This window comes from Psychrobacter sp. GTC18467, assembly GCF_055397455.1.
Genome location: NZ_AP038920.1, coordinates 2,236,493 through 2,351,835 on the forward strand (window position 1 = coordinate 2,236,493; position 115,343 = coordinate 2,351,835).

The 115,343-nt window shown below is 46.3% G+C and carries 96 protein-coding genes and 2 tRNA genes (2 of these 98 running past the window's edge); 48 read left to right on the forward strand and 50 right to left on the reverse strand.

All coding sequences use genetic code 11. The annotated features are described in order from the left end of the window. On the reverse strand, window positions 1–732 hold the 5' portion of the coding sequence (locus ACZ5XY_RS09985; protein ID WP_464741268.1) for a phosphodiester glycosidase family protein. 45 nt of this gene lie to the left of the window's left edge; the window shows 732 of its 777 coding nt (coding positions 1–732); it begins with the start codon at window positions 730–732; its stop codon lies beyond the left edge, outside the window. Between the two features lie 172 nt (window positions 733–904). Continuing rightward, on the reverse strand, window positions 905–2,665 hold the full coding sequence (locus ACZ5XY_RS09990) for an FMN-binding glutamate synthase family protein (RefSeq protein ID WP_464741270.1): 1,761 nt from the start codon (window positions 2,663–2,665) through the stop codon (window positions 905–907). A gap of 327 nt (window positions 2,666–2,992) precedes the next feature. On the opposite strand from ACZ5XY_RS09990, the gene ACZ5XY_RS09995 reads away from it, so the two are divergent. Then, a complete protein-coding gene (locus ACZ5XY_RS09995; protein WP_464741272.1) occupies window positions 2,993–4,477 on the forward strand; it encodes an NAD-dependent succinate-semialdehyde dehydrogenase in 1,485 nt (494 codons plus the stop codon). An 81-nt stretch (window positions 4,478–4,558) separates the two neighbouring features. Here the strand turns inward: ACZ5XY_RS09995 and ACZ5XY_RS10000 are convergent, their stop codons facing one another. From ACZ5XY_RS10000 to ACZ5XY_RS10025, 6 genes are all read right to left on the reverse strand, one after another. Beyond that, entirely contained in the window at window positions 4,559–5,749 is a 1,191-nt protein-coding gene (locus ACZ5XY_RS10000) for a glycosyltransferase (RefSeq protein ID WP_464741274.1), read from the reverse strand. A 63-nt stretch (window positions 5,750–5,812) separates the two neighbouring features. Next, window positions 5,813–6,610 carry a hypothetical protein gene (locus ACZ5XY_RS10005; protein ID WP_464741276.1) on the reverse strand — a complete coding sequence of 266 codons (798 nt, stop codon included), beginning with the start codon at window positions 6,608–6,610 and terminating at the stop codon, window positions 5,813–5,815. A gap of 195 nt (window positions 6,611–6,805) precedes the next feature. After that, window positions 6,806–7,282, reverse strand: coding sequence for a transcription elongation factor GreA (greA, locus tag ACZ5XY_RS10010; protein ID WP_464741278.1), 477 nt, complete (start codon window positions 7,280–7,282; stop codon window positions 6,806–6,808). 288 nt (window positions 7,283–7,570) lie between these two features. Next, window positions 7,571–10,822: a carbamoyl-phosphate synthase large subunit gene (gene carB / locus ACZ5XY_RS10015; RefSeq protein WP_464741280.1), complete on the reverse strand. Its 3,252-nt coding sequence runs from the start codon at window positions 10,820–10,822 to the stop codon at window positions 7,571–7,573. Between the two features lie 222 nt (window positions 10,823–11,044). Then, a complete protein-coding gene (gene carA, locus ACZ5XY_RS10020; protein ID WP_464741282.1) occupies window positions 11,045–12,286 on the reverse strand; it encodes a glutamine-hydrolyzing carbamoyl-phosphate synthase small subunit in 1,242 nt (413 codons plus the stop codon). A gap of 394 nt (window positions 12,287–12,680) precedes the next feature. Beyond that, window positions 12,681–13,232: a phosphatase PAP2 family protein gene (locus tag ACZ5XY_RS10025; RefSeq protein ID WP_464741284.1), complete on the reverse strand. Its 552-nt coding sequence runs from the start codon at window positions 13,230–13,232 to the stop codon at window positions 12,681–12,683. 240 nt (window positions 13,233–13,472) lie between these two features. Between ACZ5XY_RS10025 and ACZ5XY_RS10030 the strand changes: the two genes are divergently transcribed. From ACZ5XY_RS10030 to ppnP, 4 genes are all read left to right on the forward strand, one after another. After that, entirely contained in the window at window positions 13,473–14,012 is a 540-nt protein-coding gene (locus tag ACZ5XY_RS10030; protein ID WP_464741286.1) for a gamma carbonic anhydrase family protein, read from the forward strand. Window positions 14,013–14,060: 48 nt separating this feature from the next. Next, window positions 14,061–14,783 (forward strand): HAD family hydrolase, encoded by a 723-nt coding sequence (locus tag ACZ5XY_RS10035; protein WP_464741288.1) that lies wholly within the window; start codon window positions 14,061–14,063, stop codon window positions 14,781–14,783. A gap of 76 nt (window positions 14,784–14,859) precedes the next feature. Then, window positions 14,860–15,955 (forward strand): peptide chain release factor 2 gene (prfB, locus tag ACZ5XY_RS10040; protein ID WP_464741290.1). Its coding sequence is split into 2 segments (ribosomal slippage): window positions 14,860–14,931 and window positions 14,933–15,955, totalling 1,095 coding nucleotides; the frame shifts between segments, so codons are not numbered across the junction. 64 nt (window positions 15,956–16,019) lie between these two features. Beyond that, complete coding sequence (ppnP, locus tag ACZ5XY_RS10045; protein WP_464741292.1) at window positions 16,020–16,307, forward strand: pyrimidine/purine nucleoside phosphorylase; 288 nt, start codon at window positions 16,020–16,022, stop codon at window positions 16,305–16,307. An 80-nt stretch (window positions 16,308–16,387) separates the two neighbouring features. Here ppnP and ACZ5XY_RS10050 read toward each other — a convergent pair whose 3' ends face one another. Beyond that, window positions 16,388–16,876 (reverse strand): GNAT family N-acetyltransferase, encoded by a 489-nt coding sequence (locus ACZ5XY_RS10050; RefSeq protein ID WP_464741294.1) that lies wholly within the window; start codon window positions 16,874–16,876, stop codon window positions 16,388–16,390. Between the two features lie 213 nt (window positions 16,877–17,089). Between ACZ5XY_RS10050 and ACZ5XY_RS10055 the strand changes: the two genes are divergently transcribed. Both ACZ5XY_RS10055 and clpB read left to right on the forward strand, forming a co-directional pair. Continuing rightward, entirely contained in the window at window positions 17,090–18,178 is a 1,089-nt protein-coding gene (locus ACZ5XY_RS10055) for a DNA topoisomerase IB (RefSeq protein ID WP_464741296.1), read from the forward strand. Between the two features lie 223 nt (window positions 18,179–18,401). Further along, the gene (gene clpB / locus ACZ5XY_RS10060) at window positions 18,402–20,996 is read left to right on the forward strand and encodes an ATP-dependent chaperone ClpB (protein ID WP_464741298.1); all 2,595 of its coding nucleotides are present in this window, start codon (window positions 18,402–18,404) and stop codon (window positions 20,994–20,996) included. A 124-nt stretch (window positions 20,997–21,120) separates the two neighbouring features. On the opposite strand, the gene ACZ5XY_RS10065 is transcribed toward clpB, so the two are convergent. The 8 genes from ACZ5XY_RS10065 to dnaQ all read right to left on the reverse strand — a co-directional run bounded on the left by ACZ5XY_RS10065 (window position 21,121) and on the right by dnaQ (window position 29,378). Next, window positions 21,121–21,465 (reverse strand): hypothetical protein, encoded by a 345-nt coding sequence (locus ACZ5XY_RS10065; RefSeq protein ID WP_464741300.1) that lies wholly within the window; start codon window positions 21,463–21,465, stop codon window positions 21,121–21,123. 149 nt (window positions 21,466–21,614) lie between these two features. Next, window positions 21,615–21,908, reverse strand: coding sequence for a DUF3144 domain-containing protein (locus ACZ5XY_RS10070; protein WP_464743861.1), 294 nt, complete (start codon window positions 21,906–21,908; stop codon window positions 21,615–21,617). A 136-nt stretch (window positions 21,909–22,044) separates the two neighbouring features. Further along, window positions 22,045–23,211, reverse strand: coding sequence for a methionine adenosyltransferase (metK, locus tag ACZ5XY_RS10075; RefSeq protein ID WP_464741302.1), 1,167 nt, complete (start codon window positions 23,209–23,211; stop codon window positions 22,045–22,047). A gap of 303 nt (window positions 23,212–23,514) precedes the next feature. Then, window positions 23,515–24,159, reverse strand: a complete 645-nt coding sequence (gene nth / locus ACZ5XY_RS10080; protein WP_464743863.1) for an endonuclease III — start codon at window positions 24,157–24,159, stop codon at window positions 23,515–23,517. Between the two features lie 124 nt (window positions 24,160–24,283). Then, window positions 24,284–25,120, reverse strand: coding sequence for an RnfABCDGE type electron transport complex subunit B (locus ACZ5XY_RS10085; RefSeq protein ID WP_464741304.1), 837 nt, complete (start codon window positions 25,118–25,120; stop codon window positions 24,284–24,286). Between the two features lie 98 nt (window positions 25,121–25,218). Further along, window positions 25,219–26,094, reverse strand: a complete 876-nt coding sequence (gene nudC, locus ACZ5XY_RS10090) for an NAD(+) diphosphatase (protein WP_464741306.1) — start codon at window positions 26,092–26,094, stop codon at window positions 25,219–25,221. Continuing rightward, on the reverse strand, window positions 26,095–27,777 hold the full coding sequence (locus ACZ5XY_RS10095) for a hypothetical protein (protein ID WP_464741307.1): 1,683 nt from the start codon (window positions 27,775–27,777) through the stop codon (window positions 26,095–26,097). A gap of 185 nt (window positions 27,778–27,962) precedes the next feature. Next, window positions 27,963–29,378 carry a DNA polymerase III subunit epsilon gene (gene dnaQ / locus ACZ5XY_RS10100; protein ID WP_464743865.1) on the reverse strand — a complete coding sequence of 472 codons (1,416 nt, stop codon included), beginning with the start codon at window positions 29,376–29,378 and terminating at the stop codon, window positions 27,963–27,965. 168 nt (window positions 29,379–29,546) lie between these two features. On the opposite strand from dnaQ, the gene ACZ5XY_RS10105 reads away from it, so the two are divergent. Together ACZ5XY_RS10105 and ACZ5XY_RS10110 are read left to right on the forward strand one after the other, a co-directional pair. After that, a complete protein-coding gene (locus ACZ5XY_RS10105; RefSeq protein ID WP_464741309.1) occupies window positions 29,547–30,146 on the forward strand; it encodes a hypothetical protein in 600 nt (199 codons plus the stop codon). Window positions 30,147–30,165: 19 nt separating this feature from the next. Next, a complete protein-coding gene (locus ACZ5XY_RS10110) occupies window positions 30,166–30,471 on the forward strand; it encodes a hypothetical protein (protein WP_464741311.1) in 306 nt (101 codons plus the stop codon). Window positions 30,472–30,536: 65 nt separating this feature from the next. Here ACZ5XY_RS10110 and ACZ5XY_RS10115 read toward each other — a convergent pair whose 3' ends face one another. Further along, complete coding sequence (locus ACZ5XY_RS10115) at window positions 30,537–31,319, reverse strand: YkvA family protein (protein WP_464741313.1); 783 nt, start codon at window positions 31,317–31,319, stop codon at window positions 30,537–30,539. A 267-nt stretch (window positions 31,320–31,586) separates the two neighbouring features. On the opposite strand from ACZ5XY_RS10115, the gene ACZ5XY_RS10120 reads away from it, so the two are divergent. Then, entirely contained in the window at window positions 31,587–32,843 is a 1,257-nt protein-coding gene (locus tag ACZ5XY_RS10120; RefSeq protein ID WP_464741315.1) for an LD-carboxypeptidase, read from the forward strand. 123 nt (window positions 32,844–32,966) lie between these two features. Then, the gene (locus tag ACZ5XY_RS10125; RefSeq protein WP_464741317.1) at window positions 32,967–35,285 is read left to right on the forward strand and encodes a TonB-dependent siderophore receptor; all 2,319 of its coding nucleotides are present in this window, start codon (window positions 32,967–32,969) and stop codon (window positions 35,283–35,285) included. Window positions 35,286–35,515: 230 nt separating this feature from the next. Here ACZ5XY_RS10125 and ACZ5XY_RS10130 read toward each other — a convergent pair. Both ACZ5XY_RS10130 and ACZ5XY_RS10135 read right to left on the reverse strand, forming a co-directional pair. Beyond that, window positions 35,516–35,602: transfer RNA gene (locus ACZ5XY_RS10130), tRNA-Leu, on the reverse strand. Between the two features lie 104 nt (window positions 35,603–35,706). Then, window positions 35,707–35,780, reverse strand: a tRNA-Cys gene (locus ACZ5XY_RS10135). Window positions 35,781–36,051: 271 nt separating this feature from the next. Here ACZ5XY_RS10135 and folD point away from each other — a divergent pair. Together folD and ACZ5XY_RS10145 are read left to right on the forward strand one after the other, a co-directional pair. Beyond that, entirely contained in the window at window positions 36,052–36,960 is a 909-nt protein-coding gene (gene folD, locus ACZ5XY_RS10140) for a bifunctional methylenetetrahydrofolate dehydrogenase/methenyltetrahydrofolate cyclohydrolase FolD (RefSeq protein WP_464741319.1), read from the forward strand. Window position 36,961: 1 nt separating this feature from the next. Then, entirely contained in the window at window positions 36,962–37,435 is a 474-nt protein-coding gene (locus tag ACZ5XY_RS10145; RefSeq protein ID WP_464741321.1) for a phosphate-starvation-inducible protein PsiE, read from the forward strand. Between the two features lie 92 nt (window positions 37,436–37,527). On the opposite strand, the gene ACZ5XY_RS10150 is transcribed toward ACZ5XY_RS10145, so the two are convergent. From ACZ5XY_RS10150 to ACZ5XY_RS10170, 5 genes are all read right to left on the reverse strand, one after another. Next, window positions 37,528–38,958, reverse strand: a complete 1,431-nt coding sequence (locus ACZ5XY_RS10150) for a di-heme oxidoredictase family protein (RefSeq protein ID WP_464741323.1) — start codon at window positions 38,956–38,958, stop codon at window positions 37,528–37,530. An 89-nt stretch (window positions 38,959–39,047) separates the two neighbouring features. Then, a complete protein-coding gene (locus tag ACZ5XY_RS10155; RefSeq protein ID WP_464741325.1) occupies window positions 39,048–39,599 on the reverse strand; it encodes an RCC1 domain-containing protein in 552 nt (183 codons plus the stop codon). Continuing rightward, window positions 39,548–40,639 (reverse strand): RCC1 domain-containing protein, encoded by a 1,092-nt coding sequence (locus ACZ5XY_RS10160; protein ID WP_464741327.1) that lies wholly within the window; start codon window positions 40,637–40,639, stop codon window positions 39,548–39,550. The genes ACZ5XY_RS10155 and ACZ5XY_RS10160 overlap by 52 nt, the downstream gene beginning before the upstream one ends. Window positions 40,640–40,823: 184 nt before the next feature. After that, complete coding sequence (gene corA / locus ACZ5XY_RS10165; RefSeq protein ID WP_464741329.1) at window positions 40,824–42,038, reverse strand: magnesium/cobalt transporter CorA; 1,215 nt, start codon at window positions 42,036–42,038, stop codon at window positions 40,824–40,826. A 99-nt stretch (window positions 42,039–42,137) separates the two neighbouring features. Continuing rightward, window positions 42,138–42,527 (reverse strand): DUF2237 family protein, encoded by a 390-nt coding sequence (locus ACZ5XY_RS10170; protein WP_464741331.1) that lies wholly within the window; start codon window positions 42,525–42,527, stop codon window positions 42,138–42,140. A 363-nt stretch (window positions 42,528–42,890) separates the two neighbouring features. Between ACZ5XY_RS10170 and ACZ5XY_RS10175 the strand changes: the two genes are divergently transcribed. The 11 genes from ACZ5XY_RS10175 to ACZ5XY_RS10225 all read left to right on the forward strand — a co-directional run bounded on the left by ACZ5XY_RS10175 (window position 42,891) and on the right by ACZ5XY_RS10225 (window position 56,819). Next, window positions 42,891–44,150 (forward strand): ATP phosphoribosyltransferase regulatory subunit, encoded by a 1,260-nt coding sequence (locus tag ACZ5XY_RS10175; RefSeq protein ID WP_464741333.1) that lies wholly within the window; start codon window positions 42,891–42,893, stop codon window positions 44,148–44,150. A 108-nt stretch (window positions 44,151–44,258) separates the two neighbouring features. Continuing rightward, window positions 44,259–45,548 (forward strand): adenylosuccinate synthase, encoded by a 1,290-nt coding sequence (locus tag ACZ5XY_RS10180; protein ID WP_464741335.1) that lies wholly within the window; start codon window positions 44,259–44,261, stop codon window positions 45,546–45,548. 140 nt (window positions 45,549–45,688) lie between these two features. Next, window positions 45,689–46,120: a nucleoside-diphosphate kinase gene (gene ndk / locus ACZ5XY_RS10185; protein WP_464741337.1), complete on the forward strand. Its 432-nt coding sequence runs from the start codon at window positions 45,689–45,691 to the stop codon at window positions 46,118–46,120. Between the two features lie 230 nt (window positions 46,121–46,350). Next, a complete protein-coding gene (rlmN, locus tag ACZ5XY_RS10190) occupies window positions 46,351–47,583 on the forward strand; it encodes a dual-specificity RNA methyltransferase RlmN (RefSeq protein ID WP_464741339.1) in 1,233 nt (410 codons plus the stop codon). Window positions 47,584–47,704: 121 nt separating this feature from the next. Continuing rightward, on the forward strand, window positions 47,705–48,589 hold the full coding sequence (gene pilW / locus ACZ5XY_RS10195; protein ID WP_464741341.1) for a type IV pilus biogenesis/stability protein PilW: 885 nt from the start codon (window positions 47,705–47,707) through the stop codon (window positions 48,587–48,589). A 77-nt stretch (window positions 48,590–48,666) separates the two neighbouring features. After that, window positions 48,667–49,782 (forward strand): flavodoxin-dependent (E)-4-hydroxy-3-methylbut-2-enyl-diphosphate synthase, encoded by a 1,116-nt coding sequence (gene ispG / locus ACZ5XY_RS10200; RefSeq protein ID WP_464741343.1) that lies wholly within the window; start codon window positions 48,667–48,669, stop codon window positions 49,780–49,782. 81 nt (window positions 49,783–49,863) lie between these two features. Continuing rightward, entirely contained in the window at window positions 49,864–51,144 is a 1,281-nt protein-coding gene (gene hisS / locus ACZ5XY_RS10205; RefSeq protein ID WP_464741345.1) for a histidine--tRNA ligase, read from the forward strand. 68 nt (window positions 51,145–51,212) lie between these two features. Further along, the gene (locus ACZ5XY_RS10210) at window positions 51,213–51,992 is read left to right on the forward strand and encodes a YfgM family protein (RefSeq protein WP_464741347.1); all 780 of its coding nucleotides are present in this window, start codon (window positions 51,213–51,215) and stop codon (window positions 51,990–51,992) included. Window positions 51,993–52,106: 114 nt separating this feature from the next. After that, a complete protein-coding gene (gene bamB / locus ACZ5XY_RS10215; protein ID WP_464741349.1) occupies window positions 52,107–53,300 on the forward strand; it encodes an outer membrane protein assembly factor BamB in 1,194 nt (397 codons plus the stop codon). Between the two features lie 160 nt (window positions 53,301–53,460). Beyond that, window positions 53,461–54,900, forward strand: coding sequence for a ribosome biogenesis GTPase Der (der, locus tag ACZ5XY_RS10220; protein ID WP_464741351.1), 1,440 nt, complete (start codon window positions 53,461–53,463; stop codon window positions 54,898–54,900). 35 nt (window positions 54,901–54,935) lie between these two features. Next, complete coding sequence (locus tag ACZ5XY_RS10225; protein WP_464741353.1) at window positions 54,936–56,819, forward strand: hybrid sensor histidine kinase/response regulator; 1,884 nt, start codon at window positions 54,936–54,938, stop codon at window positions 56,817–56,819. A 184-nt stretch (window positions 56,820–57,003) separates the two neighbouring features. Here the strand turns inward: ACZ5XY_RS10225 and ACZ5XY_RS10230 are convergent, their stop codons facing one another. After that, window positions 57,004–57,468 carry an MCR_0457 family protein gene (locus tag ACZ5XY_RS10230; RefSeq protein ID WP_464741355.1) on the reverse strand — a complete coding sequence of 155 codons (465 nt, stop codon included), beginning with the start codon at window positions 57,466–57,468 and terminating at the stop codon, window positions 57,004–57,006. A gap of 314 nt (window positions 57,469–57,782) precedes the next feature. Here ACZ5XY_RS10230 and surE point away from each other — a divergent pair, with 314 nt between their 5' ends. Continuing rightward, window positions 57,783–58,616, forward strand: coding sequence for a 5'/3'-nucleotidase SurE (gene surE, locus ACZ5XY_RS10235; protein ID WP_464741357.1), 834 nt, complete (start codon window positions 57,783–57,785; stop codon window positions 58,614–58,616). A gap of 74 nt (window positions 58,617–58,690) precedes the next feature. Next, window positions 58,691–59,452, forward strand: coding sequence for a LysM peptidoglycan-binding domain-containing M23 family metallopeptidase (locus tag ACZ5XY_RS10240; RefSeq protein WP_464741359.1), 762 nt, complete (start codon window positions 58,691–58,693; stop codon window positions 59,450–59,452). 30 nt (window positions 59,453–59,482) lie between these two features. Here ACZ5XY_RS10240 and ACZ5XY_RS10245 read toward each other — a convergent pair whose 3' ends face one another. From ACZ5XY_RS10245 to ACZ5XY_RS10255, 3 genes are all read right to left on the reverse strand, one after another. After that, on the reverse strand, window positions 59,483–60,736 hold the full coding sequence (locus tag ACZ5XY_RS10245; protein ID WP_464741361.1) for a cation:proton antiporter: 1,254 nt from the start codon (window positions 60,734–60,736) through the stop codon (window positions 59,483–59,485). 172 nt (window positions 60,737–60,908) lie between these two features. After that, a complete protein-coding gene (gene ilvD, locus ACZ5XY_RS10250) occupies window positions 60,909–62,819 on the reverse strand; it encodes a dihydroxy-acid dehydratase (protein ID WP_464741363.1) in 1,911 nt (636 codons plus the stop codon). Window positions 62,820–62,985: 166 nt separating this feature from the next. Further along, window positions 62,986–63,672, reverse strand: coding sequence for a hypothetical protein (locus ACZ5XY_RS10255; RefSeq protein WP_464741365.1), 687 nt, complete (start codon window positions 63,670–63,672; stop codon window positions 62,986–62,988). Window positions 63,673–63,844: 172 nt separating this feature from the next. On the opposite strand from ACZ5XY_RS10255, the gene ACZ5XY_RS10260 reads away from it, so the two are divergent. The 3 genes from ACZ5XY_RS10260 (at window position 63,845) to dusB (ending at window position 67,651) form a co-directional block, all read left to right on the forward strand. Further along, window positions 63,845–64,315, forward strand: a complete 471-nt coding sequence (locus ACZ5XY_RS10260) for an HIT family protein (protein ID WP_464741367.1) — start codon at window positions 63,845–63,847, stop codon at window positions 64,313–64,315. A gap of 188 nt (window positions 64,316–64,503) precedes the next feature. Further along, a complete protein-coding gene (locus ACZ5XY_RS10265) occupies window positions 64,504–66,549 on the forward strand; it encodes a BCCT family transporter (RefSeq protein ID WP_464743867.1) in 2,046 nt (681 codons plus the stop codon). Window positions 66,550–66,628: 79 nt separating this feature from the next. Next, window positions 66,629–67,651 carry a tRNA dihydrouridine synthase DusB gene (gene dusB / locus ACZ5XY_RS10270; RefSeq protein ID WP_464741369.1) on the forward strand — a complete coding sequence of 341 codons (1,023 nt, stop codon included), beginning with the start codon at window positions 66,629–66,631 and terminating at the stop codon, window positions 67,649–67,651. Window positions 67,652–67,671: 20 nt separating this feature from the next. Here dusB and ACZ5XY_RS10275 read toward each other — a convergent pair whose 3' ends face one another. The 3 genes from ACZ5XY_RS10275 to lipB all read right to left on the reverse strand — a co-directional run bounded on the left by ACZ5XY_RS10275 (window position 67,672) and on the right by lipB (window position 69,768). Next, complete coding sequence (locus ACZ5XY_RS10275; protein ID WP_464741371.1) at window positions 67,672–68,142, reverse strand: hypothetical protein; 471 nt, start codon at window positions 68,140–68,142, stop codon at window positions 67,672–67,674. 135 nt (window positions 68,143–68,277) lie between these two features. Continuing rightward, window positions 68,278–68,808 carry an inorganic diphosphatase gene (locus ACZ5XY_RS10280; RefSeq protein WP_464741373.1) on the reverse strand — a complete coding sequence of 177 codons (531 nt, stop codon included), beginning with the start codon at window positions 68,806–68,808 and terminating at the stop codon, window positions 68,278–68,280. A 174-nt stretch (window positions 68,809–68,982) separates the two neighbouring features. Beyond that, window positions 68,983–69,768, reverse strand: coding sequence for a lipoyl(octanoyl) transferase LipB (gene lipB / locus ACZ5XY_RS10285; protein ID WP_464741375.1), 786 nt, complete (start codon window positions 69,766–69,768; stop codon window positions 68,983–68,985). 233 nt (window positions 69,769–70,001) lie between these two features. Between lipB and ACZ5XY_RS10290 the strand changes: the two genes are divergently transcribed. From ACZ5XY_RS10290 to pncB, 3 genes are all read left to right on the forward strand, one after another. Further along, window positions 70,002–71,483: a coniferyl aldehyde dehydrogenase gene (locus ACZ5XY_RS10290; protein WP_464741377.1), complete on the forward strand. Its 1,482-nt coding sequence runs from the start codon at window positions 70,002–70,004 to the stop codon at window positions 71,481–71,483. Between the two features lie 337 nt (window positions 71,484–71,820). Then, complete coding sequence (msrAB, locus tag ACZ5XY_RS10295) at window positions 71,821–73,611, forward strand: bifunctional peptide-methionine (S)-S-oxide reductase MsrA/peptide-methionine (R)-S-oxide reductase MsrB (RefSeq protein WP_464741379.1); 1,791 nt, start codon at window positions 71,821–71,823, stop codon at window positions 73,609–73,611. Window positions 73,612–73,787: 176 nt separating this feature from the next. Further along, a complete protein-coding gene (gene pncB / locus ACZ5XY_RS10300; RefSeq protein ID WP_464741381.1) occupies window positions 73,788–75,080 on the forward strand; it encodes a nicotinate phosphoribosyltransferase in 1,293 nt (430 codons plus the stop codon). Between the two features lie 10 nt (window positions 75,081–75,090). Here pncB and xseB read toward each other — a convergent pair whose 3' ends face one another. The 3 genes from xseB to ACZ5XY_RS10315 form a co-directional block, all read right to left on the reverse strand. Further along, window positions 75,091–75,327: an exodeoxyribonuclease VII small subunit gene (xseB, locus tag ACZ5XY_RS10305; RefSeq protein ID WP_464741383.1), complete on the reverse strand. Its 237-nt coding sequence runs from the start codon at window positions 75,325–75,327 to the stop codon at window positions 75,091–75,093. A gap of 14 nt (window positions 75,328–75,341) precedes the next feature. Next, window positions 75,342–76,817, reverse strand: coding sequence for an exodeoxyribonuclease VII large subunit (gene xseA / locus ACZ5XY_RS10310; protein WP_464741385.1), 1,476 nt, complete (start codon window positions 76,815–76,817; stop codon window positions 75,342–75,344). A 159-nt stretch (window positions 76,818–76,976) separates the two neighbouring features. After that, window positions 76,977–77,336, reverse strand: coding sequence for an adenovirus L4-33K/L4-22K family protein (locus ACZ5XY_RS10315; RefSeq protein WP_464741387.1), 360 nt, complete (start codon window positions 77,334–77,336; stop codon window positions 76,977–76,979). Window positions 77,337–77,714: 378 nt separating this feature from the next. On the opposite strand from ACZ5XY_RS10315, the gene ACZ5XY_RS10320 reads away from it, so the two are divergent. The 11 genes from ACZ5XY_RS10320 to purF all read left to right on the forward strand — a co-directional run bounded on the left by ACZ5XY_RS10320 (window position 77,715) and on the right by purF (window position 88,533). Beyond that, window positions 77,715–78,368, forward strand: coding sequence for an alpha/beta hydrolase (locus tag ACZ5XY_RS10320; RefSeq protein ID WP_464743869.1), 654 nt, complete (start codon window positions 77,715–77,717; stop codon window positions 78,366–78,368). A gap of 276 nt (window positions 78,369–78,644) precedes the next feature. Then, window positions 78,645–79,745, forward strand: coding sequence for a cell division protein ZapE (gene zapE / locus ACZ5XY_RS10325; protein ID WP_464741389.1), 1,101 nt, complete (start codon window positions 78,645–78,647; stop codon window positions 79,743–79,745). A 98-nt stretch (window positions 79,746–79,843) separates the two neighbouring features. Next, entirely contained in the window at window positions 79,844–80,467 is a 624-nt protein-coding gene (locus tag ACZ5XY_RS10330) for a nitroreductase family protein (protein WP_464741391.1), read from the forward strand. 91 nt (window positions 80,468–80,558) lie between these two features. Then, window positions 80,559–81,986: an NAD(P)H-dependent glycerol-3-phosphate dehydrogenase gene (locus ACZ5XY_RS10335; RefSeq protein WP_464741393.1), complete on the forward strand. Its 1,428-nt coding sequence runs from the start codon at window positions 80,559–80,561 to the stop codon at window positions 81,984–81,986. Between the two features lie 50 nt (window positions 81,987–82,036). Further along, window positions 82,037–82,492: a phosphohistidine phosphatase SixA gene (gene sixA, locus ACZ5XY_RS10340; protein WP_464741394.1), complete on the forward strand. Its 456-nt coding sequence runs from the start codon at window positions 82,037–82,039 to the stop codon at window positions 82,490–82,492. Between the two features lie 79 nt (window positions 82,493–82,571). Next, window positions 82,572–83,825, forward strand: a complete 1,254-nt coding sequence (gene gspL / locus ACZ5XY_RS10345; RefSeq protein ID WP_464741396.1) for a type II secretion system protein GspL — start codon at window positions 82,572–82,574, stop codon at window positions 83,823–83,825. Window positions 83,826–83,843: 18 nt separating this feature from the next. Continuing rightward, window positions 83,844–84,431 (forward strand): type II secretion system protein GspM, encoded by a 588-nt coding sequence (gspM, locus tag ACZ5XY_RS10350; protein WP_464741398.1) that lies wholly within the window; start codon window positions 83,844–83,846, stop codon window positions 84,429–84,431. 214 nt (window positions 84,432–84,645) lie between these two features. After that, window positions 84,646–85,047 carry a DUF4870 family protein gene (locus tag ACZ5XY_RS10355; protein WP_464741400.1) on the forward strand — a complete coding sequence of 134 codons (402 nt, stop codon included), beginning with the start codon at window positions 84,646–84,648 and terminating at the stop codon, window positions 85,045–85,047. A 147-nt stretch (window positions 85,048–85,194) separates the two neighbouring features. Continuing rightward, window positions 85,195–86,250 (forward strand): quinone-dependent dihydroorotate dehydrogenase, encoded by a 1,056-nt coding sequence (locus ACZ5XY_RS10360; RefSeq protein ID WP_464741402.1) that lies wholly within the window; start codon window positions 85,195–85,197, stop codon window positions 86,248–86,250. 27 nt (window positions 86,251–86,277) lie between these two features. Next, entirely contained in the window at window positions 86,278–86,775 is a 498-nt protein-coding gene (locus ACZ5XY_RS10365) for a CvpA family protein (RefSeq protein WP_464741404.1), read from the forward strand. Window positions 86,776–86,994: 219 nt separating this feature from the next. Next, the gene (purF, locus tag ACZ5XY_RS10370) at window positions 86,995–88,533 is read left to right on the forward strand and encodes an amidophosphoribosyltransferase (protein ID WP_464741406.1); all 1,539 of its coding nucleotides are present in this window, start codon (window positions 86,995–86,997) and stop codon (window positions 88,531–88,533) included. Window positions 88,534–88,600: 67 nt separating this feature from the next. Here purF and ACZ5XY_RS10375 read toward each other — a convergent pair whose 3' ends face one another. The 6 genes from ACZ5XY_RS10375 to yajC all read right to left on the reverse strand — a co-directional run bounded on the left by ACZ5XY_RS10375 (window position 88,601) and on the right by yajC (window position 94,699). After that, window positions 88,601–88,951: an AzlD domain-containing protein gene (locus ACZ5XY_RS10375; protein ID WP_464741408.1), complete on the reverse strand. Its 351-nt coding sequence runs from the start codon at window positions 88,949–88,951 to the stop codon at window positions 88,601–88,603. After that, on the reverse strand, window positions 88,941–89,576 hold the full coding sequence (locus ACZ5XY_RS10380; RefSeq protein ID WP_464743871.1) for an AzlC family ABC transporter permease: 636 nt from the start codon (window positions 89,574–89,576) through the stop codon (window positions 88,941–88,943). Before ACZ5XY_RS10380 ends, ACZ5XY_RS10375 begins: the two co-directional genes overlap by 11 nt. A 122-nt stretch (window positions 89,577–89,698) precedes the next feature. Further along, window positions 89,699–91,084, reverse strand: a complete 1,386-nt coding sequence (locus ACZ5XY_RS10385; protein WP_464741410.1) for an MATE family efflux transporter — start codon at window positions 91,082–91,084, stop codon at window positions 89,699–89,701. 74 nt (window positions 91,085–91,158) lie between these two features. Next, window positions 91,159–92,349, reverse strand: a complete 1,191-nt coding sequence (gene secF / locus ACZ5XY_RS10390) for a protein translocase subunit SecF (RefSeq protein ID WP_464741412.1) — start codon at window positions 92,347–92,349, stop codon at window positions 91,159–91,161. Window positions 92,350–92,358: 9 nt separating this feature from the next. After that, window positions 92,359–94,236, reverse strand: coding sequence for a protein translocase subunit SecD (gene secD, locus ACZ5XY_RS10395; RefSeq protein ID WP_464741414.1), 1,878 nt, complete (start codon window positions 94,234–94,236; stop codon window positions 92,359–92,361). 133 nt (window positions 94,237–94,369) lie between these two features. Next, on the reverse strand, window positions 94,370–94,699 hold the full coding sequence (yajC, locus tag ACZ5XY_RS10400) for a preprotein translocase subunit YajC (protein WP_464741416.1): 330 nt from the start codon (window positions 94,697–94,699) through the stop codon (window positions 94,370–94,372). 489 nt (window positions 94,700–95,188) lie between these two features. Here yajC and ACZ5XY_RS10405 point away from each other — a divergent pair, with 489 nt between their 5' ends. The 3 genes from ACZ5XY_RS10405 (at window position 95,189) to ACZ5XY_RS10415 (ending at window position 100,225) form a co-directional block, all read left to right on the forward strand. Beyond that, complete coding sequence (locus tag ACZ5XY_RS10405; RefSeq protein WP_464743873.1) at window positions 95,189–96,370, forward strand: CNNM domain-containing protein; 1,182 nt, start codon at window positions 95,189–95,191, stop codon at window positions 96,368–96,370. A 101-nt stretch (window positions 96,371–96,471) separates the two neighbouring features. Then, entirely contained in the window at window positions 96,472–96,966 is a 495-nt protein-coding gene (locus ACZ5XY_RS10410) for a hypothetical protein (protein WP_464741418.1), read from the forward strand. Between the two features lie 226 nt (window positions 96,967–97,192). Further along, on the forward strand, window positions 97,193–100,225 hold the full coding sequence (locus tag ACZ5XY_RS10415) for a LysM peptidoglycan-binding domain-containing protein (RefSeq protein WP_464741420.1): 3,033 nt from the start codon (window positions 97,193–97,195) through the stop codon (window positions 100,223–100,225). A 73-nt stretch (window positions 100,226–100,298) separates the two neighbouring features. On the opposite strand, the gene ACZ5XY_RS10420 is transcribed toward ACZ5XY_RS10415, so the two are convergent. Beyond that, window positions 100,299–101,072, reverse strand: a complete 774-nt coding sequence (locus ACZ5XY_RS10420; protein ID WP_464741422.1) for a Nif3-like dinuclear metal center hexameric protein — start codon at window positions 101,070–101,072, stop codon at window positions 100,299–100,301. Window positions 101,073–101,325: 253 nt separating this feature from the next. Between ACZ5XY_RS10420 and ACZ5XY_RS10425 the strand changes: the two genes are divergently transcribed. Then, window positions 101,326–102,657: a S1C family serine protease gene (locus tag ACZ5XY_RS10425; protein WP_464741424.1), complete on the forward strand. Its 1,332-nt coding sequence runs from the start codon at window positions 101,326–101,328 to the stop codon at window positions 102,655–102,657. Between the two features lie 76 nt (window positions 102,658–102,733). Here ACZ5XY_RS10425 and ACZ5XY_RS10430 read toward each other — a convergent pair whose 3' ends face one another. From ACZ5XY_RS10430 to ACZ5XY_RS10465, 8 genes are all read right to left on the reverse strand, one after another. Next, entirely contained in the window at window positions 102,734–103,000 is a 267-nt protein-coding gene (locus ACZ5XY_RS10430) for a 2Fe-2S iron-sulfur cluster-binding protein (RefSeq protein WP_464741426.1), read from the reverse strand. 134 nt (window positions 103,001–103,134) lie between these two features. Beyond that, on the reverse strand, window positions 103,135–104,268 hold the full coding sequence (gene nrdB / locus ACZ5XY_RS10435) for a class Ia ribonucleoside-diphosphate reductase subunit beta (RefSeq protein WP_464741428.1): 1,134 nt from the start codon (window positions 104,266–104,268) through the stop codon (window positions 103,135–103,137). Between the two features lie 52 nt (window positions 104,269–104,320). Then, complete coding sequence (locus ACZ5XY_RS10440) at window positions 104,321–105,385, reverse strand: bacteriophage abortive infection AbiH family protein (RefSeq protein WP_464741430.1); 1,065 nt, start codon at window positions 105,383–105,385, stop codon at window positions 104,321–104,323. Between the two features lie 100 nt (window positions 105,386–105,485). Then, window positions 105,486–107,762: a class 1a ribonucleoside-diphosphate reductase subunit alpha gene (nrdA, locus tag ACZ5XY_RS10445; protein ID WP_464741432.1), complete on the reverse strand. Its 2,277-nt coding sequence runs from the start codon at window positions 107,760–107,762 to the stop codon at window positions 105,486–105,488. 532 nt (window positions 107,763–108,294) lie between these two features. After that, on the reverse strand, window positions 108,295–108,660 hold the full coding sequence (locus ACZ5XY_RS10450; protein WP_464741434.1) for a YbeD family protein: 366 nt from the start codon (window positions 108,658–108,660) through the stop codon (window positions 108,295–108,297). Window positions 108,661–108,798: 138 nt separating this feature from the next. Beyond that, the gene (gene rpoD, locus ACZ5XY_RS10455) at window positions 108,799–110,685 is read right to left on the reverse strand and encodes an RNA polymerase sigma factor RpoD (RefSeq protein ID WP_464741436.1); all 1,887 of its coding nucleotides are present in this window, start codon (window positions 110,683–110,685) and stop codon (window positions 108,799–108,801) included. A 256-nt stretch (window positions 110,686–110,941) separates the two neighbouring features. After that, window positions 110,942–113,119, reverse strand: coding sequence for a DNA primase (locus ACZ5XY_RS10460; protein WP_464741438.1), 2,178 nt, complete (start codon window positions 113,117–113,119; stop codon window positions 110,942–110,944). 253 nt (window positions 113,120–113,372) lie between these two features. Beyond that, window positions 113,373–114,572, reverse strand: coding sequence for an outer membrane protein assembly factor BamD (locus tag ACZ5XY_RS10465; protein ID WP_464741440.1), 1,200 nt, complete (start codon window positions 114,570–114,572; stop codon window positions 113,373–113,375). A gap of 372 nt (window positions 114,573–114,944) precedes the next feature. Here ACZ5XY_RS10465 and ACZ5XY_RS10470 point away from each other — a divergent pair, with 372 nt between their 5' ends. Further along, window positions 114,945–115,343 carry the 5' portion of an RluA family pseudouridine synthase gene (locus tag ACZ5XY_RS10470; protein ID WP_464741442.1) on the forward strand. The gene runs 768 nt beyond the window's last position, so the window shows 399 of its 1,167 coding nt (coding positions 1–399); it begins with the start codon at window positions 114,945–114,947; its stop codon lies off the right edge, out of view.

Sequence of the window (115,343 nt, forward strand, 5' to 3'; positions counted from 1 at the left end):
GTGGCGCTCAAGCTCTGGCGAATACAGCGCGGACGCCACCCCACCATCCAAAAATAGCGCATTTGGGCAACCAAGATTGTCCTTAAATAAGCTTGCAAAGTCATAAAAGGTCACCGGCTCATCGCTAATCACCAGTTTTACCGTGCCATCACTGCAAACGCCGGCGCCATTTCGCGGTTTTTTTGAGGTGCTGTCTGGGTTAAATTTGGGATGAATTTCATTGTTAATAACCAGCATGGGTCCTGATTGGGTCGCAAACCACGGCTTGATTTGCTGAGTTTTTAATTTGTTATCAAGCGCTCGGCTTTCCTCAACAGCAATGTGACCCGATTTATCCCACCAAAGCACCCCATTGGGCAACAAATGAAAATTGCCGCCGCCATCTTTGGTATTTAAGCTATGAATCTCGCGACCTTGAATGACGGTATAGCCAATCGGCGCAAATTTTTCATCGTACATTCCGGCGTTCATCGCAAAATCAAGCTTGGCAGTTTTTAAATGATTGATGACGTTATCAAAGGTCAGTAGCGGTTTGTCTTGCTCATTTTGCCAAAACAGCTGCAATTTATCGCTGGTGGTGGTGCAAATACTATAGGCAAATGGCTCATTTTGCTGGCTACAAGTGGTGGGGTCGTCATCAAAATCAACAATTTGGCTCAGATCCTGTTTGCAGCCACCAAGTAGGGCGGCAGTGGTGATCGCAACAATCGGGAAAAAAGAAGCTCGCGGCATAAAATATCAATCTATAACTGGCAATCAATGGGGAAATAAATAATAAATTTTTAATGGCGGATAATCAAATGGCGATTGAAAACAAATTTTGAAATAGGGGAATAAACCGTTTTTTAAATCCCCTATTTCAAACTGAATGGTAAATTAAGTGACAAGCTGCTTAGTCTTAAAGTTAAGACTGAGCGCTAAGTTGCCGCGGTTTTGATAGCGGCGCATTTACCGTTTTCATGGATTGAGCTTTGGTATTTTTGCCCTTGTCGCGCGAGTCTTTATTATACGCAATGAGCGCGTCGTGGTCGGGTAAAAAGCTGCTTGGATCGGCCATCACCCACATTTGGTTAAACACATCAGAGCGGGCGCTGTGGTCAAGAAGTGCGCCTTCATCGGTAAAATAATAGTACTTTGATAACAGCTTAATTTGACCGTCCTCAAGCCGCCTTGCAATATGGTACGGCTGCAATTGGCTTGGGTGGCTAAGTCCCACTGCGCCAACAATGCTGGCAAGTGACTTTAAGGTATTTTTATGAAAGCTTGCTACGCGCTCCGCTTTACTTGGAACATCAAGCGCCCTTTGGCGAAATGGGTCTTGGGTGGCAACGCCGGTCGGGCAGGTGTTGGTATGACACGAGCGCGATTGAATACAACCAACGGCAAACATAAAGCCGCGAGCGGAGTTGCACCAGTCCGCGCCAAGTGCCAGCATCCTTGCAATATCAAATCCAGACACGATTTTGCCACTCACGCCAAGCTTGATTTTATCGCGGATTCCGGCGCCAACAAGGGTATTATGAACCAGTAAAAAGCCATCAATAAGCGGCATGCCAACGCTGTCCATAAATTCAACCGGAGCGGCGCCCGTACCGCCTTCAGCGCCATCAACCACGATAAAATCAGGATAATTGTCCATTTCAATCATCGCTTTAACAATCGCCATAAATTGCCACGGCTGACCGATACAAAGCTTAAAGCCCACCGGTTTTCCACCGGACAATTCGCGAAGCTGCTGCCAAAATTCGACCATCTCATAAGGGTTGCTAAACGCTGAATGCGAGGAGGGCGAAATACAATCTTGACCCATCGGCACGTGACGCGTGGCGGCGATCTCTTCGGTAATTTTTTCGCTTGGCAGCACGCCGCCTTTACCGGGTTTGGCACCTTGCGACAGCTTAATTTCAATCATTTTTACTTGCGGGTCAACGGCTTGTTTGGCAAAAGTTTCCGGATTAAAATGACCGTTGTCATCGCGGCAGCCAAAGTAGCCGGTGCCAAGCTCCCAAATCAAATCACCGCCAAATTTGCGATGATAAGGACTAATAGCGCCCTCGCCAGTATCATGGGTAAAATTGCCCATTTTTGCGCCTTGGTTGAGCGCCATAATGGCGTTTGCTGATAGGCTACCAAAGCTCATTGCCGAGATGTTAAATACCGACATGTCATAAGGCTGAGCGCAGTCCTCACCGCCAACGGTAATTCGAAAATCAGTATCTTTAATCGGCTGATTGATGGCTGATTGCAAAAACCACTCTTTGCCGTGCTCATATAAATCATCAAGGGTGCCAAAGGCGTTGGTGTCGCTGACGTTTTTGGCGCGCTGATAGACAAGGGCGCGCTGCTGGCGTGAAAATGGCACTTGCTCTTTGTCATTTTCAAGCAAATATTGGCGAATTTCGGGACGAAAATCCTCCAAAATATAGCGAATGTGACCTGCCACCGGATAGTTGTATAAAATGGCGTGTTTGCGCTGAATTAAATCGTAAATCCCAAGCCCTACGCCAATGCCGCCGATGACAAACAGCCACCAATTGACCAAGATGACGCCCAACAAAAACAGCACAATGGCGGCGGCAAACACGCCGTAGCGCAAAAGCAGCCCAATAACGTAAGGGAAGTTTTGTTTGGGTTTGGGGTTTAAATTGGTTCTGGATTGGGGCATGGCACTCTCAAGTTTTTAAACTTAAATAAACGAGTAAATAATATTTACAACGCTAAATAAAAAAGCGACTAAAAAGCCGCGGAGTGCTCGCAATTATAGCACAGCTAAGCCATATATTTGGTAACGGCTTGCAAGCGCGGTTAACAATCGCGTAAGACTTTTTTTAAACAAAACTTTTCCAGTTAAAATAACAAGGAAAATAAACGGCAAAATTAACAAAATACGTAAAGATAAGCGGCAAACAAGGCGGTAGGGTAGCTTAAGATAGAAAGGTAATTTTTTAACCCTCATAAAATTTATAACGATATTTTAAATAAGGACACTCTTGTGACTCAAAATAATGACTCCTCAATCAACAACTTATCTCTAAGCAATCCTGAACTGTTTCAGCAGCACTGCTATTTTAAAGATGGCTGGCATGACGCGAGCAGCGGCGAGACCATTGAGGTGACCAATCCATTTAATGGTCAAGTTATTGGTCAAATCCCAAGCTTAACCGAAAACGATATTAAAGATGCCGTTGCCGCCTCGCAAAGCGCGCAAGTGGCTTGGGCACAAAAAACGGCAAAAGAGCGCAGTTTGTTGCTAAAAAAATGGTCAGCGTTGATTGAGGCTAATAAAGAAGACTTGGCCATTATCATGACCGCTGAGCAAGGCAAACCGCTTACTGAGTCACGCGGCGAGATGACTTATGCCAACAGCTTTATTGAGTGGTTTAGCGAGGAGGGCAAGCGCGTTTATGGCGACACCATTCCGGCGGAAAACAGCGACTTGCGCTACGTGATTTTAAAGCAGCCGGTGGGCGTTTGCGCGGCGATTACCCCTTGGAATTTTCCGGCGGCGATGATTACCCGAAAAGCGGCGCCCGCGCTTGCTTCTGGCTGCACGATGATTGTTAAGCCTGCCACCGAAACGCCATTTTCAGCTTTAGCGCTTGCGGTATTGGCAGAAAAAGCAGGGATTCCGGCAGGCGTTTTTCAAGTGGTGACCGGAAAAGCGTCGGTCATCGGCGGGGTATTGACCAGTGATTCGCGGGTGAAAAAATTGTCCTTTACCGGTTCCACGGAAATCGGTCGCAAACTGATGGCAGAATGTGCGCCAACGGTTAAAAAGCTGTCGCTTGAGCTTGGTGGTAACGCGCCATTTATCGTTTTTGAAAGCGCCGATTTAGAAGCAGCAGCGGAGGGCTTGATAGCCTCAAAATTCCGAAACGCCGGTCAAACCTGCGTTTGCGCCAACCGCGTTTTTGTTCAAAGCAGCATTAAAGAGGAATTTTTAGCCATTTTTAGCAAAAAAGTTCAAGCGCTGACCGTTGGTAATGGCATGGATAAAGGCGTGGACATTGGTCCTTTAATCAATCACGATGCCTTTGAAAAGGTGGAAAGCTTACTTAAAGATGCTGTCGATAAAGGCGCCAAAATCCTCACCGGTGGCGATAAAAATAACGCGTCCGAATTAAGCTTTAACCCAACGGTGATTAGCAATGTCACCGAAGACATGCAGCTTGCCCATGAAGAAATCTTTGGTCCTGTGGCGCCGATTTTTGAATTTAGCACGGAAGAGGAAGCGCTTAAAGAGGCAAATAATACTATTTTTGGCTTGGCGGCTTATTTTTACAGCCGTGATTTTGCGCAAGCTTGGCGGGTGACGGAGGCGCTAGAATATGGCATGGTCGGTCACAATACTGGCATGATTTCAACGGCGGTTGCGCCCTTTGGCGGCATCAAGCAGTCCGGATTTGGTCGTGAAGGCTCAAAATACGGCATTGACGAGTACGTGGTCACCAAATATTGGTGCGCCAATATTCAATAGGTTGTTGATAAGGTTAAAAGCTATCAGTATTTTGGTAAAATTTTTAGAAAAAAGTGCTGATAGCGCTGTCAGTTGCTAAGGCTATTTTAACGGATATTTTAAGCGTTTTGTTTTGCGCTTGAGGCTTTGTTTTTCTCGCTCTTCTTCAAGACTTTGCAAATATAGCGATTGATAAAGGGCAAGGGTTTCATTAATCATTTCACGCATGGTAAATTTGTTGGTCATGTCCGGTCGGGTCACGCTTTCAAGCTGATTTCTAACCGTTTTACAAAGGGCTTTGGCGTTATGCTTTTTGACCAGTCCTTCAGGAAATAGCGGTTTTAAAATTTCGCTATAAGCCGCTTGGTCCCAACCGATGACCGGTGTTCCTAGATGAATGGCTTGCAAGGCATTCATGCCGATAGATTCAGGCTGGTTGGCAAGGGCAAGGACAATATTTGCCGCTGACAGCCACTCGCGCATGTCATCGCGGCGGCTGCCAACGTAGGTAATTCTTGGCGCCAGTCCAAGCGCTGTGCTGCGTTGCCGAAAGTCCTCGTGCGGCACATCGCCTGCTCTGTGGTCTTCATCCATAATAATGACGTGAATGGCGGGAAACTGCTCCTGCAAATTACCTAAAATATCAATCAGCCATTCTTGACCGTATTCACTGCCAATAACGGTGGGAAACACCAGCCATTTTTTGTGCTCAAGTTCAGGGTATTCAGCAAAAGTATGCTTGAGCCAATACACGGATGGGTTGTGGCGATAAGGGTAAATTCGGGTGTCCACACCGCGATAAATGCGCTTAATCACTCGCGGCGCAAGATGCTCGCGGCGCAAGCGTTTTTTTAAATAGCGGGTCACACTGTTTGATACGGTGATGATGGTATCGACATCAAGAAGCGCTTGCGAGTATTTATTAATCGGATAAAAACCGTACATGGTGGACACCAATTTTGGTTTTTTGGCGACCCTTGCATGCCGCAGCGCCAAATGCAGCACCCAAGCCGGCGTTCTTGAATGAACGTGAATGATGTCCGGTTGGTAGCGCTCAATAAGCCTGCGCAGCGGCAGCACCCGCAGCAGCGAGCGCCACGACTTTTTGTTCATAAACAACTGATGATAAAGGCTGCCTTCACGCTCCAAACGTTTGACCAAATCATCTTCATAATCGGCGCTTGAGACGATAATGGACGTGTGACCATTTTTAACCAGTGCACGCCCCAAATGAAAAATCCCGCGCTCAGATTCATTGTGTTTTAGCGAGGACAACAAGCGCATGACAATCATAAAAAAGCGACCTACCTAAAGCCAGCTTAATATTGTCAATTAAAAACTGGCAAAGCGCAACCCTTATTGAACTTGAGCGCGAATGACTACGGTTTGCGGAGCATTGGCAGCCAAATCGACCAAATCCCATTTTAGCCCTGAGTAGCTTTGGCTGACGACGGCATTTTGGTCAATCACCTGATAAGAATCGCCGGTTAGCGCATACGTTGGCAAGCTGCTTTGCAAAGAAATCAGCTTAACGTTTGACGGCAGTACCAGTTTGGCATTTAAGTCCGTTACCGGCTGCGCCGTGGTAGTCACATAATTGGTATGATATTCAATCACATCACCTGCACTGATTTTATTGGCAGGAACGGCAAACTCGCGACCGCTGCTGTCTTTGAGCACCTTCATGATTTTGGTGTTGGCAGTGACCATACCTTGAGTGCTAAAGGTTGGGGTGATTTCAAGCGTGTTTAGGGCAACGCTGGTGACAGCAGTGGCTGGTTGAGCGACGCTTATGACTGTATTATCTGCCGTGGTGGCAACTGGGGTAATGACCGTATTGGTGGGGGCAGTGACAACGGTTGTGGTCGTAGCCGGAACAACGGGCGTGACTGCCACCCCGACAGTTTGCGTTTTGGTGACATATCGCGGGGTGGTGCTGACTTGGGTTGCATAATAAGGCGCGCCGTTTTGCATGGTGATTCCGGTTGGCGTTGCGGTAATGGTTGCCACTTTACCATCGCTTGATTGCTCAATAATGGTGGCGCTACTTGCTACGGGTGCAACCGTGACTTTAGTTGCCGCATGAGCAGTCAAGGGCAACATTGCCGAAATTACAAAAACAGCGCCCAATTTTTTAGTTGTAAAATAATTCATATCCGCCAGCCTTAACCATAAAAAGTCATGAAAAAGTAAAACCCTTACCACGGCAATTGCGCAATGATAAGGGTCAAATCAGCATAAAAATTGCTTAGATTTCAAAATAACTCAGATTATGCGCCAAAATAATGCCAAACTTACAGCACAATTGTGTAACTAAATAGCGCCATCATCATTGTTTAAGAAAGCATTTTACTCGTAAATCACTTCCATCACTTCGTATTCAACCACGCCACTTGGGGTTTGGATTCGCGCTTCATCGCCTTCTGATTTGCCAATAAGACCGCGAGCAATGGGCGAGTTGACCGAGATTTTACCGGCTTTAAAATCCGCCTCATCATCGCCGACGATTTTGTAGCGCTTTTCTTCTTCGGTGTCCATATTTTCAATCACCACGGTGACGCCAAACACCACGCGACCTTCTTTGGGCAGAGTTGAGGGGTCAATCACTTGAGCGCCGCCAAGCTTGGCTTCAATATCACGGATTCGCGCTTCACAAAAGCCTTGCTGCTCACGAGCGGCATGATATTCGGCGTTTTCTTTTAAATCGCCGTGTTCGCGAGCTTCGGCAATGGCGGCGGTGATTCTTGGGCGGTCAATGTTTTTAAGTTGCTTTAATTCAGCTTCAAGCGTGGCATGACCTTGCGGTGTCATTGGATAGCGTTGCATAGTTTTTCCTTAAGCCAATACCATCACACCACCTCAAGCGAGATGGTGCGGTATAAGCATATTAATTTGGGTGATAAAATACTATTAATTAATAATAAGTGAGGATAACGCAGCACGTTTTGCAATATCCACCTTTAAAATTCAATCATAATAAAAAGCATAGTCGCAGCTCGGCGGCTATGCTTTCATCATTTTTTAATAAGATTTTGAGCGCTTGGCAGTTTACCTTAATAAACTACCAAGCCTTCTGATGCTTAATTTACTCAAATTAATGAGCGGCGTCAACTCTTAGGCGCTCAATGTCTCTTTATTTAGGTCTTGCAATTTGTAAACGTCAAACGGCAAATCAATGGCGTAAGACTTACAAACCGCATCGGCAGCGCCCAACGTGGTCACGTAAAACACCTTACCTTGAAGGGCGCTTCGGCGAATTGAGAACGAATCTTCCTGAGCTTGTTTGCCTTCGGTCGTATTGATAATTAAATCAATTTTACCGTTTTTCAGAGCATCAACAATGTGCGGTCGACCTTCGGTAACTTTGTTGATTTGGGTGCAATCAATGCCGTTGTCGCTCAATACTTTTTGCGTTCCGGTGGTGGCAACGATGTTAAAACCAAAGTCAGATAAGGTTTTGGCAATCGGAACGATTTGCTCTTTGTCGCTGTCACGAACTGAGATAAAGACCGTTTTGGTTTCGCCTTCAGTTGGTAAGCCCGGCAGGCGCTCATTACTACCGATAATGGCTTTATAAAACGCTTCGCCAAAGGTTTTACCAACGCCCATGACTTCCCCTGTTGATTTCATCTCAGGGCTTAAAATCGGGTCAACACCAGGGAACTTGGCAAAGGGGAATACCGCTTCTTTAACGGCGTAAAAATCAGGGGTAATCTCTTTGGTAAAGCCTTGGTCTTTAAGACTGGTTCCTGCCATGCAGCGCGCGGCAACTTGGGCTAAAGACGTTCCGATGCATTTTGAGACAAACGGAACAGTTCGCGCGGCTCGTGGGTTAACTTCCAAAATGTAAACCGTATCACCTTTTACCGCAAATTGAACGTTCATCAAACCTACAACGCCAAGCTCTTTTGCCATCGCCACCGTTTGCGCGCGCATCACATCGCAAAGCTCGTCCGATAAAGAGTACGGCGGCAATGAACATGCTGAGTCGCCTGAGTGAACGCCGGCTTGTTCGATATGCTGCATGATGCCGCCGATAACCACATCGGTGCCATCGCAAACGCAGTCAACGTCTACTTCAATCGCGTCATCCAAAAAGCGGTCAAGTAAAACCGGTGCTTCGTTTGACGCTTGAACGGCAGTTTTAAGGTAATGTTTCAACTCATTTTCGTTATAAACGATTTCCATCGCGCGGCCGCCCAAAACGTAAGACGGGCGAACAACGAGCGGATAACCCACTTCTTTAGCTTTCACCAAACCATCTTCTAAACTGGTGGCTAACGCGTTTGAGGGCTGAGTCAAATTCAACTGGTGAATCATGTGCTGAAAACGCTCACGGTCTTCGGCGCGGTCGATAGCATCAGGGCTTGTGCCAATGATTTTAACCCCAGCAGATTCTAACGCGCGGGCAAGTTTAAGCGGTGTTTGACCACCAAACTGAACGATAACCCCGTCTGGGTTTTCGATGCGAACGATTTCAAGAACGTCTTCCAAGGTGATTGGCTCAAAATATAAGCGGTCTGAGGTGTCATAATCGGTCGAAACAGTTTCAGGGTTACAGTTGACCATGATGGTCTCATAGCCGTCATCGCGCATGGCAAGCGCCGCGTGAACGCAGCAGTAATCAAACTCGATACCTTGACCAATTCGGTTTGGACCGCCGCCGATGACCATGATTTTTTTCTTGTCCGTTGGGTTGGCTTCGCACTCTTCATCGTAGGTGGAGTACATATAAGCGGTGCTGGTTTCAAATTCAGCGGCGCAAGTGTCAACACGCTTGTAAACTGGATTGACGCCCAAATCCCAACGCTTTTTACGAAGCTGTTTTTGCGATACGCCCAGCAATTTAGCCAAGCGCAAATCGGACAAGCCTTTACGTTTAAAGCGGCGTAAGTTATCGGCAGTTAAACCACCAAAGCCAAGCGCTTTGACCTCACCTTCGGTGTTGACGATGTCTTCAATTTGCACCAAAAACCACGGGTCAATTTTGGTAAAGTTAAAGACTTCCTCAACGCTCATGCCAGCGCGGAAGGCATCGGCAACATAATAAATGCGCTCAGGGGTCGGAACGGTCAAGCGATTGATGATTTCTTTTCGCGCTTTATCAGGGGCAATTTGGGTTAAATCGATTTGCTCATCAAAGCCGTCCGCGCCGGTTTCCATACCACGAAGGGCTTTTTGCATGGACTCTTGGAAGTTACGACCAATGGCCATCACTTCACCCACCGATTTCATTTGGGTGGATAAAATGCTGTCGGCTTGTGGGAATTTTTCAAAGTTAAAGCGCGGGATTTTGGTGACAACATAATCAAGCGTGGGCTCAAAGCTTGCCGGCGTTTTGCCGCCGGTGATGTCGTTTTGAAGTTCGTCTAAGGTGTAGCCAACTGCAAGTTTCGCAGCGATTTTGGCAATCGGGAAGCCGGTGGCTTTTGATGCCAAGGCTGACGAGCGCGATACGCGTGGGTTCATTTCAATGACGACCATGCGACCGGTTTCAGGGTTTAAGCCAAACTGAACGTTTGAGCCGCCCGTTTCTACGCCGATTTCACGAAGTACCGCTAATGACGCGTTGCGCATGATTTGGTATTCTTTATCGGTCAGCGTTTGCGCAGGGGCAACGGTGATTGAGTCGCCGGTGTGAACGCCCATCGGGTCAAAGTTCTCAATGGCGCAAATGATGATACAGTTGTCGTTTTTATCGCGAACGACTTCCATTTCGTACTCTTTCCAACCGATTAACGATTCGTCAATCAAAAGCTGATGGGTTGGCGATAAATCAAAGCCGCGCTCGCAAATTTCGATAAATTCATCACGGTTATAAGCAATGCCGCCGCCGGAACCGCCCATGGTGAATGACGGGCGAATGATACACGGAAAGCCTAATTTTTCTTGGGTGGCAAAGGCTTCTTCCATAGTTTCGGCGATTTCTGCGCGCGGGCACTCAAGACCGATGCGCTTCATGGCTTTGTCAAATAAATCGCGGTCTTCTGCCATTTCGATGGCTTCTTTGGTCGCGCCAATCAGCTCGCAATTGTATTTGGTCAAAATGCCGTGCTTATCCAAATCAAGGGCACAGTTAAGCGCCGTTTGACCGCCCATCGTTGGCAAAATGGCATCGGGGCGTTCTTTGGCGATGATTTGCTCAACCGTTTGCCACGTAATCGGCTCAATATAAGTGGCGTCTGCCATGGCAGGGTCGGTCATGATGGTGGCGGGGTTTGAGTTCACCAAAATGACGCGGTAACCTTCTTCGCGAAGCGCTTTACAGGCTTGAGCGCCTGAATAGTCAAACTCGCACGCCTGACCGATGACGATAGGGCCTGCGCCAATGATTAAAATGCTTTTGATGTCCGTACGTTTTGGCATAAAGGGCTACCTTCGTTTTGATGTTAAATGATTTTGATACTAAGTTTTTTGATACTAAGTTTCTTGATATTAAGCTGTTGTTAAACTTTCTTTTTTGCAGTCGTGAGGATAAGCGCTTAGGACAAACCAAGCGCTGATAAGGCTATTTTTAGTTAAGGTTAACGCACTTTTTTAAATTAGCAAGCCGTCAAATTTATAAAAAGCGCGTTATCAATTATTTTGTTAAGCGTTTGCTGACTTAGCCGCTTCCATCATGGTGATAAACTTATCAAACAATGGCGCGCAGTCGTGAGGACCGGGGCTGGCTTCTGGGTGACCTTGAAAGCTAAAGACCGGTTTATTAGTCAATTCAATCCCTTGGTTGGTGCCATCAAACAGCGAGCGGTGCGTGGGTTTGACGTTGTCCGGCAAGGTGGCTTCATCGACGGCAAAGCCATGGTTTTGACTGGTAATCATCACCACGCCTGATTCCAAATCTTGAACCGGATGGTTGGCGCCGTGGTGACCGGTTTTCATTTTGACCGTTTGCGCGCCGCTGGCAAGACCGATGAGCTGATGACCTAAGCAAATGCCGAAAGTTGGTACGTCCGTTTCTTCGATGATATGACGAACGGCATCAATCGCGTAATCGCAAGCGGCAGGGTCGCCAGGACCATTGGATAAGAAAATGCCATCAGGATTCATCGCCAGCACGTCTTTAATTGGCGTTTGCGCAGGAACGACGGTCACGTGACAACCACGGTCAACGAGCATTCTTAAAATGTTGGTTTTGCTGCCAAAATCGTAAGCCACGACGTTAAATTTGCTGTCGATATGGGTATCAAGCGCTTTAAAAAAGCCGCCGGTTTTGCTGTCTTTACTGCCTTCCATGTCGCGGTTTAACGGTGAGTCGGACAGCTCCCAAGTGCCTTTGGTCCACTCAAAACCTTCAGGGTGGCAGCACTCTTTTGCCAAATCCATCCCTTCAAGACCTTCAAAGTCTTTGGCAAGGGCGATGGCTTTTTCTTCGTCCTCTTTTGTGATGGTGTTACCGTTTGCCGCGGTCAAAATGCAGCCGTGCTGAGCGCCTTTATCACGAAGAATTCGGGTCAGTTTTCGCGTGTCGATATCGGCAATTGCCACCGTATCATGATGCTTTAAATAGTCGCTTAACGATTCAGAATGGCGAAAGCTTGAGGTTGCCATCGTCGCATCACGGATGATTAAGCCTTCCGCCCAAACTTTGTGGTCACAGCCGGATTCGCTGTCCTCAGAGTTGGTTCCGGTATTGCCGATGTGCGGGTAGGTGAGGGTGACGATTTGACGGGCGTAGCTTGGGTCGGTCAGGATTTCTTGGTATCCGGTCATCGCGGTATTAAACACCACTTCACCGACGCGGTGACCTTCGCTGCCAATACTGACCCCGCGAAAAATCGTACCGTCTGCTAATGCTAAAATGGCTTGGGTTGTCGTCGATGAATTCAAAGGTTGCCTCCGCTATGATTGGTGAGCGCCCAATTGGGTAAAAGTGATAAAAATATTGTTAATAAAATCAATATCGTATCAAAATTTGACCACAAAAAAGCGAGAAGACATTATTGATAACAACCACAAAAATCACTCAAAAGTGAAGACGTCAGTCGCATCATGTCCGCTCGCTTAGGCACAGATTTTGCGCATTATACTGGATTTTTTGGCTAAATACTACCCTTTAAGTTACGCTGAAAATCTAAAAATCAAGCTTGGGTTGCAAGAAAATGGTGAAGTGTTTTAAAGGCTTTTATTTTGAGATAAATAGTCTTGAAATAAGAGGTGTCTAAAAATTAACGGTAAAACAGTTAAGCCATTAAAACGGACAGCTTTTTAAAACGGATAGCTTTTAAAACGGATAGTATAGCGTCACCCCATAATAATCGGGCGCAAGATTGGCGCTGAGCATTGCCCCATCCTCATAACGCTTGGTCAAAAGGGTGCTGCTTGCTACCCCAAGCGCCGCGCCTGCAAGCACATCGACCGTGTCATGCTCATCGGCAGCCACGCGGCTATAGGCGACAAATCCTGCGCCAAGATATGCCGGAATGCTGTATTCAAAGCCATAGCGCTTGTGAATGAAGCTTGCCCCTTGAAAGGCAAACGACGCATGCCGTGATGGAAATGAGCGGTCATCTTCACCATTTGGTCGCTCTTTGTCGACCGCCATTTTTAGCGCTTGCGTTGCCGCTGCATTTGCTGCAAACGCATAATAAAATTGCTGACGACCTTCCTTATCATCCATATAATAGGTGCTGCCAAACGCTGCCGCCGGAATGGTCACCGCAAGCGCCGAGCCAATTTTTTCAACCGTATCGCTTGCGTTCGCGCTTTGCATGGAACATATAGCGCTTGAGGATAAAATTATGCTCGACGATAAAATGACAGCAGGGTAGCGCATGAGGTAAAAATCCTTTAGGTAAATTAATAAAGTAAAACCAAGCAGCAAAACCAAACTTGAGGAAAGGTTTTAAATTGCAAGCGCTTTAATGCTAAACTGACGCTTATTTTTATAAAAAGTTTTCAAGTAAAATCTTGGCTATTGTAGCGGTATTGCAGATAAAAGAAACGCGATTTGTCGAGATTTAACCATTTATTTGGCTGCTAAAAATTTAAGCGTTGATTAACGCTGAGGATAATCATGCTTTATCAATATTTAGAAAAATCACCACAATTTGCGACGCCGTTTCAAGGCTTCGTAGCCGAGTCTGCGCAGGTGATTGGTGACGTTTATTTGGGGCATAAAGTCAGTATTTGGTTTGGCGCGGTCATTCGCGGTGACAACGACCACATTTATATCGGTGATTTTAGCAACGTTCAAGAAAACAGCGTCATTCATACCGACCCAAACATTCAAGTGAGTATTGGCAGCCACGTCACCATTGGGCATTTAGCCATGCTTCACGGCTGCACCATTGGCGATAACAGCTTAATCGGCATTGGCGCGGTGGTGCTTAATCACGCCAACATCGGTAAAAATTGCATCATTGGCGCAAAGGCGTTGGTGACTGAAGGCAAAGTGATTCCGGACAATTCACTGGTGATGGGAGCTCCTGCTAAAGTCGTCAAAACCTTAACCGATGAGCAAGTAGCGATGCTTAAAGACTCCGCAATGGGGTATGCAAACCTTTGTCAAAACTATCGCAACGGACTTAAAACCGTTGATTTACCAAACGATTAATTTTTAACTTTTTCATCATACTTTTATAATTTGATAACGAGAACAACAATGACAAATTTAACAGAAAATATGGCAAGTAATAATAGCGGCAATCAAGGCAACGTCTTAGCACTGTTTGACCTTGACCATACCTTGCTTGACGTTGATAGCGACTATCTTTGGGGCGAATATGTCGTTACTCATAAATTGGTCGATGAGGACGAATACCGCCGATTAAATCAGCTGTTTTATGACCAATATATTGCAGGGACGCTTGACGCCACCGAATATAATGAGTTTGTTGCCAAGTTTTTGACCACCTTACCGCTTGAGCGCTTGCATGAATTGCGCGAAGATTACATTCGCTACGAAATTGAGCCGCACATCCGCCCAAAAGCGCTGACGGTGTTAAAAGAGCATTTGGCGCTGGGTCACACCGTGGTGATTATTTCGGCGACCAATGATTTTGTGGTGTCCGCCATTGCCGAGCGCTTTGATGTGCCGCCTGAAAACGTGCTTGCCACACCGCTTGAAATCGTTGATGAGCGCTACACCGGTCGCTTAACCGACAAGCCTAATTTTCAAGCAGGAAAATTGTATCATTTGGAAAAATGGCTCAATAAAAAAGGTGCTGATGGTATAAAATTTGACACTACTTATGCCTATTCTGATTCCAAAAACGACATTCCGCTGCTTGATTGGGCAGATATTGCCGTTTGCGTCAGTCCCGACGACGCGCTTCATGCTCATGCGCTTGCGCACCGCTGGGCGGTGGAAGATTGGGCGATTTAGCCGCCAAATTTTCGCTTATTTATTGTAATTTATCAAAATCAACATCAACGTTGTAACCCAATAGGAATTATCCACAATGGAAATCAGCCCTTACCAAGACCAAATCAAAGACTTAAGCGCTCGCGGTCAAGACCTTCGGAGGTATCTTTGACTTTGATGGCAAACAAGAGCGCTTAGAAGAAGTCAATTTAGAGCTTGAAAACCCTGAGCTTTGGAACGACCCCGACCGCGCCACCCAAATCAGCAAAGAAAAAAGTCAGCTGGATAACATTTTGGGCGTGATGATAACGCTTGATTCGCGCCTTGATGACGCGGCTGCCATGCTTGACTTGGCAGTAGAAATGGAAGACGAGGCGCTTCTCGAAGACGTTCAAAGCGAGCTTGATGCCGCGGAAACTCAGGTTGCCGAGCTTGAATTTCGCCGGATGTTTAGCGGTGAAATGGACGCCAACAACTGCTATTTAGACATTCAATCTGGCAGCGGCGGCACAGAAGCTCAGGACTGGGCAGAGATGCTGCTGCGGATGTACACGCGCTGGGCAGAGTCGCACGGCTTTAAAGTTGAAGTGATTGAAGTTTCCGCAGGCGGCGTGGCAGGAATTAAATCGGCAACGCTTGCCATTAAAGGCGACTATGCGTTTGGTTGGCTTAGAACCGAAATTGGCGTTCACCGCTTAGTTCGCAAATCGCCATTTGACAGCAATAACGGTCGTCATACCTCGTTTTCAGCCGTTTTTGTGTCGCCTGAAATCGATGATAACGTCGAGATTGACATCAATCCCGCGGATTTGCGAATCGATACCTACCGCTCCTCGGGCGCAGGTGGTCAGCACGTGAACACCACCGATTCTGCCGTTCGAATCACTCACGAACCCACCGGAACGGTCGTTGCTTGCCAAAATGAGCGCAGCCAACACGCTAATAAAGACACGGCAATGAAAATGCTTCGCGCCAAGCTTTATGAGCTTGAAATGCAAAAGCGCATGGAAAAACAGCAAGCCGTTGAAGACAACAAATCAGACATCGGTTGGGGCAGCCAAATCCGCTCTTATGTCCTTGATGACTCGCGGATTAAGGACTTGCGAACTGGCGTTGAAACGTTTAATACAAGCGCTGTGCTCGATGGCGACCTTGACCCATTTATCAAAGCCAGTTTAAAAGCAGGATTATGATAAGTGTTTTTTAAACGAAAAATGCAATTTTAAAATGACTATTATTAAGGACATAAGGACAATTATGCCAAGCGTAAATCAATATTTTGACAATAAAGTGACCTCAATTGCCTTTCAAACCAAAACCCTTCCGGCAACTGTTGGGGTGATGGAAGTTGGCGATTATGAGTTTGGCACGAGCGAATTTGAAACCATGACCGTGGTTAGCGGCGCGCTGACGGTGAAATTGCCAAACAGCAATGACTGGCAAACGTTCGAGGCAGGTCAAACGTTTACCGTTGATGCCAACCAAAAATTTGGCGTTAAAGTTGACGTTGAAACGGCATATTTATGCACCTATGGTAAAGATTAAACTTTTTGCAAAATTAAAAAACGCTAAGCGCAATCTTAGCGTTTTTTTTGTTTTGAAAAATGTTTTATAAAACGGATAGTTCATAAATCTTTACGGTATTGAATCATGTCCGTTTGTGTGGCAAGCGTGTCATAAAGCCGCCGCGCCGTTTGGTTATTGTCTTGCGTTACCCAATAAATGCGATTGCAGTTTTTCTCGCTTGCAAATTGATAAATATGCTCGATAAGGGCGCGACCTATGCCTTGACCGCGAACCGACTCACTGACAAATAAGTCCTCAAGGTAGCAGCAATCAGTCGCATTCCAAGTGTTTGGGTGGATAACCGTGTGAACGATGCCGACCAGTTTGTTTTTTTCTAAGCTATCCTCTTGAAATGCACCAAAACCAAAAACGGGCGTATTACTATCCATCAGCTTTTGCCAAGTTGAGTTGGTGATTTGCAAAGGCAGGCTCGTTTCATAAAACGTCAAATAGCCTTGCCATAGGTCAAGCCAAGCCTCAAAGTCTTGCTCGGTAAGGGCAGCAATGCGAATAGGACTAGTTTGCAAGTTAGAATTTAATTCAGTCATGAGTTGTCTTTCTATAAAAATTTAATATTCAATTATGCCCGAAAACTCAACATTTAATAGCCTTTTTTAAGCTTTAAAGCGCTCTAATTTACACAGCCTTACACATTATCTTGCCAATGTTCACAGTAAAAAACTGCCGTCTTGATTATCCTAAAGTTATTCTTTTTGAACTTATCTTTGTTAACTGCCTTTAGCTATGAGACACGCCAACTTATGACCGAAGCCGCTGCCCATATTTCCGAGCGCCACGATTATGAGCGCTTAGCCCGCCGCGCTAAACTGCGCTATGTCAGCGATGTTGAGGCAGGATTTACCCGAAAGCGTCGCGGTCGCGGCTTCACTTATCAAGACAGCGCAGGCAAAACGGTCACCTGCAAAAAACTTCGCGCCCGCTTTGAGGCGCTGGTTATCCCGCCGATGTGGTCGGAGGTTTGGATTTGCGGCGATGATAAGGGGCATTTGCAAGCGACCGGTCGCGATGATAAAGGTCGCAAGCAGTATTTGTACCACTCAAAATGGGACAACGTCCGCGACCATGCCAAATTTAGCGCCATGATTGACTTTGCCAATGCGCTACCAAAGCTCCGTTCTCAAGTTGAAAAAGACTTGGCTGCCCCTGAATTGTCCCGCGAAAACGTATTGGCGGCGGTGATTAAATTACTTGAAACGACGCTTATTCGCGTTGGCAATAGCCGCTATGCCAAACTCAACAAAAGCTTTGGCTTAACAACCTTGCGAAGTCGTCATGTCAGCGAAACCGAGGAGGGCCTCGCCTTTGATTTTGTTGGCAAAAGTGCCAAATCGCACCATATTGAGCTGTCTGATGAGCGCTTAATTGCCATTATCCAAGCGTGCTCGGAATTGTCAGGCTATCAAATTTTTAAATACCTTGATGAAAATGGCAACAAACAAGTCGTCGATAGCGGCGCGATTAACGCTTATTTACGCAAGCATTGCGGCGACTGCGATGACTTTAGCGCCAAAGACTTTCGAACGTGGATGGCAAGCGTTTTGGCAGCAAGCTACCTTTATGATGAATTATCAGGCGAGCAAAAGGATATCTTAACACGTCCTCAAAACAGCAAAGCGCGGCAAAAACTGGTAACGGAGATGGTAAAAAACGTCGCCGCCGAGCTTGGCAATACGCCAACGGTTTGCCGAGCGTCTTATATTCACCCCAAAATCATTGAGCACTTTTTAGCCGGAACGTTTTTTGAGGAGTATAAAAACGCTCGCCGAGGTCGGACGCGTGCTCACCAAAGTGTTGAAGAAAAAGCGCTGCTGGCGTTTTTGTCTCAATAAATTTTATGTGATAAAAACAACAAAAAATCCGCGCCATTTAGCATGAAAAATCATCTAAAAAACACCTTGACTTTTTTATAATTTCTGCACAAAAAATCTTGAAAAAGGGCAGCGGCTGCCCTATATAAAAGCCAATAGACAAAACGTCAATCAAACTTGGTGCAAGTTGGCAATAATAAAAGCAAATAATGTCGCCAAAGCGCTCTTATTAAAAGGATAAAACATGCGATTCGAAAAATTTACCCAAAAGCTGCAATCAGCGATTGCGGACGCGCAAAGTCTTGCCCTTGGTCGTGATAATACCGGCATTGACCCGGTGCATTTACTTGCCGCGCTTTTGCAAGATGAAGCCAATCTTGCCATTTGTCAGCAGGCAGGAGCGTCAATTCCGGCGCTCAAAAACGGCGTGGCAAAAGCCCTTGAGAACCAAGCAACCATTGCCAATCCAACCGGTGAGGTTAATTTAAATCCCGATTCGGTGAAGGTTCTAAACCTTGCCGACCGTCAAGCACAAAAAGCCGGTGATGACTTTATTGCCACCGAATGGGTGCTGCTCACGCTTGCTGAACAAGGTAACACCAAAAAAATCTTCGAAAGCGCGGGAACAAGTGCTCAGCAATTAAAAGCCGTCATTGAACAGCTGCGCGGGGATGATACCGTGACCAATCAAAATGCCGAAGACCAACGCGATGCGCTCAATAAATATACGGTGAATTTAACCGAGCGCGCCGAACAAGGTAAGCTTGACCCTGTCATTGGTCGCGATGAAGAAATCCGCCGGACGATTCAGGTACTTTCTCGCCGAACCAAAAATAATCCGGTGCTTATTGGTGAGCCGGGCGTTGGTAAAACGGCGATTGTTGAAGGTCTAGCGCAAAAAATCGTGAACGGCGACGTTCCAGAAGGACTTCGCCGAAAAGAAGTCTTGTCGCTTGATTTAGGCGCGCTGATTGCCGGAGCAAAATTTCGCGGTGAGTTTGAGGAGCGCCTAAAAGCGGTGCTTAACGATTTGGCAAAACAAGAAGGCAACGTCATTTTATTCATTGACGAATTGCATACCATGGTCGGCGCAGGAAAAGCAGACGGCGCAATGGACGCTGGAAACATGCTCAAGCCGGCCTTAGCTCGCGGCGAGCTGCACTGCGTTGGCGCGACCACGCTTGATGAGTACCGTCAATATATCGAAAAAGATGCTGCCCTTGAGCGCCGCTTCCAAAAGGTCTTGGTCGATGAGCCAAGCGTTGAGGACACCATTGCGATTTTGCGCGGTCTAAAAGAGCGCTACGAGCTGCATCACGGCGTTGACATTCAAGACAGCGCCATTATTGCGGCGGCGCGAATGAGTCACCGCTACATCACCGACCGGATGCTTCCAGATAAAGCCATTGACTTGGTTGATGAGGCCGCAAGCCGCCTGCGCATGGAAATGGACAGCAAACCAGAAGCGCTTGATAAGCTTGATAGCCGCTTGATTCAGCTAAAAATGCAGCGTGAAGTGCTTAAAAACGAAGAAGATGCTGGCGCGCAAGCCGAAACCAAATCGTTAAATGAGCAAATCGCTGAGCTTGAAAAAGAATACGCCGATTTAAACGAAGTTTGGCAGGCAGAAAAAGCGCTGATGCAAGGCAGTCAGCAATACAAAGAAGAGCTTGATAAAGCGCGAATTCAGCTTGAAAAAGCCACTCGTGATGGCGATTATGCTGAAATGTCACGGCTGCAATATGGCGTCATTCCTGAGCTTGAAAAACGCATTAAAGAGTCGGATTTGGCGGAGCAAAAAGAGCAAGCGGACGCATCAGGAATTAAGCTACTTCGTAATAAAGTCACCGATAACGAAATTGCCGAAGTCGTTAGTGCGGCAACCGGAATTCCAGTTGCCAAAATGATGCAAGGCGAGCGCGATAAAATGCTGGCAATGGAAGACAAATTGCATGAGCGCGTCATCGGTCAAGACGAAGCGGTTGAAGCGGTTGCTAACGCCGTTCGCCGAAGCCGAGCAGGGCTTTCTGACCCGAACCGACCCTCCGGCTCGTTTTTATTCTTAGGGCCTACGGGGGTAGGTAAAACGGAGCTGACCAAATCGCTTGCCAACTTCTTGTTTGACTCTGAGGACGCCATGGTTCGCATCGATATGAGCGAATTTATGGAAAAACATAGTGTCAGCCGCTTGGTGGGCGCGCCTCCAGGTTACGTAGGTTACGAAGAAGGTGGCGTGTTGACTGAAGCGGTTCGCCGAAAGCCTTATAGCGTGGTGCTGTTTGATGAGGTCGAAAAAGCCCATCCGGATGTCTTTAACATCTTACTACAAGTGCTTGATGATGGTCGCTTGACCGACTCACAAGGTCGCGTGGTTGATTTTAAAAATACCGTCATCATCATGACCAGTAACTTAGGCTCGCACAAAATCCAAGAGATGGCAGGCGAAAGCTACGAGGACATTAAAGCTGAAGTCATGGACGCGGTTGGCGAGCATTTCCGCCCTGAGTTTGTGAACCGGATTGATGAAATCGTCGTCTTCCATCCGCTTGGTCAAGCGCAAATGGCAGGAATTGCTGACATTCAAATCGAGCGTTTGCGTCGCCGCTTACAAGAGCGCGAGCTTGATATTACCTTGAGTGATGAGGCAATGAATCAATTGGTTTCGGTCGGTTACGACCCAGTTTATGGCGCAAGACCTTTAAAACGCGCCATTCAACAGGAAATTGAAAACCCGCTATCGCTGCGACTGCTTGCCGGTGACTTTGTGGCAGGCGATATCATCAAAGTCGATGTTGGCGCTAATGACAAGCTGACTTTTGAGAAATTAAGACTGAGCTAAACGTTTTGGTTTAAACCTTAGCAGTTTGCAATTTTTAAAATCAGTTTTTTAAAAATCCCCGAAGCTCATTTGGTTTCGGGGCTTTTTTTAGTTAAGGGATGTTACTAACTTTGGCAATGAGACGTTATGAACATTCCCCTTGAGTAAAGCCAATGGCTTCAGGAGTTCCGCAAGCTGAGCAGGAGTTTCCTGCCGTTTTATAATGGATTCCTGACTTGTCTTTGATTTTTACGCAAACCGGATCGTATTGCATGGTACAAATATTATTATCCGGATTAAATGGCGGGCAGGTACTAAACGCGCCATCGGCATTTGAAGTATCAGACTTTGGGGCGTGAATGGTCGAGCTGTCCATAGTTTTTGCAGGTTGCGTATTATTACAGCCGGAAAGTAGCAGCGGCAAGGTTAACGCTGCAACGAGCAAGCCAGCTTTGCTTTTGGCAGGCAAGATATTTGAAAAATTTTTCATGATTGCGCCTCCTTGACCGTGACTGTTAAAATTATCATAACCGAAAAGGTCATGAAGAAAAGTAGCTTTTTATAAAGCTAAAAAAAATAGCCCAAATGATTTTGAGCTATTTTTAATTATTGAAAATATGATTTAATTAAAAAATTAGCTTATTTATCTTTATCGCTTTGATTGAGCTGAACGTATTTATCAAAGTTTTGCGCGTAATCGGTTAAGTTATCGCTGAGCATTTGGCGGTATTGTTTGGCGTAAAATTCAACGATGTCGTCTTTTTCTTTAGCAAAATCATCACCTTTGACAAAGCCAATTGACGCGACAGACGCGCTATAACGGGCAGCGGCGTAAAGCAGGGATGCGCCCACTTGACCGGAATGCGCCTCGCTTCCTAATTGGCTGTTGGCAAGGCTGATAATGGCATCGGCGCGCTGATAAAAGGCTTGCATTTCAGGGGTGATTTCAAGGGCATCGCCGGTCGTATGGTCATCAACCGCTGCGCTTTTGGCAAGCTTGGTTTCGTCAATGTCCGAAGTTTTATCCGTCATGGTTTGTTCCTTATTTTAAATCATGTTTTAAAGTCAGTTACCAGCGGGCATCGTTACGTAGCGCTTCGACTTTATCAGTTTTTTCCCAAGTAAAGGCGTTATCAGAACCGGCTCGACCAAAGTGACCAAAGGTCGCGGTGCGCTGATACATCGGCTGCAATAAATCTAGCATTTTGGTGATGCCATAAGGTCGCAAGTCAAAATGGGTTCGGATTAAGCGAATGATTTCTTCATAGCTGACTTTGTTGGTGCCAAAGGTGTTCACCGAAATTGAAGTCGGCTCGGCAACGCCAATCGCGTAGCTGATTTGAACTTCGCAGCGGTCGGCAAGCCCTGCTGCAACGATATTTTTTGCCACGTAGCGAACCGCATAAGCCGCACTACGATCAACTTTAGAGGGATCTTTACCGCTAAAGGCGCCGCCGCCGTGACGCGCCATACCGCCGTAAGTGTCAACGATGATTTTGCGACCGGTAAGCCCTGCGTCCCCTACAGGACCGCCAATGACAAATTTTCCGGTTGGGTTGATATGGTAGCGCGTGCCTTGATGCAAAAGTTCAGCAGGCAAAACTTGCTTAATAATCATTTCCATGACCGCTTCTTGCAAGTCTTTTTGCGAAATGCTTGGGTCATGCTGAGTGGACAGTACCACCGCGTCAATGGCTGCCGGACGGCTGCCTTCGTATTTAAGGGTGACTTGGGCTTTGGCATCAGGTCGCAGCCAAGGCAATTCACCTGCGCGGCGCAGCTCTGATTGACGCTCCATCAAACGGTGCGCAAACTCAATGGGTGCGGGCATTAACACTTCTGTTTCGTTACTGGCATAGCCAAACATCAAACCTTGGTCGCCGGCGCCTTGCTCTTCAGGTGAGCTTCTATCCACGCCTTGGGCAATCTCAGGCGACTGCTTGCCAATCATGTTGATGACCGCGCAAGTCTCGCCATCAAAGCCCAAATCTGAATGGTGATAGCCAATGCCATTGACCGTATCACGAACGAGGCGCTCGATATCAATGTTTGCCGAGGTGGTAATTTCACCGGCTAAAACGACCGCGCCGGTTTTAACCAAGGTTTCACAAGCCACGCGAGCTTGCAAATCTTCACGTAAAATCGCATCAAGAATGGCATCTGAGATTTGATCCGCCATTTTGTCAGGATGACCTTCGCTGACGGACTCGGAGGTAAATAAATTATATTCGCGCATAATCAATCACTTTTTTAAAACAATACAAAGGAAAAAAAGCCGTCAGCTAAGTAACGCTTTTTATTATAAGAAGAGGTTATCGCTTTTTTGGCTAAAAAATTGCCTTATTCTACCTTGAAATGGTCAAAAACTCTAGTCAGCGGCAGGATTGCTTCAAGCGTTTTAAGTGAAAAAATGGTGAGCCAAAACCGTAAAAATAATGCCAAATGCAAAAGTTGTGCGGAGTTTTGCTGATTATTTAACTTCTATAAATGCCAAAAAGGAATAAAAGTAATCGTTTTTATTTTAATTGCGCATGTTCATTTAGCGTTCTAAAAAGGCATGTTTATCTTTAAACATACACTCGTTAAAGACGGGGCATTCACCGCATTTTGGCACTCTGGCTTGGCAAGTATAGCGACCATGAAGCAATAAATAATGATGGGCAAGCATAATAAACTCGTCAGGGGTGCGCTCAAGCAGCTTTTGCTCAACGATAAGTACGTTTTTGCCGGTAGCAAGTCCGGTTCGATTGCCAACGCGGAAAATATGCGTGTCGACTGCCATGGTGGGTTGACCAAAAGCAGTATTGAGCACCACATTTGCCGTTTTGCGACCAACGCCGGCAAGCGATTCTAAATCTTTGCGGTTGTCTGGAACTTCACCGCCAAAATTATCAAGGAGCATTTGGCAGGTTTTAATGACATTTTTGGCTTTGGCGTTATAAAGCCCGATGTTTTTGATATAGGGTGTTAAACCCTCAACGCCAAGCGCTAAAATATCTTTTGGGGTATTTGCTACCGGAAACAGCTGACGGGTGGCGATATTGACGCTCACATCCGTCGCTTGCGCGGATAAAATCACCGCGATTAATAATTCAAAATTGCTTTGGTAATTCAGCTCAGTGACGGGTTCGGCAATGGTCGCCGCAAGTTTTTCAAAAAAAGGGTAAACGCTGGCGTTCGGCATTCGCCGTGATGGCGGCGTCTCGCTCGTTTTATTGGTGATGCGTTTGGGCTTATCAGGTTTGGCAGTGGTCATAGCAAAATTTCTTTTTAATTATTATTAAAATAAATTACCAGATGAAACAAGGTCAAATAAGAGCGGCAAGTTCAGCGTTTAGCGCGTCAAGCTCGCTTTGTTTTTGCGCATTTGGTCGGGCGCTTAGCTGCTTTTCAAGTTTTTTAATTTTGGTTCGCAGTTTGGCGGCGGCAATGGTTGTTTTGGCGTCCTCGGCACTGATGTCAAGGCTTTGGGTGGTCGCGTTATTAAGTTTGGCTTCCATCATGCTCACGACAGGCTTAGCATGACGGCTGTCAGTCAAACTGTCCGCAACGCGGTTTAAATGATGATAATAGCGTGATTGTAAATCGTGCTGCTCAATTTGCCGAGTATCCGCGCTGATTTGCCGTGAAATCGGCACCAAATCAATGCAGTCAACAGGGCAGGGTGCAATGCAAAGCTCGCAGCCGGTGCAAAGCTCGGTAAAAATGGTGTGCATGTGCTTGCCGGTGCCGACAATGGCATCGACCGGACACGCCGGAATGCACTTGGTGCAGCCGATACAGTCAGCCTCACGAATGATAGCGCGCATTTCTTGCGGGCGACCGGTTATCGCATCCGTTTCCCAGTTTGATTTGGCGGCACTAAGCGCTTGATGTTCTTTACCAATAATTTTGGCAATGGCATCGGTGACCGGCTGACCCCCCGGAACGCATTTATTATAAGGCTCATTGTCCATCACGATGGCAGCGGCATAAGGCAAGCAGCCGTCTGGATGATTACAAAGTCCGCACTGAGTTTGCGGCAGTACCTCATTGATGGCGCTGATTTGTTGCTGAATAGCGACAGGCTGCTGAGCAAGATTAAGCGGCTTAAATAAAAGCGGCAACTCAATAAAGGGCAGCGTTTTTGGGTCAGGTTGGCTCATAGTTTGACAAATTAATTGGCTTGGAAAATCCTAGCTAGGGTTTTAGCATTTTTTATTAAATAGCCTAAGCGTTTTTATTTCTTAAATCCTTAAATAACTTAAGCATCTAAATAAATTTGCTGCTCGGCGGCAACTTTAGCAATCAAATCAAAAGCAATGCTGCCTTTAAATGGAATTTTGGGCAAAGCGGTCAAATCAAAAAAATCGGCGTGTGACAGCTCCTCTTCTTGAATGACAATATCGCCGCTTTGATATTCCGCGCGAAAGCCCAGCATTAAATTGGACGGATACGGCCACGGCTGACTGCTGATATAGCGAATATTGGTAACATGAATGCCGACCTCTTCAAGCACCTCACGCGATACCGCATTTTCTAAAGTTTCACCAACCTCGACAAATCCGGCAATTAAACCATATTGCAGTGGCAGCACCGTTTGACCGTAGCGGTGGTGATGACCAAGTAAAATCTGCATGACGCCTGATTTTGGATTAGGGCGCGTAATCACGGTAATGACGCAAGGCTGAATCCTTGGATATTGGCGCAGATGACAGGTCGCACAAACCATCGCCCGCTCACCAAGGGGCGCAGCGGTAACCGTACTGGCGCAGCGGCTACAAAAGCGGGTATCGGCTTGCCAGCGTAATAATTGGATCGCCTCACTCAGTCTTGCGCCCAAATCCTGAGGCAGGATGGGCATCAGCGTTCGGTAATTAATAAAATCAATGGCGTCTGCAAGCGCGGGCAGCTCAATATCATGGCTATTGGCAAAGCTTACACTCATCGCAAAGTCAGCTGATTTTGCGCTTTGAAAGTCTTTGTAATCAGGCTGATCGGACAATGGCACAAAGCCAAATTGATACTCAAGATTTGCAATTTTTCTAGCATCAAAAGGTACAGCGATAGGCTGCCAAAAGTTATCTCGCTTTTGGCAAAGCACATTGTCGCTATCAAAAAGTAACGTAGTGGTCATCAATTATGCCGCCAACAACTTGCTTAAGCTTTGCTGAGCCACATCAAGCGATTGCTGATTGACCGGTCGGTTGTGCTCAAAGCTTTCTAAGCGGTAATCAACCGACATCATCACATCAGCAATATGCGCAAGGGCATCGTCATTAAGTGGTTGATTGGCCGCTAAGCGCTCCTCAATATAATTGGCAAGTTGACTGAGCATACTGGCGGAAATCGGCAGTCGTAAAAACCGTGCCGCGCCTGCCACTTGGCGAATCATCTCTGGCGTATTTTGAATGTTAAGCGCATCGCGGGCGCTGTCTGCCAAATAATCGTTTAATGCTTGCTCCGCTGACGCTATGGCGGTTCGGCTTTCTGCCACTAAGGTTTCATAAGCCGTATCCAGTTGATGCAATGAAATGTGATGGTTATGCAGTGGCAGCTTGACCGCACCGGGGGTTCGTAATTTTGCCATGGTGATGGTGGCATTTTCAGCGCTCATCAATGCTAATAACAAATGGTCAAAGTCACTTGGGGTCGGCGTTTGCCAATTTTGTACTGCCATAGCAGCTTGTTTTAAAGCATCAGCGGCGGCGCTCAGTCCAAGCAAGCGCATGGTTGAGGCAAGTTGACTTAACTCTGCGGTAATTTGCGCGGATTGAACGTCACTTGAAATCATCGATTCGCCACGAGCAAAGCTATCCACCTCGTCTTTAATGCCATTGATTTGCGCTTGAATTAAATCGTTTAGGGTATCGGTCACTTGCCGGTTAGGTCCAAATAAAAACCGGCGCATTTGCTCACGCTGCTCAAGGCTTAATTGGTTATTGGCATATTGCTGCTTGATTGCCAGTGCCAAAGGATTGTCGCGTAAGCAAGCCAAGGCAACCAAATCAGCAAAGCGTGCGTCCATCACCGGCAGGTAATGGTGAAACTGCTGCTCTAAATAAATGAGCGTATGCTTTTGGTTTAAGGTTAAAGGCAGAAGGGTTTCAAGCTGATTGACCGCCGCTGCTGCCGCTTGCCAAAACAGCGTTTGTGAGTGGGCGGCAATCAATGCACAAGCCGCGCTCATGGCGTTTAAACATTTTTGCTCATTTTCGCTTAATTTACCCTCTTGATGGTGCAAGGCAACGTTAAGACCACTGCGATAGGCATTGGTTAATAGCTGTTGATCAAGACCAAGCCTTGATAGGGGTTCAAAGTTCGCCTCAGGGTTAGCAATCACCACGCTACTGCTGCCAAACTCAGAAAAATAATCCTCATCAAGCAGCGGATGACCGCCATAACGATTGAGCTTATTGATGATGGGTACCAAAAGCTTTGGCTCAACGGTTTCAGTTAACAGAACAAACTCAACATAGCGGTCAAGCATCATGATGGCTTCAGACAAATCCATAATAAGCGCCGTATCACTATTATCAGCGCCATCATATAAATGCTGCAAACCATGAGCCACAGCCGTGGTCAATACCTGAGCGCCGGCAAGAGACATGAGCTCAAAAATACAAGCCAGCTGCTTTAACACATCAATAGAATCAAGCAATAACGGCGCTTGTTCTAAATCATCGTTAAATTCGCTTAAATGAGTTTCGGTATCTTTTAAGATGGTTAAAATTTCATCATGCAATAAATGTAGCGAGGGCAGATCAAAGTTGGTGACGCTTAAGTTGGGAGTAACGAAGGCTAAAGATTCTGATTGACTCATTGTTATTGTTCCATAATCCACTGAATAGGCAAAATAAACCTTACAACTTTGCTCTCAGGATAAATTAAAAATTCTTAAAATCAAAAGGCATTACTATTAAAAAAGGTTTCATGACAAAAAGCAATGCTTAAGCTTGGGCTTTTGTTGTTTTAATGGGAATCGGTCAATAAAACCTAGCCGCTTTCTTAAAAGCGCTGCGTCTCAAGCGCCGGATAATCCGCAATCAAGCTTTCTAGCCAATGCTGATGGGCAGCAATATCAGCGTTTGATGTGACCAAAAGCTCAGCAAGATTGGCAAATGCGGCATGCGCGGTTTGACCCCCTTCACTAAGGGTATCTTCATCAATATTTAGCGTCACCTGACCGCCGGTCATTGCCAAATAAACTTCAGCTAAAATCTCGGAGTCAAGAAGCGCCCCGTGAAAGGTTCGGTCTTGTTTGCCCACATCAAGCCTGCGAACGAGGGCATCAAGGGTATTTTTTTGCCCCGGATACTGCTGCTTGGCAAGCTGTAAGGAGTCGGTGACCCGAACGCGCTGCTCAAAATCAGTGATGCCAAGCTTGCCAAATTCCATCGCCAAAAAGGTCATATCAAAGCTGGCGTTGTGAGCGATGACCTCAGCACCTTCCATAAAATTTAATAACGGCTCAGCGATTTGCTCAAAAGTTGGCTTATCTGCCAAAAACGCCTCAGAAATGCCGTGAATCCGAATGACTTCGTCGTCCATTCCGCGTTTGGGGTTGATGTAAACGTGAAGCTTTTCGCCGGTAAATTTGCGACCGACCAACTCGACAATCCCCACCTCAATAATGCGGTCGCCATTCATCGCCTCAAGCCCTGTGGTTTCGGTGTCCATAATCAGCTGGCGGTTGGGGTGATTTTTATGAATGGGATTTGGCAACAGGGGGCGAAAGTGCGGATTGGCGCGACTGGTATCGCCATCAAACTCGGCAATCTCTAGGTCAGCGTCAGCTTGGTGCTCCATAATTTGCGCTGAATCATTATCGACCATTTGATGGTCAGCCGCCAAAGTTGGCTCATCCCAACCAAGCGGGTCGCGGGTAAGCCAATCGTCATTAGTTACTGTCATTGCTTTTTTTTTAGCCTCGTCCTCAACATGGCTTGAAGTTACCCCAAGATTGGCAAGCTCATCGGCAATCTCATTGCCCGCGTGACCGGCATGACCTTTGACCCAGTGCCAAGTCACGCGCCGATTTTGGCAAAGCTTATCCAGCTGCTGCCACAAATCTTGATTGGCAACCGGCTGATTGCTTGAATTTTTCCAACCCCGAGCTTTCCAACCCGAAATCCACTGGGTAATGCCTTTTTGGACATAATTAGAGTCCGTCCAAACCTCAAGCATCTCATGATGCGGGCTGTGCTCAAGGGCTTTGATGGCACCTAACAGCTCCATTCGGTTGTTGGTGGTTTCGCTCTCGCCGCCATATAGATTTTGAGTTCGACCATCACTAAATATCAAATGCGCGCCCCAACCCCCTGCGCCCGGATTGCCTTTGCAAGCCCCGTCAGTATAAGCGACCGTGGTATTGGCTTTTGCGGCTAAGGGGTTGGATGATGGCGATTTTGTAGGAGGTGACATCATAGCAAGGCTCAGCAGAATAAATTGACAACCATTATAGCAAATTTGTCGTCATTATAAGCAACGACCTGTGGATAATTATCAGTGATACCCCCATATTATTGCTATGATTTCTGCTAAACTAAGTGCAATTTGCTCTCTCTTTTTTGCCACTTTAGGATAATTATAATGCTCAATCAACGCCATCACTCCTCCCTAGTTTCTACTGCCCTGCTTGTCATTACTGTTGCAAGTAGCTCGCTGCTGTTGGCTTGTAGCGATAAAAAAGCGGCGGAAAATGAGGTTGCAACCGACAATCAAGCGGTAGCTGAAACGGGCAATCTTGCTACTTTTGCAGGCTGCTACACCGTAAGCTTTGATGAACCGGCGCAAATTAAAATCAGCGAACAAAACGGCGCTTGGGTCATGCAAATGAAAGAACCAAAAAGCGCCAACCGCGTTTGGGACACGCCTGAGCCTTTAGAGGCGCTCGATAAAGCCAATTTGAAAAAATACTTTTCAATTGATGCCGATAATGTTGATGCGGTGATTGGCCGCCCTGATAAACAACTGGTGATGGCGCACGTTTTGCCGGCTTACGCCAATATTGACCCGCTTTTAGACAGTGAATATTTAGCGTTTATTTATAAAGGCGCGAACACCATTTACAAAGTCGAGTGCGATGATGTCAATGTCGATATTTTGGCAAATCCACACGCCAATATCGTCATTGATAATGTGAATGACGACCCCAACATGGGAACTGGCACTAAAAGCGCGGCACAATAATAAACTTAAGGCTTAAGCTATGAATTTTTTGGGATATTTGGTACTTGGCGGCTTGGCGTACGTGGCAGGCTGGCTTGCCCGAACAAAAATACTGGACAATAAACCTGTGCCAAAGACGCCTTATGGCCTGACTCATCCGGTCATTTTAAGCTATTTGGGCGGGTTTTTCGTGGTGATGCTGATGGTGTCATTTTTAATTGGGCGCTTTCTTTTGGGTCATTCAACGCCAGATGTTATGTTTATTGTTATCAATAGTTTGGCGGCAACCTTTGTATTTTCCTTTGGCATCAATCCTGAAAACGCCAATTACAATATCCCCGATTAATCTTAAGCGGATAAAAAAACAATCATCACTCAACCGGTGATGATTGTTTTTGCAAAAAATAAGGCTTAAGCTTTTTGTTCGCTGTTCTTGCTGTCTTTTGAGTTTGCGTCTTTGTTGCTGCTATCGCCATCTTGCTGCGCTTTCCAAGCTTCATAATCGCGCAGGTCTTTTTCGACCATTTTTAAACAAAACGCAATCACTAGCGCATCATCAACGTAGCCAATTACCGGAATAAAGTCAGGAATAATATCAATCGGATTTAAGATATAAATCAAGCCAATCACGATTGACGAAATAGACTTATATGGGATTTTACGATAATTGCCGTGATAGTAGTCTTTAATCAAGCTGATAAATAACGAAATATCCGTCGCAAAGCGTTCAAGATGCGAGCTTTCTTTTAGCTTATCTTTGAGCGCTTCTTCTTTGTCTAAGATAGACTCAATATCCACGCCGAGCAGTTTTTTCTCGCTTTCGCTCACCTCGCTGTCGCTATCATTGTCTTTTTTCGCGTCGTCTTTTTTGTCATTAGTAGCTTTTGAATTGCTGTCTTTATCGTTATTTTCTTTTTGGCTTGCAGGGGTTTGGTTTGACCCGCTGTCCTTATCTTGAGCGCTATCCGCTGAATTGTCTTTGTTGTCGCTACTTTTTTTATCACCATTATTGCTGTTATCGCCTGCATTTTTTGATGAGGTGTTTGGCGATTGAGGGTTGGTTTTGTCGTCAGTCGCGCTATTTTTTTGGTTATCGTTTTGGGCAGTTTGGCTTTGAGCGTTATTTTGTAAATCGGTTGGCGCCTTATCTTCTGAGCTGCTTTTTGAATGGTTGTTTGAGTTGGTGTCCGTCATAAAATTGCTCCTTGTCGTTATGGTTTTAGCAATGCGGTTAGAAATTATCAATGACAATGCATGGGGTCGCTATCAGTATTAAGAAAGGTAAATTAGGCTGATTTTGACCGCATAATTTTGCTACTATAACAACAGTTTTGCGGCAATAGCAAATGAGATTGGTTAATCATTTGTTATAACGAATATAAAAGTTAGCGCAAGATTTTCTATTACGTAACCGATTATTGACCAGCAAGAATCGCGCTCATTCAAAAAGTAGCTTTAGCAATGACAAACGTAACCCAAGCATTGGCAAAAAAATCATCAAATCAAAAAAATAGCCCGCCTTGCCCAAGTGGTGTCACTCGGCGGCGCTTTTTAGCAAAGCTGGCAAATTATTCAGGGGCAGGGCTGATGCTAAGCTCAGGGGCAGCGCGCGCAGCAGAGTTGGCATCGCCGAAAGTGGTAAATAAAGGGGATGCGGTAACGCCGACCAATCAGCAATTGCCATCGGTAAAGGTGAGCCAATGCCTTTTGCCAACGGTTGAGACGCGGCTATTTGCCAGCTCAAACGTCAGTAGCGATAAGGCTCGCAACCAACGCGGCTTGCTGCGACTGGCTTGCGCCGGATTTGATATTAAAAATCCTGACATCGTCAATCGCCAATATTTGCGCTTTGCAGGAACGGATCGTCAGCGCGCAAGTGACTTGCAAAATATTGCCACCGGTGGCGTTACCGCGCCCAAGCTGCTTTTGGGTGTCGGCGGCGGTTATGGCGCAATGCGATTATTGCCGCTGGTGGATTGGCAAACGTTAGGGCAAGTGTTAAAAGAGCGCGGGACGATTTTGGCAGGGTTTAGTGATGTGACCGCGATTCAGTGCGCGCTTTTGGCAAAGGGCGGTATGACCTCGCTTGCCGCGCCGATGCTCAATACCGAATTTGGTAAAGTTGCGCCCGATGTCAACAGCACTCGGCAATTTGTTGAAGCGTTAACGATTCCAAATTTAACCATTGACGTTCAATCGCCTGAATTAACAGCAAAAAATCTACCACTTATTTTGTCAAAAAATCCTAATCAAACGCTTCAGGGAACGATTTGGGGCGGTAATTTAAGCGTGGTATCGGCGCTTGCTGGCAGTGAGTTTTTACCAAAAATAGATGGCGGCATTGTATTTTTAGAAGAAGTTGGCGAGACGCCGTATCGCGTTGAGCGAATGCTTTACGACTTGTATTTAGCAGGCGCGTTTAAAAATCAACAAGCCATTGTATTTGGGGCGCTGTCTGGGTTTAGCAAAGACAGCTATGACGCGCGCTATGATATGGCGGTGGTGGTTGAGCAGCTTTATCAGTTAACCGGTATTCCAATTTATAGCGGTTTTGGCTTTGGTCATGTGGCAAATAAGCAAAGCTTTCCGCTTGGGGCGACGTGTCAAATTAAGCCGTTAGCGCTTGCTGACAAATTAGGGTTTTGCTTAAGCTTTAGGGATTATCCAACCATCAATCCAAGCGCCATTTCTCTTGAGGGCTTATTTCTTAGCCCGTGATTCATAGCTTTTAGCAAAGCTTACTTTTAAATGTGGTTTTTAAAAAGTTGATTACTAATCGCTTTGAATTATTAGTCTGTAATTTCATCTTTATTGCCGTTTGGCAAGGTTTAAGGAGTGCTTATGCCAAAAATAATTGGTCGCCATCAGCAGTTGTTTCAACAAATCAATGTCAAATCCGACATGTTAACATCGTTAAAAAAAGTGAAGTGCAAAGCAAATGATGGCGCAGTTTTGGCAAGCCCAATCATACGTTTTGGTACGGCAGCAAGCTTACTGGTATTGTCAATGAGTGCGATGGCAGCGCAAGAGGTGGCGAGCATTTCGCAAGTAGATTTAAGCTCAAAAACTACCCGCCAAGCCAACGCTACCCCAAGCACCAAGCTTGATACCATCGTGGTCAAAGCCAAAGCAAGTGGCATTGCAAGGGATAGTGATGTCAGCCAAGATAACGACACTTATAACGCCAATGTGGCAACGGTCGGCTCAAAAACGCCTGAGTATTTAGAAAATATTCCCCAGTCAGTCAGCGTGGTGACCCGCGCTAAGATTGACGATGTCAACGCGGTTACCCTCGACCAAGTTGCCAAGCGAACCCCAGCCATTCGAGTATTAAAAACCAGTGACGGTCGCTCGTCGATTTTTTCACGCGGCTATGAGTTTGACCGCTTTAGCGTTGATGGGTTAGCAGCGCCGATTTCTAGTATTGGTGGCACTCAGCCAAACTTGGCAGCATTTGAGCGGGTCGAAATTCAGCGCGGTGCCTCAGGACTATTTGATTCCGGCGCCGATATGGCAGGCGTCATTAATTTGGTGCGAAAGCGCGGTCAAGTTGGTGCAGACCAACAGCTTAAAGCCAGTATTAGTAACCCAAAAGGTGCAGAAGTCGTTGCCGATTTGCAAGGCGGCATCAGCCGTGATGACAGTCTGGTTGGTCGCGCTGTGGTTCAATTGCAGCAGCAAAAAAATCCAGTGGTCAGTGACATCACCGGCAGCGATGATAAAAATGGCAGCTTGTATTTAAGCTTAGATAAAACGCTTAATGAAAACAGTAAAGTTGGCGTCGGTTATTTATTGCAAAAACGCAACCTCTCACCGAATAACGGCTTGCCAACACTTGCTGATGGCACGTTATTAAATCTGCCAAACCGTGATTTTTATGGCTCAAAGTGGAATGGCTTTGCCAACCAAACTCAAGATGTCTTTGCTGATTTTGAGCATCAATTGGACAACGAAGGCGTCATTAATGCCGGCGTTCGCTACTCAAAGCGAGAAGCTGATTTTAATTACACCTTTGCCGGAAGTCCTTTGGCCAATGGCAAAACCAATGTGGCGGGTATTGGTTCAGAATTTGCTGAAACGGCGCTAAGCGCGGATATTAATTTAACCCAGCCATTTTATTTGGGCGATAAGCAAAGCAAATACGTGATTGGTGCGGACTTTAAGCGCTTTGATACCGACAATGCAACCGCACGGTCGTTGGCAATCGCTAAAGACTTAACTGCTGAGCAAATCAATAATTTACCGTTTGTTGATGTTTTAGAGCAGGGTCGGCAACAGCAAAAAGGTTACCGACTGACGCATTCAGACAACCGCCTAAATGAAGCAGGACTTTATGCCAAAGTGAACTATCAGCCGATAGATAAACTAAACTTGATTGCCGGCGGGCGTTTAAGCAGCTATAAAGTGGACAGCCAAGATAAGGTTACCAACGTCAGCGCCAGCTTGGGAACAAACCATAAAGCAACTGGTTATGGCGCTTTGGTTTATGAATTGACGCCCAATATCAACGCTTATGGCAGCTTCTCGCAAGTGTTCACCCCGCAATTTGTGAATGATAAAAACGGCAACATCTTAAAGCCGCGTGAGGGTGAGCAGTTTGAAATCGGTCTTAAAGCCCATTTAAACGACCAGCTTTCAGGCAGCTTAAGCAGCTATCGTTTGGTGGATACGAATGCCGCCGCGCCAACGGTAGCAGGCGACCAAGTCGCGCTTGGCAAACGGCAAATGCAAGGGGTTGAGCTTGAAGTGAATGGCGAGGTTTTACCTAACTTGCAAATCACTGGTGGCTATAGCTATTTGGACAGCGACATCAAGCACGCCTCAAGTCCCCAAAACGATGGTGTTTTTTTACTGCTTCCTAAACACTCCGGAAACCTTTGGGTCAATTATCAAGCCGAGAACTGGCTTCCGAATCCATTGAGCCTTGGACTTGGCGTCAATGCTGTAGGCAAATACACCTCCGCGCAAGGCGTTCAGGCTAAAGCTTACCAAACTTGGGAAGCCATGGTCAGCTATCCATTTAGCCCGCAGCTGACGGGTCAATTAAACGTTTATAACTTATTTGATAATGACTATTATGAACGTATTGGCACGAACAATACCTTTAACTTGGCAGGTGAGGGTCGCGAGATTAAGGCGGCGCTCAGTTATAAGTTTTAATCAGCCGCGTTTGATGAAAAATTTGCTCTGTTAGGTTTGATGACCTAGCAGGGTAAGCTTTTATAAATTTTGATAATAAAAATCAATAATATTAAAAAGAGTAGGCTGCTAAAGCTAAGTGTCAAAATAGTATCAAAACCATGCTTTAGGGATACAACGGGCAAAGTATTTCTTAAAATATGCGCAATAAAAAAGCTTTACAACCTATATGTTGTAAAGCTTTCGTATAATGGTACCCGGAGCCGGACTTGAACCGGCACGCTATTGCTAGCGAGGGATTTTAAATCCCTTGTGTCTACCAATTTCACCACCCGGGCAAAACTTGCTTGAGCGTATCAGCAATTGGCTGCTTAACTCAGTGGTCGCTATTATAGTTTACTTTTTGAAAATTGCAAGTAAAATTTAACGACTTTTTAAAATTTGGAGGCTGGAGTCGGAATCGAACCGGCGTTAACGGAGTTGCAGTCCGCTGCATGACCACTCTGCCATCCAGCCCATCAAGGTGACCCATATTAGCAAATATTTTTTAAATTACAAGCCCTTTTTTTATAAATTATGACAATAGTTGTTTGGCTATTGATTTTATTGAATTATTTTTTAAATTATTTAAAGGGGTTTTCAAAATTTGAGCGCCAAAACTGTATTACGCATTTAAAAATAAGAGTTTTATATCAAAATTAGGCTTTTGAGTGGGATTTTATGACTAAGATAGGTACAATAAAGCTCAATTTTGCGCTATTTTTTGCCTTTTACTTATGGAGCTGCTATGTCACAAGCTAAGATTAACGAAATGTCTGATAATAAGTCAACTTTGGTGCTTGATGGTAAGGCGCTTGCAAAAATCATTGAAAAAGATTTGAGCGCTCGCGTTGAGAAATTAAAGCAAAAAACAGGCAGAAGCCCAATTTTAGCCACGATTTTGGTTGGTGATGATCCCGCTTCTGCCACCTATGTTCGCATGAAAGGCAATGCTTGCAAGCGCGTTGGCATGGAGTCGATGAAGGTTGAATTGCCAAGTGTGACCACAACTGAGCAGTTAAAAGCCAAAATTGATGAGCTAAATAACAATCCGGACGTTCACGGGATTTTACTTCAGCACCCTGTGCCAAGTCATATCGATGAGCGTGCCTGCTTTGAACAAATCGACCTTGATAAAGATGTCGATGGCGTGACTTGTCTTGGCTTTGGTCGCATGAGTATGGGCGAGTCGGCGTTTGGCTCGTGCACGCCACAAGGCATCATGCACCTGCTCAATCATTATAATATTGAGCTTGCGGGCAAGGAGGCAGTCGTAGTTGGTCGCAGTCCGATTTTAGGAAAGCCGATGGCGATGATGCTGTTGAACGCCAATTGTACGGTGACCATTTGCCATTCAAAAAGCCAAGATTTGGCAAGCTTTGTCAAGCGCGCAGATATTATCGTGGGCGCGGTGGGCGTTCCAGAATTGATTCGCGCTGAGTGGATTAAACAAGGTGCGGTCGTGGTTGATGCTGGATTCCATCCAACCGAATCAGGTGGCGTTGGTGATATTGAGCTTTCCGGATTAGAAAAGGTAGCAAGCGCCTATACGCCAGTTCCAGGTGGCGTTGGTCCTATGACCATTAACACATTGATTCGCCAAACGGTTGCTGCTGCTGAAAAAGCGGCGGGGCTTGATGTCGATATTATGAGCTGATATGAGCAATCGCCATTGCCCCGCGTCGCTACAGTCGGCAGGTCGTACCTTTGTTGATCTGTGTCACTATGCAATTTTATTTTTAATTACCGTGGTGGTGGTTTGGACGGCAGGAAAAGAGTTTGTTGTCATTCTTCAAAAGGGCGCGGCAGATTTAAAAGACATTTTGCTGCTGTTTATTTACCTTGAATTGCTCGCGATGATTGGCATTTATTTTAAAACCCACCGACTGCCGGTTCAGTTTTTAATTTTTATTGCCATCACCGCGCTGTCGCGGCATTTGGTAGTCGATGTTCAAGCTGTTTCAGATTATTTTCACTTGTGGCTGCTTGCAACGATTTCGATTGCGATTTTGGCGCTAAGTGGCTCAGTAGTGATTTTGACATGGACGGCAAAAACTTTTGGTAGTCCTGAGGAAACGCTTGCCGACTACCAGCATCCGGTGAAACAAGAGAGCAATCCGCCGAAAGTTTAAATGCCTATTTAAACGGCTTCAAATTTAAACCGCAATAAAAACCCCTAGAACAATTTACGTGTTCTAGGGGTTTTTATTAAATGTTAAAAAATTTAAATCCGGTTAATAAAGTTAAGCAAGGTTTGCTTTTTATTGTCATCGAGTTTTTCAAATCGTGATTTTGCTGTTGCTGCTTCGCCGCCATGCCAAAGAATGGCTTCGGTGATTGAGCCTGCGCGACCGTCATGTAAAAAGCGCGCGTCTGGGTCTTTTGCGGTAATGCCAATGCCCCAAAGCGGCGGCGTTCGCCATTCAAAGCTTTGGGCGCCTTTTTCTTTAACGCCATCATCAAGTCCTGAGCCCATGTCATGAAGCAATAAATCGGTATAAGGATAAATCACTTGATTGGCAAGCAGGGCAAAGCGCGGGCTGTTGCCAGTTTTTTGCTTGGGCGTATGACAGCTTGCGCAGCCGACATCATCAAAAAGCTGAGCGCCTTCATTAAAGCTAGCTAAATTGTCAATCCGGCGGTCGGGGACGGCAAGGGCGGTCATAAAGTCAGTCACCGCATCAAGAACGCTGTCGCTAACTTCAGGGCTACCGCCATTTGGTAGCGTCCAGCAGCTTGGTTGGTTGACCGTGCAGTTGGGCGCTAAAAATACCGAGGAGGTCAGCCCCATATCTTGTGACATGGCATTGGCATTTTGAACGCGAAGGCTTGGATTGATGGCTTTCCAACCAAACCTGCCCACCTTTTTTTGACCATGATCATCAACAAAATGAACCCGACCTTTGACGCCGTCTTTTTTAGCATTGTTGGCAGCGGCAATAATATCGGCTTCAGGGATTAAATCAAGCAGTCCCATTCCAAGCAGCTGTGGGGAGATGCGACCGCTCATTGCAGTTGCGCCTAATGACTGATTGCTATCGCTTGGCGTAAAGTGAAATTGGATTCTGGCGGGATTTGTGCTTGTCGCAGCGATTGGTGCAAAGTGGACGCGACCTTCAGGTAAAATGCTGGCATCAATACTTTGATGCTGAAGCTGCTCGCCAAAATCGGCATGCGCCAAACCATTTTTATCACCCAAACGAAATAAAATCGCGTCGCTCAGCTCACCATTGGCTAAATAAATAGCTTTGCGACCTGAGTCACTATGGCACTGGGTACAAGCGTTGGCGTTAAATAGCGGTCCTAAACCATCAAGCAGCGGCTGACCTTGATTTGCCGGTTGCCACTGAGCCACAAACAATTCGCGACCGGTTGAAACATTACTAAACTCACGGCTTGGCAAGTTTGGGATAATTTGCAAAAACGGGCGGTAGCTGTCGCCTGCAATCGTTGCTGCGCCGCCAACCGGTTGCCAATTGGTATCGGTAGGGTTTGAATTGTCCGGAGTGGTCGGCGGATTTGGCTGGCTTGGCGTAACGTTTGCGCTGTCATCAGAGCCGCCGCAAGCACTAAGCAATAGCGCAAAGCTTAGGACAGTCAAGGTTGGGACAAAGTTTTTGCTTAAAACGCGGGCGTTAAAAAAGTTGGTTGTCATGAAAAAACCTAATAAAAGATGCGGGCTAATAAAAAAAGGGCGGCTTAAACAAGCCCCCTTTGGTTGTGCTATTGCGGATAAGTGGTTGGTTAATTGGCAGGAAAATCAACAACGATGGGCGTATTAAACATCCACGTATCAAGGGTGTCTTTTTTGCCCAAAGAACCCTCAAAGCTCCAGCCCCAACTAAAAATGCTGCCGTCTGTCTCTTTAGCAATCTGGTGCAGTGGCCCCATTGCCATGTTATCAATCGCTTTCATATTTTGAAGTCGGTCTTCAGGCTCGTTGAGGTTGTCATAAACAGTTTTGTCTTTACCATCAACGTTTTTAGTTTCGCCGTACATGCCCCAAGGGTAAGCTTTGCCGTCATTGAGTAGCGCGTAGCTTAAGTTGCCATTAGCAAATAGCCTACGAACGGACTTTTCTTGAAACCAAGGCAAAGCTTTGGCTGTCGTCACCATACTGCCCCAAGATTTATCGGTATCTTTATAACCTGCGCCGTTATAACCGACTTGGCTTGTGGCATTTAGCCCCCAACCGTAAACGCTGTTTTTATTGGTAAGTGCTAAAACATGGTCGCGACCGGTGGCTAATTGGATGATTTTTTCATCTTGAGAGCTGAATTTGCTAACCGGAAGCAATATCGGGGTTGCTTGAACATCAAGGCAGCTATTGGCTTTATTACACGGGACTCCGCGACCAAAATTGGCGTAAGCATCGCTGCCCCAACCCAAACTTGACCTTTGTCATCGAGCGCAAACGAGGAATTGGCAGTTGCTGCCACTTGAATGAGGCGACCGACATTTTCAGCTTTAGAAAAATCAACTTGAACAGGCGAGCTGCTATTGACGGTTTCGCCGTTGCCAAGCTGACCATTGCTTCCTGCGCCAAATGCCCAGACATTGCCATCACTATCAAGCACTAAATTATGGCGATAGCCTGCTGCCATCGTCACGGCATTTGCAATATTGGGAATGGCGGCAATGGTCAATCGGCAGTCATTTTTTGCGGTGGTGCAGTTGTCGCGACCAGTATTACCGCGACCTAATTGCCCCGATTTGTCCTCACCCCAACTGTAAACTTGACCGTTTTTATCGATAGCAAGCGAGTGGTTTTGGTTAAAACTTAAGCTGACCAAATCCGTTGGCGCATTATTAACTAATGTTGGCGTATCCGGATGACTAGCTTCCCCAAGCTTTGAGGTGATGCCGATACCAGTTTGCCCAAAGTTATTGCGACCCCAACCAAAAAGCTTACCGTCTTTAATCGCCCCTGAATGCGAATTTCCGGCGGCAATGGTATCGCCTAAATAGATGATTTTATTTAGGCTTAATTGATTGCCAACCTTGTCCGTTGCGGTCAATTTAATGGCGTTTTCACCGCGATGTAAAGCGATAGTTTGGGCAAAATGACCGTTATTATCGATGTTAAGTGCCTTGGGCGCGCCATCATTGATTTGGTAAGTGACGGATTTGACCCCGCCATCATCCTTAGCATCACCAACTAAAAATACGCCGGCAACGTCAGTATGACCATTATTAAAATTGTCATCCGTAGTTAATAACGGCGGCGTGACATCGCGCACCACGTTTGATTCATTGTCAGAATCATTATTACAAGCACTAAGGGCAAGGGCAGCAGCGCTGAGCGCCACGGCTTGAGATAACTTGGATAATCGCATCATAACCTCATTTGAGCAAAGGCTTAATGGGATATTAAGCGCAATAAAGCTGTGATAATTGGCATCACAGGCGTAAGAATTGCTCAAATAATATTACAAGGTATAATGATAATCAATCTTTTATTAGCCTCAGCGCTAGTTTAAGCTCAAAATTAAAGTCAAGCGTTGAGGTAAAATCAATGGCTTACAACCAACCTAAGCGTTTAAAGTTATAGTATAAAAAGGAACAAAGCCCACCAATAAACAGCATGATTACCAAATAAGAATATTTCCAATGCAGCTCGGGCATAAAGTCGAAGTTCATCCCATAAATTCCGGCGATTGCCGTTGGCACTGCCAAAATTCCCGCCCAAGCCGCAAGCTTGCGAACGACCTCGTTTTGACCCATATTGACCATGGCAAGATACGTGTTCATCACCACGCTGAGCATCTCGTTTAAACCGTTAATCGCATCAAGCGAGTGCAATAAATGGTCGTTTACATCGCGAAAGTAAGGCTTTGCCGCTTGCGAAAACGGGGAGACCAAATCACTTTTTTTATGGTTGATAAAAAAGCTGCAAATGTCTTGAACCGGCAAAATCACCGCGCGCATATGCACCAATTGCGCTTTTAATTCATACAAATTTTGCAGCGTTTCTTTACTAAAGGTATAGGTAAAAATATTGCGTTCTTGCTCGCGCAAATAGCTGCCCAAACGGTCGGTAACCGGCATATAGTTGTCAACGATAAAGTCAAGGATAGCGTGAAGCACAAAAATAGGCCCCATTCGCAGCTTTTCAGGTCGGCGGTGGCAGTGCTCGCGAACCGGCGCGTAAGAGTTTGACGGACCATTTCTAATGGTAATCAAATAGTTTTTTCCCATAAAAATCGCCGTCGTGCCGTAGCGAATGACATTATTTTCAAGCTTGGCGGTGCGAATGACCAAAAATATGGTGTCATTGTCGTAGTTTTCGACTTTGGCGCGTTGATGGTCGGCAAAGGCGTCCTCAATGGCAAGCTCATGCAAATCAAAAGCGCTTTTAACGTCCTCAATGGTTTGCAAACTTGGGTCGTAAAGCCCAAGCCAAATAAATTGACCGTTGTTGGTCAACGCGCGGCTGACATCTTTAATAGCTAATCTGTCAAGGTTTTCGCCCGTTTTTCGCGAGTAGGAATAGCAGTTAACCACCTCATCGACACTGGTAAATTCAATGTCCTCATAGCGCTCAGAGTCGGGGTCATAGACCGTCATGGTTTCGATGGTGTCCTCAAGCGTGGCTTCTGAGTCACCATAAATGTAGCTGTCGGAATCTAAATCGGCAAGTTCTGAATGCTCGGCTTGGGCGAATAAGCGGTTGGCATTGGGGTCAGATGTAATTCGCGTGGTAATATCAACAATTTTGGAGTCATCGCGGCTCATGCCCCCTCCTTTTTTATAGGTGAATCAGTTAAATAAAATTTGGTTAACCGCGCAATTTTGATTTTTAAAGGTTGGCTTGTTAAAGATGCGTTTTAAAAATCAAATGGCAAAGCGCTTGAGCGTGTCAATATCGACAAGGGTAAGTAAGCTTTCGTGGCAAGCGGTCAGTTTTAACGGCGGCGCGACCTCAAAATCAAGGGCTTCGACCCATCTAAGCGCGCAAATGCACCAAAAATCCCCCGGCTTTAACCCTGGAAAATTAACCTCAGGAAGCGGGGTGATTAAATCGTTGCCGCGGCTTGCTGAAAAATTTAAAAATTCGCTGGTCATTTTCGCGCAAACGGTATGCTGACCGACGTCATGATTGCCAGTATGACAAAAGCCATTGCGATAATAGCCGGTAATTGGGTCAAAGCAGCAGCTGGCAAGCGCCGTTCCTAAAACGTTGGTCTGATTGATTGCCGGATTGGGGTGATAATCTTGCGACATAATGCCTCCAAAACAAAATAAGCGCTAGTGTAACATGACTGCCGATTACTTTTTTAGCCAAATTCTTGAAAGCGCTTTTGTTGCAAGCCCAAGCAGTCGCTGCCGGCGCTATTTTATCTTAAGCTATTTCAGCTTGAACAGGGCTTTGAAAATCAGCAAAAATCGCAAGCTAAGCTAAAATATTGGTCGCAATTAACGCCAATTGTGACTAGGCGAGGCTTAGCGATTATGCTAAACTTGATGATAAAGTGCCTTGAAAATTTATTGCATAAAACGGGAGGATGGATTAAACCTCATTAAAAGGTTTGACGCCCGAATTATGCCGCGCCCATTGGCAAGTGCTATGCCAAACAAGGATTTATTGTGTCTGTTTGTTCAAATTCTGCTCAATCTACCGCCAATCAAGGGGACGATTTTCCCAAGACCCCGCGCCTTCCTTACAGTAATTTTGCCCGTGAAGTGGCAAGCAGTTGGCTGCTTCCAGATGGGGTCAGCGATGTCTTATTTGACGATGCCCAAAAACAAGAATGGCTTCGTCATCGCTTAATTCAAAAGCTTATTTCCCACGGCTACCAGTTGGTCAGCCCGCCGATGATTGAGTTTACCGAGTCGCTATTAAGTGACGCCTCAGAAGACTTAAAGCGGCAAACCTTTAAAATCATTGACCAATTGACGGGCCGCTTAATGGGGCTTCGCGCCGACATTACCCCGCAAATTTTGCGAATTGACCGTCATTATGGCGGTCAAGGAATTGCGCGCTATTGCTACGCCGGTCAAGTGATTCATACCCTGCCAAACGGGCTTTTTGGCTCAAGAACGCCGTTTCAATTGGGCGCAGAAATCTTTGGCTGCGCCAAGCTTGCCGCCGACATTGAGCTGATTGATATGCTGTTTGCTATGCTAAGTGACCTTGAGTTAAACGCTCAGCTGCATATTGATTTGGGTCACGTGGCGATTTTTGAGCGCTTATCCGTGCTTGCTGAATTAACTGAGGACGACAGCAATCAATTGATGCCGCTTTATGCCAATAAAAATCTTCCTGAATTAAAACGCCTTTGCCAGTCACTTGGTATGGGCGATGATTTTTATGCGCTGGCACGATTTGGTCATGACATTCCAACGCTGTTAAAGTCGCTGTCCGAAACTGCCAAAGCTGATGCCGTGTTGATGGCGGCTGCCGAGGATTTAATGAGCTTAAAAGCGCATTTAGAAAAGGCGTGGCAGTGCCAAGTGAGCATTGATGTCACCGAATTGTCCGGCTATCACTACCATACCGGCATCGTGTTTAATGGTTATATCAACAATGAGTCGCAGCCTTTGGTTCGCGGTGGTCGCTTTGACAATAAAAAAAGCCAGTCACGGCGCGCGGCAACCGGATTTAGCTTAGATGTTAGCCGATTGGTCAATCATATTGCGCTTAATGCTCCCGAGATTGTGGTCGTTGATTTTACCGATTTGCAATCAGCAGATACTAAGCAAGCCGCCGCGCTTCAGCAAAAACTGAGTGAGCTTCGAGATTCCGGCGCTTGCGTGACCCTGCCATTAAGCGCGGATGATTTGCCCAATAAATTAACGCACCGTTTGGCGTTGACAGACGGCGCTTGGCAATTGATTAAAGCTTAGCATTTATAATTAGCATTTATAAAAAGTTATGAGCGTTTGATAAGCGCCATTAAAGTTTGCTTGATTGTGTTTTTTAGCACATTTATTACATCACTAAGAGGATGAATCATGGGTAAGAACGTCGTAGTTTTAGGTAGCCAATGGGGCGATGAAGGTAAAGGTAAAATCGTCGATTTGCTCACCGAAAAAGCCTCTGCGGTGGCACGATTTCAAGGCGGTCATAACGCCGGTCATACGCTCGTTGTTGATGGTAAAAAAACCGTATTGCACTTGATTCCCTCTGGTATTTTGCGCGAAGGCGTGACTTGCTTTATCGGTAATGGCGTGGTGCTTGCTCCAGACGCGCTATTAAAAGAGATGAAAAATCTTGAGGACAATAACGTTCCGGTTCGTGAGCGTCTGCGTGTGTCGCCAAACTGTCCGCTGATTATGCCGTATCATGTTGCCCTTGACCAAGCCCGTGAAGCTAAGCTTGCCGGTGGCAAAATCGGCACAACTGGTCGCGGCATTGGTCCTGCTTACGAGGATAAAGTGGCTCGCCGAGCGATTAAGCTTGCAGACTTGTTTCGTGAAGATTTGCCTGAAAAATTGCGCAACTTAATTGAGTACCATAACTTTCAATTGACTCAGTATTATAAAGTTGATGGCATTGATTTTGATGAAACCTTAAAGCTTTGTCATGAGTGGCGCGAAGAGCTTAAAGACTTGGTGACTGATGTTACTGATGATTTGGACAAGCTGCGCCGCGAAGGCAAAAACCTGATGTTTGAAGGCGCTCAAGGAACGCTGTTAGACATCGACCACGGCACCTATCCATTTGTGACCAGCTCAAGCGTGACCGCAGGCGGCGTGTCAACGGGAACAGGAATTGGTCCTTTATACCTAGATTACGTGCTTGGAATCACTAAAGCTTACACCACGCGCGTGGGCAGTGGACCATTCCCAACTGAACTTTTTGATGACGTTGGCGCGCATTTGGCAAACGTCGGTCACGAGTTTGGCGCAACCACTGGTCGCGCTCGCCGCTGTGGTTGGTTTGATGCCGAAGCGCTTCGCCGAGCGGTGGTGTTAAATTCCATGTCAGGGATTTGCTTAACCAAGCTTGACGTGTTAGATGGTCTTGATGAATTGCTTATCGGTGTCGGCTACGAGCTTCCTGAAAACGAATGCGCCGGCGCTCACGATGCTGAGTTTTATGAGTTGGTCAAACCAAAATACGAGACCTTAAAAGGTTGGAGCGAATCAACCGTTGGCATCACCAATTATGACGATTTGCCAGAAAATGCCAAAATCTATATCAAACGCATTGAGCAGCTTATCGACTGCCCCGTAGATATCATTTCAACCGGTCCTGACCGTGATGAAACGATTGTACTGCGCGACCCGTACGACGCTTAACTTTAGCAAGATTAAGGTTAACAAGCTTAGATTCAAAAAGCTTAAAGTTAAAAATTAATGCTGTAAATCCTCCTTGGAATCAAACGGATTCCAAGGTTAATTGTAAGACAAAATCAACTATAATGAAGCAGGAGCTTTTCATGGCTATTGAACGTACCTTATCGATCATCAAACCTGACGCCGTTGGCGGCAACCACATCGGCGAAATCTATGACCGTTTTGAAAAAGCCGGTCTTAATATTGTTGCGGCAAAAATGATTCAGCTTGATGATGAAAAAGCCGGCGGTTTTTACGCCGAGCACGCTGAGCGCCCATTTTATAACGATTTGAAATCGTTTATGACTTCAGGTCCTGTGTTGGTTTCAGTTTTAGAAGGTGACAATGCCATTGCCAAGCACCGCGAAATCATGGGCGCCACCAATCCTAAAGAAGCTGAAAAAGGTACTATCCGCGCCGATTTTGCCAGCAGCATCGATGAAAATGCGGTTCACGGTTCAGACTCTGCTGAATCTGCCAAGCGTGAAATCAGCTATTTTTTCAATGACGACGAAGTTTGCCCACGTAAGCGTTAATCAAAGCGTTGGCATTGACGCGTAAAAATGGGGTATCAACGCCTAATTACGCAAAACGGCTTATATCTTTGGGTATAAGCCGTTTTATTATTTTATATTTTTAAGTTCTTTGTTTTTCAGTACTTTAGACAGTTGAAAAATAAAGCCGCGCCAATATTTACAATTTCATTAGCGTTATCAATCGTTTATAATAGCAAGCCGTAATTTATTATTTTTAAAAGGTCACCGTTATGTCAGCAAGCCGCTCGCCTGAAATTTTTACCCCAACTGCCATTGCGATGGTTGATGAAGCGGTTGCCAAGACCAACTTGCTTGGGCTGACCGAGCGTCAACTTGGCGAATTTTTTAAAAGCATTGGCGAAAAGCCGTTTCGGGCAACGCAGGTGATGAAGTGGATTTATCAGTTTGGGGTGACTGATTTTGAGCAAATGACCAATTTAAGTAAAGTACTTCGGGCAAAGCTTGAAAATCATGCAAGCGTGATACCGCCAAAAGTCGTTCACCGCAAATATAGCGAGGACGGCACGCGAAAATGGGTATTTGAAGTGGCGGGCGGCTCGCTTGTTGAAACGGTTTTGATTCCGGCAGAGGACAACAAAGCCAATGGTCGCAAAACGCTTTGTATCTCCTCGCAAGTGGGCTGCGCCCTTGATTGCAGCTTTTGCAGCACTGGCAAACAAGGCTTTGAGCGCGACTTAAGCGCTGCTGAAATTATCGGTCAGCTTTGGGTTGCCAACGCGTCTTATATGAGTGATGATAGTGGCGATTTGACAAATATCGACCACAGCACTTGGGAAAATCAGGTGACCAATGTGGTGATGATGGGAATGGGGGAGCCGCTGCTCAATTATCAGCCGGTCGTGAGCGCGATGACCATTATGCTAAGCGACCACGCTTATGGGCTGTCCAAGCGCCGCGTGACCTTGTCGACCTCAGGCGTTGTGCCAAAAATGTATGAGTTGGCAAAAGACATTGATGTGGCGCTTGCTATTTCCTTGCACGCACCAAACGATGAGCTTCGTAATGAACTGGTTCCCATTAACAAAAAATATCCACTAAAAGAGTTGATGGCGGCGGCAAAAAACTACGTTTGCGACGTCAATCCGCGCCATAAAAAACACGTGACCATTGAATATGTGATGCTTGGCGGCGTAAATGACAGCGATGAGCACGCTCGGCAGTTGGTGGCACTACTTAAAGACTTACCCAGTAAAATCAATTTAATCCCGTTTAACCCGTTTCCACACGCGCCGTATCAGCGCTCAAGTAACAACCGAATTCATGCGTTTAGCAACATTTTAAACCAAGCCGGATTTGTTTGTACCGTTCGGCAAACTCGCGGTGATGACATTGACGCCGCTTGCGGTCAATTGGTTGGTCAAGTGGCGGACAAAACGCGGCGTTCGGCAACTTGGCAAAAATCCGTTCAACAAAAAGCGCAGCAAAACAGCGTTGGCGCTTAGTTTGAATTTCTTATAAGCTTAATGCATTTTTTATCAAAAATTTTTAAAGAGCAGCGGTTTTTTTTAAATAACTATAGTTATCATGGATGGATTGTAAAAAAAATTACTTAGAGGTGAAATCATGCAAGCGGTTTTTAGTGGTGTTAACAGTGGTACTATCAAAGAAATTGCGGTAAAGCTTGGGGTAGCGGCGGCAGTTTGTAGCGCGCTCATTGGCTGTCAAAGCGTTCCTGATACTGATGCGCTTGGCAACACGCGCTACCAAACGAGCACTCAGCCAAGCAGCAATCGCAATTTAGATAAACAAGAAATCGCTCGCGTTCGCACCGCGTTAGCCGCGCAGTATATTCGCGAAAATAAATTGGATGCTGCTCAGCAGCAGCTTGAAAAAGCCTTTGCCGCCGATAGCCGATACGCGCCTGCCTATGATATGATGGGCGTTCTGCTTCAGCAAGAAGGCAGCGCAATTAATTTGGCAAAAGCCGATGAGTATTTTAAAAAAGCCATTGCCCTTGATAAAGATTTTGAGCAGGCGCGTAACAATTACGGCGTTTATTTGTCGCAAATGAAGCGTTATAGTGAGGCGGCCGCTCAGTTTGAAATTGCAGGGTCAGCGCTTGGTTATGATGGTCGCATCGGCGCGCTTGAAAACTTAGGGCGAACCTATTTAAAATTAAATGACAAAGCGGCGGCAACCAAAGCTTTTATCCGCGCCATTGAAGGCAACCGTAGCAGCCTGATTGCCCATATTGAACTGGTAGATTTGTTGATTGAGCAAAACCGTCCTTTGCAAGCTCAACAGCTTTATGATGAAACGCTGCAATTGGTTCAAGATAAAAATAGCCCACGGCTGTTATTGCAAGGTATCAAACTTGCCGCGGCGCAAAAAGATATGATAACGCGTCAAAAGCTGTCGCAGCAATTGTTATCAGCGTATCCCCTAAGCGATGAAGCTAAAAAACTCAAAGGCTGGCTTGCCAATCCGGCGGCGGCAACGTGGCGCTAAGTTGATTTTATCCTAGTTGACTTTATATAAGGTCAGCAGATTAAGATTTCATTTCCGTTTTCCCAAAGGATTTTTGTATGACCACGCCATCTCCTATTAAACGCCGCCCCACCAAAAAAATCTTTGTGGGCGATGTCGCAATCGGTGGCGATGCGCCCATCAGTGTTCAAAGTATGACCAATACTGAAACTTGTGATGTGGCGGCAACGGTTGCGCAAATTGAGCGCTGCGTTGCGGCAGGGGCAGACTTTATGCGCGTATCAACGCCAACGATGGAGTCGGTTGAGGCGTTTGGGCAAATCCGTAAATTGGTCAGCGTGCCTTTGGTTGCCGACGTTCATTTTGACCATAAAATTGCCCTAGCCGTTGCCGAAGCCGGTGCGGATTGCTTGCGAATTAACCCTGGCAACATCGGCAGTGACGCTAAAGTCCGCGAGGTGGTGGCTTGCGCCCGACATCACAATATTCCTATCCGCATTGGCGTGAATGCCGGCTCGCTTGAAAAAGAAATTCAGCGCAAATATAAAGAGCCGACGGGCGCAGCAATGCTTGAATCCGCCATGCGCCATATTGACATTTTAGACAAGCTTAATTTTGACCAATTTAAAATCTCGGTCAAAGCCAGTAACGTGTTTTTAACCCTTGACGCCTACCGCTTAATTTCGGCGCAGATTGACAATCCGCTACATTTGGGCGTGACTGAAGCCGGTGTTTATCGAACCGGAACGGTCAAATCCGCCATTGCCCTTGGCGGCTTGTTGCTCGATGGCATTGGCGATACCATGCGAATTTCATTAGCGGCGGAACCGGAAGAAGAAATCAAAATCGGCTTTGATATTTTAAAATCGCTCAATATCCGCTCAAATGGGGTCAACTTTATTGCTTGCCCAAGCTGTTCACGGCAAGAATTTGATGTGATTAAAGTCATGACTGCCCTTGAGGCAAGGCTTGAGGACATCCGCGAGCCGCTTGATTTATCGGTGATTGGTTGTAAGGTCAATGGTCCAGGGGAGGCCAAAGAAGCCGATATTGGAATTGTTGGCGCGGCACCAAAATCACTGGTTTACCGAATGGGCGAAAAAAGCCATTTGATTGATACCAATAATTTGGTGGATGAAATTGAAAAAATGGTTCGCGACCAAGCAGAAGCCTTAGCAAAAGCGCGCGAAAACGAAATTATTCGGGTAAAATAGCCTTTTTGTAAAACTTTTATTTTGTAATAGTTATAAATGACCGTGAAATGCGGTTATAAAAACTTGAGGATAACGGCGCTGATGATTAAAGCAATTAAAGGGTTCAACGATATTTTGCCGCCGCAATCGGCAGATTGGCTGTATTTAGAGTCGGTGCTTGCCGATGTTTTGGGGCGCTTTGGCTTTGAGCACATGCGCTTACCGATTGTTGAGCAAACTGACTTGTTTGCGCGCGCCATTGGTGGGGCGACCGATATTGTCGAAAAAGAAATGTACAGCTTTACCGATAAGTCTGAGCCGCCAACGCCGCTCACCTTGCGACCTGAGGGCACGGCGGGAGCGGTTCGCGCGGTGATTGAGCACAATTTGCTTCGCGGCGATACCCCAAAGCTTTGGTACATGGGACCGATGTTTCGCTACGAGCGACCGCAAAAAGGTCGCTACCGTCAATTTCATCAGTTGGGCGTGGAAAGTTTTGGCAGTCCGCTTCCCGATGCCGATGCCGAAGTCATCGCCATGACCACGCTATTTTGGCAAGCATTTGGCATTGCAGACCACGTTCATTTGCAATTAAATTCGCTTGGGGAGATTGACGAGCGCAAAGCTTACCGTAATGCGTTGGTGGCTTATTTAACCGATAAGCAAGAGAATCTTGATGAGGACAGCCGCCGCCGCTTAACCACCAATCCTTTGCGAATTTTGGACAGCAAAGATGCTAAAACCCAAGAATTGCTGCAAGATGCGCCAAAGCTTGCCGACTTTTTAGGCGAAGACAGCCAAGCCCATTTTGAACAGGTCAAAGCTTATTTGGACGCCTTAGGCATTGAGTATGTCATCAATCCAAACTTGGTTCGCGGTCTTGATTATTATAATAAAACGGTTTTTGAATGGGTTACCGATAAGCTTGGCAGCCAAGCAACCGTTTGCGCAGGTGGTCGTTATGATGGCTTAATTGGTCAGCTAAAATCGATGGGAACGGGTAAGGACGCCAAATCCGAGCCTGCCGTGGGTTTTGCGATGGGGCTTGAGCGCTTATTGTTGTTGATTGAAGCGGTTGCGCCGTTTAAAGCGCATTCAAGCTGCGATGTGTTTGTGGTGGCTCACCCTGAAGTGTTTAGCGATGCGATGAATTACGCTCAGATTTTGCGGATTAAACGCCCAGACTTGCGGGTGAAAATGGCAAGCGCAACCAGCCTTAAAGCGCAAATGAAAAAAGCAGACAAGTCGGGCGCGAAGCTTACGGTAATTTTGGCTCAAGACGAAATTAACACTCAAACCTTAAGCGTCAAAGACATGCAGTCCGGTGAGCAATCAAGCCGGTCGTGGGACTGGCTGTTTGATGACCATAATTTTGTTGGTTAGAATTTTTTAATATTACTCAGACAACGATAATCATAACTTTTTAGCGATAAATTTTTAGGTAGAAAATCATGGCTCAGCCCCCCATTTCGCCCGCCGCGGACAATTCGATGCAAGCGCTCAAGCAGTATGGCGGTTATATCATCACCGTGATTTTATTGGCGCTGGCAGGCTATTTTGGCTGGACGTATTGGCAAGACAATCATGCCCGTGTTGATACGGTGGCGGCTGACCAATATGCCGACATTCAGCGATTAAATGAAAGCGTCAATCTTGCCGCACAAAATCCTGATTTGGAGAGTGAAGCAAAAGCTGCGCTTGCCAAAGACCGTGACAGCTTGGATAAGCAGATTGATAGTTTGGTCAAAGCACATGGCAGCTCGGTTTATGCTTGGCAGGCGTTAATGATTAAAGCGCGGCAAGCGGTGGACAAAGACGATTTTAAGGCAGCGACCACGGCACTTAAGCAAGCCCTAGCCATTGATTTAGGAGATGCTGGGCTAACTGCCATTACCCAACTTCGCTATGCTGAGGCGCTTTTGGCATCTGGAAATGTAGATTTGGCGATGACTGAAGCCAAAAAAGAGATGCCCGATGCGTTTTTGGCAAGTCAGCAAATTTTGCTAGGTGATATTTATTTGGCAAAAAATGACCAAGAAGCGGCTAAAAAAGCCTATGCCAATGCTTGGCGTCAGCTAACAGCGCGGGAAGAATCCCGAGCCGTGTTGGCGCTTAAAATGGAAAGTCTTGGCATGGAATTTGAGCCTATTCGCGAAAAAAACAGTTTGATTCAACAGCCAGCCCCAAGTTCAGAAGTTTTGGTTGCTGAAAGTGGTTCTGAGTCACCATAAATATACCAAATCAGCCCCTAAATCTTATAAGATAGCGGCTGATTTTTAGTTTTTGAAGTTAATAAGCAGCGTTTGATCAATGATTAGCTGCAATATGATGGTAGTGAGATTCTAATGATGTTATCAAATTGCGCCCAAAAGAGACTAACGCGGTCAGTGGTAAATGTGGCAATCGTTGCGGTCATGGCAACGGCGGTGGTAGGTTGTAACCGCGGGATTAAACCTGTGAGTCATGAACCGACCAAATTGGTTCAAATTGCCAATCCGATCAGCGTCCTGCAGCCGGTATTTGGCGCAAGCGTTGATAATAAAAAAGCCAATGCTAAAGACCCACTGGATTTACAAGTAGGTTATGACAATGGTCAAATCGTCGTCGCCTCGCGTGGTGGTGAATTAAGTGGCTTTGATCGCAATGGTGCTCGTAATTGGTCGCTGAACGTAGGTGATCAAATTACCGGCGGCGTGGCTTTAGATGCGCTGAGCCAAACGGCAATCGTCAGTACCAAAAGCGGTCAGGTGATGGCGTTTGATAGCTTAACGGGCGCCAAACGCTGGCAGCAGCAGTTATCAGGAACTGTGTTATCGCCGGCGCTAATCAGTAACAATCGCGTGATTGTTGCGGCTAATGATGGCTTTTTGCAGGGCTTATCATTGCAATCAGGTCAGCCAATTTGGCAATTTGCTACCCAAGTTCCAGACATTAGCGTTCGCGGAACGGCAAAGCCCACGTTGTTAGACAGCAAAACTGCGCTTTTTGCCACGGCAGACGGCAGACTTCATGCCATCACCGTGGATAATGGTTTGCCGGTTTGGTCGCGCCGTGTGGGCGTTGGGGTTGGCAGCAGCGAGATTGAGCGCATGAGCGATGTCGATGGCGCGCCCATTGTTGATAACAATCAGCTGTTTGCCATCAGCTACAGCGGTCAGTTAATTGGCATTGATTTGGCATCCAAGCAAGTTCTGTTTGTCAATGATCTGGCAAGCTTAAAATCACTGGCGGTAAATAACCGTCAGCTGATAGCCACAAGCCTTGATGGCAAAGTGGTTGCTTTTGATCGCACCTCAGGACAACAGCTTTGGTCAAATGACAGCTTAGCTTATCGCAAATTGACCAATCCGGTGATGATTGGCAATTATATTGCCGTCGGTGACTTGGACGGTGTGGTTCATTTATTTGACCCAAATTCTGGCAATATCATTAGCCGAACCCAAACGAAGGGCGCGCTGAGTAGCCTTCAGGTGAAAAATAACCGCTTGTTGACCCAAAGCCAAAGCGGTCAAGTGGCAATTTGGCAACCGCTGCGCTAATTGCGCCGTTAAGTAAGCTTGTGCTAAGGTCAGAATTGACGTAATCTATGCGCCCGATTTCAGCGTTAGGAATTATTAAAAGTTAATAAGTTCTAACGCCATTTTTATTATTTAAGTGCCGATTAAAGGGCTTTTTTCCGGATTGGCAAGAGAGTATCACATGAGTATCAAGCCTGTCGTGGCACTGATTGGTCGCCCAAACGTTGGTAAATCAACCTTGTTTAACCAGTTTACCAAAAGCCGTCAAGCCTTAGTGGCGGATATGGCGGGGTTGACCCGCGATCGGCAATATGGCGATGCCAGCTTTGAGAGCAAGTCGTTTATCGTCGTGGATACCGGCGGCATTGGTGAGGCAGACGATGGCAGCGGCAACATCGACGACTATATGTCTGAGCAGTCTTACACGGCGATTCATGAAGCGGACATTATTGTGTTTGTGGTTGATGCTCGCGCAGGCTTGATTGGTGCTGATGAAGAAATCGGTAAATTTTTGCATACCCTTGGTAAGCCGGTATTTTTGGTGGCCAATAAAATCGATGGCGTTCATGAGTCCGCGCCAACGGAATTTTTTGCGTTAGGGTTGGGCGAGCCGTTCCCCGTTGCCGCAAGTCATAGCCGCGGCATTGGCAATTTACTGGAAGCCATCACCAAAGATATGCCCGAGCAAGATGCTGAGCCTGAACCGGACGGCTTAAAGCTTGCGATCATTGGTCGCCCAAACGTTGGCAAATCAACCCTTGTTAACCGCTTGCTTGGTGAAGAGCGCGTGGTGGTCTTTGATATGCCCGGAACGACCCGCGACAGTATTTACATCCCTTATGAGCGTGATGGCAAAAGCTACGTTCTTATTGATACGGCAGGGGTTCGTAGACGTGGCCGGATTGACGAAAAAGTCGAAAAATTCTCTGTCATTAAAACACTGCAAGCGATTAAAGACTCAAACGTCACCGTCATCGTGATTGATGCCCAAGAAGGCATTGTTGATCAAGACCTGCATATGATTGGTTATGCACTTGACGCTGGTCGCGCTTTGGTCGTTGCCATTAATAAATGGGATGGCTTAAGCGCTGAGCAAAAAGACTTTATCAAAATTGAGATGGATCGCCGATTTAGCTTTATTCCCTTTGTTAAAATTCATCTGATTTCAGCCCTTCATGGCACAGGCGTTGGCAATTTATACCCGTCCATTTTAAAGGCTTATCATTCCTCCATGTTTCAGGTGTCCACGAGCCGCTTGACCCAGATTTTGCAAGATGCCGTTGCTGCCAACCCGCCGCCAGCCGTTGCCGGTCGTAGGATTAAGCTGCGTTACGCACATATTGGCGGTCATAACCCGCCGGTAATCGTGATTCATGGTAACCAAACCGGATCGCTGCCCAAAAGTTATCAGCGTTACCTTGAAAATCAGTTCCGCCAAGTGTTTAAGCTTGAAGGGACGCCATTAAATGTGGTGTTTAAGCTTAACGAAAACCCCTTTGCCAATAAAACCAATACGCCAGTCAAAGCGCAAAAGCAGCGCCAACAAAAGCGAACCGCAGGAAAATTTCAAGACAAAAAACAGCCCCCAACGAAATCGAATCGCGGTATTAAAAAACGCTAAACTTGTTATGATAAGCCACCAGCAGGTTGGGTGATATGTTAAAACCTGAGCTAAGTAGTGCCTCAAGCCTAATAAAAAAGACCCTGTTGCAACTGCTGGCAATTGGGCTCATTATGGGGCTGCTACTGACCTTTGTCATGGGGTTTATTGAGCATTATCAACAAAAACGCCAAAACTTACAGCAATTGTCGCAGCTTCTTGCCAGTAGCGCCTCGGTAGTCGATGGTGGCGCTTTGGTGGCGCGGCAAGTTCGTTTGCTGCTAAGAGACGATCCGACCATTCATAGCATTGTGTTTTATGCCACCGAGCAGCCTGTCGAGAATCTCAATCAGGCACAAATTGAGCAAACCCGTTGGGATTGGTATCATGCCTTATTTGCAAGCTCCGTCAGTTTTAATCAAGCCGTCACCAGTCAAAGTCTGCAAGATGACCCCAATGTAATCCCCAAACCCGTTAGCAATCGCAATGCGCTGATTGGTTATATCAACATTACTTTAGATATCGAAGTATTACGTTGGCAGTGGCTAAAAGCCAATGTTTGGTGGTGGTTAGCCATCAGTACGCTTGGGCTTGCCAGTATGCTGTTTTGTGCCCGTAAACTTAATTGGCTGAACCATGATTTAAGCGAATTGTCACAAGCTTGGCAAATGGATGACAATAAACCTGAAGTTGATCAAGTTCCGGCAGTTCAGCAGCGTTTTGAATTTACCGAGTTGATGCAAATTCAGCAGGCTTTTGCCCGATTGTTTGAGCGCCTAAAAACAGCTCAAGATCATATCGTCTCACTGGCAGACTTTGAAGCCAAGCTACAAAGCAAAGATCTGTCACTGGAGGTTCAGCGCCATAACTTTCAAAGTATGATCACTCATGAATTAAAAACCTCGCTTAATGCCATTTCAGGCGGATTGCAGCTGTTTAATCCGCAATCCTTAAGCGATGAACAACAAGATATCTTAGAAGTCATCCGTAAAGGCAGCCAGCACTTAAACGGCACGTTAGAGCAAATTATTCAGCTGAACAAAATTGAAAAAGGTCAAATTGGATTGACCTTGACTGACTTTAACCCGCTGCAATTGCTTGCAGATTTGCTTGATAAGTTTGAACCTAAAGTTCGCCAAAAAAACTTAAGCTTAGTCAGCCGAATTTATCATATTGATTACAATTTAGAAGGCGATGTTGGTAAGATCACTCAAGTGCTCTCAAGCCTGATTGACAATGCCATCAAATTTAGCCACTTTGGTGAGATTGTCATTGAATCACAATTGACTCATTTTAATGAAAGCATTCGTTGGCAGATTAAAATTATTGATCAAGGCATTGGCATCGAAAAAAAATATTTAGAAGATATTTTTACGCCATTTTTCCAAGTTGACCCAAGTGTGACCCGCGAGTATGAAGGCGTTGGAATTGGGCTTCCGGTCATTAAGCAGATCGTTCAGCTGATGGGCGGAAGCATAGAAGTAAAAAGCGAACTTGGACAAGGCAGCGCGTTCACCGTAATGATCCCTTTAAAAGACAGCTTAACCGGCAATCAGCAACGGGTTTTAGCCGGAACGAGCATTTTGTATTATCATCGCGAAGATTCAGCAGTGATGATTGATATGCTCAAAGCGTCAGGGGCTCACGTTGAAGCGTATCAGCACGCCGCCGAAATTTTAGCCAAGCTAAAAACGAGTGCCGTTGATATGGTGATGATCGGTGAAGAGATCAGCATAGAAAAAGCAGGAAACTTGGCGGCGTTGATTCGCCAAGAGGAGCATCAGCATCGGGTGTTAATTGTTTATTGGTTTACGGCTCATAAAGGCTTTGTGATGCAAACGATGAGCGCGCAACTACAAGCCTTAGGAATTGATTTTTGCCATAAAACCATTCGCGATGTCAAACAGCTTCAAAACCTGATTACAAATTGGCGCGGTTAAAGAGGGGCGTTAAAAGTTGCTGCGGTCATTATCTTGATTGGCTAAAACAAGCCCTCATTGTCATGATGTTATTATTATTCAAGCTATGACAATGAGGCAAGTTACGGCTAATAAAAGGTTTATATCACGAGCAGTAAGGCATTAAGCAGCTTATTGAAGCTCTTTTTATTAAAATTAGCTTTCTTTAAAAACTGGCATTTGCCAAATCTTCACAAATGGCTTTGTTTTCTTGTTTTGAAAAGCTCATCGTCCAGCTGCGCATGCTTTGTAAAATTTGGCGATAATCTTGCTGCGTTGATAAATATTGAATAGCAGCTTTGGGATTATCAAGGGTAGGCATAAGCTCGCGCAGTTGCACATCGTAGGACTTATAAAAACGCTGCTTTTGATTGCCGCTGAGCATGGATGGGCAAATCTCTGAAAGCACTTGCATCACCGCGATTTCATGTTTGGTGACGCTCATTCCTGACATATCAATAGGAATGGCCGAAACCGTATTGCTATTATTTGCAGCGTTGGTGGTTTGCGACATCATCGCGGCAGTAGTAATAGCACCAACCACCACAGTTTTACTGGCAAGATTTAATACAGGTTTTGAGACAACTTTGGAACTTTGCAAAAGCCTAGCTGGTATTGACGTAATGTTCATTCGTTCGCACTCTCGCTTAAGATGACTGAATGAGGATATGGTAATCTTTACCACGCAAAAAGTCACATAATATATTGATTTGAGTGTAGAAATATTGTGAGATCAGCTTAGCCACGCGCAACATAACTAAAAAAAATGGGCTTAAGTTTCAAAATTATTACAGATAATTATCCATTGTTAATACATGTAACAAAGTGGTTAAAAGATATCAAATTTAAATAAATTAATAGCGCAAAACTCATATCGAAAAACCAATATCAAAAGTTAGGCTTGAGCAAAGCGTCAAATAATTAAGGTAAGGTTAATTAAGTGGCATGAAGCAAATGAGAATTTTAATAACGAATGATGATGGCGTTTTTGCCCCAGGACTGTTGGCACTGTATCACGCCTTAAGCTGCGTGGCTGAAGTTACGGTGGTGGCGCCAACTAATGAGCAAAGTGGTAGCGCCAGTGCCTTAACGGTGACCAGTTCTTTACATCAACAACCATTATCTTCAGGGTTTATTGCGATTAACGGGACGCCTGCCGATTGTGTTTATTTAGCGCTCAATGAATTGTATGGTGATAGCACATTTGATTGGGTGATTTCAGGAATTAATTCAGGGGCGAATTTAGGTCAAGATGTGCTATTTTCAGGAACGTTTGGGGCAGCGGCAACCGCTCAATTATTTGGCATTCCTGCCATGGCAATTTCATTGGCAATGACCGCCAAAGCAAATGTAGGTCAAGAAAAAGCTGATTATTATGAAGCTGCCGCCAATCAAGTGGTCAATATTTTGACTCAGGACAACTTAACAAAAGCGTTAAAAAGCCTACCTTATCATGTGTTTAATATCAATATTCCGGACACTCAGCAAGGCGCGTGTATTCAAGGTCAAAAAATCACCACGCTTGGTCACCGAGTTTTGGCAAACCCTGTTCAGCAATTCACTGATCCGCGTGGTCGCACGGCGTATTGGCTGAGTCTAAAAAAAGACAGTAGCCTAAACGATGCTCGATTGACCCCCTGTTATGATCGCCAAGGGGTGCAAGTGATGAGTGATGCGGCGGCGGTTCAGGCAGGATTTATCAGCTTATCACCCGTCAGACTGCATGACACCCCCTCGCAAAGTATTGATAAGTTGGCAGGATTGGTGAATAATTGCTAACATAGCCCGCTTGTCATCTTCAAGTTAATCTAAGCCAAGTCGCTTATAAAGCGTGAAAACAATAGGAATTTTTTATGAGATCACTGCCATTATCAGCGCGGATGTCCCTTGCCACTGTACTGGCGCTGTTTACCCTTATTATGACAGGGTGCGCCACCAAGCCCAGTTATCAGTTGCCATCGCAGTCACCAACCATTGTGACCAACGCCCAAGGGGTTCCTAATTTTTACCAAGTTAAGCGCGGTGATACCGTAAGCCAAATTGCTGCCCGTTATAATCTGAATTACCGCCAAATTGGCGCGCTGAATCGCTTGGACAGTCAATACACGATTTATACCGGTCAAATGCTGAAGCTTTGGCAGGGCGACCAAAACACGGCAGTTAATAACAATGCGCCAAGCAATAATACCAGTTATACGCCGCCGGCAAGCAATAACTCGCTGCCAGATTACAACGCCTCTAACACCGCCATCGGTTATGAATATCCCACCAAAAACCCAGTCATTCGCTATTTTGATGAAGAAAAAGGCGTTAAAGGCTTATGGTTCTCAGGACAATTGGGCGATCCGGTATTGGCAAGCCAAGCAGGGGTCGTGCTTTATGCCGGAGACGGTTTGGAAGAATATGGCAATTTGGTGATGATTCGCCACAGCAACAACTACATCACCGCCTATGCCCATAACAGTCAGCTTTTAGTTAATGAAGGTGAGTCGGTTCAACGGGGTCAACGTATTGCATTGATGGGTCAAACCGGACAAACGCCTCAAGTCGCGCTTGAATTCCAAGTTCGCTTAGATGGCAACCCTGTCGACCCGCGCTCCGTTCTTGGGCGTTAATGGCGTAAAATAGCTGGCATTGCCCCTAGGTCACTCATTTTTTGGGGAACTGGGGGTAAGCTGCAACAATCTTTGCGCCGTTAACCCATGAATAAAAATCGAAATCAAAATGACAATGGAGCAGACAATCCAAAGCTTGATGGCATCGCTTTCGGCAAAAAAGTGTTGATTTAGCGCGTAGGATAAATAATACAGCGTCCCAATGCCGCGAATTCCAAGCGCGGCAATGGCATTTTTTTCGGTAAAGGGCAATTTAAGACCGGTGAGGGCAATAAAGCCGCCAATCGGTCTTATCAAAAATAGGAAAATAAAGCTGATAATATAAACGCGCCACGTCAGCTCAATATCAAGCTGAAGTCCTTGACCGATAAAAATCCCAAAGGTGACCAGCACCAAGGACATGAGTAAGCCCTCGGATTGCTCGGCAAAATCATGCAGCTTTTCGTGGTAATGATGCTCGGTTTCGGAGCGGCGAAAGGCAAACGCCGCCACAAAAACCGCAATAAAGCCATAGCTGTTGGCAAATTCAGCAAAGCCATAAGCCAGTAGCGTTAAGGCAATAACCACGTAGCTTTGCGAGATTGCTGTGCCTTTAATACGTTTAGAAAAAATAATTTTGGCTAAAATTTTGCCAACCGCAACCCCAATAAATAGCCCCATGCCGATTTGCCAAAGTACATCATGAGTGAACCATTCCCAAAGATGCTTGCCATCAAAGCGCAAGCCATTTTGATGGGCTTCTGCCATTTTTATCGCCAAATAAACAAACGGAAATGCCAAGCCGTCGTTAAGTCCTGCCTCAGAGGTTAAGGTAAATCTTGGCGTGTCCTCATTGCCCGTATTTGGCGGCCCAACTTGGATACTTGCCGCAAGCACAGGGTCAGTTGGGGCAAGGCAAGCGCCAAGCAAAATTGCTGCCGCCATACTCAGCCCAAACGCGTAATATCCCAAAAACGCCATGGCGAAAATGCCAATGGGCATGGTGATGAGCAGTAATCTGAGCGTTGGCTGCCAAGCTTTCCAAGTCAGCGGCGTGTCAATCTTAATCCCTGCGCCAACTAACGACACCAACACCACAATCTCGGTCAGCTTTTCGATAATTAAACCGCTTTCCAATGGGTTTAAAAATGACAAGCTTGTCCACCAATAGCCCATAATAAGACCAAAGGTGACCTGAATCATCGGTAAGGAAATTGGGGCAAATTTTTTGACGACCGGAAACATCGCCCCAAATAAAAAGGCAGTGCCGCAAATGAGTAAGAATAAATTATAATTATCAAGCATGGGAGGACGCCAAATTAAGACCTATCAAAATAAAAAAATTAAGTCTTATCATGACGAAATTTAGCTTTAATGTTCGCAAAAAATCGTTATTGATGCCTACTTTGCGTTGGTTTTTAGTGAAAAAAAAGCCTGCAAGAAGCAGACTTTTTCAAAATGATTATAAGCGTTTTAATTAGCGCTCAACTTGGCTCACATCACGAACCGCGCCCGTGTCGGCACTTGTGGTCATCGCCGCGTAAGCTCGAAGGGCTTGTGAGACATGACGTTCACGGTTAACCGGTTTCCAAGCTTGACTGCCGCGGCTTTCCATTTCCTCACGGCGCGCCGCAAGCTCGCTGTCGCTGATTTCGATATTGATGGTTCGGTTTGGGATGTCAATGTGAATGGTATCGCCCTCTTGAACCAAACCAATCGCACCGCCTTCAGCCGCTTCGGGACTGGCGTGACCAATTGATAGTCCTGACGTACCGCCTGAAAAACGACCATCGGTCAATAAGGCGCACTCTTTGCCCAAGCCTTTTGATTTCAAATAAGTGGTTGGGTAAAGCATTTCTTGCATTCCAGGACCGCCTTTAGGACCTTCGTAGCGAATGATAACGATGTCTCTGGCAACGATTTGGTCGTCCAAAATCGCCGCAACAGCGTCATCTTGCGATTCAAAAATGCGCGCTCGCCCCGTAAATACCAAAATGCTGTCATCAACGCCGGCAGTTTTGACCACGCAGCCGCGCTCGGCAATGTTGCCATAAAGTACGGCAAGACCGCCATCGGTTGAATACGCATTGTCAATGCTGCGGATACAACCCGACTCGCGGTTGACGTCTAAGTTTGACCAAGCTTTGTTTTGTGAAAAGGCTTGGGTGGTGCGAACGCCGCCGGGGGCTGCAATATAAAGCGCTCGCGCCTCGGTGTTATCAGGGTTCATGATGTCCCATTTTTCAATGGCATCTTTCATGGTTTTGCTATGAACGGTTGGGATGTCCGTGTGCAACAATCCTGCGCGGTTGAGTTCCGCTAATAGCGCCATCACGCCACCTGCACGGTGAACGTCTTCCATGTGATATTTTTGGGTGGCAGGGGCAACTTTTGATAAACACGGCACGCGGCGGCTTAAACGGTCGATGTCCGCCATTTTAAAGTCAACTTCGGCTTCATTGGCAGCCGCTAGCAGATGCAAAATGGTGTTGGTTGAGCCGCCCATGGCGATATCAAGGCTCATGGCATTTTCAAAAGCGGCTTTGGTGGCGATTGAGCGCGGTAATACCGAATCGTCATCTTGCTCATAACGGCGTTTGGCAAGTTTTACAATGGTGCGACCGGCTTCTAAAAACAAATCACGGCGCAGCGCATGGGTGGCTAGCAATGAGCCGTTACCGGGCAAGGACAAGCCAAGCGCTTCGGTCAAGCAGTTCATCGAGTTTGCGGTAAACATTCCTGAGCACGAGCCGCAAGTTGGGCAAGCGGAGTTTTCAATGGTTGCCACGTCCTCGTCGCTGATGCTGTCGTCTGCCGCGTCCATCATGGCATCAACCAAGTCCAATTTGCGAATACCGCGACCTTGGCTGTCAACATCTTGAGCATCGCTTTGACCATCATTGTTGTGGCTGTGGGCAACGGTACTGGCAACGACTTTACCCGCTTCCATTGGACCGCCTGACACAAAAACGACGGGAATGTTCAGGCGCATGGCTGCCATTAGCATTCCGGGGGTGATTTTGTCGCAGTTAGAAATGCAAACCAATGCGTCCGCGCAGTGGGCGTTGACCATGTATTCAACCGAATCGGCAATCAAATCGCGGCTTGGCAACGAGTACAGCATCCCGCTGTGACCCATGGCAATACCATCATCAACGGCAATGGTGTTAAATTCCTTGGCAACGCCGCCGGCTTTTTCGATTTCGCGGGCGACCAGTTGACCCAAATCTTTTAAATGAACGTGACCGGGGACAAATTGGGTGAACGAGTTGGCAATGGCGATGATGGGCTTACCAAAATCGCCGTCGGTCATGCCAGTGGCGCGCCAAAGTGCTCGAGCTCCTGCCATATTGCGGCCGCCGGTGGAAGTTTTTGAGCGATAGTCCATAGTGTGTCCTTTCAAGGTATCAGTTAAGCGGGGAGTGGGGGAGGTAAAATAATAAGATGATAAGGCTAGCAACAGTGCGGGCGCATCTTATGACCTCATCCTGACGTTAATTACTATATATTGTTATTTACGATACAGTTAGTAACTGTATTTGGGCGCAAAAATTTTATTCAATGCGCGCTAAAATTGCCGCCTCAAACCAAGGCAGCTTGGCTTTGTGTTCTTCAAGCGTGTTAATGATGGCTAAGGCGTTCGCAGCGGGCAATTTTTGGTACTCATGGCTTGGCAAAATCGGTAACACCGCATCCGCAGCTTGGTGGTCATCGACACTGATTAACGCTTGCTTGGGATGTTTATAAATCACATCCACCCGACCAAAAAACTGCCAATCTTTAAAGGCAGCGACAAGCGCGTCTTCTTTGGTTTTGGTATAAATCGGCTCAGCTTGCTGACCGGTATTGCTCCAATGCAAGCGCACCGCCAATTGAAGCGCCTCGCTAAACACCACCAGTGAGCCGGTCACTTTGACATGCCAAGGCGCTGCAATCATTGCGGCATCTATGCCAAGTAAGCTTGCCGCGGCTTTGGCGCTCATAGGCGTATTAAATTTAGCTAACAATTGCGGCGTTAACGGCTGCTTTTGTTTGATTTCCTCAGGCAAGCGGTCATAATGATATAAAAACGGCAGCGGCAACTCCTGAGTCAGCGTTTTGTCACTGACTTTACAGTTATGAATCCGCCACTGATAATCCGGCTCAATGAGCACTTGGTTTAAATTAAGCGCGTTTGGCGGAATAGGGCTTGCCGTTTGGGTAGTATTAGCAGATTGAGCTTGCAAAGTTGTCACGTCCACGAAGCAATAAAAGCTTTAATATACCATTTTAGCCGCCCTCATCGCCAATAAATTAGCCACTTTGACCCTCACTAATATTATGGCAAGCAATTACTTGTTATTATGACTTGATTGCGCTTCACCTCAATTGCTCTTAAGATTGACAATTTATATTAATAATTAAGGAAATCCCATGTCGCAAAACCAAACTCAGAACCAAAGCCAAAGCCAAAGCCAAAGCCGCTACCAAAAAGACAATATTTTTGCCAAAATGATAGTCGGCGATATTCCTTGCCATAAAATTTTTGAGGATGACAAAACCCTTGCCTTTATGGATATCATGCCGCAAGCCCGCGGTCATGTGCTGATTATCCCAAAGCAAGACGCCACCGATTTAAGTGAGCTTGAGCCAGAATTTGCCGCAGCGGTGCTCATGACCGCCAAAAAAGTGATGAAAGCTCAGCAAAAAGTGTTAAACCGCGAGGGCATTATTCAAATGCAGCTGAACGGTGCTGAGGCAGGACAATCGGTGTTTCATTATCATATCCATTTAATTCCGGCAAATATCCATGATTTAGGTCGCCATGCCAATGAAATGGCGGACAGTGAGGAGCTTGCTGCTCTTGCTAAAGACTTAGCGGCGGCTATCGAAGATGAATTTTAACAGCTGAGCAATAGGCTCTAAACTCAAAAAGGCCGACCACGTTCAGCCTTTTTTTATGGTCATATTTGTAACATTGGTTTAAGGTCTTGTTGCAAAATTCCAATTATTCTAGGGTTTCGTCAAAGATTGTGATACACCTAAGGCTTCTTAACCAATAAAAAGTGATTGTTTTGACCAAAAAAGCTTCGATGAAGTCAACGATTTTATTTCCGGTATTTATCCCTGCCGCCTTAGTGATGATTTTTTTAGTGATTGGCACGGCAGTCAATCCTGATGCGGCAGGTGCGCTGTTTGGTGAGGTGCTAAATTTCATTACTGACACCTTTGGCTGGTTTTACATGCTGGCGGTGGCGTTGTTTTTGCTGTTTGTGATTGTCCTTGCCTTTTCGCCTTATGGCAGTATTAAATTAGGACCTGACCACGGTGAGGCGCAGTACTCGTTTATTGATTGGTTTGCGATGCTGTTTTCAGCAGGCTACGGGATTGCCTTGTTATTTTTTGGGGTGGCAGAGCCGGTGCTGCATTTTGCCAATCCGCCTTTGTCTGAGCCGCAAACGATTGCTGCTGCCAAAGAAGCGATGCAAATTGCTTATTTTCATTGGGGCTTTCATATTTGGGCGATTTTTTCTGTGGTCGGGCTGTCTTTAGCGTATTTTTCCTTTCGCCATGGCTTACCGTTATCCATGCGCTCAACGCTGTATCCGCTGATTGGCGATAAAATTTATGGTCCTATTGGTCATACGGTTGATGTGTTTGCGGTACTTGGGACGCTGTTTGGCTTAGCGACCAGTCTTGGGCTGTCGGTTGCGCAAATTAACACCGGACTGAATTATTTATTCCCTGATTTTATTCCGATTAATACCACCGTTCAGGTGATTGCCATTGCCATTGTGACCGCCCTTGCGCTCATTTCCGTACTTGCTGGCATGGACAAAGGCGTCAAACGGCTGTCGGTGCTTAATATTGGTCTTGCCACGCTTTTGATGCTGTTTGTGTTTATCGTAGGACCGACGATATTTATTTTAAATGCCTTTATGGAAAACACCGGCAGCTATCTTGGTAATATTGTTGAGCGCACCTTTAGCTTGCAGGCGTATCAATTAAGCGATTGGATTGGCAACTGGACGCTGTTTATTTTTGCTTGGACGATTTCTTGGGCGCCGTTTGTGGGGCTGTTTATTGCCAAAATCAGCCGCGGTCGCACCATCCGTGAGTTTGTCGTTGGGGTGATGCTCGTTCCGACGTTTTTTACCTTTTTTTGGTTTTCGGTGTTTGGCGATACCGCGCTGCACATGATTATGATTGACGGCTATACGGCGCTGATTGACGCGGTTGAAGAAAACCAAGCGATTGCCTTGTTTAAATTGCTTGAGCATTTGCCGTTTACTCAGCTGATGTCAGCGATTGCGGTATTGCTCATCGTTACGTTTTTTGTAACGTCGTCCGATTCAGGGTCGTTGGTGATTGACTCGCTTGCTGCCGGTGGTCGCAGCGATACGCCGTGGTGGCAGCGAACATTTTGGGTGGTGATTGAAGGGGTCGTGGCGTCGGTTTTGCTGATTGCAGGGGGCTTGACCGCGCTGCAAACGGCAGCAATTGTCAGCGCGCTGCCGTTTGCGATTATCATTTTGATTGCCATGTTTGGCATGTGGCGGGCGCTTCAAATCGAAGGTCACCGCAATGAAAGCTTGGCAAGTGACAACCATCTGCCGCCGCATTTGCTTAAGCCCTCAGCGTGGCGGGCGCGAATTGACTATATCACCAATCAGCCGTCAAAAGCGCAGGTGCTAAGCTACATTAAAGAGGTCATTACGCCAGCAATGACGCAAGTTGCCGAAAAGTTTGCTGAAAATGGTTGGGAAACCCAAGTGAATTTTGATGAATTTAACGACCGCGCAATTTTAGAAATTGAGCGCGGCGACAGCGTCGAATTTTGGTATGAAGTTCGCTTATCGTCAAGCGATGTGCCAAGCTATGAGCTGCAAAATGACGCTCAAAAGGGCAGTGAGTCGCTGCTGCCTGACCATCAGCACCGCGCCCAAGTCTTTTTACGCCGCGGCGCTCAAGCTTATGATTTATATGGCTATGAGCCTGAATCTATTATTAATGATATTATCGACCAGTTTGAAAAATATCTGCACTTTATAGATATTGCGCCCGATAACCTGCCGTGGCGAATGCAAGAGCATGATGATGATATCACCCTTGAACAAGGCAGCGTTTTTGATAAATAAGGCTTTGATTTGCACTTGCAATTAAGGCTTGATGGCTTAGAATAACGGCTTGATTTTAAATAAAAACAAGCCGTTTTTTATGACTGACCATACAGCCTTGCACCCATTACTAACCCCGATGACCATTGGTGATTTGACCATTCAAAATCGGCTGATTATCGCGCCGATGGCAGGGGTCACGGACAATCCGTTTCGTAAACTTTGCAAATCGTTTGGCGCAGGTCATGCGGTAAGCGAGATGATTATCGCGGATACTGCGCTTTATGCCAGTAAAAAATCGCTTTATCGCGCCAATTTTGAGGGCGAAATTGCGCCTATTTCCGCGCAAATTGCTGGCGCTGAACCGCAAAAACTGGCGGAAGCGGCGCGCTATCAAATTGCTAACGGCGCGCAAATTATTGATATCAATATGGGTTGCCCCGTTAAAAAAGTTTGTAAAAAGCTGGCAGGGTCGGCATTACTTCAAGACGAAGACTTGGTGGCGCGACTGATTGATGCCGTGGTCAGCGCCGTTGATGTTCCGGTCACCTTAAAAACGCGCTTGGGTTTTGAAAATGGTCGTGAGAATATTGTCCGTGTTGCCAAACGCGCTGAAAGCTTGGGGATTGCCGCCCTTGCCATTCATGGTCGGACGCGTGAGGACATGTACACGGGAAATGCGCGATACGAATTAATTCGCGAGGTAAAACAAGAGCTCAGCATTCCAATCATTGCCAACGGCGACATTGACAGCCCGCAAAAGGCGCTTGAAGTGTTTAATTTGACCCAAGCTGACGCAGTGATGATTGGTCGCGCCGCTCAAGGTCAGCCGTGGTTATTTCGCGACCTTCATGAGTATTTGCAATCAGGAATCATGCCGCCGCCGCCAACGATGGCAGAGCTGAAAGCCATCGTCCTTGAGCATTTGCAAGAGCTTTACCGCTTTTATGGTGAATATTCTGGCTGCCGAATTGCTCGAAAGCACATTGCTTGGTACACCAGTGGTATTCCAAATTCTAACGCCTTTCGCCAAGCCATGTATGGCGAGGAGAGCACCGCAGGTCAGTTTCGCGTGGTCGAGGCGTTTTTGACCGATCATGAACGTGAAAGTGTTGATGCCTAGCCAGACTTAACCAAACGCGTTTAATCAAATACCCGCCAAAAGATAAAAAACAGCCCCGCCATAATAATCAGCAGCACGATGACGCGCTTGACCCAATAAGGTACTAATGGCTTTTTATAATCCATATCGTGAAGTTGGCGATTTAGTCCATTTTTTAATAAGGCAAAGTCATTTTCTTGGTCAGATTTGACGTAATCTCGAATTAAAGCGCTTTCACCGTGATTTTGTTCCTCAAAAGTGCTTGAGCGGTCGATAAGTTCCGTTGGGATACCTTGACGATTGGCAATCCTTGCCAAACTTAACTCTTGCTGCTCTTGAAGCGCTGCCTCATAAGCGTCCACGCGAGCTTTGGCGGCATCAAGACTGATGTTTTCTTCTTGGGCAAGCGTTTTTATTGCCATCACCAGATTGTTTTTTTCAATCATCATGATGACCGCTTTGGGCAGTTTTTTATTGGCTTTGGCGTTATTTTTATTGTCAAATTCTGGCATGGCAACCTCAATCAAGCTTAAATCAACCACAGTTTTGACTATTATAACGGCAAAAAAATACCGCAACCTTAGGATTGCGGTAAATTAAGTCAATAAAATTTAGCCAAAGGCTGAACAGCTCAGCTATAACTTGGCTTATTTGTCTTTCCAGCGCTGAATCGAGCTTTTGATAACTTCTTTGGCTTCTTCGATATCGCCCCAAGATTCAACCACGGTGGTTCCGGCTTTTTTCAAATCTTTATAGTGGCTAAAGTGGAAATGAAGCTGCTTGATAAGCTGCTCAGGTAAGTCTTCAAGGCTGTTGTAAGCATTACCGGTATTGCGGTCGTCGGCAGGAACCACGACGATTTTGTCGTCAACTTCGCCATCATCAACAAATTTCATCACGCCGATAACTTTGGCTTTTAAAAAGATGCCGGTGGTGAGTGGCACGTCAGTGATGATTAGCGCGTCAAGCTCGTCGCCATCTTCGTCCAACGTTTGCGGAATAAAGCCGTAGTTACAAGGCTTAGCAAAAATTTGTGGGTCGATGCGGTCAAGCTCAAATACCGCTAAGTCGCGGTTCCACTCGATTTTATGGCTGCTGCCAGTTGGGATTTCAACCACCACGTTGATGATGCCGCCGTCAACGTCGCCTGCGTCCAAAATTTTGTTAAAATCTGCCATGAGGGCTCCTTTAAGGGTTTAAGTCAGGGTTTTAAGTTATTAAAATGTTGTTGTTCTATCAAAAGGCTGCTGCCTTTATGATTTCGGTTGCGAGTATAGCAAATTAATAGACCGATTTCTTGTTTCGCTTAAGTCCAAGCCGGCACGATATTATGCAAAATTTGACTCAATTAATTAAGCTTTTTGCTCAGCATTGGCAATAGGTCGCAGCTTAATGTCACCGCGATGCCGGCGAGCAATATTATCAATCAGCTTTTGGGTGACGACATCAAAGCTCAATTCGCCCGTCATATTTGCAAAATCAGCAAGGCGCAGCATTTGCATTCCGGCGTAACCGCAAGGGTTAATCGCGTTAAAGGCGGTCAAATCACAATCAAGGTTCAAAGCGATGCCATGGTAGCTAAAGCCGTGCTTGATTTTAAAGCCAAGCGAGGCGATTTTGCCAAGCATGATTTCTTCACCGCTGTCTTCGCAGTTTTCACCGCTATCGATTAAGCTATAAAGATAAACCCCTGGCGCATCGCGGCGCGCTTTGGCAATGATGGTTTGACCCGTTTGCAAAGGGTATTGATTGAGGCACTCGTTCACCACATCTTCAATGGCTTGCTCAGCGTGCGATACCAAGTTACGAACGCTCCAATCAAGACTTAGCAAATCAAACAGCCAATAAACAACAAGCTGACCGTGACCGTGCCAAGTGACCTGACCGCCGCGGTCGGTTTTGATGATTGGCGTCGCGGTTTTTTGTAAAATATGCTCTTCTTTTCCGGCTTGACCTAAGGTGTAAACGTCGTTGTGGTCAACCACCCAAAGCTCATCGGGCGTTCGGATATGTTGTTCTTTTTTTAGGCTAATGCGCTCAAGCGTTCGCGCCAGCATCGCGTCATGAGTCGGGTTATAGTTTGCTTGGATTAGCGTTTTTTGGATAAGGTACTCATCGATAGGGGAAAAATCAGGCATGGTTTACAATCTTTTGATAGGAAAAAGGTCAGGAGCAGGACGCCAAAACTTGAGTTTAGCAGCTTTTATAAGACAAACTCAATATTTAGCCCAGCCTTTATAACGGGCAGCAAAACACTTTATCAACGATTGTCGCTTTTCAATTATCCGCCAATCAGCTACATTAAGTCGTGACAGCTTAAAATAATTTGAAAAATTGACCTCTGCTTTATAAAACTTTTTAAGGATTTGCCATGACGTTAACCCAAGACCACGCGCTGCCGCTCAATGATAGCCTAAGTGAAAAGAAAAACAACGTAAAAGAAGCCATCAGTATTATCAGCAATCAAGAGCAGCTGACTCAGCAGTTCAAGCATTTACACAAATTAAGCCGCCGTCAGCCGATTTTGGACTGGTCAACTCGGCTGAGCCAGTTAGAAAATTTAGAAGCGCTATTAAGTGACCATCAGCAGCCCTTAGCAGAAGCCATCAGCGCAGATTTTGGTCATAGAAGCGAGTCGGAAACGCAGTTTGCCGAGCTGTTCCCAAGCTTCACTGGCATCAGTCACGCCAAAAAACACGGCAAATCATGGATGAAATGCCGCCGCGTGGGGATTTCTAAGCTTTATTTACCCGCGCATAACGAAATTCAGCCGCAGCCGTTGGGCGTTGTGGGCATTATGGTGCCGTGGAATTATCCGCTGTATTTGGCCGTGGGGCCTTTGATTGACGCGCTGACTGCTGGCAATCGGGTGATGATAAAAATGAGCGAATTTGCGCCCAAATTTGCCGACACCTTTGCTAAAGCCATTGCCCATTATTTCTCGCCGGATATGGTCAGCGTCGTGTTGGGGGACGCTGATATTGCCGAAGCCTTTAGCAAATTGCCATTTGACCATTTGCTTTATACCGGCTCAACAGCGGTTGGCAAAAAAGTCATGGCAGCTGCCGCGCCCAATTTAACGCCGGTGACGCTTGAGCTTGGTGGCAAATCTCCGGTGATTGTCACCGATGACGCCGACCTTGAAAATGCCGTGAACCGAATCATGATGGGTAAAATGCTCAATGCCGGTCAAACTTGCGTGGCGCCTGATTATATTTTGTTGCCAAGACCATACCACCGGCGCTTTATTGAACTTGCCCGCGAGTGGCTGACCAAGCATTATCCGAGTATCGCCAGCAATAAAGATTATTCGCATATCATTAATGAGCGTCAGTTTGAGCGCGCCCAAAGCTACCTTGATGATGTTGATGAACGCCTTATTCACCCTTTAACGGACGCTCATAGTGACCGCGACTCGCGGTTTATGCCACCGGTGATTGTTTGTGAGCCGCTGCTTGACAGTGCCATGATGGAAAATGAGATTTTCGCGCCGATTTTACCACTTATTCACTATGACCAAGTGTTTGATGCCATTGAGTTTGTCAACGCAAGACCAAGACCGCTGGCGCTTTATATCTTTAGTAGCGATGATGGCGATATTGAATGCATCCGCGAGATGACCGTATCTGGCGGCGTGAGCGTCAATGAGGTGCTGATGCATTTTGTGCAATCTGAATTGCCGGTCGGCGGGGTAGGGCATTCTGGAATGGGCGCGTATCATGGTAAAGCAGGGTTTGAGCGCTTGAGCCATTTAAAACCGGTCTTTGTCCAATCAAAATTAAACGGTCTAAATTTGCTCTTGCCGCCTTATGGTGAGCTGTTTAAAAAAGGCATGGCGCTGTTTTTAAAATAACCGTTGCAAGCTTGCCGAATTTTACCTGTTAAAAATAGCGCTTAACTTAAGCGTTATTTTTTTTCTTACAAAATCATTGCTGAGCCGTTATAAATTTTTGTATTTTATTAAAAATAGTTAAAATAATCTAAATTATAATTAACTAATTTTAATAAATTCTAATTGATATTAGAAAAATTTGGATTAATATTTAGCATAAGCTGACCGCTAAACCTTTAATTTTTTGCGGTAAGACGTTGAATTGACAAGTTTTAATAGTTTAAAAACTTGCTTTAAAAAGTAAATCCTACCGCCATTAGGATAAGATGTTGGAATGACTGCATTATAAGGAACTCCCATGCCCAACCACCCCCAAAATTCCAAAAAACAAAATCCCAAAAAATCGTCCCGAACGCTTAAAAATATCAGCGCCTTTGGAATTACCACTGCCTTAAGCGCCGGACTGCTTTTAGCTTGCGGTCAGATGAGCAATGCTGAAAACAATTCAAGCGCAAAAAGCTCGCAATCGCAAAATACCGGCGTTAACTCCTCGCGCGATATGTTGCCCTCGGACATGCTCAATCAATTGCAAGGGTTGCCGCAAATCACCAAAGGTCTTGGTAATACCGGTAAAAATGTGATTGACCCAAATAAACCCACGCTCGTTAAATTTTGGGCAAGTTGGTGCCCCCTGTGTTTAGGATCGCTTGAGGAAACTGAAAACTGGCGCAACAATCCTAAATTTGCCGGCTTAAATGTGGTAACAGTGGCAAGTCCTGACCATCTGAACGAAAAGGCGGCAGGCGAGTTTGAAAATTGGGACGCAGGCGTTCAAGGCGATTATCCAAAGCTTCCGGTGCTTGTCGATAAGTCAGGAAATCTGATTAATAAACTTGGCATTCAAGTCTATCCAAGTTGGGCGATTTTGGATAAACAGGGCAATTTGGTGCATTTGGTCAAAGGCAATTTGACCGAGCAGCAAGCGTTTGCCTTAGCTGAAAACGCCTCAAACGACTTTGCTGAACTGAAAGCCGGAATAGCAAAACCTGCCGCGACCACCGCCCTTGATAGCAACAGCAACATTGAAACCATCAAGCAAAAAGATGGCGTTTATTACAATGACAAAGGCAAGCCCATCAATACCAAAACCATTTATCTGGCGGGCGGCTGCTTTTGGGGCGTTGAGGCATATATGGAGCGCATCAATGGCGTGGTTGATGCCATTTCAGGCTATGCCAATGGCAGCCCTGCGATAAAAGACCCAAGCTATGAGCAAGTCATTCGCGGTTCAGGTCATGCCGAAACGGTCAAAGTCGTTTATGATGCCGACAAAATCGACTTACCAACGCTCTTGCAATACTACTTCCGCGTGATTGACCCAACAAGCCTCAACAAACAAGGCAACGACCGCGGCGCTCAGTATCGAACGGGCATTTATTATACCAATAACAATGACAAAGCGGTGATTGATGCCGCGCTCAAGCAGCTTCAAGGTAAATATAAGCAAAAAGTCGTGGTGGAAGAAAAGCCGCTGGATAACTTTTACGTTGCCGAAATGTACCATCAAGATTATCTGGCGAAAAATCCCAACGGCTATTGCCATATTGATTTAAGTCTTGCCGACGACAAAATCGAAGGCAACCAAAGCGTTCGCGGCGGCAGTAAGCTTGCCCCTGCTAATACCGTTGCTGAAACGCTTGACCCAAAACGCTACGCCAATTTTGATAAAAATGCGCTAAAAAACACCTTAACCAAAGCACAATATGACATCACCCAAAATGCTGGCACCGAGCGCGCCTTTAGCCATGAATACGACCATTTATTTGCCAAAGGCTTATACGTTGATGTGGTAAGCGGTGAGCCGCTGTTTTTATCGACCGATAAATATGACTCTGGTTGCGGTTGGCCAAGCTTTACCAAGCCAATTGACCCCAAAGTCATCACCAAAAGAAGCGACATGAGCTTTAACATGGTTCGAACGGAAGTGCGCTCGCGCGTTGCCGACTCGCATTTAGGTCACGTATTCCCCGATGGTCCAAAAGACAAAGGCGGACTGCGCTATTGCATTAATGGCGGGGCGCTGCAATTTATTCCGGTGGATTTGATGCCACAATCAGGCTACGCGCCGCTTGTTAAGCTCGTGAAATAACGGAAAATTGAATCCCGATTTTTAATTGAAGATTTTTTTAGTAATTTGCCCGATTGGCTTATGTTAAAGTCAATCGGGCAAATCCCAACAAATTTAAGACAAATCCCCCACGCGGATTCAAAGTTTGCGCCTCAAATTGTGCTAAGATGACCCAATTTTGATTGTAAGGCGCTTTCATGACAGCCGTTTCTATTCCTCATTCTGCCCCGATTATTACCTCCTTGTTAGACAATGACTTGTACAAGTTCACCATGCTGCAAGCCATGTTACACCAGTTTCCGCAAACCCACGGCGTTTACCGCTTTCGCTGCCGAAATAACGATGAGACCGCGTATCCGCTCGCCTATATTCAAGAGGCGCTTGAATATCAGCTTGATAGGCTTTGTGAGCTGAGATTTTTGCCCGATGAGCTGGAATACCTACGCAGTTTGCGCTTTATTCGCTCTGACTTTGTGGATTATTTAGAGCTGTTTCAATTAAAGCGCCGCTTTATCAAGGTTAGCGCCGACAGTAAAGGTCGCCTTTGCATTGACATTGAAGGTCCGATGATTCAGGCGATGTTTTTTGAAGTGTTTGTGCTTGCCATTGTCAATCAGCTTTATTTTTCAGCGCTGTCAACGCCTGAGGTGATTGCCGAGGGTCAAAAACGCTTGGACGCCAAGGTTGAGCTGCTTCATGATTATGCGCGCCAAATTGCCAATCAGCCCAAATCTGACTTTATGCCGCCGTTTATTGTTGCTGACTTTGGAACGCGCCGCCGCTTTAGCAAACAGTGGCAAGAGCACGTAGTCGCTACTTTGCATAATGCTGAGCCGAACATTTTTAGCGGAACGTCAAACGTTTTGCTGGCTAAAAAGCTAAAAATGACCCCGATTGGCACGATGGCGCATGAGTTTTTACAAGCCTTTCAAGCGCTTGATGTTCGCCTTCGCGACTCACAAAAAGCGGCGCTTGAAGCTTGGGTTCATGAATATCGCGGTGACTTAGGCATTGCCTTGACCGATGTGGTCGGCATGGATGCGTTTTTGCGTGATTTTGATTTGTACTTTGCCAAATTGTTTGATGGTTTGCGCCACGACAGCGGCGACCCGTATATTTGGGGCGAAAAAGCCATTAACCATTATAAAAAATTAAAGATTGACCCAAAAACCAAAGCGCTCACCTTTAGCGATGGGCTGAATCTGCAAAAAGCTTGGGAGTTGCATCAATATTTTAAAGGTCGCATCAAAACCAGCTTTGGCATTGGCACCAATTTAACCAATGATATGGGACTGACGCAATTAAATATCGTCTTAAAACTGGTCGAATGTAATGGTCAACCGGTTGCCAAGCTTTCCGACAGCCCCGGTAAAACCATGATTAATAATGACACCTATTTGGCATATCTGCGCCAAGTGTTTGAAATCGAAGCGCCAGAAAGCGAGGAAATCGCCCCTTCCGACGCTCAAAATGACTTGCTAAAAGAGTAAGCTTTCGCCGTTATTCTTCCTCATTGACCTTGTTGTCCATCGCAAAGGTGCTGTTTAGTGCCTGCTCAATGGCATCAAGTCGCGCCTCGCAAACGCGATAGGCGGCAATGGACTGCTCAACGGTGCTCATTAAGTTGTCAATGTCCGGCTCATCCTGCGATTTCAGCGTTTCAGCGTTGGTTTTTAAGATATCGTAAGCTTCTTGGAAGGTTTTTGGGGCAGCTTTTTTGCGATTGCTAGTGGTCATCGTTATTCCTTATTTTATTTTTGCTGAAAATCGTTAGTCGCTAAAATTTTATCAATCGTTGCGGTAGCCACGCCGTCTTTTAAATGAATTTGAACGGTTTGACCGGAGGTTAATGCGCTGATTTGGCTAATTGTTATCGCGCCGTCCTCATTTGTGATTCGGGCAAAGCCTTGAGTTAATACGCGGCTTGGCTGATAAAGTAAAATGCTGTCGCGTAAAAACTGGCTGTTGCGTTTTGCCGTTTGGATATTGTTAAAAGCTTGTTTTTCAATACTTTGTTTTGCCGAAAATGCCAAATAGCGGCTTTGTCTAAGCTGCTGCCTTGCTGATTGTCCAATGCTTTGCCAAGCGTAATTGCAGTCTTTTTGCAGGACGATTAATGATTGCTTAGCTTGCGCTTGAATGCTGCCAAATTGCCGCTCGGACTGGCTGCGAGCAAAGGTGATAACGCGGGTTGCCGATTGCTGAATTTGCTGCTCATAATGACGAGTTTGACTGACAAGCCTTGCCAAATGCGCGGCAATGGCGGCAATCACTTTTGACGGCGTATCAAAGCTTGAGTGCGCCACCTCATCTAAAATCACATGGTCGCGCTCGTGACCGATGCCCACCCAAACCGGAATGGACTGCTCAGCGACTAAGGCGGCAAGCTCATAATCATTAAGGTACGCCAAATCGCCAACCGCGCCGCCGCCGCGAATGATAACTAACAAATCCGGCAAGCGGTTATATTTTGCTAAAAACTGCTGCTGAGCCTTGCTAATCGCCGCTCGGATTTCACTTGGGGCGTGATTGCCCTGAAAGGTGGCGTGATAATAATGAAAATGGCAAGCGCCAGTTTGCGCAAGCCTATCGGCATCGGCTTGAAAATCGCCAAGCCCTGCGGCATTTTCAGGGGCAATGACAAGGACATGTTCAATGTCAAAAGGCGTCGGCAGGCTTTGGTTTAAATTAAGCAGTCCTTCACCCATTAAGCGCTCAACCATGGCGGCATATTGCCGCGCCAAATCGCCTAACGTATAGCTTGGGTCGATGTCCTCGATAGCCAGCGAAAAGCCGTATTGCGGATGAAAGGTTGCTGAAACTTTAAGCAAAACGGTCACATCGCGGTCAAGGGTCATTCCCGTTTCGCGCTCAAATTTACCCAAAACGCGACCGGCTTTAAAGCGCCAAAGGTTACCGCGGCAACTGGCAACCACCTTGCCGCTATCGTCTTTTTCGGCAAGCTCAAAATAGTAATGACCACCTTTGGTCGATAAATTGCGAATCTCCGCTTTCACCCAAACGTGATGGTTAAAGGTCTCATTAATGACCATTTCAACCGCCGCCAAATAGTCGCTTAATCGCAATACGGTATCGGATAACGGGTCGTCTTTTTCAGCAAGCTCTGCCTCAAGCGTTGGCAAATCGTTTTCGGAAAACGCCGCCGACCGGCTTGGGTCTTCAAGCAAGCGCTCTAAATGCTCACGCGATAAATTGGGTTTTTTCATAAAAAATCACAACGCTTATCATTTATCATTAAGTTTTGGCTGTTTTAGTTTTTTAAATAAAGCTAAGCATAGCATAAAAAACAAAGCCAACAATCAGGCGACTATTGGCTTTTGGTAGTTTGAGTTTTTACTGCCTAAAATAAATTAGCGTATAGCCATTTACTGACAGCGAAAGCTGATTTGGTATTCGTAATCGTCTTGACGTGACAGATTTGGCGAGCCGGTGCCAAGGACAGTGCCAAGAACCGTTCCAACTTGACCGACCACACGACCGGTGCGCTCATCTAACAAACCGTTATATTTGACGTTGTCATCAACGATGATGACTTGCTGACCGCGGCACGTTTTTTGGGCGCTGGCGAGGGCGTTTTCTTGAGCTTTAACTTTGGTGCTGCCGATGCCGGTCGTTTCAAACGTTGAGTTAGCGCGCTGAATGACAGGGCTTGCAGGGGTGCTTTGGCAAGCGGCTAGGGTTAAAGCACTGGCAACAATAGCCGCGATTGGCGCAAATTTTTTCATAATAGTATCCTTTAAAAGTTTCATCCTCAAATTTGGCAAGTCCTAAATCCATGACCACCAAAATTTATTTCAACGAAAATCAAACCTTCATTTAACGTAAATTTCTTATAAACGTCTAGACAAAAATTGTGAGTGATGTTGCCATCTTATTGCTCAAGCGGTTTTATATTTAAGAAAAGATAAGTCAGAAGCGATAAGATTGGTAAGGGTTTCTAGATTGTTATATTATAATTTTCTTAAATGATGGCATTTGAATAAATGCCTTTCATAAACGCCGCTAAATTTTAATATTTGAAACATTTTGACATAAACCACTTGAATTATTGCCCCATTCTAGGATAATTAAAGCCCTTTTTAATTGATTACTCGATGACCGTTATGCCTTTGATTAAAGCCCCTGCCGGCGTTCTTGAAGTGGATACGCTTTGGCAAAATGACAACCCAAATGATGCGGCGACCGATACCATTGCCGTGCTCTGTCACCCAAACCCTTTGTTTGAGGGGACGATGAACAATAAAGTGGTCACCACCATGTACCGCTTTGCCCGCGATGCTGGCATGCACGTGGTTCGTTTTAACTTTCGCGGCGTTGGTCAATCGACCGGCGAGCATGATTATGCCGTTGGTGAAGTTGAGGACGCGCTTGCCGTCATTCAATGGGCAGCAGCTCAGTCAAACGCCCGTAAAATTTGGCTTGGCGGCTTTTCATTTGGTGGCTATGTGACCGCCCGCGTTGCCGAGCAATTATTAACCGCGCCGCAAAGTTGGGGTCTTGAGGACTTTGAGATTAGCCAAGTGGCACTCATTGCGCCCTCGGTTGAAAAAAATGACACCAGTGATTTAACCTTGCCAACCGATAAAACGTTTGAGATTTATGGCAATCAAGATGAAGTCATTGCGCCAGAATCGATGCAGGATTTTGCTGAAAAAATGAACCTTGAAACCAGTATCATTGATGGCGCAGGTCATTTTTTTCATGGCAAATTGGGCGAGTTAAAAAAGCTGCTTGAGCACTATTACACAAAAAAATAAGCTTATAAAAAATTGGGGCAGAAGTTTCAACCGCAAAATTTTTGAGCCCTTTATTGCCCCAAATATTTTACCAAGTTGTAGTTGGTATTTTTTGTGTAAATGTTGGCTATAAATTAGGTGATTATACTGTCAAAGTATGAAATCATGGGACAGTGGACCAGCTAGGAATAAAGTGTGAGGTTAGCGCGCTTTTCCTAAAAAATATTGCCAGTCAGGCAAGCTCTTTAATAAAAGCCGCTTTGCCTTATTTTTGATTGCCAAATGACGAGCCGTCTTATGACCTTATCACCTTTGCAGCGCTACGAAAAAGCGGTCGCCACCGATGACTACACCCGAGATGACCAGCAGTTTGCGGCGATGAGCTATCTTGACGCGCTTTGTCATGAGCTCAATCATTTTGTACCGCCAAAAAAGGGTTTGTTCAGCTTTTTTAAAGCCAAGCCGGCTGCCCCAAAAGGGCTTTATATGTGGGGCGGCGTGGGTCGCGGCAAAACGTGGATGATGGATATGTTTTTTGATTCATTGACCATTGACCGTAAAATGCGCCAACATTTTCACCATTTTATGCAGCGCGTTCATGGTGAATTAAATAAAATCAACGGTGAAACCAATCCGCTTGAAAAGGTCGCGGACATCATTTATAGCGAAGCCATCGTCATTTGTTTTGATGAGTTTTTTGTGTCCAACGTGTCCGATGCGATGATTTTAGGTGATTTGTTTACCATGCTGTTTGACCGCGGGATTACCCTTGTGGCAACGTCAAACATCGCGCCAAGTGGGCTTTATAAAGATGGGCTGCACCGCGACCGCTTGCTGCCTGCCATTGCTGAAGTTGAGCGCCACACCACCGTCATGAACATTGATTCAGGGGTTGATTATCGCTTGCGCGTGCTTCAGCAGGCTGAGCTTTATAAATCCCCACTGACAAAAGCCAATCACAACTGGCTTGCCAACCGCTTTGCCACTTTATCGCACAATATCAGAATCAGCCGCGAGCCAATCGTGATTAATGGTCGCGAGATTATTATTAATGCGCGAACTGAGACGATGTTGTTTTGTGATTTTCGTCATCTTTGTATGCAGCCGCGCTCCGCTGCCGATTTTATTGAGATTGCCAACCGCTTTAGCACGGTGTTGGTCAATGCCGTTCCGGCGCTCAACGATGATTTGCGCGACCCCACGCGGCGCTTTATTTATATGGTTGATGAGTTTTACGACCGCAGGGTAAAGCTGTTAATCCGCGCGGAGCAGTCGATTTTGGAGCTGTATCAAGGCAAAAAATTGGCGTTTGAAATCGAGCGAACCCGCTCGCGGCTGCTTGAAATGCAATCTGAAGACTATTTGAAATCCAAGCACCGTTTGGATGAAGCTGCTTAAAATTTGCGATAATTTGCGATAAAAAGTCTCATAACAAATAATGATTCTCAACCGCATTGAACGTGCTATGATAAAAATAAAACCACAAGGACGATGACATGACCACCCCAACTGAAAATAAAAACACGGCTAATATCGACAATCTAACAGCTGAGCAATTGATTCATTGGATTAACTCAAGACGCAGCGTGAGTAACCTTGACTCCCCTGCGCCAAGTCACGACGACGTTCGCGCGGCAATTGGCTGCGCGGCAACTGCTCCTGACCACAAACAGCTAAAACCGTGGCGCTTTATTGTCACCGAAGGCGATGCCCGTCATGCCTTTGGTCGCGCTTTGCTCGCTGCTGCCGAAGCGGCGGCCGTCCGCGATGGTGACACCTTATCAGAAAAAGAGCAGCGAAAAACGGCGGAATTGCCGCTGCGAGCTCCCATGATTATCACCGTTACCACCAAAATGGAAGCCCATAAAAAAGTGCCCCTATTTGAGCAAATGCTCAGCGCTGGTGCTGCCGTTCAAAATCTAATTTTGGCGTTAAAAGCGCAAGGCTTTAGCAGCATTTGGCGAACTGGGCTGCTTTGTAACGAGCCTGCGGTAAAAGACTATTTTGATGTTGCGGCAGACGATTACGTGGTTGGTTTTATTTATACCGGAACCAGTCCTCGCGACAAATCTGCGCGAAAGCCAGTGGACATTGAGCCATTGACTCGATTTGAGGCGTAAATTGGCATGGATTACCATATCGGACTTTATCTTTGCCGTGAACAATGGTAATTTGCTCAAAAGCTGACTTGCTCAATATGGAAATTTAAATATGACGCCATCATCAAGCCCTAAAGATGCTGAGAAGAATGATAATAAATTAAAAAACAAAACCGAGACAAAAAAAGACCGTTTAAGCAAAACTGCTACCGATAAAAAAAAGCCGCTCGGCGAAAAAAGTAAAAAGACGGCGACTAAAAGCAGCAACTCAAAAAAGCCATCATCTGCCAAGCCTGCTGAAACGGTGGAAAAGTCCCAAGGACTGCTTTCAAGTATTATTGAGCGCGCGGCCAAATCTGGAATTGGTCGTAAAAAGCTTGACCCAAGCGCGGTCGAAGCTGACGTTGCCAAAAACATGACGCCTGCCATGACCAACCCAAGCCAATTGCGCTTGGCGTTTTTAGGTGGCGGCAGCTTTGGAACCGCCATGGCAAACCTTGCAGCCAGAAACGGCTGCGATACCACGCTTTGGGTTCGCAACAAGCGGACGGTAAAATCCCTTAGCAAGCACCAGATGAATAAAAAATATTTGCCCAATTTTAAGCTTGATGAGGATTTAAAATTCAGTCACGATTTAAAGTCGGCAATCAGCGATACCGACATTATTTTTGTGGCAGTCCCCAGTATTGCCTTTCGCGAAACGCTTAAAAATATTGCGCCATTTATTACCGGTCAAGCCGTTGTTTCATTGACCAAAGGTATGGAAAAAGACAGCTTTGCGTTAATGAGCGACATCATTAAAGATGAGCTTCCTGAGGTCAATTTTGGGGTGATGTCAGGACCTAATCTTGCCATTGAAATCATGAAAAACATGCCGTCGGCGACGGTGATAGCCAGTGAATCTGAGCCGCTGCGGCATGCGGTGCAATCGGCGCTACACAGTGCATTTTTTCGGGTATTTGCCAGTGACGATGTTCGCGGCGTTGAGCTTGGCGGCGCGCTCAAAAATATTTATGCCATTGCCATGGGAATGGCGGCAGCTTACGAGGTTGGCGAAAATACCAAAGCGATGTTACTCACGCGGGCATTGGCTGAAATGAGCCGCTTTGGGGTGGCAACGGGCGCCAATCCATTGACCTTTTTGGGGCTTGCCGGCGTGGGCGACTTATACGCAACCTGCAGCTCAGAGCTGAGCCGAAATTATCGCATTGGTAATATGCTTGGCCGCGGAATGAGTATTCAAGCCGCGGTTAAAAAGCTTGGTCAAACTGCCGAAGGGGTCAACACCATTCAGCAGGTTCACGAAAAAGCCACCCGCGAAGGCATTTATATGCCCATCACCCATGCGCTTTATGCCGTTATTTATGAAGACAAAGCTGCGCTTGGGGTGGCACTGCATTTGATGGAAGCCGGATTTCGAAGTGATGTTGAGTTTGTGATGCCGCATGACCATACCAACGCGGCACTTTCTGCGCAAATGCAAGCGGCAAAGCAGCAGCTCAGTGATGATAACAGCGACTCAGCCACGAGTGATGAATAATCGTTTTTCAACAAGCGATTGCGGACTTAAAAATATAAAAAAGGGTCAACATGAAAGTTATTTTAATGCGCCACGGCGAAGCTAAAGAAGGGGTGACGCCTGACAGCGCAAGACCACTGACTGAGTTTGGCAATCAGCAAGCTTGCCAAACCGCCGCTTATATTTTTGCAAATTATCAACCGGACGCGCTTGTGGTCAGCCCGTTTAAGCGTGCCGAGCAAACGATGGCACAAATTGCCAAGCATTTTCCTGATATCAAAGTGATGACCCAAGACAACATCACGCCATCAGATGACCCCAAAGCGGCATTTAATGATTTGGTAAAAATCGATAGCGACTGTTTGCTTGTTGTTTGTCATATGTCAATTGTGGCAAAGCTTGCAAGCTTACTCACCGGCGATAGTTTTGAAGGGTTTTCGTTGGCTGAAGCGCGCGTGTTTGAAATGGAATTTTTGATGACAGGAATGGCAAAAGAAATTGACCGTTTTGTTCCGAATCAACCATAATTTGGCGGCAGTTTTAGGGTAAATTTAGTATGATAGGCGGCTAAGCGCTAACACAGCGCCAACATTAAGGACACAGTGGGTGTTACACGTTTGGTTTCGCGGGCAGCAAAGTCCGCTTGCAGTTTGGCATTTGGACGAGCGGCGCTGGCAGTTGGTGGACAATTGGCAGCAGCTTTATGATATTTATGGCATTCATGGCGCGCCCGCCATTACCTTATATTTTCCCTCGCAGCACCTTTTGCAAGTGGAATCGACGCTCACAAGCGCTCAAATCAAGCAGCTTGGCATGACCGGTCAGCAGTATTTGTTCGAAGAGTTGTTTTTGGGGTCGGTAGATAAATTAAGCGTTCGCCAGTTTAGCGGTGAGCCTACTCAGCTTTATGCCATTGACCAAAGCGATATTGAAGCTTGGCAACAAAGCGCGGCACTGGTGGGGCTGAATATCACTGCCATGCTGCCGGACTTTTTATTGCTGCCAAGTCCTGAAACGGCGACCGCTGATGCACCCGAGTTAACTGCGCTGACCCTCTATCAAGATAACGCCACAACCTTATCACGACAGATGGACGCTCAAGGGCTTGCGGTTAATTTTTTACCGCTATTATTATCAAGACTGCCCAGTCAAACCGTAATTAATATGCTATCGCCGATTGATTCGGACGATGGAATTGCCTCAAACAGCATGCAAGCAAAAACGATTGAGCTTATTGAGCAGCAAGGGTTTTTGGTCAATTTATTGCCCATTTATCCTGAACCGGTGCTGATGCCAGAGCGTCATGCGCTAAACTTTTTTGCCAAAAAAAGCCGCGCGGTGTTATCGCCTTATTTAAAAACCGCGCTTATGGTGGCGCTTGCTGCTTGGGTATTGCAGTTTGCCACCAACGGTATCGAGTGGCTGCGCTATCAAGAGGCCGCTGCAAAAACCCAAAGCGCGACGGCGGCTCAATATCAAGCTTGGTTTCCCAATGAGCCGCTCAATCCTCGCGGGTTGCTGCAAACTCAGCTTGCGCCAAAATTGCGCCAAAATAGCTTAGATACCAACGCACCGATTGCCGTCATGGCTCAGGTGTCCCCACTGATTAAGCAATCTTCACTCACCACCCAAGCTTTAGGGCTAGCTCCTGATGCGCTGACGCTCACTTTGATTGCTGCTGACCGCAGTAGCCTTGATGGCTTTATGAGCAGCTTAAGTGCTCAAGGTCTGAGCGCCAATCTTGAGCAGGTCAATAACACTGAGCAAAACCAAGTGTTAGGCAATGTTCGCATCAGCTTTGCGCCCACTGCTCCGGCGGACAATTTGCAATCTGCACCGCCAAACCCCGCGCTGTCTTAATTGCTTAAAGGTTGATTTATGAAATTTATTCAGCGCCGTATCAGACGAAATCCCGCTGCTGTTGCGACCGAAACGACAGTAACTACCTCTTCAAAAGCCACCTCCTCAAAAGTCACCTCCTCAAAACGCGCTCGCCATTTGGACGCTTGGGCAAATCAATCGCAGGAGTTTTGGCAAAATTTAGCGCCGCGCGACCGCCTTGCGCTCAGTATTTTGATGCTGTTTTTTATCATTATGGTTTTTGGTTACGGCGGCTATGGCATGAATAAAGCTGCGCAAAAAAGTAAGCTTGACTATCAAAACCAAGTTGCCGATTACTTTTGGCTGCGCGGTCAAGCGGCAAATGTTGATAGCAATCCGCAAGCGCTTGATGACAGTCCGCTGACGGTGCAAGTGAATAATATTCTCAATTCAATGGGCGTTACCGGCGCTCAGGTGGTAGCAATCGGCGAGGGCGTTCAGCTGAGCTTTACCCACCCAAGCCAAGCGGTTGTGGCAAATGTGCTTGGTCAACTTGAGCAGCAAGGTTGGCAGTTAGACAGGCTTAGCATCAACCAAGATACCGCAACTAAAGACCTGTCAGTTCAAGCGACCTTAAAAAAATAGTCAAAATCATTAAGATGTTTTCAATCTTTTAAAAATACCGTTTGGTTTTTGTAGCTAAACTCAATTGGCTATTGAAATATTTTTTAAGACCTCAATCAAGTTGGCATAATGATAACCGTGCTGTTTTAGCGCTATAGTATTTTTTAAGCTTACGGCTTTTTTTAAGCTTACGGCTTGAGATAGTTGGCATCGATTTAGGAAAAAAGGGGGAGTGATGGACAACGATAAAGAGCGCTCGCTAATAGCTTACAACCATATCACTTATTTGCTAAATATCGTCAGTTATTTTACTGCAGGGCTGCTATGGATTGCCCCGATTGTGATGAACTACGTTCGCCGTCATGAAGCCGATGGTACTTGGCTTGCCACCCATTTTGATTGGCAGATTAAGACCTTTTGGTACAGTATATTTTTCTTTGTTATTGGCATGATATTGTTATTTATTGCCTTTGGCGGTCTTGGAATCAGTGCGGTGATGGACAGCGGTCATTTGGCAGCAGGGTCGCTATTGTTTGCCTTTTTGGGGGTCGCGGTGATTGGGGTCACGGTGGTTTGGCATTTGTACCGCATTATCCGTGGCTGGATTGCGCTGGCTTCCAATCGACCTGTGCCGTAATTTTGCAGCGATTTTACGCTTGGGTTATTTTTAAGCAGCCAAGGAAACAAACCATTATGCCTATGCCCACAAGCTGCTATAATGGCGCCAAAAATTTATATTGACTTTTTAATTTTGTTTTCGCTATTGATTCAGGGTTTACAGTTTATGTCCTACGCTTTACTTCGACCGTTTTTATTTCAAATGGACCCTGAACGCGCCCACGATATGACGTTGTCCTTGCTTGCTAAAGCCCATCGAGCGCGGGCGCTTGGCTTGGTTTATGGTCAGCCGATGCAGCAGACCGATTGTATGGGATTGCAATTTAACAATCCGGTTGGTCTTGCGGCAGGGCTTGATAAAAACGCTGATTATATTGATGCTTTAGCCGAGCTTGGTTTTGGGTTTATTGAAGTGGGAACGGTAACGCCAAAGCCGCAAGATGGCAATGACAAGCCGCGATTGTTTCGCTTAAAGCAAGCTGATGCCATTATTAATCGCATGGGATTTAATAATAAGGGCATTGATTACTTAATCGATAACGTAAAACGCTGCAAATATAAAGGCAATATTGGCATTAACATTAGTAAAAATGCCGCAACGCCGGTTGAGAATGCCGCCGATGATTACGTGTATTGCCTTGAGCGCGCTTATCCGCATGCGTCTTATATTACGGTCAATATTTCCTCGCCCAATACTAAAAACCTTCGTGATTTACAATCGGGGGACGCGTTAACGGCGCTGCTTGACACCATTAAAAATCGCCATTCACAGCTTGCAACTGACTATGGTTTTTATGTGCCTTTGGTGCTCAAGGTTGCTCCTGATTTAGAGCCAGACCAAGTTGAGTATATTGCTCAGCAGTTGCTTGATTTTGAAATTGACGGTTTAATTGCCACCAACACCACCCTTAGCCGAGTGGGGGTTGAGGATTTGCCGGATGGTGAGCAGGCAGGGGGCTTATCAGGGCGACCGGTCAGCCACAAAAGTACAAAAATTTTGCAGCATTTTGCCGATATTTTAGAAGATAACGTGGCACTGATTGGTGTTGGCGGCATTGATAGCGGCGAAAAAGCGGTTAAAAAAATCAAAGCCGGTGCCGATTTGGTTCAGCTTTATACGGGGCTTATTTATAAAGGTCCGGGGTTGGTTCAGTCGTGTATTCAGTCGATTGGCGGTTATTATGACGCGCTTGATGATGGCGATGACCATCAAGAAGCGTAATTTGAATGACGCAAGTGAGGTGATATTTTGAGTGGTCTTGACCTTATTATTGCAGCGATGGTGTTGATTGGGCTTTGGCGCGGCTTTCAATTGGGGCTTGCCAAAACCGCTGTTGGCATGGTGGGCTGGTTTGTGGCATTGATTGCCGCATCTCGGCTGGCAAGTTCGGTTGCGCCCTCATTGTCCGGCATCGTTCAAAATCCCGTGTTACAAATCGCCTTAGCGTTTTTGCTCGTGGTGCTCGTTGTGTTAGCCATCATGCATCTGATAGCCTTTGTGTTTTCAAGCGCGCTGAAAAGCTTAAAGCTTGGGGCAGTTGATAAGATGGCGGGCGGAGTTTTAGGCGCTGCCAAAAACGTGCTTGTCGTTCTTGTGGGATTAAGTGTGACCGCACCGCTGTTGGTTCAAATGCCCATTTGGCAGTCGTCCGTGTTAGCGCCGGAGCTGCTACCTTATGCTCCCGTTGCCAAGGCTTTGGCAAGCGATGTTTTGGGCGTGGCTTGGAATCAGGTCAATCAATCTTAATTAAGGACGGTTAATGATAAATCGTGATGTTAAAAATTAGGCTTAGGGATTTTATTTTAAGATAAAATTGCCCTATAATGCTTCTCGCAATTTTTCAGTTTAGAAGTTCACTCATCCAAAAAATGCGCTTTTGCCCTTTAAATCATCAGCGTTTATCATCATTTACCTGTCATCTTGATTCAATTTATTGAATGCCCAAATCGAAAATAGGACATAGCTATGTGTGGAGTCGTTGGGGTTGCAGCTCATGAGCCGGTCAACCAAATCCTTTATGATGCTTTAACCATGTTACAGCACCGCGGTCAGGACGCCGCCGGAATCGTGACTTTGCAAGATGGCAGACTGTATTTGCGCAAAGAAAACGGCATGGTTCGCGATGTGTTTATGAACCGTCACATGGTGCGCTTGGTGGGCAAATTTGGTATCGGTCACGTTCGCTACCCAACCGCAGGAACCTCAAGCAGCGCTGAGGCTCAACCGTTTTATGTCAACTCGCCTTATGGGATTACGCTTGCGCACAACGGCAATTTGACCAATGCCGAAAGCCTTGCCAAATCTTTATATCTTGATGACCGCCGTCATTTAAATACCGATTCGGATTCAGAAGTTTTGCTCAACGTGTTGGCGCATGAACTGCAAAACTTAGATAAAGCTGACCCAACGCCTGAAGATATTTTAGAAGCGGTAAAAGCCGTTTATGGTCGCTGTGAAGGTGCCTATGCGGTGGTGGCGCTGATTACCGGTCATGGCTTATTGGCGTTTCGTGACCCGAACGGTATTAGGCCGCTTATTTTTGGCAAACGAATGGCAGAAAATGGTGGCACTGAATTTATGGTTGCCTCGGAGTCGGTGGCGCTGACCAGTTCAGGGTTTACGATTGTCCGCGACGTTCGCCCTGGTGAAGCGATTTTTATCGACCTTGACCACAAACTGCATACCAAACAATGCGTTGAGCCTAAAGAATATACGCCTTGTATGTTTGAATACGTTTATTTTGCCCGTCCTGACTCGATTATGGACAACATTTCGGTCTATAAAGCGCGCTTGCGAATGGGCGAAAAATTGGCGCAAAAAATCCTGCGCGAGTGGGGCGAAGACCATGATATTGACGTGGTTATTCCGATTCCGGATACTTCGCGAACCTCCGCGATGGAGCTTGCCATGAAAATGAATGTCAAGTACCGCGAAGGCTTTATGAAAAACCGCTACATTGGTCGCACCTTTATTATGCCAGGTCAGCAGCAGCGTAAAAAATCGGTCCGCCAAAAACTCAGCGCCGTTCCGCTTGAATTTAAAGGCAAAAACGTCTTACTTGTCGATGATTCTATCGTTCGTGGAACGACCTGCCATGAAATTATCCAAATGGCGCGAGATGCCGGCGCAAGAAAAGTGTTTTTTGCCAGTGCCGCGCCACCGGTTGAATACCCCAACGTTTACGGCATTGATATGCCCGTTCGCAGCGAGCTGATTGCCTCTGGCAACAGCGTTGAGGAAGTTCGCGACATCATCGGTGCTGACCGCTTGATTTTTCAAGACTTAGATGACTTGATTGAGGCGGTAAAAGACACCAAGCACAGCCGCGTTCAAGGCTTTGATTGCTCCGTGTTTAACGGCTGCTATATCACCGGTCAAATTAACGAAGCCTATCTTGACCATTTACAACAGCTGCGCTGCGAGACCGCCAAAATCGGTAAAAAAGGCGTTCAAATCGTCGCCGACACACCGGTCGATATGATGGGCGTTGCTGAATACGATTAAGGTTTTTTTTGCCATAAAAAAGCTGAGATATGAGGTCTCAGCTTTTTTTATTGTTAAATTTCAGCAGTTACCTTAAAAAAGAAAATAACCAAAGCACGCCATTAAGCGCGGCGATGCCAACGACCATACTGACCAAAAGCTGACGGCTGATATGATAAACCAGTAAGACTAAAATAAGCGCGCTGATTTGCGCGGCTAGTAATTGTGAATTTGGGTTACTGAAAGACAGCGTTAAGCCTTGATAAGACAAACTGGTTAAAATCAAGAGCGTTAATACTGACAGCGGCAAGCTTTCGTTGAGCCGATGCAGCCAAGGCGTATCAAGAAGCCTTGTTGGAATCAGCGCCGGCGTTGCTCGCGTTAAAAACGTGACAAACGCCATCGCAATGGTGGCGGCAATCAAATAGCTACTGTTCATCAGCATCTGCCTTTAAACCAGTCGCGCCGCGAACCAAAATCAGCAGCATACAAATGCCAATCGCCACCAAAAGTAGCCAGTCTTGAGTCAAAAGCGACGCCAAAATAAGCGCAAGGGCTGCAACCAGTATCGGAAAATAGCGCTTGATGGTCGCGAACTGCTCATAAGCTAAAATGGCAAACAAGCAAACTAAAGCAAAATCCAAATGCGGTACCAAATCATTGAGCGTGCTGCCAATCATGACCCCAAGAGCGGTCGCAATCACCCACCAACTTTGATTAAAAAAGCTGACCGGCAGGATAAGCGCTGAACGCTCTTCAGGTGGCAAACTGGTCATGAGTGAAAAGGTTTCATCGGTGAGCGCAAATAAGCAGTAGGTTCTGGCAAGTTTATGTTGCGGCATCGATTGCAGCAGCGGCATGGCATAAAACACATGGCGCAAATTGATGGCGGCAATGTTGGTCGCTATCGTGCCAATGGGCAGCGCGGCGCTTAGCATCGGCAGGCAAGCATATTGCGCTGCCCCTGCATATAACAAAATGCTGAGCAGCAGCGTTGACCAAATCGGCAGCCCCGCCACTTGCGCGAGCACCCCAAAGGCAATCCCTGCCGGCAAATAGCCCATCGCTACCGGAATGCTTTTTTTAAATCCTGCTGACCATAAATATCCTGCGTCAGCTGAGCTTATCACTTTCACAGTTTAGGTTAATTCCAAAGGTTCATTAATGTTAAATATTTTAGCACGGATTATTGTTTTGGCTGCAATGACGCATAACTTCCAGACCATTTAGCTTTTAATAAAAACACGCTTAATACCAACAATCTGAGCAACAAAATGCTCCAAACGCTCAGCCAAATCCCAAGCATGCCAAACTTGCTATAAAGCCAAAAGCTGAGCGGAAAAAATATCACCGCCCAAATAATCGCCGCATTGCGGATAATTTTTCCCGCCGTTAACCCAAAAAAGATGCCATCAATCCAGTAAGCGCCAACGCCAATCAACGGCAGTAAAATCGCAAACCATTGATAATCCGCAGCTAAAGCCAACACCTCAGTAATGTTGGTCATCATCGGCAAATAAAGCGGCATAATCAGCCACCAAATCAGCGTTAACACGGCAGCTAAAGCGTAGCTGACAACTCCGGTGCGCTTAATGATGAGGGAAAATCGTGACCAATCACGGCGACCGGCAGCTTGACCGCTAAGTGTTTCAGCCGATACGGCAACGCCATCAAGGGCAAACGCTGAAATACTAAGCACTTGCAGCAAAATGGCATTGGCAGCCAGAACCAAATCGCCACTTTGCGCGGACAGTCTGGTCACCCAAGTAAAGCTGAGCGTTAAAATCAGCGTTCGGATAAAGATATCTTTATTTAGCGAAAATAGCCTAAGCATACTGTCTTTAGTAACCGAGGCTTTATCTATAGTAAATAAATCGCGCCAAGAAAGCTGTAAATGCAAGGTTGCAAGCCAAAGGGCAATGATGACACCCGACCAAAAGGCAAGTGTCGTCCCAAGGGCAACGCCGGCAAGCCCCAAATCAAGACCAAAAACAAAAAACACCGTTAAAATGACGTTTAATACCGCAATTAACCCCTGCTGATACAGCATATATCGCGTTTTACCTTGACCGGCAAACCAACCGATAAAAGCAAAGTTCATAAGCTCGGCAATCACGCCCCAAAAGCGCACGTTTAAATAGGTCGTTGCCGCAGCCGAACTGTTTGGGTTTGCGGCAAGAAGTTGCAGCCCAAATTTAATTAACAAGGGCTTAATGAGCAAAAGCCCCAAGCCAATAACTGCCGCTAACAATAACGCTCGCTGCAAAATCGCCAGCAGCGGGGCGTTGTTTGTATGACTTGTGGTGGCGTAGGTCATTTTACCAAGCGCTTGGGCGGCAAGCCCTGAGGACGCATATTGCAAAAAGTTAAAACTGACCAAAACCAGTGACAACAGCTGAATGGCAAGCCCCATTCCGGCAAGATAAGCGGCATTATCCAAATGACCAACGATGGCAGTATCAATTAAACTTTGAAACGGCATGGCTAAGTTTGCCAAAATGACCGGAATGGCAATGGCAATAATTTTTAAATAGCGGACATCGATGGCATGGCTTTGGGCGTGGTCGGTCATAGTTGTTAATAACTCTTAATTTCAATAAAACAAAAGCACCTAAAAGTAGGTGCTTTTATTCATCGCTTAAAGGATTAGTTTTCTTCAAACATTTTTGGGTCGTTAAAGCTGACCACTTCTTCTTCAAACTCTGGTTTGACTTTAACCACAAAGTCATCGCGCGACAGCCCCATGGCAAGCGGAATTGAGCTTGAAATGTACGTTGAAGAATACGTTCCGGCAATCAGACCGATAAATAGCGCCACTGAGAACCAAAACAGCCCTTCGCCGCCCAAAAGCAGCATGGCAAGAACGACCAACAGCACGGTTGAGATGGTCATGATGGTTCGGCGCAGCGTTTCGGTTAACGACAAATCAACGATTTGACGGGGGCTGATACCGCGAACGCGGCGGAAGTTTTCGCGGATTCGGTCATAAACGACGATGGTATCGTTCAATGAATAACCAATCAAGGCTAAAACCGCTGCCAAAACAGTCAAATCAAACGGAAAGCCAAAAAGAGCAAACGCGCCAATAACCACAATGGCATCGTGAAATAACGAAATAACGGCGCCCAAAGCAAATTTAAATTGAAACCGTAGCGCCACATAACCGAACATACACGCCAGCGCCAGCGCTAACGCCATCACCGAATTGAGATAAATTTCATTACCAACTTGGCTGCCGATGATGTTGACGTTGTTGATTTCAGCGTGGTTGTTGGGCAGCTCAAGCGCTTTGCCAAGCGAGTTATTTAGCCCCTCAACGTTATCTGATTGCGGCGGCAGTCGCACAAGCAGCTCTTCACGCGTTCCTAAATACTGAACAACGGCATCATTAAAGCCGTTATCCGCCAAGGCTTTGACCACATCGCTTTGTTCTGCCGGCTGCTCGTAGCGAACGTCTGCTGACACGCCGCCGGTGAAGTCAAGCCCTAAATTTAAGCCATTCACCGCTATGGCAATAATACTGCCGATAACTAACAGCATCGACAAAATTGCCATCGGCTTTTCGATGCTCATAAACGGAATGATGCGCTGATCACCGATGGCTTTGATGCCACCTTCCGCTTGCGCGGCGTCATCGACCTCTATGTCAGGAATAGGGGCAAGGTTGGTCGAATCAAGCGCCGTAGTCGGTGTTTTTTTGCGCTTTGGGGCGGCTGTATTGCTGCCTTTACCATCGCGGCGCGGCTTATTACGGCGGCGGCGCTTGTCGTTACCGTCCCCGCTTGAACTTGCCGGCAAATTAGGCGTCTCGTTGGGATTTTTTTGTTCAATCGCCATGATAATCTCCTAGCCAATGCTCAAGCGTTTGATGGATTTACGTTTGCCATAAGCAATCTGAATTAGCGCTCGCGTGACCAAAATGGCGGTAAACAAGGAGCTGATAATCCCGATGGCAAGAGTGATGGCAAAGCCTTTAATGGGGCCTGTGCCAATGGCAAACAGAATAAACGCCACCAAAAGGGTGGTGATGTTGGCGTCAAAAATACTGCTAAAGGCGCGGTCAAATCCTGCGGTAATTGCTGATTTGGGGCGAACGCCGTTGGCAAGCTCTTCGCGGATACGTTCAAAAATTAGCACGTTGGCATCAACCGCCATACCAATGGTCAAAACGATACCGGCAATCCCCGGCAAGGTCAGTGACGACCCTAAAATGGACATGACCGCCACGATAATAATTACGTTAACTGCAAGGGCGATATTGGCAATCACCCCAAACAATCGGTAAAAAATAATCATAAAGGCAAAGACGAGTAGGTATCCCACTTGCGTTGAAAATAAGCCTTTATCAATATTGTCTTGACCAAGCGATGGGCCAATGGTGCGCTCTTCAACAAAGTACATGGGAGCTGCAAGCGCCCCTGAGCGTAACAGCAGCGCAAGTTCCGCCGCTTCAGCGTTGCTATCAAGACCGGTGATTCTAAACGATGAGCCAAGAACCGCTTGAATATTGGCGCGGTTAATGACCTTGGTTTCAGCATACGGCGTTCGAACTTCGACCGTCTCGCCAGTTTTTGGGTCTTTTTCGTAGCTGACTTTTTGTTTATTTTCAATAAACAGTACCGCCATTTGCTCGCCAACTGCCGTTCGCGTTGCATTTTGCATCAGCTTACCGCCGGCGCTATCAAGAGTGATATTCACCTCAGGGCGACCATTTTCATCAAGGCTCGTTTGCGCGTTGGTGACTTTATCCCCAGTGACAATGGCTTGGCGGTTCAGTAGTACGGGCGGACCATCAAGCGATTTAAACGGAAAAGCTTCGGTTCCGGCAGGAGCAATACCGCCGGTATAATTGTCGCTTTCTTTGGCGACCATTCGAAATTCAAGGTTTGCCGTTCGACCTAACACGCGCTTGGCTTCAGCGGTATCTTGAACCCCTGGCAATTCAACCACAATTCGGTTTGCGCCTTGCGACTGAACCAAAGCTTCGGACACCCCAAGCTCGCTAATTCGGTTGCGAAGCGTGGTTAAGTTTTGGCTGACCGCGTAGCTGTTGATTTCATCAAGAGTGGCATCATTATAAGTTAAAATCAGCGCTGCGCCTTGATTGTCAATGGCGGACTGCAAATTAAACGTCGTTCCCATCGAGCCTTGCAAGATATTTTGCGCTCGGTCGCGAGCTTGGGTATCGGCAAAATGCAAAACAATGCCTTTGGCTTGCGTTTTAATGCCTTTAACGGCGATTTTTTCGGCGCGCAAATCACGGCGAACGTCTCGACTGGCATTGCTAAGACGCTGCTCAAGGGCTTTATTCATATCGACTTCAAGAACAAAGCGCACCCCGCCGCGAAGGTCAAGACCAAGCTTCATGGGTTTTGCGCCGATATCGCGAAGCCACTGCGGCGTCGTTTGCGCAAGGTTTAGCGCCACCACATAATCGTCGCCCAAGTTTTGCCGCAATACCTCTTGCGCTTTTAATTGGGCGACCGGATTGTCAAGGCGAACGAGCGCGCTATTGCCCTCAAAGGTGCCGTCATGAGAGTTGATTCCGGCCTCTTTTAACAAGTTTTGCGACTCGGTCAAAATACCTTCGGTCAGCTGAGTGCCGGCGGTGGCACTGGTGATTTGAACCGCAGGCTCGTCAGGGTATAAATTGGGCGCGGCATAGATTCCCGCGATGACAAGCACAATGGCAATCAGAACATATTTCCAAGCAGGATAGTGCATAATCGCTTCTTTTTGTTAATAAAATATCAGCAAGCTGGGCTTGGCAAAGCAGACACTTTGCCGATAATCCAAATCGCGAATTAGCCCCAATCGCGATTTGGAGATGGGTTTAGCAGAGCATGACGAAACGATACTAAACGCTGTCAATCGTGCCAGCAGGAAGAACGGAGATGACCGAGGCGCGTTGAACTTTAACGTCGCTGGTGCTGTTTAAGCTGACAACGGCATAATTGCCCTCGATTTTTTTTACCCGACCCATAAGACCGCCTGCAAAAATAACTTCGCTACCAACCTTTAACGAATCAACCATCGCTCGGTGTTCTTTGGCACGCTTAGACTGCGGGCGGATGACAATAAAATAGAAGATGGCAAAAAACGCTAAAGGAAGTAACAGTTGCCCAAAAAATGAAGCTCCGGTAGCCGCCTCAGGTGCTGCGTGCGCCGCTTGAATAAAAAAGCTCATAATCATCTCGATTGCTAAAAACTTAAGGAAATTAGAAAAAATTAGACGCATAGTAACAAAAATTCCAACGCTTGGTAACTGTTAATGCGCTTCGCCGATTAATTTTCTAGTTGAGGATGATAAAAATGATTGGCAAAAGGCAAGCTGAAAGCCTGAGATAGGGAATTGGCATTAATTAACGCCGTTGTCGTGGTTACACTTTTAAGCGGATTGCGAAGTGCGCCGTTAACAATCTTCTTGCCGATTTATTGTGCAAAAAGGCAATCGGTGCTACTATCAAAATTGCGGTTCAGCCTTATAGTTTTGCTTTATTGTTCTGGATTTTGGCACTATCAAGGTTTTTATTAATCCGCATTTATTTTTAGGATTTATTAACACGAAAGGTTACCCTTCTTGACCCAGATTTCTTTATGCGCCTCATCGGCACCAAGGCGGCGACAAGCTCGAGCTTCTCGCAAAACCGCGTCCGACAAACCTCCCCCGACGACAATGCTTGCTTGTAGGTCTTGGTGGCTATTCGTCGCTTTGCTATTGCCAAGCTTGGCAAACGCCGCCGACACCCTGCAAGCGGAACCTTCCACTTTAAACATTATCTTACTGGTGGGCTTTGTGAGTGCTGCCATTGGGGTGTCGTTTGTCTGCTCGATGGCAGAATCGGTGCTTTTGAGCATGACGCCGTCCTTTATCGCGGACGTTCAAGAGTCTAATCCCAAAAAAGCGGCAATGCTTAAGCGCTTAAAGCAGGACAACGTTGACCAGTCGCTGGCGGCAATTTTAACCTTGAATACCATTGCCAATACCCTAGGTTCAATTGGCGCAGGGGCGCAAGCAACCATCGTTTTTGGTAGCGCTTGGTTTGGGGTATTTTCTGCGCTGATGACCCTTGCTATTTTAACCTTTGCGGAAATTATTCCTAAAACATTAGGAACGGTTTATTGGCGCAGCTTAAGCGGCTTTGTGGCGTATTTTGTTCGCGGCATTATTATGCTGTTGTACCCCATCATTTGGCTGTCTGAGCGCTTAACTCGGCTTTTGGTTCGCAGCAAAGAAACGGATGTCTTTAGCCGGCGCGAATTTGCAGCGCTTGCCAGTATTGGCGAAGCCTCTGGTCAGATTGACCCGCTTGAGTCGCGAATTATCCGGAATTTGTTGGCGTTTGGGGCAATTAAAGTTGAAGACATTATGACGCCGCGCTCGGTGATGCTGGCATTTGACCAGCATAAAACCGTGGCTGAAGTTTTGGTTGACCGCCCGAAGCTTACGTTCTCAAGGCTGCCGATTTATGATGGCGATCTTGATAACATTACCGGATTTGTATTAAAAACCGACATGCTGCTTGCCAAAGTCAATCATAACGTTCATAAGCCTTTGACAGAATTTCAACGTGAGGTCAGCTTTGTATTTTCAAAGATGAAGCTGTTTGATTTGCTTGATTTGATGCTCAAAAATCGCATCCATATTGCCATTACGGTTGGTGAATATGGCGAAGTCAAAGGTTTGGTGACCTTAGAAGACGTTCTAGAAACCTTGCTTGGTCTTGAAATCGTTGATGAAATCGACCGCGTTGAAGATATGCAGGCACTGGCGCGGCAAATGATGGACCGCCGCGTTGAGCGCTTAGGAATGAAGCTTGATGATGATGGCAGTGACAGCTTAAAAGAAGACAGTTGAAAATAAGCGCAATACTGCTACAGGGCGTTACAAAACTGTAAAACTATAATGATAATCTAGAATAATGATGAAAACAGTGATAAAAGGTTGAGATACTGATAATGAAAGCAAAAAATCCGGCGCAATTACTGATAAAAGCGCTTAAAAATGCAAGCGTGATGGGAGCAGCGGTTGCCGCAATTACGGTTGCTGCGCCGGCACAAGCTGCGGTGATGACCGAAAGCTCGGTTCAAAATTATGCTTCCTCTATGAAAGCGGCTGCCAACAGTAAAAATATTGCTCAGGTGGCAAAACTGGTGTCGGATGACGCGCTCATTTCAATGTCACGAAAAGGCAAGTCAACGAGCCTTGATAAAGATGCTTATTTAAAATTGTTACAAAGTAGTTGGAACCAAACTTCTAACTATCAGTATGATATCAGTATCGACAATATTGTCACCACCGGCAGCCAAGCCAAAGCCAATGTCAATACGGTGGAAAGCTGGGTCAAAGATGGCAAAAAAGTATCGTTTGTGACCTCATCGCGAGTCACGCTCACGCTTTCAACCGGAAATGCGGTGCTACTGCGAGCTGTATCACAGGTGACCATCAATTAAGGTTCAGTGATGAGCATTAAGGTTTTTCATGAACTATTTTGGTTAAATAATAGGATAACTATTGTCCTATTATTTTTTGCTCAGAAAAAGCGCCCCATCTTACCGACGTTATTTATTTGATATCTAGATAAGTTTTCTTATAAAATCATGCCATTATCAAGCACTTTGGACAACGATTGTCCTTGTGCTTCTTCATTTATTCTGCTGTTAGGAAGTTTTTATTATCATGTCTACTGTGTCAACGACTGCTCGGACATTTCTGCTACTGCCTTTGTCGCTTTCAGTCAGTTCTTTGTTATTAACTGCTTGTAGTAATACCTCGGCGGTAAAAAATACCTCGCCAAATACGGCTCCTGTGGTGGTCAAAAATTCAGGAGGTCAAGCTGCCGCTAAGCCTCGCCCCACCGCAAACGCTCAAGAGGATTATTCAACAGCATTTTTAGATGCAGAAAGCTTAGAGGAGTTGGCAGACTTACTTGAAGCTACCGACATGACGATGGTTGAGGACAATAAGCTGATCATTCAGCAGTACGGGGACTTGTGGAATCGCTTGCGCGCCGGCTACCGAATGAACAACGGTCGCCCGATTTATAATCAGCGCATTGAGGGTCAAAAAAGCTGGTTTGCCAGTCGACAAGACTATCTAAACCGCTTGACCGCTCGTGCCAGCCGCTATTTGTACCACACCGTTCGCGAGGCGGAGCGGCGCAACATTCCAACCGAGCTTGCGTTATTGCCAGTGATTGAAAGCTCCTATGATCCAACCGGAACCAGTAGTGCCGCCGCCGCAGGGCTTTGGCAGTTTATTCCTAGTACCGGCAGGATTTATGGCTTAAATCAAAACAGCAACTATGATGGCAGGCGTGATGTGATTGAGTCCACGCGAGCGGCTTACGACTTTTTAACGGCGCTGCATAACCAATTTGGCAGTTGGGAGTTGGCGCTTGCCGCCTATAATGCCGGCCCGGGTCGTGTACAAAAGGCAATCGATGCCAATGCCGCTCAAGGTTTGCCAACGGATTATTGGTCATTGCGCTTGCCAACTGAGACAATGAACTATGTACCGCGCTTTTTGGCAGTGGCTGAAATCGTTGCCAATCCAAGTCAGCATGGGGTTTATTTGCCTGCCATCGCCAACCGCCAACACTTTCGCAGTGTTCCGGTCAACTACGGGGTCAGTCTTGCTGAAGTATCACAGTTGACCGGCGTCAGTTATGACGAGCTGCAAAAGTTGAATCCTGCCTTGACCGTGGCGAAAGTGGACGCTGCAGGACCTCAGCGCGTGGTTATCCCTAATGATGTTAGCGTCAATGTGGATGCAAAACTGAGTATGCTCAAAGGCAACGGCACAAGCACTGTTTGGGTTGCGAACGACGCTTCGGTACCGGCGCCAAGCACCACGCCAAGCTACAACAGCAAACCTTATGACACCTCAAAACTGCCAAGTACCGGCAGTGGCTTGGCAGATTATGCAGCAAGCTTGAGTGTCCCTCAGCAGACGGCAAGTTATATTCCGCCTGCCGTTAAGCCCACAAGCAGCTCCGTGTATAGCAACCAAGCGGCAGTATTCACCGAGCCGCCCATCAGCAGTAAAGAGTCTGCAAAAATTACCGAAGAGCTGAAAAACAGTAACAGCTTGCCGACTACCTCCGCTCAAATCACCAAAAACAACACCGTCATTCAAGAGCCGGCGTTATCGCGAGAAGAGCGCGACTTTATTGCCCGTCAAATTCAAGCACAAACTGACGAGACCAACGTCATTAGCAGTATTGATGGCAATATTAAGCTGTCTGCCATTCAGACTCAGCAGTCCATTTTAGAGGCAAGCGGCAAAGATAAAAAGCTTAGTTTTTCAAATAGCACCGCTGCCAACCCCAAACCCCAAGGCACGCGCTCAACCTATACCGTCAAGCGCGGCGACACGCTTGCCAATATTGCCTCGCGAGCAGGGGTCAGCTGGCGTGATATTGCTGAATGGAACCAAATTGACGCAAGCGCGAATTTGCTTTCAGGAAGCACGCTGTATTTATATAACGCAAGACCGATTGCGCCGCTTGCACCAACGCCAAGTGCCGCCAGTACCCCTGAAAGCTACATCGTTCAAGGTGGAGATACCTTAATTGGTACAGCAAAGCGCTTTGGTTTATCGGTCACTGAGCTTGCTACCTATAATAATATCAGTAGCCGCGCCGACTTACTGCGTGGTCAAAAATTATGGCTGGTTCCTGGAAAAGTAAAAGCACCGGCAAGCACCCCAGCTGCTCCCGCATCTAAGCCCTCAAAGCCTGCCACAACGAGCAGCGCCACCAAAACTTATAAAGTCAAATCCGGTGATGGCTTAATTGCCCTTGCGCGCCAATTTAATATGAGCACGCAAGCGTTGGCTGATTTAAATGGTATTGGTGCCACCGATTCGCTCTTTGTTGGTCAAAGTCTAAAAGTCCCTGCAAGCGTTGATTTTTCGGCGCTCAATACGGCTTCTGCCCCAAGCTTACCTGCGCCATCACGACCGGCGAGCACTTCAAGCTCAGCAGCAACGAGCAATTACACGGTAAAATCTGGGGAAACCCTTATCGGAATTGCAAACAGTTTAGGGCTTTCTGCTGAACAAATCGCTGCGGTTAACAGCAATGTTGATGCCAACACCCGATTGCAGCGCGGTCAAACCATTAAAGTTCCGTTCAGCAAATCTCAAGTTGACCGCCAATTAAACAACCGAGCCGTCAGTTATAAAGTCCAATCGGGCGATACGTTAACCGGCGTTGCCAAGCGCTACAATATTGGTATCAGCGAGCTTGCTGCTGCCAATGATTTGACCACAACCTCCAACCTTATTTTGGGTAAAACCATCACCATTCCTGCTGCCGGAAGCCGACCTACGCCGACCGTAAGCACCCCTGCGCCTGCCACAGCGTCAGCACCGGTAAGCAGTAACAGCAGTTCGGGTAAAAAGCTTGGCAGTACCGAAAATTACAAAGTGCAATCGGGTGATGGTTTAATTGCCCTTGCGCGCCGCTTTGGGGTATCTGTTGAGGACTTAGCGGCGACCAACAATATGGCAACCAATGGTCAGTTGCAGCTTGGGCAAACGATTAAAGTCCCTAAAGTCACCACCACTTATACGGTCAGCTCAGGCGATAGCCTCATTGGTCTTGCGCGCAAATACAGCGTTTCGACCAAAGAGCTTGCTGACATGAACAATATCCCAAGCGATACCATGCTGCAAATGGGTCAAAAATTGACTGTTCCTAACCGCTAATTTTTACCAAATAAACAACAAAAGAAATAAAAAGGCTGATAAAATTTCAGCCTTTTTTTTGTTTGTCTTCAGTTTACGCCGGATTGTCAATATCAATAAAAGTGACCGGAATACTAAAATGCTCATTGACCAGCTTACCAAGCGCTTCAATGCCGCCGCGCTCGGTGGCATGATGACCGCAAGCAAAATAATCAATGCCAAGCTCGCGAGCGCTGTGCGTGGTTCGCTCAGAGATTTCCCCTGAAATATAAGCATCACAGCCCATCATTGCTGCTTGGTCAATCATATCTTGAGCGCCGCCGGTACAAATGCCGACGCGTGAAATTTTGCGATTGCGATTTCCTGAAATATAAAGTGGCTTGCGACCTAAAACGGTTTCAATGGTTTGGCAAAGCTCATCATGGCTTTGTGGCGGGCAAGTGGCAACATTGCCAACCGGTCTTGCTTCAGCAGGATAAAGCGCGCTGGTAATGGTCAAGTCAAGCGCTTTTGCCAATACCGCATTGTTGCCAATCTCGGGGTGAGCATCAAGCGGTAAGTGATAGGCAATCAGTGATATGCCGTGCTGCATTAATTTGCGGATGCGCTTGCCTTTCATCCCAACAATAGGCGCAGGCTCACCTTTCCAAAAATAGCCATGATGCACCAAAATGGCATTGGCGTTTTGTTGAATGGCGGCATCAATTAACGCCTCAGACGCGGTAACGCCGGTGACAACTTTTGTAATCGGTGCGCCGCCATCGACTTGCAAACCGTTTGGGCAATAATCTTGAAAGCTTGTGGCGGATAAATAGTCATCACAAAACTTGGTAATGTCTTTAGCAAAAATCGCAGAATCTTGAGTCATAATCTTATCTTATTAACAGGGATAAATGCGGCAAAAAGCTTATTTTAGCATATTAACCAAACGGCGTTTTATGGCGAAAGTTTGATGCGCAAAATTGCAGTCAAGCTTAATAACTGAAAGGCTACACGATGGTCGCCCCTTTTTTATTTTAGACCGCTATAATTTAGTTATTTCTGCAATTTAAGCGCGCGGCTGATTAGATTTTCTTAACGCTCAAAATTCATTTTTATCCTGATATGTCGAGGTCGGTTCTATGTCGTCATCCCCAAATGCCAATGATAAAGCAAAGGCTTGGCAGTGGTTACCATGGTTGTTGCTACTCATCTTTGTGCTGCTGTCGGTTTGGCTGTTTATGCACATGAAAAACGCCTCAGAGGCAAAATGGGAGCCGCCGCGAGCGACAACACAAGCGCCGGCAACCGTTGCTGCAACCTCAGACACACCAGTGAACGCGATAGCCTCTTATCATGACGCGGTCGCCCGAGCGTCGCAATCGGTGGTCAATATTTACACCACCCAAGCGATGACTGAGCACCCTTATATGGACGACCCCGTATTACGGCGCTTTTTTGAGTTTCATGGCGGCGGCGAGCCGGACCACGGCGCAACCAACCTAGGCTCAGGAGTGATTGTATCCAAAGACGGCTACATCGTCACCAATGCTCACGTGGTCGAAAAGGCGGATGAAATCACGGTTGGCTTTAATGATGGTCGCAAAAGCCGCGCCAAAGTCATCGGCACCGACCCTGACAGTGATTTAGCGGTAATCAAGGTTGATTTGCAAGGATTAACTCCGTTAAGTTTTCGCGAAACGCCCATTCGCGTCGGCGACTTGGCGCTTGCCATCGGCAACCCATTTGGGGTCGGTCAAACCGTCACTCAAGGGATTATCTCAGCGACCGGTCGAACCGGTCTTGGGGTGAATAAGTTTGAGGACTTTATCCAAACCGACGCTGCCATTAACCCTGGTAACTCAGGCGGCGCGCTGGTTGATGCCAATGGTGAATTGGTGGGCATTAACACGGTGATTTTTTCGCGCTCGGGCGGCTCAATGGGAATAGGCTTTGCCATTCCGACCGCGCTTGTTGAACAAGTGATGAACGCCATTATCAAAGATGGTAAGGTCAGTCGCGGCTGGCTTGGCATTGAAATTCAATCCGACCTTCGCGACCCCACTCAGCTTGAAAGCTCTACCGGCGTTGAAGTCATGAACGTGATTCCCCAAAGCCCTGCGGCAAAAAGTGGTCTTAAAGTGGGTGATGTTATCTTGACCATTGATGGCGTTGAGATGACCGATGCCAACACCCTTGTGCAATATGTTGCCAGAAAGCCGCCAAACACTGAGCTTATCGCACAAATCCTGCGCGGCGGTAAAAACAAACAAGTTAAAATCATGCTAACCGAGCGCCCAACCCAAGAAGAGCCTGAGCCGACCATTATTTTTGATGAAAACTTGGGCGGTCAAAACCCGCATGAGGGCGCGCAAATTGCGCCGGAGCTGAGCGAAGAAGAGCGCAACCGCTTACGCGAGGAATTGCTTGACATGATTGAGCAAGATGCCATTCGCCGTCAGCAGCAGCAATAAGGTGAAAATTTAAGCACTAAAAAAGCGCGTTCCGATAACGCGCTTTTTTCTTTTTAAATTTAAAATTAAGCTTTAATCATTCCTTTATCAAATCGTGGTTAAGATGAATCACGCCCTGAACACGGCAGCAGCACGGCAAGATTTCATCATCATCGATCATGGCAATTGGTTCAATAAAGTACTCAATCGGCTGCGTGATGGATACGCATTGAACGCGGCAACTGCCACAATAGCCCTCACGGCATTGGTAGCTGATGTCGTGACCCGTTCTAAGCAGTCCATCAAGCAGCGTTTCTTCTTCGTGCAAATAAAACTGCATCTTTGTCGTTATTACCCAAGTCATCACCAATCCTATTGATTTAGTTACGTTTTAACCTTGAGGTTTAATGGTTTTTCTTTATAAATGCCCTTTAAAATAGGTTTAAAAGGCGTTTTTTACTTTTATTAGCTTATTTTTTGCATTTTACTAAGGTTTTATTACAGCTCGAAGTCATCAAAGTCGCTGTTGGACAAGTTCGAGTCAATCTGACCGACCAAATACGAGCTGATTTCGGTTTCTTGCGGGGCAACTTGGACGTTGTCCGACGACAGCCACGTGTTAATCCACGGAATCGGGTTGGATTTTGAATTGGGGAACGCCGACGGCAGCCCAATCGCTTCCATTCGCAAGTTGGTGATGTACTCGATGTATTGGCACAAAATGTCTTTATTCAGCCCAATCATTGAGCCGTCTTTGAACAAATAGCCTGCCCACGCTTTTTCTTGTTCGGCGGCAGTTTTAAAAATCTCGATGCTTTCTTCATAGCAGCTGTCAGCGATGGCGACCATTTCAGGGTCATCTTTGCCATTGCGCATGAGGTTCAGCATGTGCTGAGTTCCGGTTAAATGCAGCGCCTCGTCACGGGCGATCAGCTTGATGATTTTGGCGTTGCCTTCCATCAATTTGCGCTCGGCAAAGGCAAATGAGCAGGCAAACGACACGTAAAAGCGGATGGCTTCTAGCACGTTGACCGCCATCAGGCACAAATACAGCTGCTTTTTGAGCATTTTTAAATCAACGGTAATGCTTTTGCCGTTGACGTTGTGCGTTCCTGCGCCAAACTGGGTGTATAACTGGGCGCTTTGGTACAGCTCATCATAAAAGCGGGCGATGTCGGAGGCGCGCTCTAAAATATGCTCGTTTTCCATAATGTCGTCAAACACCACGCTTGGGTCGTTGACGATGTTGCGGATGATGTGGGTGTAGCTGCGCGAGTGGATGGTCTCACTAAACGACCACGTTTCAATCCACGTTTCAAGCTCGGGGATGGACACGAGTGGCAGCAGCACCACGTTTGGGCTGCGACCTTGGATGGAGTCGAGCAAAGTTTGGTACTTCAAATTACTTAAAAAAATGTGCTGCTCGTGCGAGGATAAGTTGCCAAAGTCCATTCTATCTTTTGACACGTCGACTTCTTCGGGTCGCCAAAAAAAGCTCAGCTGCTTTTCGATAAGCTGCTCAAAGATGGGGTGCTTTTGTTGGTCGTAACGGGCGACGTTGACCGGTTGACCAAAAAACATGGGTTCAGTCAGGGCATTGTTTGGCGTTTGGGAGAAAATTGAGTAGGTCATGGGATTGCTCTTTATCTAAATCATTTATACTTAAACGGTCGTTTTTCAAGCTCTATTTGGACATATTTTTCAGGTTTGCATCTATCAAATTATAGGAATGATTTATTGAAATTTTTTCCGATCTAATACCTTTAAACATATGTGTATTAACACCTACGAAAACTCTTTCATCTATAATTTTTTGAAATTCTGCTGATAAGCCAGTTTGTTGTAAAAAGTGATTTTTGATCTTTCTTCTTACTCTATTTGCCTTATATATAGACATAGGATCTATATCAGCACTCTTATTAAATATAATCATCCTGCTGTTACTGTTTACTAGTTTATCACCAATTTTTTCCCACCAAATTTTGTCAGAATCGCCAAAAGACATGCCAAACACACAAATTAGATCTGCTGTATCAATTTGGCTATTGAAGTTATCACTAGATTTCTCTCCTATAGCACTATTACATTGAGGTTTTATTATTGCCTCTAAAATATCTATGTTATTATGCAATTTTTTGTTTTGCACCTGAGATAAATCATTAACTCCTAAGACCATTCTTTTATTTGCAAATCCATGAATATGTTCAATATTAGGATTGAGGTAATTACCTATTTTTTTTGTTCCCTCTAAGCTATGATGTTCACTAAATTTTGAACTCTCAATAACGTCTAAAATTTTCTCAATACTATTAGTATAATTGAATGTTACAATATTAAAATGCCATTGGTTGTTTAAAAAATCTTTTTTAAACTTATCAAATATTTCCTTTTCTAAAGGAGTTAGATACTTCTCTGGATAGACCAAATCACTGAGAAATTTGTTTTTGTTAAGTGGCATTTTCTCTAAATGATGCTGCATGTTCATCAAATAAATAGATAATTCTTGTCTTAGGTCATCTACAACTTCATCGAAATCTTCAGTGGTATTAAAATCTAATGTGTATTTTCCCAAAGCTATTTCTAAATCTGACCAATAAACATCTTTATTTTTTCCTATATGTTTTTTTAGTCTCATAATTGAGTCGTAAGCACTATGGTTTTTGCCATAATAATTATAAAAATCTCTATAACTGGTTTTTAATCCCAAATTAAGATCAAAACCATTACCAAAAATAAATAATGTATTCATAGATATTCTCAAATTGGAAGATGCTATTATTTTTATTTTATAAAGCAAAAAAGTAGAAATGAATGGTGGATTTAAGATTAAACCCACCAAGCTAAACTACTTAAATCTTACAAGCCCCGCCCGCGCAATCATCTTCCATGTCCGCCTGAGCATCGTTCGCGCCGTCCCGCGTGTTGTGGTAATACAGCGTTTTCACCCCAAGCTTATACGCCGTCAGCAAGTCTTTGAGCAGCACCTTCATCGGAACGCGCTGACCCTCAAAGCGGGTCGGGTCGTAGTTGGTGTTGGTTGAGATGCTTTGGTCAACGAACTTTTGCATGATGGCGACCAGTTTTAAATAGCCGTCGTTGCTCGGCATTTGCCAAAGCAGCTCGTACTGGTGCTTGAGCGTGTCAATATCAGGGACGACTTGCTTTAAGATGCCATCTTTTGACGCCTTAATGGACACCAAACCGCGCGGCGGCTCAATGCCGTTGGTGGCGTTGGCGATTTGGCTTGAGGTTTCAGACGGCATAAGCGCGGTCAAGGTTGAATTGCGAAGACCGTGCGCTTTGATGTCGGCGCGCAGTGCTTCCCAATCAAACACCAACGGCTCTTGGCAAACGCTGTCCAAGTCCTTTTTATAGGTGTCAATCGGCAAGATGCCTTTTGAATAAGTGGTCTCGTTAAAGGCAGGGCAAGCGCCTTGCTCGCGGGCAAGCTTGTTTGAGGCTTTAAGCAGATAGTATTGCAGCGCCTCAAAGGTTTGGTGGGTCAGCCCTAGCGCGCTGTCATCGGAATAGCGCGTGCCATTTTTTGCCAAATAATAAGCGTAGTTAATCACGCCTACGCCCAACGTCCGGCGGCGCATACTGCCATTTTCAGCAGCTTTGACCGGATAATCTTGATAGTCGAGAAGGGCGTCTAAAGCGCGAACGATAAGCTCGGCAGGCTCTTCGATGTCGGTGATGCTATCGACCTTGCCAAGGTTGACGGCTGATAACGTACAAAGGGCAATCTCGCCGGTCTCGTCATTGATGTTGTCAAGCGGACTGGTGGGTAGCGCAATTTCCATGCAAAGGTTAGACTGGCGAATCGGCGCAACGCTTGCATCAAACGGGCTATGGGTGTTGCAGTGGTCGACGTTTTGGATATAAATGCGACCGGTGCTGGCGCGCTCTTGCATCATGAGGCTAAAGAGGTCGGCTGCCGGAATTTGGCGGCTGCGGATGCTTTTATCATTTTCATACTGAGTGTAAAGCGCTTCAAACTTATCTTGGTCTTCAAAAAACGCATCGTAAAGCCCTGGGACGTCGCTTGGCGAAAACAGGCTAATATCTTGACCTTTAATCAAGCGCGTGTAGAGCGTTTTGTTAATTTGAACGCCGTAGTCCATATGGCGGACGCGGTTGTCCTCAACGCCGCGGTTGTTTTTGAGTACCAAAAGCGACTCTACTTCTAAATGCCAAAGCGGGTAGAATAGGGTAGCAGCGCCGCCGCGAACGCCGCCTTGCGAGCAGCATTTAACCGCCGTTTGAAACAGTTTATAAAACGGAATACAGCCGGTATGCTGAGCCTCACCGCCGCGAATTGGGCTTCCAAGGGCGCGAATACGACCGGCGTTAATGCCGATTCCGGCGCGCTGTGACACATAACGAACAATCGCGCTGGTGGTGGCGTTAATTGAATCTAAACTATCGCCGCATTCAATCAGCACGCAAGAGCTGAACTGGCGCGATGGCGTTCGAACGCCCGACATAATCGGCGTTGGTAGGGAGATTTTAAATTGTGAGGTCGCATCATAAAAGCGCTTGACGTAATCTAAGCGCTCGGCTTTGTCGTAATTGGCAAATAAGCACATGCCAACGAGCATATATAAAAACTGCGGGCTTTCAAAAACGGTTTTGGTCACGCGGTCTTGAACGAGGTATTTTCCTGCCATTTGCTCAACAGCGGCGTAGGCTAGGTTCATATCGCGGTCGTGGTCGATATAGTCGTTAAGCTCGTCGAACTCTTCGCGGCTGTAGTCGGCAAGAATATGCGCGTCGTATTTGCCGTTGTCGGTTAAAGTTTTGACCTGATTGAAAAGCGATGGCGGATTAAATTGACCATAAGCGATTTTGCGCAAATGGAAAATTGCTAGACGCGCTGCCAGATATTGATAATCGGGCGTATTTTCGGAGATTAAATCGGCAGCAGCTTTGATGATGGTTTCGTGAATGTCGCGGGTTTTGATGCCTTCATAAAACTGAATGTGCGATTTAAGCTCAACTTGCGACACCGACACATTTTCCAAGCCCTCAGCTGCCCACGTGATGACCTTGTGGATTTTATCCAAATCGATGCGCTCAAGGCGACCATCGCGTTTGGTTACTTGAAGATTGTCAATATGTGTCATGTTGCCCTCATTGATAACGCTTGGTTTTGTAAAACGGTTGGCGGTTGTTGTGCTTCTTCTACTAAAATAACGCGCGATTATCGACTTTTTTAAGGCAATAAAAATCCGGCAGCTACTGTCAAAAATTGAGCAGTAAACACAAGATATAGCGCTAGTGGAAGTTGGTAGCCACAATATAGCGGGAAAAATCAGAAAATGCTATCTTGATTTTAGTGGCGATTTATGCGCCCAAGCAGGAGGTTAAGTCAAATTTTGCGCAACGGTCGATGGGATAAGGCGTTTGGAAAAATCAAGGGTTAAAAAAAAGATATTGTAAAAGGTCGTTAAATTCAAATAGCCGTTTGGCGCGAATGGCTTGGTCATCAGTTTTTTTTAAATTTTAAAAATTGCCAATTGAAAACGTCAAACTAAACCTTACGGCGGTAACTTCGTTGGCGCGCTGATTGTACCTAAAATCATAAAAAATCGCCAGCCAAATGGGCGGCGATTTATAATCGGAACAGTCAAAAGCTACGCTTTACCAAAGCCTTGCTTATAATACCATGCGAACGGTTTTGGCGTTATCAAGCGCTGCGTAAAGCTCGTTGACTTGCTCGGCACTCGTTAAGTATAAATTGACGCGGGCGGAGTGAAAGCGACCGGTTTTTGACGGTTTAACTTCAATTGAGGCTAAATCAAAGTCAGGGAATTGACTGCCCAAAATCAGCTTAATTTCATTTAAAAGGCTGTCGTGTTCGCCCTCGTGACCGATGATGCTCATGGGGTAGTTCATCGGAAACTGCCAAAGCTCAGGGTTTTGAATGTCGGTTTTTTTGCCTTTGAGGGGCTGATTTGGGGTCACATCAGAGATATTGACCGATTTTGGGTCGGAGTTGGCATCATTTTTATCATCGCTCATAAGAAATCCTTCGTTTGGTTATAGGGTGTTGTTGGCAAATTGCGACTGATTAAAGGGGTTGCCACAAAAAAGCTGAGGCGAGCTCAGCTTTTAGGCAGACTTTAATAGTTATAAGGCTTAACGGCGCAATTTCAAGGACTAGTCATTTTCAAGAAAAGAGCGTAGGTGCTCTGAGCGCGACGGGTGGCGCAGTTTACGCAGCGCTTTTGCCTCAATTTGACGGATGCGCTCACGGGTAACGTCAAACTGCTTGCCGACTTCCTCTAAGGTGTGGTCGGTTGGCATGTCAATTCCAAAGCGCATCTTAAGCACTCGGGCTTCCCGTTCCGTTAAGTTGCTTAATACGTCGCGGGTGGCTTCCCGAAGTCCGGCAGACGTTGCATCATCAACCGGGCTTGAGATGGTTTGGTCTTCGATAAAGTCGCCTAAGTGCGAATCTTCATCATCACCGATAGGTGTTTCCATAGAAATTGGTTCTTTAGCAATTTTAAGCACTTTGCGGACTTTCACCTCGTCCATCTCGAGGCGCTCGCCCAATTCCTCAGGCGTTGGCTCGCGACCCATTTCTTGCAAGAGCTGGCGTGATACGCGGTTGATTTTGTTAATGGTTTCAATCATATGTACTGGAATGCGGATGGTTCGCGCCTGATCCGCAATCGAGCGGGTGATGGCTTGACGAATCCACCATGTCGCATAGGTCGAAAATTTATAACCTCGGCGATATTCAAATTTATCCACCGCTTTCATAAGCCCAATGTTACCTTCTTGGATTAAGTCCAAAAACTGTAAGCCGCGGTTGGTGTATTTTTTGGCGATTGAAATCACAAGACGAAGGTTAGCTTCAACCATCTCTTTTTTGGCGCGGCGGGCTTTGGCTTCCCCAATTGCCATCCGGCGGGCAACGTCTTTCATGTCATGGATTTCCATGTCAAGCTGCTGCTCGTAGTCGCGGATTTTACGCTGAAGTAAAATGACGTCGTCAATGACTTTTTCAAGCGTATCAGCAAAACCGGGTTTGCCTTTTAAGCGTTCGGTGAGCCAATCGACGTTGGCTTCATTACTGGGGAAGGTTTTGCGAAACTCATTTCGCGGCATGCGACCACGGCGGATGACCAAGCGCATGATTTGGCGCTCAAGTTTGCGAACGTCATCATAAACGTCATGCATGATTGCCATGACTTGGTCGGATAGGCGGTTGTTGAGCTTGAGCATCATAAAGCGCTCAGCAAGCTTGGCGTAAGCGTCCTCAGCTTCGCGGCTGCCACGACCATGCTCGTTAAGCGCCGCTTTGGCAATGGTAAATAGCGCTTCGATTTCCTCAAGACGGATACGAACCTCTTCAGGGTCAAGACCGCTGGTTTCTTCTTCGGCGTCTTCATCGTCCGCCGCTTCAAGCTCCTCGTCTTCCTCGTCATCGTCCAAATCAACGTCTTTGGTCGCGCCTTTGGCTTTAATGACGGGGATTTTGTCATCATCATCATTCGCAGGGGCAATCTCATCAGTTTCAGGGTCTAAAAATCCGGTGATGACGTCAGACAGCTTTTTTTCGCCTTCCAAGACGCGCTGATATTCATCAAGAACAAACTGAACCGTTCCTGGCCAATACGCCATGGCAAATTGAACGTCGCGGATACCTTCCTCGATGCGCTTAGCAATGGCAATCTCGCCCTCACGGGTCAACAAATCGACCGTTCCCATTTCACGCATATACATTCGCACAGGGTCGGTGGTGCGCCCCGGTTCCGTTTCAACGGATGCCAAAACAGCAGCCGCTTCATCGGCTGCCATATCGTCATCAGAGGCGTCATCGCTCATCAAGATGTCATCATCATCGGGCGCGGACTCAAAGATTTTGATGCCGACGTCGGTGAGCATCTGAACAATATCTTCAATCTGGTCGCTTTCGGTGATGGATTCAGGTAACTGGTCGTTCACCTCAGCGTAGGTTAAGTAACCTTGCTCTTTGCCCATCTGAATTAAGGTTGCTAACTGCGAGGTGGACGTAGATACTGACTTATCTTTCATAAAGACTCACTTTCAAAATTGCATTGATAAGGTGAAGGCTAAAACCTCAAATTTGCCCAAATACCCAAAACGCCCACGAGTTGCCGACTGGCAGGTGTCATGATTGCTGACCGAGTTGATGTGGTGATGATGCTAAGGATAATTGGGGCGTAGTTTAGCACAGACTACAAAACTGCATAATCATAATTCATGGGGGCAGTGGTAGATATTTAAAGACCTTGGCTGATTCGGGTAAAATTTAGTCGCCGATGGGCTGCTAAACAGTCATCATTTTGGCAGAAAGTTCGGCATGATAGCCGCGTAGCCACGTGTTTAACAGCTGAGTTTGACTGCGAATAATGGTGCTGATAACGATGTCCGGATTTTTTACCAATTGTTTGCTTTTATTTTTCATATGCTTTTCAAGCATGGCACTGACCAGCTCTTCAATCAAATCATCAATATTTAAAATATGGCGCGCGTTAAACGCGTGATAAAAGTCGCCCCAATGCGCCGTTAAGGCTTTTTGGGTGTCAGGTTTTAAGTTGGATAAAATAAAGTGGGCGGCGGCATTGGTGTCCTCAGGCAAGACATTTTGGCAGCGCTGAATGGTGCTGACCACATCAAGCAGCGCCGAATCTTGCAAATCCGCCCAAGCCAGCGTTCGGCTGGCATCACTTGGCGCTTTGTCTTGGATATGCCGTGGTAAATTTAAATTATGAATGCCGGCTTTTTGCCAAATATGCTCAATGGGGTCATCAATCAAGGCACGGGGCTGAAATAAAAAGCACAGTTGCAGCTGCTGGCTTGCGGTCATGCCGCCATCAAAGTTCAGTAGCGCATCTTTGGCGTCGCGGTTTGGGTTGCGCCTGCCACCAAGTTTTTGGTAAATCTCATTATTCAGCAAATAGCGAAAGCTGCTGCCTTTAGGAAGCCGCGCCCCAAGCGCCCGAACTTGCGACATCAGCTTGGCTTTACCCTCGGCGAGGCTTAAATCATGCTGAGTGCTGAGATAGGCAAAGATATATTGCGATAAAGGCATGGCAGCGGCAATTTGCTTACTCATCGCATCCGCGCCGTGAGCTTTGATAAAGGTATCAGGGTCGTGATTGTCCGGTAGGGTTAAAAAGCGCAGCTCTTTGTCATCACTGAGCACCGGCAAGCTGATTTCAAGGGTTCGCCAAGCCGCCTTTTGACCGGCACTGTCGCCATCAAAGCTTAAGGTCAAGGTTGGGTTTAATTGCAATAGCCGTGAGATTTGCTGTTCATTAACCGCCGTTCCCATAGACGCCACCGCGCCATAAATTCCGGCTTGATACAGCGTAATGACGTCCATATAGCCTTCAACGACCAGCCAATCATTGGCGCGCTGCTGCCGTGACTCATAATAGCCATAAAGCACGTGCTGCTTATGAAACACGGGCGAGTCGGAGGAGTTGATATATTTGGGCTTGACCTCATCGTCAAGGGCGCGACCGGCAAAGCCAATAATCCGCCCTTGATTGTCCTTAATCGGAAAAATCACGCGGTCACGAAGCAAGTCATAATCGCGACCGGAGTCGGATTTTCGCACAAGCCCGAGCAGCTTTAGCCCTTCGATGTCTTCAGGAAAGGCTTGTTCTAAATGCTGCCAACCATACGGCGCGTAACCTAGCGCAAAAGTTTTGATAATCTCCTCACTGATGCCGCGAGCGGTAAAATAGCGCTTGGCGTGCTCGTGAGTGGTTAAGTTTTGTTGATAAAACTTACAAATTTGCTCAAGTAAATCGTATAAGCTGCCGTCTTTTTCGGTCTCAATCGGCGCGCTAGCTGAAGGGTAGCTGTCTTGGTAAAATTGTGCTTGGTTAAATTGCGCGGCGACCGCCATCTCACCATCAAAGCTTGCCTCAAAATAACCACCGGCAGGCATGGTTTCCATATTTGAAAAATGCGCAGGGCTTGAAAAATGCGCAGGGCTTATTGAAGCGACATTAGCGCCGTTCTCATAGCCGTTGTCATAGCTGTTATCATCAAAATCAACTGACCAAGCGTCAGCATCGGCAAATCTTGGGTCAACGTTGTCATTCAGCGCTTGAGTAGCTGGCGCATCTTGACTGACCGGCGCTTGGCTGACTTTAGCTTTTGGCTTAAAAGTTTTGCGGTAGCGGATATTTTGACGTTCTTCTTCTGGAACTTCAATTCCGGTTTGCTGCGACAGCTCTTTGACCGCTTCCATAAAGGTGAGGTTTTCATAATCGCGCAAAAACCCCAAAGCATTGCCGCCTTTGTGACAGCCAAAGCAGTGATACATATTTTTTTGCGGATTGACAAAAAACGACGGCGTTTTTTCACCATGAAACGGGCAGCAGCCGCGAAACTCATGTCCTGAACGTTTTAGCGTGGTGTGGCGACCAATGATGCTGACCAAATCAGCTTGGCTGTTTAACTGCTCAAGGATGTGGTTTGGGATGCTCATGAATAACAAGGTCGCTTTTAGATTTACCAGAGAAAATAAAAGGTCAACAGCTTGGGTTGACCTTTTAGGTATTCTAGCACAGTTATCAGGGGTTTTTTTAGCAAAAGCGCGAGACTCAAGGGTAAAAAATTAAGTCAATTGGGCAAACTGAGCGCCGCTCTTGCTTTTAAGAAAAAAAAGCCCATACTGAAATTTTTTCAGTTGCGTTTTTGATGGTTGAGCTTTTTTCCTCTCGCTTTTTGATTCCCTTTATTTATTCGCCGCTGTTACGCGGCGCGGGCGCAGCATTTGGATTGATTGGCAATTGATTGGTTGCCGGCAACGTCGTCTTGCGCGTTGGGTTTGTGACCTCAGGGTTCACTTCAGCATCAAAAGCGGCAGCGCTTGGGCTACCTTGACTGGTGACTTGCTCAGTGTCGCTTTCAGGAAGCCCTAAACCGATATTGATACCGCGCGATTGGGAAGAAAACGACAGCTCGTTTTGGGCGCTGCTGTTGGCGCTTGGTAGGCTAAGCGCTGCGGCATTGCGAATCAGTTGCGTTTTGGTCGCACCGGTAAATTGACCACTTGCCGCCGAGTCATCTTTCATGCTAGCGCGACCAAGCTGACCAAAGGTTAATTTATTAACCCAAGAGCGGTCGGCTTTGGTGGCAAGTTTCACCCGACCATCATTGGTGAGCCAGTTTGGATAGTTGATTTGCAACAGCTTTTTATAGTCATTTGCCAAGTCATTAAGCCCAAGCTTTTCATGGCTATACGCCAAAATGGCAATTGCTTCAGGAGTGGATTCGCTTAATGGATAGTATTGAAAGACCCATTTGGCGCGGTTGACCGCCGCAACGTAAGCGTCGCGCTTGATGTACCAATTGGCGGCGGCAAGCTCACTTTCGGCAAATTGATTGTAAATATAAGTCATTCGCTGCGCCGCGTCTGGGGCATACGGGCTGTTTGGGAATTTGTTCACCAGTTCTTGGAAATTGGCAAAGGCTAAGCGGTAATAGGCGGTGTCACGCTCAGCTTGATTGACTTTAAACAGCTTGATGCCTTCAGCGCCGCCTTGCATATTGGCAACGCCGCGAACGTAATAGGCATAGCTGACTTGCGGGTTTGAGGGATAAAGGCGGATAAACTGGTCGGCACTTGCTGCTGCCATCTCATATTTTCCGCTTTGGTACTGCGCGTACATCATGTCTAAAAGTGCTTGCTCAGCAATCGCGCCCGTTGGATAAAAAGTTCGCAGGTTGGTCAAATCTTCTGCCGCTTGGGTAAATCTGCCTTTTTCCATTTGGGCGATGGCGTCGCGGTAGTAGGCTTCTTCAGATTTTTCGGCTTTTTCGACGGTGTCTTCTTTTTTACTGGTCAAATTTTTAAAGGTTTGACAGCCGGTGAGGCTGACGCTTAAAGCGAGTAGGGTGATTGAGGATAACTTGAACATCGAGGTGCCAGCGCGCATAGCGTCTTCTCCGAAAAACAGACCGAAGCCTTGTCGCCATCACTTAGCAACAAACCGGTTTGGAATAACTTTTAAAATTGAATCGATAAAATGTGTTAAAGGGTAAAATTTAGCCGTGACAGTTTAGCATGACCCATGCCTATTTGGGGTAGCAAAATCACGCGATGGTCACAAATATACACGAAGCAACCAACGCGTAATAATCCTTAATAATTAGGATAGGTTAAATAATCAAAAGGCGGTTTGTAAAGCTTGAAAACTAAAAAAAGCGATAAAGACTTTATTTTAAAAATTTCAAGCGCCGCTCAGGACTAGGGCATCGGCGCGCGCCATGCTAAACTAGCGCTTTACTTATTGACTGATGATACGGCTATGACTTCTTTATCCAATTCCAAGCACTTGACTGATACCACCGCAACTCTTGAGGAGCTCAACGAGCGCGCGAATAGCGCATTGGAATTTGATAATGACGGCTTTGCTACTGATTTTGAAGAAAACGATTCTGAAGAAAACGGTTTTGACGATGGCGCCTTTGATGATGACGAAAGCGCTTTTGCAGAACAAAACGCGAGCGTCAATCAAGAGATTGATTTAGCGCACTCGGTAACGGATGTTGAGGCAGGGCTTCGGCTGGATAAAGTCGCAGCCATTGCCTTTGCCGATTTTTCGCGGGCGCAGCTGCAAGACTTTATTAATGACGGCAAGCTTTGCTGTAACGGCGCGCCGCAAAAGCCCAAATACCGCTGCAAGGCAGGCGACGTGTTAACTTTG

Excerpts from the sequence above, each read along its gene's own strand:
- ACZ5XY_RS09990 (WP_464741270.1), bottom strand. The coding sequence starts at position 2,665 with ATGCCCCAATCCAGAACCAATTTAAACCCCAAACCCAAACAAAACTTC.
- ACZ5XY_RS10000 (WP_464741274.1), bottom strand. The coding sequence starts at position 5,749 with ATGATTGTCATGCGCTTGTTGTCCTCGCTAAAACACAATGAATCTGAG.
- ACZ5XY_RS10005 (WP_464741276.1), bottom strand. The coding sequence starts at position 6,610 with ATGAATTATTTTACAACTAAAAAATTGGGCGCTGTTTTTGTAATTTCG.
- greA (WP_464741278.1), bottom strand. The coding sequence starts at position 7,282 with ATGCAACGCTATCCAATGACACCGCAAGGTCATGCCACGCTTGAAGCT.
- carB (WP_464741280.1), bottom strand. The coding sequence starts at position 10,822 with ATGCCAAAACGTACGGACATCAAAAGCATTTTAATCATTGGCGCAGGC.
- ACZ5XY_RS10025 (WP_464741284.1), bottom strand. The coding sequence starts at position 13,232 with ATGCGCTACCCTGCTGTCATTTTATCGTCGAGCATAATTTTATCCTCA.
- ACZ5XY_RS10030 (WP_464741286.1), top strand. The coding sequence starts at position 13,473 with ATGCTTTATCAATATTTAGAAAAATCACCACAATTTGCGACGCCGTTT.
- ACZ5XY_RS10035 (WP_464741288.1), top strand. The coding sequence starts at position 14,061 with ATGACAAATTTAACAGAAAATATGGCAAGTAATAATAGCGGCAATCAA.
- ppnP (WP_464741292.1), top strand. The coding sequence starts at position 16,020 with ATGCCAAGCGTAAATCAATATTTTGACAATAAAGTGACCTCAATTGCC.
- ACZ5XY_RS10050 (WP_464741294.1), bottom strand. The coding sequence starts at position 16,876 with ATGACTGAATTAAATTCTAACTTGCAAACTAGTCCTATTCGCATTGCT.
- ACZ5XY_RS10055 (WP_464741296.1), top strand. The coding sequence starts at position 17,090 with ATGACCGAAGCCGCTGCCCATATTTCCGAGCGCCACGATTATGAGCGC.
- clpB (WP_464741298.1), top strand. The coding sequence starts at position 18,402 with ATGCGATTCGAAAAATTTACCCAAAAGCTGCAATCAGCGATTGCGGAC.
- ACZ5XY_RS10065 (WP_464741300.1), bottom strand. The coding sequence starts at position 21,465 with ATGAAAAATTTTTCAAATATCTTGCCTGCCAAAAGCAAAGCTGGCTTG.
- ACZ5XY_RS10070 (WP_464743861.1), bottom strand. The coding sequence starts at position 21,908 with ATGCAAGCCTTTTATCAGCGCGCCGATGCCATTATCAGCCTTGCCAAC.
- metK (WP_464741302.1), bottom strand. The coding sequence starts at position 23,211 with ATGCGCGAATATAATTTATTTACCTCCGAGTCCGTCAGCGAAGGTCAT.
- nth (WP_464743863.1), bottom strand. The coding sequence starts at position 24,159 with ATGCCGAACGCCAGCGTTTACCCTTTTTTTGAAAAACTTGCGGCGACC.
- ACZ5XY_RS10085 (WP_464741304.1), bottom strand. The coding sequence starts at position 25,120 with ATGAGCCAACCTGACCCAAAAACGCTGCCCTTTATTGAGTTGCCGCTT.
- ACZ5XY_RS10095 (WP_464741307.1), bottom strand. The coding sequence starts at position 27,777 with ATGAGTCAATCAGAATCTTTAGCCTTCGTTACTCCCAACTTAAGCGTC.
- dnaQ (WP_464743865.1), bottom strand. The coding sequence starts at position 29,378 with ATGTCACCTCCTACAAAATCGCCATCATCCAACCCCTTAGCCGCAAAA.
- ACZ5XY_RS10105 (WP_464741309.1), top strand. The coding sequence starts at position 29,547 with ATGCTCAATCAACGCCATCACTCCTCCCTAGTTTCTACTGCCCTGCTT.
- ACZ5XY_RS10110 (WP_464741311.1), top strand. The coding sequence starts at position 30,166 with ATGAATTTTTTGGGATATTTGGTACTTGGCGGCTTGGCGTACGTGGCA.
- ACZ5XY_RS10115 (WP_464741313.1), bottom strand. The coding sequence starts at position 31,319 with ATGACGGACACCAACTCAAACAACCATTCAAAAAGCAGCTCAGAAGAT.
- ACZ5XY_RS10120 (WP_464741315.1), top strand. The coding sequence starts at position 31,587 with ATGACAAACGTAACCCAAGCATTGGCAAAAAAATCATCAAATCAAAAA.
- ACZ5XY_RS10125 (WP_464741317.1), top strand. The coding sequence starts at position 32,967 with ATGCCAAAAATAATTGGTCGCCATCAGCAGTTGTTTCAACAAATCAAT.
- folD (WP_464741319.1), top strand. The coding sequence starts at position 36,052 with ATGTCACAAGCTAAGATTAACGAAATGTCTGATAATAAGTCAACTTTG.
- ACZ5XY_RS10145 (WP_464741321.1), top strand. The coding sequence starts at position 36,962 with ATGAGCAATCGCCATTGCCCCGCGTCGCTACAGTCGGCAGGTCGTACC.
- ACZ5XY_RS10150 (WP_464741323.1), bottom strand. The coding sequence starts at position 38,958 with ATGACAACCAACTTTTTTAACGCCCGCGTTTTAAGCAAAAACTTTGTC.
- ACZ5XY_RS10160 (WP_464741327.1), bottom strand. The coding sequence starts at position 40,639 with ATGCGATTATCCAAGTTATCTCAAGCCGTGGCGCTCAGCGCTGCTGCC.
- corA (WP_464741329.1), bottom strand. The coding sequence starts at position 42,038 with ATGAGCCGCGATGACTCCAAAATTGTTGATATTACCACGCGAATTACA.
- ACZ5XY_RS10170 (WP_464741331.1), bottom strand. The coding sequence starts at position 42,527 with ATGTCGCAAGATTATCACCCCAATCCGGCAATCAATCAGACCAACGTT.
- ACZ5XY_RS10180 (WP_464741335.1), top strand. The coding sequence starts at position 44,259 with ATGGGTAAGAACGTCGTAGTTTTAGGTAGCCAATGGGGCGATGAAGGT.
- ndk (WP_464741337.1), top strand. The coding sequence starts at position 45,689 with ATGGCTATTGAACGTACCTTATCGATCATCAAACCTGACGCCGTTGGC.
- rlmN (WP_464741339.1), top strand. The coding sequence starts at position 46,351 with ATGTCAGCAAGCCGCTCGCCTGAAATTTTTACCCCAACTGCCATTGCG.
- pilW (WP_464741341.1), top strand. The coding sequence starts at position 47,705 with ATGCAAGCGGTTTTTAGTGGTGTTAACAGTGGTACTATCAAAGAAATT.
- ispG (WP_464741343.1), top strand. The coding sequence starts at position 48,667 with ATGACCACGCCATCTCCTATTAAACGCCGCCCCACCAAAAAAATCTTT.
- hisS (WP_464741345.1), top strand. The coding sequence starts at position 49,864 with ATGATTAAAGCAATTAAAGGGTTCAACGATATTTTGCCGCCGCAATCG.
- ACZ5XY_RS10210 (WP_464741347.1), top strand. The coding sequence starts at position 51,213 with ATGGCTCAGCCCCCCATTTCGCCCGCCGCGGACAATTCGATGCAAGCG.
- bamB (WP_464741349.1), top strand. The coding sequence starts at position 52,107 with ATGATGTTATCAAATTGCGCCCAAAAGAGACTAACGCGGTCAGTGGTA.
- der (WP_464741351.1), top strand. The coding sequence starts at position 53,461 with ATGAGTATCAAGCCTGTCGTGGCACTGATTGGTCGCCCAAACGTTGGT.
- ACZ5XY_RS10225 (WP_464741353.1), top strand. The coding sequence starts at position 54,936 with ATGTTAAAACCTGAGCTAAGTAGTGCCTCAAGCCTAATAAAAAAGACC.
- ACZ5XY_RS10230 (WP_464741355.1), bottom strand. The coding sequence starts at position 57,468 with ATGAACATTACGTCAATACCAGCTAGGCTTTTGCAAAGTTCCAAAGTT.
- surE (WP_464741357.1), top strand. The coding sequence starts at position 57,783 with ATGAAGCAAATGAGAATTTTAATAACGAATGATGATGGCGTTTTTGCC.
- ACZ5XY_RS10240 (WP_464741359.1), top strand. The coding sequence starts at position 58,691 with ATGAGATCACTGCCATTATCAGCGCGGATGTCCCTTGCCACTGTACTG.
- ACZ5XY_RS10245 (WP_464741361.1), bottom strand. The coding sequence starts at position 60,736 with ATGCTTGATAATTATAATTTATTCTTACTCATTTGCGGCACTGCCTTT.
- ilvD (WP_464741363.1), bottom strand. The coding sequence starts at position 62,819 with ATGGACTATCGCTCAAAAACTTCCACCGGCGGCCGCAATATGGCAGGA.
- ACZ5XY_RS10260 (WP_464741367.1), top strand. The coding sequence starts at position 63,845 with ATGTCGCAAAACCAAACTCAGAACCAAAGCCAAAGCCAAAGCCAAAGC.
- ACZ5XY_RS10265 (WP_464743867.1), top strand. The coding sequence starts at position 64,504 with ATGAAGTCAACGATTTTATTTCCGGTATTTATCCCTGCCGCCTTAGTG.
- dusB (WP_464741369.1), top strand. The coding sequence starts at position 66,629 with ATGACTGACCATACAGCCTTGCACCCATTACTAACCCCGATGACCATT.
- ACZ5XY_RS10275 (WP_464741371.1), bottom strand. The coding sequence starts at position 68,142 with ATGCCAGAATTTGACAATAAAAATAACGCCAAAGCCAATAAAAAACTG.
- ACZ5XY_RS10280 (WP_464741373.1), bottom strand. The coding sequence starts at position 68,808 with ATGGCAGATTTTAACAAAATTTTGGACGCAGGCGACGTTGACGGCGGC.
- lipB (WP_464741375.1), bottom strand. The coding sequence starts at position 69,768 with ATGCCTGATTTTTCCCCTATCGATGAGTACCTTATCCAAAAAACGCTA.
- ACZ5XY_RS10290 (WP_464741377.1), top strand. The coding sequence starts at position 70,002 with ATGACGTTAACCCAAGACCACGCGCTGCCGCTCAATGATAGCCTAAGT.
- msrAB (WP_464741379.1), top strand. The coding sequence starts at position 71,821 with ATGCCCAACCACCCCCAAAATTCCAAAAAACAAAATCCCAAAAAATCG.
- pncB (WP_464741381.1), top strand. The coding sequence starts at position 73,788 with ATGACAGCCGTTTCTATTCCTCATTCTGCCCCGATTATTACCTCCTTG.
- xseB (WP_464741383.1), bottom strand. The coding sequence starts at position 75,327 with ATGACCACTAGCAATCGCAAAAAAGCTGCCCCAAAAACCTTCCAAGAA.
- xseA (WP_464741385.1), bottom strand. The coding sequence starts at position 76,817 with ATGAAAAAACCCAATTTATCGCGTGAGCATTTAGAGCGCTTGCTTGAA.
- ACZ5XY_RS10315 (WP_464741387.1), bottom strand. The coding sequence starts at position 77,336 with ATGAAAAAATTTGCGCCAATCGCGGCTATTGTTGCCAGTGCTTTAACC.
- ACZ5XY_RS10320 (WP_464743869.1), top strand. The coding sequence starts at position 77,715 with ATGCCTTTGATTAAAGCCCCTGCCGGCGTTCTTGAAGTGGATACGCTT.
- zapE (WP_464741389.1), top strand. The coding sequence starts at position 78,645 with ATGACCTTATCACCTTTGCAGCGCTACGAAAAAGCGGTCGCCACCGAT.
- ACZ5XY_RS10330 (WP_464741391.1), top strand. The coding sequence starts at position 79,844 with ATGACCACCCCAACTGAAAATAAAAACACGGCTAATATCGACAATCTA.
- ACZ5XY_RS10335 (WP_464741393.1), top strand. The coding sequence starts at position 80,559 with ATGACGCCATCATCAAGCCCTAAAGATGCTGAGAAGAATGATAATAAA.
- sixA (WP_464741394.1), top strand. The coding sequence starts at position 82,037 with ATGAAAGTTATTTTAATGCGCCACGGCGAAGCTAAAGAAGGGGTGACG.
- gspM (WP_464741398.1), top strand. The coding sequence starts at position 83,844 with ATGAAATTTATTCAGCGCCGTATCAGACGAAATCCCGCTGCTGTTGCG.
- ACZ5XY_RS10355 (WP_464741400.1), top strand. The coding sequence starts at position 84,646 with ATGGACAACGATAAAGAGCGCTCGCTAATAGCTTACAACCATATCACT.
- ACZ5XY_RS10360 (WP_464741402.1), top strand. The coding sequence starts at position 85,195 with ATGTCCTACGCTTTACTTCGACCGTTTTTATTTCAAATGGACCCTGAA.
- purF (WP_464741406.1), top strand. The coding sequence starts at position 86,995 with ATGTGTGGAGTCGTTGGGGTTGCAGCTCATGAGCCGGTCAACCAAATC.
- ACZ5XY_RS10375 (WP_464741408.1), bottom strand. The coding sequence starts at position 88,951 with ATGAACAGTAGCTATTTGATTGCCGCCACCATTGCGATGGCGTTTGTC.
- ACZ5XY_RS10380 (WP_464743871.1), bottom strand. The coding sequence starts at position 89,576 with ATGGGCTATTTGCCGGCAGGGATTGCCTTTGGGGTGCTCGCGCAAGTG.
- ACZ5XY_RS10385 (WP_464741410.1), bottom strand. The coding sequence starts at position 91,084 with ATGACCGACCACGCCCAAAGCCATGCCATCGATGTCCGCTATTTAAAA.
- secF (WP_464741412.1), bottom strand. The coding sequence starts at position 92,349 with ATGGCGATTGAACAAAAAAATCCCAACGAGACGCCTAATTTGCCGGCA.
- secD (WP_464741414.1), bottom strand. The coding sequence starts at position 94,236 with ATGCACTATCCTGCTTGGAAATATGTTCTGATTGCCATTGTGCTTGTC.
- yajC (WP_464741416.1), bottom strand. The coding sequence starts at position 94,699 with ATGAGCTTTTTTATTCAAGCGGCGCACGCAGCACCTGAGGCGGCTACC.
- ACZ5XY_RS10405 (WP_464743873.1), top strand. The coding sequence starts at position 95,189 with ATGCTTGCTTGTAGGTCTTGGTGGCTATTCGTCGCTTTGCTATTGCCA.
- ACZ5XY_RS10410 (WP_464741418.1), top strand. The coding sequence starts at position 96,472 with ATGAAAGCAAAAAATCCGGCGCAATTACTGATAAAAGCGCTTAAAAAT.
- ACZ5XY_RS10415 (WP_464741420.1), top strand. The coding sequence starts at position 97,193 with ATGTCTACTGTGTCAACGACTGCTCGGACATTTCTGCTACTGCCTTTG.
- ACZ5XY_RS10420 (WP_464741422.1), bottom strand. The coding sequence starts at position 101,072 with ATGACTCAAGATTCTGCGATTTTTGCTAAAGACATTACCAAGTTTTGT.
- ACZ5XY_RS10425 (WP_464741424.1), top strand. The coding sequence starts at position 101,326 with ATGTCGTCATCCCCAAATGCCAATGATAAAGCAAAGGCTTGGCAGTGG.
- ACZ5XY_RS10430 (WP_464741426.1), bottom strand. The coding sequence starts at position 103,000 with ATGACTTGGGTAATAACGACAAAGATGCAGTTTTATTTGCACGAAGAA.
- nrdB (WP_464741428.1), bottom strand. The coding sequence starts at position 104,268 with ATGACCTACTCAATTTTCTCCCAAACGCCAAACAATGCCCTGACTGAA.
- ACZ5XY_RS10440 (WP_464741430.1), bottom strand. The coding sequence starts at position 105,385 with ATGAATACATTATTTATTTTTGGTAATGGTTTTGATCTTAATTTGGGA.
- nrdA (WP_464741432.1), bottom strand. The coding sequence starts at position 107,762 with ATGACACATATTGACAATCTTCAAGTAACCAAACGCGATGGTCGCCTT.
- ACZ5XY_RS10450 (WP_464741434.1), bottom strand. The coding sequence starts at position 108,660 with ATGAGCGATGATAAAAATGATGCCAACTCCGACCCAAAATCGGTCAAT.
- rpoD (WP_464741436.1), bottom strand. The coding sequence starts at position 110,685 with ATGAAAGATAAGTCAGTATCTACGTCCACCTCGCAGTTAGCAACCTTA.
- ACZ5XY_RS10460 (WP_464741438.1), bottom strand. The coding sequence starts at position 113,119 with ATGAGCATCCCAAACCACATCCTTGAGCAGTTAAACAGCCAAGCTGAT.
- ACZ5XY_RS10465 (WP_464741440.1), bottom strand. The coding sequence starts at position 114,572 with ATGCGCGCTGGCACCTCGATGTTCAAGTTATCCTCAATCACCCTACTC.